Origin of the sequence: Kitasatospora sp. MAA19, from assembly GCF_029894125.1 — a bacterium.
Classification (GTDB): Bacteria; Actinomycetota; Actinomycetes; order Streptomycetales; family Streptomycetaceae; genus Kitasatospora.
The window spans coordinates 57,672-166,268 of the sequence record NZ_JARXYZ010000017.1; the positions used below are offsets into that span (position 1 = coordinate 57,672).

The 108,597-nt window shown below is 73.0% G+C and carries 88 protein-coding genes and 4 pseudogenes (1 of these 92 cut by a window edge); 48 read left to right on the top strand and 44 right to left on the bottom strand.

All coding sequences use genetic code 11. The features are described 5' to 3' along the window. Positions 1-955: the final stretch of an SDR family NAD(P)-dependent oxidoreductase gene (locus P3T27_RS24475; RefSeq protein ID WP_280681973.1), read on the top strand. Its footprint begins 18,368 nt before the window's first position; only the last 955 of its 19,323 coding nucleotides appear in the window; its start codon lies off the left edge, out of view; its stop codon occupies positions 953-955. A gap of 121 nt (positions 956-1,076) precedes the next feature. Here the strand turns inward: P3T27_RS24475 and P3T27_RS24480 are convergent, their stop codons facing one another. Next, positions 1,077-2,165 (bottom strand): NADH:flavin oxidoreductase, encoded by a 1,089-nt coding sequence (locus P3T27_RS24480; RefSeq protein WP_280681975.1) that lies wholly within the window; start codon positions 2,163-2,165, stop codon positions 1,077-1,079. 303 nt (positions 2,166-2,468) lie between these two features. On the opposite strand from P3T27_RS24480, the gene P3T27_RS24485 reads away from it, so the two are divergent. The 4 genes from P3T27_RS24485 to P3T27_RS24500 all read left to right on the top strand — a co-directional run bounded on the left by P3T27_RS24485 (position 2,469) and on the right by P3T27_RS24500 (position 8,515). Further along, positions 2,469-3,293, top strand: a complete 825-nt coding sequence (locus P3T27_RS24485; RefSeq protein WP_280681977.1) for an oxidoreductase — start codon at positions 2,469-2,471, stop codon at positions 3,291-3,293. Positions 3,294-3,342: 49 nt separating this feature from the next. Further along, entirely contained in the window at positions 3,343-4,539 is a 1,197-nt protein-coding gene (locus tag P3T27_RS24490) for a cytochrome P450 (protein ID WP_280681979.1), read from the top strand. A gap of 103 nt (positions 4,540-4,642) precedes the next feature. Further along, positions 4,643-8,050: a carboxylic acid reductase gene (gene car, locus P3T27_RS24495; RefSeq protein ID WP_280681982.1), complete on the top strand. Its 3,408-nt coding sequence runs from the start codon at positions 4,643-4,645 to the stop codon at positions 8,048-8,050. Positions 8,051-8,089: 39 nt separating this feature from the next. After that, the gene (locus P3T27_RS24500) at positions 8,090-8,515 is read left to right on the top strand and encodes a nuclear transport factor 2 family protein (RefSeq protein ID WP_280681984.1); all 426 of its coding nucleotides are present in this window, start codon (positions 8,090-8,092) and stop codon (positions 8,513-8,515) included. A 68-nt stretch (positions 8,516-8,583) separates the two neighbouring features. Here the strand turns inward: P3T27_RS24500 and P3T27_RS24505 are convergent, their stop codons facing one another. The 6 genes and pseudogenes from P3T27_RS24505 to P3T27_RS24530 form a co-directional block, all read right to left on the bottom strand. Further along, positions 8,584-9,831, bottom strand: coding sequence for a hypothetical protein (locus P3T27_RS24505; RefSeq protein WP_280681986.1), 1,248 nt, complete (start codon positions 9,829-9,831; stop codon positions 8,584-8,586). A 204-nt stretch (positions 9,832-10,035) separates the two neighbouring features. Further along, on the bottom strand, positions 10,036-10,887 hold the full coding sequence (locus P3T27_RS24510; protein WP_280681988.1) for a cytochrome P450: 852 nt from the start codon (positions 10,885-10,887) through the stop codon (positions 10,036-10,038). Between the two features lie 352 nt (positions 10,888-11,239). Continuing rightward, a complete protein-coding gene (locus P3T27_RS24515; RefSeq protein ID WP_280681990.1) occupies positions 11,240-11,944 on the bottom strand; it encodes a hypothetical protein in 705 nt (234 codons plus the stop codon). A gap of 256 nt (positions 11,945-12,200) precedes the next feature. Continuing rightward, a complete protein-coding gene (locus P3T27_RS24520) occupies positions 12,201-12,365 on the bottom strand; it encodes a hypothetical protein (RefSeq protein ID WP_280681992.1) in 165 nt (54 codons plus the stop codon). 178 nt (positions 12,366-12,543) lie between these two features. Then, positions 12,544-13,623, bottom strand: a complete 1,080-nt coding sequence (locus P3T27_RS24525) for a helix-turn-helix transcriptional regulator (protein ID WP_280681994.1) — start codon at positions 13,621-13,623, stop codon at positions 12,544-12,546. Positions 13,624-14,223: 600 nt separating this feature from the next. Further along, positions 14,224-14,489, bottom strand: a pseudogene (locus P3T27_RS24530) (IS30 family transposase); the annotation flags it as partial. A 344-nt stretch (positions 14,490-14,833) separates the two neighbouring features. Between P3T27_RS24530 and P3T27_RS24535 the strand changes: the two are divergent. Next, positions 14,834-15,397, top strand: coding sequence for a GNAT family protein (locus P3T27_RS24535; RefSeq protein WP_280681996.1), 564 nt, complete (start codon positions 14,834-14,836; stop codon positions 15,395-15,397). Between the two features lie 96 nt (positions 15,398-15,493). On the opposite strand, the gene P3T27_RS24540 is transcribed toward P3T27_RS24535, so the two are convergent. From P3T27_RS24540 to P3T27_RS24550, 3 genes are all read right to left on the bottom strand, one after another. After that, the gene (locus P3T27_RS24540) at positions 15,494-16,786 is read right to left on the bottom strand and encodes a cytochrome P450 (protein WP_280681999.1); all 1,293 of its coding nucleotides are present in this window, start codon (positions 16,784-16,786) and stop codon (positions 15,494-15,496) included. A 440-nt stretch (positions 16,787-17,226) separates the two neighbouring features. Continuing rightward, a complete protein-coding gene (locus P3T27_RS24545; RefSeq protein ID WP_280682001.1) occupies positions 17,227-17,922 on the bottom strand; it encodes a cytochrome P450 in 696 nt (231 codons plus the stop codon). Continuing rightward, complete coding sequence (locus P3T27_RS24550) at positions 17,898-19,172, bottom strand: transposase (RefSeq protein WP_280682003.1); 1,275 nt, start codon at positions 19,170-19,172, stop codon at positions 17,898-17,900. Before P3T27_RS24550 ends, P3T27_RS24545 begins: the two co-directional genes overlap by 25 nt. Positions 19,173-19,775: 603 nt before the next feature. Between P3T27_RS24550 and P3T27_RS24555 the strand changes: the two are divergent. From P3T27_RS24555 to P3T27_RS24570, 4 genes and pseudogenes are all read left to right on the top strand, one after another. Then, positions 19,776-20,939: pseudogene (locus tag P3T27_RS24555) on the top strand (family 2 encapsulin nanocompartment cargo protein terpene cyclase); the annotation flags it as partial. 70 nt (positions 20,940-21,009) lie between these two features. Continuing rightward, the gene (locus tag P3T27_RS24560; protein ID WP_280682005.1) at positions 21,010-21,879 is read left to right on the top strand and encodes a geranyl diphosphate 2-C-methyltransferase; all 870 of its coding nucleotides are present in this window, start codon (positions 21,010-21,012) and stop codon (positions 21,877-21,879) included. A 244-nt stretch (positions 21,880-22,123) separates the two neighbouring features. Further along, positions 22,124-23,206 (top strand): phosphatidylinositol-specific phospholipase C domain-containing protein, encoded by a 1,083-nt coding sequence (locus P3T27_RS24565; RefSeq protein WP_348534127.1) that lies wholly within the window; start codon positions 22,124-22,126, stop codon positions 23,204-23,206. Positions 23,207-23,566: 360 nt separating this feature from the next. After that, complete coding sequence (locus P3T27_RS24570; protein ID WP_280682007.1) at positions 23,567-23,917, top strand: isomerase; 351 nt, start codon at positions 23,567-23,569, stop codon at positions 23,915-23,917. A 141-nt stretch (positions 23,918-24,058) separates the two neighbouring features. On the opposite strand, the gene P3T27_RS24575 is transcribed toward P3T27_RS24570, so the two are convergent. Continuing rightward, the gene (locus tag P3T27_RS24575; RefSeq protein ID WP_280682009.1) at positions 24,059-25,672 is read right to left on the bottom strand and encodes an alpha/beta hydrolase; all 1,614 of its coding nucleotides are present in this window, start codon (positions 25,670-25,672) and stop codon (positions 24,059-24,061) included. Between the two features lie 213 nt (positions 25,673-25,885). Between P3T27_RS24575 and P3T27_RS24580 the strand changes: the two genes are divergently transcribed. The 3 genes from P3T27_RS24580 to P3T27_RS24590 all read left to right on the top strand — a co-directional run bounded on the left by P3T27_RS24580 (position 25,886) and on the right by P3T27_RS24590 (position 30,069). After that, positions 25,886-27,175, top strand: coding sequence for an MFS transporter (locus tag P3T27_RS24580; RefSeq protein ID WP_280682011.1), 1,290 nt, complete (start codon positions 25,886-25,888; stop codon positions 27,173-27,175). A gap of 58 nt (positions 27,176-27,233) precedes the next feature. Next, positions 27,234-28,082 carry an SAM-dependent methyltransferase gene (locus tag P3T27_RS24585; protein ID WP_280682013.1) on the top strand — a complete coding sequence of 283 codons (849 nt, stop codon included), beginning with the start codon at positions 27,234-27,236 and terminating at the stop codon, positions 28,080-28,082. Positions 28,083-28,440: 358 nt separating this feature from the next. After that, positions 28,441-30,069 (top strand): metallophosphoesterase family protein, encoded by a 1,629-nt coding sequence (locus P3T27_RS24590; protein WP_280682015.1) that lies wholly within the window; start codon positions 28,441-28,443, stop codon positions 30,067-30,069. Between the two features lie 35 nt (positions 30,070-30,104). Here the strand turns inward: P3T27_RS24590 and P3T27_RS24595 are convergent, their stop codons facing one another. The 5 genes from P3T27_RS24595 to P3T27_RS24615 form a co-directional block, all read right to left on the bottom strand. Then, positions 30,105-31,574 (bottom strand): cytochrome P450, encoded by a 1,470-nt coding sequence (locus P3T27_RS24595; protein ID WP_280682018.1) that lies wholly within the window; start codon positions 31,572-31,574, stop codon positions 30,105-30,107. 131 nt (positions 31,575-31,705) lie between these two features. After that, positions 31,706-32,323 (bottom strand): ATP/GTP-binding protein, encoded by a 618-nt coding sequence (locus P3T27_RS24600; protein ID WP_280682020.1) that lies wholly within the window; start codon positions 32,321-32,323, stop codon positions 31,706-31,708. Then, a complete protein-coding gene (locus tag P3T27_RS24605) occupies positions 32,304-32,666 on the bottom strand; it encodes a DUF742 domain-containing protein (RefSeq protein ID WP_280682022.1) in 363 nt (120 codons plus the stop codon). Before P3T27_RS24605 ends, P3T27_RS24600 begins: the two co-directional genes overlap by 20 nt. Positions 32,667-32,774: 108 nt before the next feature. Next, complete coding sequence (locus P3T27_RS24610; RefSeq protein ID WP_280682024.1) at positions 32,775-33,182, bottom strand: roadblock/LC7 domain-containing protein; 408 nt, start codon at positions 33,180-33,182, stop codon at positions 32,775-32,777. Next, positions 33,179-34,837: an ATP-binding protein gene (locus tag P3T27_RS24615; protein WP_280682030.1), complete on the bottom strand. Its 1,659-nt coding sequence runs from the start codon at positions 34,835-34,837 to the stop codon at positions 33,179-33,181. The genes P3T27_RS24610 and P3T27_RS24615 overlap by 4 nt, the downstream gene beginning before the upstream one ends. Positions 34,838-35,279: 442 nt before the next feature. Here P3T27_RS24615 and P3T27_RS24620 point away from each other — a divergent pair, with 442 nt between their 5' ends. The 6 genes from P3T27_RS24620 to P3T27_RS24645 all read left to right on the top strand — a co-directional run bounded on the left by P3T27_RS24620 (position 35,280) and on the right by P3T27_RS24645 (position 43,029). Further along, on the top strand, positions 35,280-35,969 hold the full coding sequence (locus P3T27_RS24620) for a cyclic nucleotide-binding domain-containing protein (protein ID WP_280682032.1): 690 nt from the start codon (positions 35,280-35,282) through the stop codon (positions 35,967-35,969). A gap of 120 nt (positions 35,970-36,089) precedes the next feature. Beyond that, the gene (locus P3T27_RS24625; RefSeq protein ID WP_280682034.1) at positions 36,090-37,061 is read left to right on the top strand and encodes a hypothetical protein; all 972 of its coding nucleotides are present in this window, start codon (positions 36,090-36,092) and stop codon (positions 37,059-37,061) included. After that, positions 37,058-39,307, top strand: coding sequence for a hypothetical protein (locus P3T27_RS24630; protein ID WP_280682036.1), 2,250 nt, complete (start codon positions 37,058-37,060; stop codon positions 39,305-39,307). Before P3T27_RS24625 ends, P3T27_RS24630 begins: the two co-directional genes overlap by 4 nt. Beyond that, entirely contained in the window at positions 39,304-40,263 is a 960-nt protein-coding gene (locus P3T27_RS24635; RefSeq protein ID WP_280682037.1) for a hypothetical protein, read from the top strand. The genes P3T27_RS24630 and P3T27_RS24635 overlap by 4 nt, the downstream gene beginning before the upstream one ends. Before the next feature lie 167 nt (positions 40,264-40,430). Beyond that, positions 40,431-40,892 (top strand): Pycsar system effector family protein, encoded by a 462-nt coding sequence (locus P3T27_RS24640; protein ID WP_280682039.1) that lies wholly within the window; start codon positions 40,431-40,433, stop codon positions 40,890-40,892. A 97-nt stretch (positions 40,893-40,989) separates the two neighbouring features. Continuing rightward, entirely contained in the window at positions 40,990-43,029 is a 2,040-nt protein-coding gene (locus P3T27_RS24645; RefSeq protein ID WP_280682041.1) for a heavy metal translocating P-type ATPase, read from the top strand. A gap of 126 nt (positions 43,030-43,155) precedes the next feature. Here P3T27_RS24645 and P3T27_RS24650 read toward each other — a convergent pair whose 3' ends face one another. From P3T27_RS24650 to P3T27_RS24680, 7 genes and pseudogenes are all read right to left on the bottom strand, one after another. Next, complete coding sequence (locus tag P3T27_RS24650; RefSeq protein WP_280682043.1) at positions 43,156-45,525, bottom strand: lamin tail domain-containing protein; 2,370 nt, start codon at positions 45,523-45,525, stop codon at positions 43,156-43,158. A 294-nt stretch (positions 45,526-45,819) separates the two neighbouring features. After that, positions 45,820-46,827, bottom strand: coding sequence for an NADP-dependent oxidoreductase (locus P3T27_RS24655; protein ID WP_280682044.1), 1,008 nt, complete (start codon positions 46,825-46,827; stop codon positions 45,820-45,822). A 224-nt stretch (positions 46,828-47,051) separates the two neighbouring features. After that, positions 47,052-48,080 carry an LLM class flavin-dependent oxidoreductase gene (locus P3T27_RS24660; RefSeq protein ID WP_280682046.1) on the bottom strand — a complete coding sequence of 343 codons (1,029 nt, stop codon included), beginning with the start codon at positions 48,078-48,080 and terminating at the stop codon, positions 47,052-47,054. A gap of 230 nt (positions 48,081-48,310) precedes the next feature. Continuing rightward, positions 48,311-48,700 carry an SCO5389 family protein gene (locus tag P3T27_RS24665; RefSeq protein ID WP_280682048.1) on the bottom strand — a complete coding sequence of 130 codons (390 nt, stop codon included), beginning with the start codon at positions 48,698-48,700 and terminating at the stop codon, positions 48,311-48,313. A gap of 81 nt (positions 48,701-48,781) precedes the next feature. Then, positions 48,782-50,041 (bottom strand): annotated as a pseudogene (locus tag P3T27_RS24670) (MFS transporter); the annotation flags it as partial. 107 nt (positions 50,042-50,148) lie between these two features. After that, positions 50,149-52,548: a ricin-type beta-trefoil lectin domain protein gene (locus tag P3T27_RS24675; RefSeq protein WP_280682050.1), complete on the bottom strand. Its 2,400-nt coding sequence runs from the start codon at positions 52,546-52,548 to the stop codon at positions 50,149-50,151. Between the two features lie 93 nt (positions 52,549-52,641). Further along, positions 52,642-55,104, bottom strand: a complete 2,463-nt coding sequence (locus tag P3T27_RS24680) for an RICIN domain-containing protein (protein ID WP_280682052.1) — start codon at positions 55,102-55,104, stop codon at positions 52,642-52,644. 679 nt (positions 55,105-55,783) lie between these two features. Between P3T27_RS24680 and P3T27_RS24685 the strand changes: the two genes are divergently transcribed. The 4 genes from P3T27_RS24685 (at position 55,784) to P3T27_RS24700 (ending at position 59,764) form a co-directional block, all read left to right on the top strand. Next, positions 55,784-55,948 carry a hypothetical protein gene (locus P3T27_RS24685; RefSeq protein WP_280682057.1) on the top strand — a complete coding sequence of 55 codons (165 nt, stop codon included), beginning with the start codon at positions 55,784-55,786 and terminating at the stop codon, positions 55,946-55,948. An 18-nt stretch (positions 55,949-55,966) separates the two neighbouring features. Next, on the top strand, positions 55,967-56,476 hold the full coding sequence (locus P3T27_RS24690) for a substrate-binding domain-containing protein (RefSeq protein ID WP_280682059.1): 510 nt from the start codon (positions 55,967-55,969) through the stop codon (positions 56,474-56,476). A 204-nt stretch (positions 56,477-56,680) separates the two neighbouring features. Continuing rightward, a complete protein-coding gene (locus P3T27_RS24695) occupies positions 56,681-58,099 on the top strand; it encodes an APC family permease (RefSeq protein ID WP_280682066.1) in 1,419 nt (472 codons plus the stop codon). A gap of 27 nt (positions 58,100-58,126) precedes the next feature. Then, positions 58,127-59,764, top strand: a complete 1,638-nt coding sequence (locus P3T27_RS24700; protein ID WP_280682068.1) for an amidohydrolase — start codon at positions 58,127-58,129, stop codon at positions 59,762-59,764. Positions 59,765-59,864: 100 nt separating this feature from the next. Here P3T27_RS24700 and P3T27_RS24705 read toward each other — a convergent pair whose 3' ends face one another. The 6 genes from P3T27_RS24705 to P3T27_RS24730 all read right to left on the bottom strand — a co-directional run bounded on the left by P3T27_RS24705 (position 59,865) and on the right by P3T27_RS24730 (position 68,695). Next, on the bottom strand, positions 59,865-60,584 hold the full coding sequence (locus tag P3T27_RS24705) for a TetR/AcrR family transcriptional regulator (protein WP_280682070.1): 720 nt from the start codon (positions 60,582-60,584) through the stop codon (positions 59,865-59,867). 41 nt (positions 60,585-60,625) lie between these two features. Further along, positions 60,626-61,744: a PP2C family protein-serine/threonine phosphatase gene (locus tag P3T27_RS24710; protein ID WP_280682072.1), complete on the bottom strand. Its 1,119-nt coding sequence runs from the start codon at positions 61,742-61,744 to the stop codon at positions 60,626-60,628. A 255-nt stretch (positions 61,745-61,999) separates the two neighbouring features. Continuing rightward, positions 62,000-63,148 carry a substrate-binding domain-containing protein gene (locus P3T27_RS24715; protein ID WP_280682074.1) on the bottom strand — a complete coding sequence of 383 codons (1,149 nt, stop codon included), beginning with the start codon at positions 63,146-63,148 and terminating at the stop codon, positions 62,000-62,002. After that, complete coding sequence (locus P3T27_RS24720) at positions 63,145-64,209, bottom strand: ABC transporter permease (RefSeq protein ID WP_280682076.1); 1,065 nt, start codon at positions 64,207-64,209, stop codon at positions 63,145-63,147. Before P3T27_RS24720 ends, P3T27_RS24715 begins: the two co-directional genes overlap by 4 nt. Further along, the gene (locus P3T27_RS24725; protein WP_280682078.1) at positions 64,206-65,768 is read right to left on the bottom strand and encodes a sugar ABC transporter ATP-binding protein; all 1,563 of its coding nucleotides are present in this window, start codon (positions 65,766-65,768) and stop codon (positions 64,206-64,208) included. Before P3T27_RS24725 ends, P3T27_RS24720 begins: the two co-directional genes overlap by 4 nt. 125 nt (positions 65,769-65,893) lie before the next feature. Beyond that, the gene (locus P3T27_RS24730; RefSeq protein ID WP_280682080.1) at positions 65,894-68,695 is read right to left on the bottom strand and encodes a SpoIIE family protein phosphatase; all 2,802 of its coding nucleotides are present in this window, start codon (positions 68,693-68,695) and stop codon (positions 65,894-65,896) included. Positions 68,696-68,913: 218 nt separating this feature from the next. Between P3T27_RS24730 and P3T27_RS24735 the strand changes: the two genes are divergently transcribed. After that, positions 68,914-69,822, top strand: a complete 909-nt coding sequence (locus P3T27_RS24735; RefSeq protein WP_280682081.1) for a cyclase family protein — start codon at positions 68,914-68,916, stop codon at positions 69,820-69,822. Positions 69,823-69,897: 75 nt separating this feature from the next. Here the strand turns inward: P3T27_RS24735 and P3T27_RS24740 are convergent, their stop codons facing one another. Beyond that, a complete protein-coding gene (locus P3T27_RS24740) occupies positions 69,898-70,545 on the bottom strand; it encodes a hypothetical protein (protein WP_280682083.1) in 648 nt (215 codons plus the stop codon). Between the two features lie 456 nt (positions 70,546-71,001). Between P3T27_RS24740 and P3T27_RS24745 the strand changes: the two genes are divergently transcribed. The 4 genes from P3T27_RS24745 to P3T27_RS24760 are packed head-to-tail and all read left to right on the top strand — an operon-like array spanning position 71,002 to position 73,823. Then, entirely contained in the window at positions 71,002-71,526 is a 525-nt protein-coding gene (locus P3T27_RS24745; RefSeq protein ID WP_280682084.1) for a hypothetical protein, read from the top strand. 2 nt (positions 71,527-71,528) lie between these two features. After that, the gene (locus P3T27_RS24750) at positions 71,529-71,954 is read left to right on the top strand and encodes a tail fiber domain-containing protein (protein WP_280682086.1); all 426 of its coding nucleotides are present in this window, start codon (positions 71,529-71,531) and stop codon (positions 71,952-71,954) included. Further along, positions 71,951-73,540, top strand: coding sequence for a glycosyltransferase (locus P3T27_RS24755; RefSeq protein ID WP_280682088.1), 1,590 nt, complete (start codon positions 71,951-71,953; stop codon positions 73,538-73,540). Before P3T27_RS24750 ends, P3T27_RS24755 begins: the two co-directional genes overlap by 4 nt. A gap of 25 nt (positions 73,541-73,565) precedes the next feature. Continuing rightward, complete coding sequence (locus P3T27_RS24760) at positions 73,566-73,823, top strand: hypothetical protein (protein WP_280682090.1); 258 nt, start codon at positions 73,566-73,568, stop codon at positions 73,821-73,823. 162 nt (positions 73,824-73,985) lie between these two features. Here the strand turns inward: P3T27_RS24760 and P3T27_RS24765 are convergent, their stop codons facing one another. Together P3T27_RS24765 and P3T27_RS24770 are read right to left on the bottom strand one after the other, a co-directional pair. Then, positions 73,986-75,077: an AI-2E family transporter gene (locus tag P3T27_RS24765; protein WP_280682092.1), complete on the bottom strand. Its 1,092-nt coding sequence runs from the start codon at positions 75,075-75,077 to the stop codon at positions 73,986-73,988. Positions 75,078-75,198: 121 nt separating this feature from the next. Beyond that, entirely contained in the window at positions 75,199-75,372 is a 174-nt protein-coding gene (locus tag P3T27_RS24770; protein WP_280682093.1) for a CsbD family protein, read from the bottom strand. A 272-nt stretch (positions 75,373-75,644) separates the two neighbouring features. Here P3T27_RS24770 and P3T27_RS24775 point away from each other — a divergent pair, with 272 nt between their 5' ends. Further along, entirely contained in the window at positions 75,645-76,136 is a 492-nt protein-coding gene (locus P3T27_RS24775; protein WP_280682094.1) for an ATP-binding protein, read from the top strand. Positions 76,137-76,388: 252 nt separating this feature from the next. Here P3T27_RS24775 and P3T27_RS24780 read toward each other — a convergent pair whose 3' ends face one another. After that, positions 76,389-76,613, bottom strand: a complete 225-nt coding sequence (locus P3T27_RS24780; RefSeq protein WP_280682096.1) for a hypothetical protein — start codon at positions 76,611-76,613, stop codon at positions 76,389-76,391. A 392-nt stretch (positions 76,614-77,005) separates the two neighbouring features. Between P3T27_RS24780 and P3T27_RS24785 the strand changes: the two genes are divergently transcribed. After that, complete coding sequence (locus P3T27_RS24785; RefSeq protein WP_280682097.1) at positions 77,006-77,299, top strand: helix-turn-helix domain-containing protein; 294 nt, start codon at positions 77,006-77,008, stop codon at positions 77,297-77,299. A 98-nt stretch (positions 77,300-77,397) separates the two neighbouring features. Here P3T27_RS24785 and uppS read toward each other — a convergent pair whose 3' ends face one another. From uppS to P3T27_RS24800, 3 genes are all read right to left on the bottom strand, one after another. Continuing rightward, positions 77,398-78,168, bottom strand: coding sequence for a polyprenyl diphosphate synthase (gene uppS / locus P3T27_RS24790; protein ID WP_280682100.1), 771 nt, complete (start codon positions 78,166-78,168; stop codon positions 77,398-77,400). Between the two features lie 112 nt (positions 78,169-78,280). Next, on the bottom strand, positions 78,281-79,078 hold the full coding sequence (locus P3T27_RS24795) for a hypothetical protein (RefSeq protein WP_280682101.1): 798 nt from the start codon (positions 79,076-79,078) through the stop codon (positions 78,281-78,283). Continuing rightward, complete coding sequence (locus P3T27_RS24800) at positions 79,075-79,374, bottom strand: helix-turn-helix transcriptional regulator (RefSeq protein WP_280682103.1); 300 nt, start codon at positions 79,372-79,374, stop codon at positions 79,075-79,077. Before P3T27_RS24800 ends, P3T27_RS24795 begins: the two co-directional genes overlap by 4 nt. Positions 79,375-79,459: 85 nt before the next feature. Between P3T27_RS24800 and P3T27_RS24805 the strand changes: the two genes are divergently transcribed. From P3T27_RS24805 to P3T27_RS24825, 5 genes and pseudogenes are all read left to right on the top strand, one after another. Beyond that, the gene (locus tag P3T27_RS24805; RefSeq protein WP_280682105.1) at positions 79,460-80,503 is read left to right on the top strand and encodes a hypothetical protein; all 1,044 of its coding nucleotides are present in this window, start codon (positions 79,460-79,462) and stop codon (positions 80,501-80,503) included. 141 nt (positions 80,504-80,644) lie between these two features. Next, positions 80,645-81,205 (top strand): cysteine hydrolase, encoded by a 561-nt coding sequence (locus tag P3T27_RS24810; protein WP_280682107.1) that lies wholly within the window; start codon positions 80,645-80,647, stop codon positions 81,203-81,205. A 250-nt stretch (positions 81,206-81,455) separates the two neighbouring features. After that, on the top strand, positions 81,456-82,442 hold the full coding sequence (locus P3T27_RS24815; protein WP_280682109.1) for a hypothetical protein: 987 nt from the start codon (positions 81,456-81,458) through the stop codon (positions 82,440-82,442). 4 nt (positions 82,443-82,446) lie between these two features. Further along, a pseudogene (locus P3T27_RS24820) lies at positions 82,447-82,635 on the top strand (amino acid permease); the annotation flags it as partial. Positions 82,636-82,820: 185 nt separating this feature from the next. Continuing rightward, positions 82,821-83,435 (top strand): TetR/AcrR family transcriptional regulator, encoded by a 615-nt coding sequence (locus P3T27_RS24825; protein WP_280682110.1) that lies wholly within the window; start codon positions 82,821-82,823, stop codon positions 83,433-83,435. A 19-nt stretch (positions 83,436-83,454) separates the two neighbouring features. Here P3T27_RS24825 and P3T27_RS24830 read toward each other — a convergent pair whose 3' ends face one another. Further along, complete coding sequence (locus P3T27_RS24830; RefSeq protein WP_280682151.1) at positions 83,455-84,210, bottom strand: slipin family protein; 756 nt, start codon at positions 84,208-84,210, stop codon at positions 83,455-83,457. 318 nt (positions 84,211-84,528) lie between these two features. On the opposite strand from P3T27_RS24830, the gene P3T27_RS24835 reads away from it, so the two are divergent. After that, entirely contained in the window at positions 84,529-85,713 is a 1,185-nt protein-coding gene (locus P3T27_RS24835) for an MFS transporter (RefSeq protein WP_280682111.1), read from the top strand. Between the two features lie 82 nt (positions 85,714-85,795). Here the strand turns inward: P3T27_RS24835 and P3T27_RS24840 are convergent, their stop codons facing one another. Continuing rightward, positions 85,796-86,656, bottom strand: coding sequence for an NAD(P)H-binding protein (locus P3T27_RS24840; RefSeq protein ID WP_280682113.1), 861 nt, complete (start codon positions 86,654-86,656; stop codon positions 85,796-85,798). 277 nt (positions 86,657-86,933) lie between these two features. Between P3T27_RS24840 and P3T27_RS24845 the strand changes: the two genes are divergently transcribed. From P3T27_RS24845 to lanL, 3 genes are all read left to right on the top strand, one after another. Next, positions 86,934-87,596, top strand: coding sequence for a pyridoxamine 5'-phosphate oxidase family protein (locus tag P3T27_RS24845; RefSeq protein WP_280682115.1), 663 nt, complete (start codon positions 86,934-86,936; stop codon positions 87,594-87,596). A 250-nt stretch (positions 87,597-87,846) separates the two neighbouring features. After that, positions 87,847-88,014 (top strand): SflA family class IV lanthipeptide, encoded by a 168-nt coding sequence (locus P3T27_RS24850; protein WP_280682117.1) that lies wholly within the window; start codon positions 87,847-87,849, stop codon positions 88,012-88,014. A gap of 40 nt (positions 88,015-88,054) precedes the next feature. Continuing rightward, positions 88,055-90,634 carry a class IV lanthionine synthetase LanL gene (gene lanL, locus P3T27_RS24855; RefSeq protein WP_280682119.1) on the top strand — a complete coding sequence of 860 codons (2,580 nt, stop codon included), beginning with the start codon at positions 88,055-88,057 and terminating at the stop codon, positions 90,632-90,634. A gap of 149 nt (positions 90,635-90,783) precedes the next feature. Here lanL and P3T27_RS24860 read toward each other — a convergent pair whose 3' ends face one another. Beyond that, entirely contained in the window at positions 90,784-91,143 is a 360-nt protein-coding gene (locus P3T27_RS24860; protein ID WP_280682121.1) for a zinc ribbon domain-containing protein YjdM, read from the bottom strand. A gap of 274 nt (positions 91,144-91,417) precedes the next feature. On the opposite strand from P3T27_RS24860, the gene P3T27_RS24865 reads away from it, so the two are divergent. Then, on the top strand, positions 91,418-92,656 hold the full coding sequence (locus P3T27_RS24865; RefSeq protein ID WP_280682123.1) for a styrene monooxygenase/indole monooxygenase family protein: 1,239 nt from the start codon (positions 91,418-91,420) through the stop codon (positions 92,654-92,656). Positions 92,657-92,851: 195 nt separating this feature from the next. Here P3T27_RS24865 and P3T27_RS24870 read toward each other — a convergent pair whose 3' ends face one another. Genes P3T27_RS24870 through P3T27_RS24880 form a run of 3 tightly spaced genes read right to left on the bottom strand, consistent with a single transcriptional unit; the run spans position 92,852 to position 101,783 of the window. Next, positions 92,852-93,898, bottom strand: coding sequence for a hypothetical protein (locus P3T27_RS24870; protein WP_280682125.1), 1,047 nt, complete (start codon positions 93,896-93,898; stop codon positions 92,852-92,854). Further along, positions 93,895-95,163 carry a CHAT domain-containing protein gene (locus P3T27_RS24875; RefSeq protein ID WP_280682127.1) on the bottom strand — a complete coding sequence of 423 codons (1,269 nt, stop codon included), beginning with the start codon at positions 95,161-95,163 and terminating at the stop codon, positions 93,895-93,897. Before P3T27_RS24875 ends, P3T27_RS24870 begins: the two co-directional genes overlap by 4 nt. Before the next feature lie 5 nt (positions 95,164-95,168). After that, on the bottom strand, positions 95,169-101,783 hold the full coding sequence (locus tag P3T27_RS24880) for a tetratricopeptide repeat protein (protein ID WP_280682129.1): 6,615 nt from the start codon (positions 101,781-101,783) through the stop codon (positions 95,169-95,171). Positions 101,784-102,383: 600 nt separating this feature from the next. On the opposite strand from P3T27_RS24880, the gene P3T27_RS24885 reads away from it, so the two are divergent. The 4 genes from P3T27_RS24885 to P3T27_RS24900 all read left to right on the top strand — a co-directional run bounded on the left by P3T27_RS24885 (position 102,384) and on the right by P3T27_RS24900 (position 103,821). Then, on the top strand, positions 102,384-102,650 hold the full coding sequence (locus tag P3T27_RS24885) for a hypothetical protein (protein ID WP_280682131.1): 267 nt from the start codon (positions 102,384-102,386) through the stop codon (positions 102,648-102,650). 133 nt (positions 102,651-102,783) lie between these two features. Then, a complete protein-coding gene (locus P3T27_RS24890; protein ID WP_280682134.1) occupies positions 102,784-103,464 on the top strand; it encodes a DUF402 domain-containing protein in 681 nt (226 codons plus the stop codon). Positions 103,465-103,484: 20 nt separating this feature from the next. Beyond that, the gene (locus P3T27_RS24895; protein WP_280682153.1) at positions 103,485-103,730 is read left to right on the top strand and encodes an NUDIX domain-containing protein; all 246 of its coding nucleotides are present in this window, start codon (positions 103,485-103,487) and stop codon (positions 103,728-103,730) included. After that, entirely contained in the window at positions 103,645-103,821 is a 177-nt protein-coding gene (locus P3T27_RS24900) for a hypothetical protein (RefSeq protein ID WP_280682155.1), read from the top strand. The genes P3T27_RS24895 and P3T27_RS24900 overlap by 86 nt, the downstream gene beginning before the upstream one ends. Positions 103,822-103,927: 106 nt before the next feature. Here the strand turns inward: P3T27_RS24900 and P3T27_RS24905 are convergent, their stop codons facing one another. Then, positions 103,928-104,908, bottom strand: coding sequence for a helix-turn-helix domain-containing protein (locus tag P3T27_RS24905; RefSeq protein WP_280682136.1), 981 nt, complete (start codon positions 104,906-104,908; stop codon positions 103,928-103,930). Between the two features lie 71 nt (positions 104,909-104,979). Here P3T27_RS24905 and P3T27_RS24910 point away from each other — a divergent pair, with 71 nt between their 5' ends. Together P3T27_RS24910 and P3T27_RS24915 are read left to right on the top strand one after the other, a co-directional pair. Beyond that, positions 104,980-105,654 (top strand): HD domain-containing protein, encoded by a 675-nt coding sequence (locus tag P3T27_RS24910; protein ID WP_280682138.1) that lies wholly within the window; start codon positions 104,980-104,982, stop codon positions 105,652-105,654. Between the two features lie 47 nt (positions 105,655-105,701). Then, on the top strand, positions 105,702-106,148 hold the full coding sequence (locus P3T27_RS24915) for a Rid family hydrolase (RefSeq protein WP_280682140.1): 447 nt from the start codon (positions 105,702-105,704) through the stop codon (positions 106,146-106,148). 27 nt (positions 106,149-106,175) lie between these two features. Here the strand turns inward: P3T27_RS24915 and P3T27_RS24920 are convergent, their stop codons facing one another. After that, positions 106,176-107,126, bottom strand: coding sequence for an SDR family NAD(P)-dependent oxidoreductase (locus P3T27_RS24920; RefSeq protein WP_348534128.1), 951 nt, complete (start codon positions 107,124-107,126; stop codon positions 106,176-106,178). A 101-nt stretch (positions 107,127-107,227) separates the two neighbouring features. Between P3T27_RS24920 and P3T27_RS24925 the strand changes: the two genes are divergently transcribed. Beyond that, positions 107,228-107,740: a helix-turn-helix transcriptional regulator gene (locus tag P3T27_RS24925; protein ID WP_280682141.1), complete on the top strand. Its 513-nt coding sequence runs from the start codon at positions 107,228-107,230 to the stop codon at positions 107,738-107,740. A gap of 373 nt (positions 107,741-108,113) precedes the next feature. Further along, a complete protein-coding gene (locus tag P3T27_RS24930; RefSeq protein ID WP_280682143.1) occupies positions 108,114-108,386 on the top strand; it encodes a transposase in 273 nt (90 codons plus the stop codon). Positions 108,387-108,597: the final 211 nt, after the last annotated feature.

The following is a 108,597-nucleotide window of genomic DNA, read 5'->3' on the forward strand; positions in this document are numbered from 1 at the left end:
CGTCCCGTTCGACCTGGCGACGGGCCCGCTGGTGCGGGCGCACCTGGTCTCCCTCGCCGGCGGCCGGCGGCTGCTGCTGATCACCGCGCACCACATCCTGCTGGACGGCACGTCGACGGCGGTCCTGGTCCGCACGCTCAAGGAGGCCTACCAGGGCCGGGGGAGCCTGAACCGGGCCGGCTTCGGCGACTTCGTCGCCTGGGAGGAGGCGATGCTCACCGGCCCGCAGGGACGGAAGCACCGGGACTACTGGGTCCGGGAGTTGGACGGGCCGCGGTCGGCGCTCGCGCTGCCCTGCGACCGTCCGTACGACCCGAAGCGGATGCCCCGGGTGGAGGTGGCGACGATGAGGCTGTCGCCGACGCTGGCCGGCGCACTGGCCGACACCGCGCGGGAGCACCGGGTCAGCGTCGCCATCGTGCTGTTCACCACGTACGTGCGGTTCCTGCACCGGCTGACCGGACAGGACGACGTGGTCCTGGGCATGACCGCGGCCGCCCGCTACGAGGAGCGGTTCCAGGACGTGGTCGGCCAGTTCGCGAACTGCCTGCCCATCCGCTGCACGGCCGCCGGGGGCTTCCCCGAACTGCTCAAGTCCCTGCAGCGCAAGGTGGTCGGCGGCATCGAGCACGGCGGCTACCCGCTGCCGGAGATCACCCGCGCGGTGGGATCGGACGACGAACCGCTGGTCCTGACGAACTTCCTGTTCCAGAACTTCGAGGGCGCCGACCTGCTCACCAACGAAGCGCCGGCCGGGGCCGGCGAGTTGGACCTGCGGATGTTCGACGACCTGCCGTACGCCGGGGAGTACGTCCTCGCCACGGAGTTCTACCGGGAGGGCGACGGGTACAAGGTGTTCCTCAAGTACGACGCGAACGTGTTCGACGAGGCCACGGCGCGGCGCATGACGGACGACTGGCACGCGGTCATCCGGGGCGAGCTGGGCCTGGACTGACCCGCGGTGAGCGGCCGGCCGGGCGCCGGCCGCTCACCGGTATCCGGGCGGCCTTCGCACGACAGCCGGGCCGCGACGACCGTCGCGGCCCGGCTGCGGTGGTCCACCCGCCGCGGTGGCGTCAGACCAGGGTGGTCAGCACGGCCGGGTCGTACGGGACGGTCCCGGCCAGCTCGCCGCGCAGCGCCTTCGCCGCCCAGTCCGGGTTGGCCAGCAGCGTCCTGCCCACGGCGACGAGGTCGAACTCGTCGCGCTCCAGCCGGGCCACCAGTTCGCCGATCCCGGTCACGCCGGCCTGCCCGGTGTAGCCCTGGGCGAACTGGCCCTCACCGAACTGCCGGTCCAGGCCGACCGAGCCGACCGTCACGACGGCCTTGCCGCTGAGCTTGCGCGTCCAGCCGGCCAGGTTGAGCTCGCTGCCCTCGAACTCGGGCAGCCAGTAGCGCCGGGTGGAGGCGTGGAAGACGTCGACACCCGCGTCGGCCAGCGGGGTGAGCAGCTGCTCCAGCTCCTCCGGGCTCTCGGCGATGCGGGCCCCGTAGTGGTTGACCTTCCACTGGGAGAACCGGAAGAACACCGGGAAGCCCGGGCTGACGGCCGCGCGGATGGCCTGCACGATCTCGGCGCCGAAGCGGGCCCGGGAGGCCGGGTCGCCGCCGTAGCGGTCGGTGCGCCGGTTGGTGGTGCTCCACAGGAAGTCGTCGATCAGGTAGCCGTGCGCGCCGTGCAGTTCGACGCCGTCGAACCCGAGCCGCTCGGCGGTGACGGCGGCCTCGGTGAAGGCCGCCACCGTGTCGTCGATGTCCCGCTGGGTCATCGCCCGCCCGGCCGGGGCGCCGTCCAGGCCGAGACCGGACGGGCCCTCGGTGGGCGGCTCGGTGCCGGTGCGCACCACCCCGGTGTGCCACAGCTGGGGAATGATCCTGCCGCCGGCCCGGTGCACCCGCTCCACCACGTGGGCCCACCCGGCGAGCGCCTGATCGCCGTGGAAGCGCGGCACGTCGTCGTACGCGCGGGCGGCGGCCCGGCCGACGTAGGTGCCCTCGGTGATGATCAGCCCGACCTGGTGCGCCGCCCGGCGGGCGTAGTACTCCGCAACCTCCTGGCCCGGCACGCCGCCGGGGGACTTCATCCTGGTCATCGGGGCCATCACGATGCGGTTGGGCACCGTCAGATCACCCACGACGAACGGCTCGTCCAGGCTGGCCATGGTTCCTCCCGAATTGTCGGCACTACTGGCACAAACATCCCGGGTGCGCCTTTTCCGACGCCCCGGCACATCTTTTCCGGGTCGTGCGGGAAATGGTCTGGCCGGTCGCACCCCGGTAGCGCATGATTATCGGCCCTGCTGATCGCGGCGTCCAGCCGCGGCCCGGCCGGTGGTATTGGATTGCACAAGGCGATCCAGTGCATCGACATAATCATCTTGACCGTGTCCGCGTGATCACTGATAGTGGTCCAGGTGGTTCCGCGTCGCCTTTCGAGTCGCACCGGTGAATTGATTCCCCTGGCGATGAGTGTCGCGGACAGGATTGCCGAGGAAAGAAAGGTGGCGGAACCCAGGGTGAGTCAGAGTCCCCTTACCGCGCAGATTTCCCATGAGCTGGACGGCAAGCGGGCGGTGGTCACCGGCGGCAGCCGCGGCATCGGCGCCGCCATCGTGCAGAACCTCCTCGACGCCGGCGCCACCGTCGTCACCGGCGCCCGCAGGCCCACCGAACACACTCCGTCCGCCGCCAAGTTCGTGCCGGCGGACCTCGGCACGCCGGACGGTGTGCGCGGGTTCGCGGACGCCGCGCTGGACGCGCTCGGCGGGGTGGACATCATCGTCAACAACGCGGGTGGCTGCCGGGCCTTTCAGACCGCGCTGGAGATCGAGAACGACTGGCAGTACACGGTCGACATCAATTTCCTCTCCGCCGTCCGGCTCAATTCCGCACTCGTGCCGTCCATGCGCGCGGGCGGCGGCGGGGTGATCGTCCACATGTCGTCGATCGCCACCATTTCGTCGTACCCGATGATCCTGCACTACGCCGCCGCCAAATCCGCCCTGGAGGTGTACAGCAAAGGGCTCGCGGTCGAACTGGCGCCGCACGGTATCCGCGTCGTCGCCCTCTCTCCGGGAAACGTGATGACACCGGGAGCGGACGAAGCGCGCGACAAGATCGTCGACTATCTCGGCAGCGAATCGGAGGACTGGGCCGACGAAGTTCCGCTCGGGCGGATCGGCCAGACCCAGGACATCGCCGACGCGGTCGGCTTCCTGGTGTCCCGACGCGCTTCGTGGATCACCGGCAGCAACCTCGTCATCGACGGCGGGAAGAGCGCCTCGCTGTGACCGCTCGCCACGGCGGGACTCGCCCGCCACGACTGGAAGGACTGGCACGATGACCGCGACAGGGGACGGGCCGCGGGCCTACCCGTTCGGCCCGATTGACCAGCTCAACGTCGACCCCGAGCTGGCCACGGCCTGCGCCGAACAGCCGGTCCTGCGCGTGAGCCTGCCCTACGGCGGCGACGCCTGGCTGGTCACACGGCATGCGGACGCCAAGACGGTGCTGGCCGATCCCCGGTTCAGCCGGGCCGCCGCCGTGGGCGAGGACGTGCCCCGCACGGTCTCGGCCGGCCTGCCCCGCACCTCCATGCTGAGCATGGACCCGCCGGAGCACAGCCGGCTGCGGCGCCGGGTGGCCAATCCCTTCACGGTGCGCCGGGTCGAAGCGCTGCGCCCGCGCGCCCAGGAAATCGTGGACGGCCTGCTCGACACCATGATCGCCGAAGGGGCGCCGGCCGACCTGACCCGGATGCTGACCTGGCCGCTGCCGGTCACGATGATCTGCGAGCTGCTCGGCGTGCCCTTCGCCGACCGCGAACAGTTCAACACCTGGGTGGACGGCCTGCTGATGCTCTCCGATCCGGAGCGGTCGGCGCGGGACCGCGGGCACCTCAACGACTACCTCGCCGGTCTGATCGCGGCCCGCCGGATCACCCCCACCGATGACCTGCTCGGCGAACTGGCCGCCGTCGAGGACGAGGAGAGCCGGCTCACCGAGGAGGAACTGGTCAGCCTCGGGGTCAGCCTGCTGTCCGCCGGCCAGGAGGCCACCGCCAACCAGATCGGCAACTTCGTCTACACGCTGCTGACCAGGCCCGAGCTCTGGCGGCAACTCGTCGACGATCCCGGCCTGATACCCGACGCGGTCGAGGAACTCTTCCGGATCGTCCCGATCAGCGCCACCGCGGGCTTCACCCGGATCGCCACCGAGGACGTGGAACTGAGCGGGCAGACCGTGCGCGCCGGTGACGCGGTGGTCGCCGAATTCGCCCTGGCCAACCGGGACCCTGAGGTGTTCGACCGCCCCGACGAGATCGACTTCCGCCGGGGGAGCGTCCCGCACCTCGCCTTCGGGCACGGCGTGCACCACTGCCTCGGCGCGCAGCTGGCCAGGATGGAACTGCGGGTCGTGCTGGACACCCTGGTGCGCCGGCTGCCCGGCCTGCACCTCGCCGTGCCGGCCGACCAGGTGCCCTGGCGGACCGAGCGCCTCATCCGCGGCGCGGACGCCCTGCCGGTCGGCTGGTGAGACTCGCGCCGGTGGCGGGGCGCCCGCCGGCCGGGACCACCGCCCGCCGGCGCAGGGTCCAGTCCGCAATCGACATCACCCGGACGCTACGGGAGGGCTCAGCATGGCCGAACCACTGGAGCCGGTCACCGCGGTCGTGCGTGATCCGGGCAAGGGACTTGCCGAGGTCATGGCGGCCATCATGGAGGGCTACGGGGACCGGCCCGCGCTCGGCGAACGCGCCCGGGAGCCCTCGACCGCGCGCCTGCTCCCCGGCTTCGACACCATCAGCTACCGCGAGTTGTGGGCCCGGGTGCGCGCGGTCGCCGGCGAGTGGCACCACCACCCGCAGTACCCGCTGAGCGCGGGCGACCGGCTCTGCCTCCTGGGGTTCACCAGCACCGACTACGCCACGCTCGACCTCGCGTGCATCCACGCGGGCGTCGTGGCCGTACCGCTGCAGTCCAGCGCACCGCTGTCCCAACTGGGGCCGCTCATCGCCGAGACCGAACCGCTCGCCCTCGCCGCGAGCATCGAGCGCCTGGACACCGCCGTGGAGGCCACCCTCGGGGGAACCACGATCCGACGGGTGATCGTGTTCGACTACCGCCCCGAGGTCGCGGAGCAGCGCGACGCCTTCGAGTCCGCCCGAAGGCGCCTGGCCGAAGCCGGCCGCCCGGTGGCCGTCGAACCGCTGGCCGCCGTGATCGACGCCGGAGCCGTCCTGCCACCCGCGCCCCTGTTCACCGCCGACCCGGGCGACGACCCGCTGGCCCTGATCATCTACACCTCCGGCAGCACCGGCACCCCCAAGGGGGCCATCTACACCCAACGGCTGGTCGGCACCTCGTGGAACGGGTTCACCTACGGCTCGGAGGACGTGCCCCCGATCAGCATCCACTACATGCCGCAGAGCCACCTCGCCGGCCACATGGCGCTGATGGGCTCGCTCGCCCGGGGCGGTGTCGGCTACTTCACCGCCAGGAGCGACCTGTCCACCCTGTTCGAGGACATCGGGCTGGTCCGCCCCACGGAGCTGACCATGGTCCCGCGCGTGTGCGACATGATCTTCCAGCAGTACCGGAGCGAACTGGACCGGCGGGCCGGCGAGCCGGGCGACGTCGAGACGGCGGTCAAGACCGACCTGCGGGAGAACTTCCTCGGCGGGCGCGTCGCCAAGGCCTTCTGCGGCACCGCCCCGCTGTCCGCCGAGGTGGCGGCCTTCGTCGAGTCCTGCCTCGGCTTCCACCTCTACACCGGCTACGGCTCCACCGAAGCCGGCGGGGTGCTGCTCGACACGGTGGTGCAGCGCCCGCCGGTGCTCGACTACAAGCTGGTCGACGCCCCGGAGCTGGGCTACTTCCGGACGGACGTGCCGCACCCGCGCGGCGAGCTGCTGCTCAAGACGACCACCGCCATCCCCGGGTACTACAAGCGGCCCGAGCTCACCGCCGAGATCTTCGACGCGGACGGCTACTACCGGACCGGCGACATCATGGCCGAGATCGGGCCCGACCGGCTGGTCCACGTCGACCGCACCAAGGACGTCCTGAAGCTCTCCCAGGGCGAGTTCGTGGCCGTCTCCCGCCTGGAGGGCGTCTTCGTCGCCAGCCCCCTCATCCGTCAGGTCTTCGTGTACGGCAACAGCGAGCGCGCCTACCCGCTCGCCGTGATCGTCCCCGCGCCGGACGCGCTGGCCAGGGCCGGCGGGGACACCGCCGCGCTCAAGCCGCTGCTCGCCGAGTCGCTCCAGCGGGCCGCCAAGGAGGCCGAGCTCAACTCCTACGAGATCCCGCGCGACTTCCTGATCGAGACCGAACCCTTCAGTACCGGCAACGGCCTGCTCGCCGACAGCCACAAGCTGCTGCGCCCCAGACTCCGGGAGCGCTACGGCACGGCCCTGGAGCGGCTGTACACCGAACTCGCCGACGGGCAGGCCCGACAGCTGCGCGCACTGCGGCAGGCCGGGCCGGACCAGCCGGTGGCGGAGGTGGTCGGCCGGGCCGCCCAGGCGCTGCTCGGTTGTTCCGGCACCGAGCTGAGGGCCGACGCCCACTTCACCGAGCTGGGTGGGGACTCGCTGTCCGCGCTGTCCTTCGCCACGCTCATGAAGGAGATCTTCCGGATCGAGCTGCCGGTCGGGGTGGTGATCAGCCCGGCCAACGACCTGGCGCGGCTGGCGCGGTACATCGAGGAGGAACGCGGATCCGGGGCGAAACGGCCCACCTTCGCCTCCGTCCACGGCGAGCACGGCTCCGAGGTCCGCGCGGGTGATCTGACCCTGGATCGCTTCCTCGACGCCTCGACGATCGCCGCCGCCCCGACCCTGCCCCGCCCCGACGGCGCCGTCCGCACCGTCCTGCTGACCGGGGCCACCGGCTACCTCGGCCGGTTCCTGTGCCTGGAATGGCTGGAGCGGCTGGCGTCCTCGGGCGGCCGGCTGGTCTGCGTCGTCCGGGGCGGCGACGCCGCCGCGGCGGCGCAGCGGCTGGAAGCGGCCTTCGACAGCGGTGACGCCGAACTGCTCGGGCGCTACCGGGACTTGGCCGAGGGGAGCCTGGACGTCCTCGCGGGCGACATCGGCGAGCCGCGGTTGGGCCTGGACGAGGACACCTGGCAGCGGCTGGCCGACACCGTGGACCTGATCGTCCACCCGGCCGCCCTGGTCAACCACGTGCTGCCCTACCGCGAGCTGTTCGGACCCAACGTCGTCGGCACGGCCGAACTGATCCGCCTGGCGCTCACCTCGCGGATCAAGCCCGTCACCTACGTGTCCACGGTCGCGGTGCTCGCCGGATCCGCGCCCGCAGTCCTCGACGAGGACGCCGACATCCGCCGCAGCAGCCCGGTGCGGCGGCTCGACCAGGGCTACGCCAACGGGTACGCGACCAGCAAGTGGGCGGGCGAGGTCCTGCTCCGGGAGGCGCACGACCTGTGCGGGCTGCCGGTCGTCACCCTCCGGTCGGACATGATCCTCGCGCACAGCCGGTACCGGGGGCAGCTGAACGTGCCCGACGTCTTCACCCGGCTACTGCTCAGCCTGCTCGCCACCGGCATCGCGCCGGGCTCGTTCTACCGCAACGGCAAGCGCGCGCACTACGACGGCCTGCCGGTCGACTTCACCGCCGAGGCCGTCGCCACGCTGGGCGCGCAGGCCACCGGGGGCTACCGGACCTTCAACGCGCTGAACCCGCACGACGACGGCGTCTCGCTGGACACCTTCGTCGACTGGCTCATCGAGGCCGGCCACCCGATCCGGCGGATCGACGACTACGACGACTGGCTCGCCCGCATCACGACCGCGCTCCGCGCCCTGCCGGAGAAGCAGCGCCAGGACTCGTTGCTGCCCCTGCTGCCCGCCTTCGCGCAGCCCGAGGAGGGCGTCCCCGGTTCGGCGGTTCCCGCCGCGCGGTTCCACGCCGCCGTGCGGGCCGCGAAGGTCGGCCCGGACCAGGACATCCCGCACCTGTCGGCGGCCCTGATCGGCAAGTACGTCACCGACCTGCGCCACCTCGGGCTGCTCCTTCGTTAGCCCCTGACCCATCCGACGCGGAAGAAACGGGAGTTCGACATGGCGCAGAGCATCGACGAGACGGTCCTGGCGGGTCTGCGGCGCCTGGAGGTGAGCGACTTCGCGGGCTTCCGGGCGCTGTGCACCGCCAAGGCCACGGTGTGGCAGAACGACGGGCAGGGGGAGCAGCCGATCGGCGAGCGGCTGGAGCACTTCAAGTCCTTCGCCGCGACGCTCGATTCCTTGCGGTACGACGTCATCCGCCAGTTCCGGAAGTCGGACGAGGTGCTCCAGCAGCAGGTCATCCACCTGGTGCTGACCGACGGTTCCCGCCATGAGGTCCAGACCGTCGTGTACTTCCGGTTCGAGGGTGAGCTGATCGACCGGATCGAGGAGTACGTCTACACCGTGCCGGAGAGTACGAGTCCGGAGGGTGCGAGTCCGGCGAGCACGGCGTCAGGCGACGGCGACTCCGCCGCCCGGTAGCCCGAACGACCGCCGGGGCGTGGAAGTCGGTTCCGCCGACTTCCCACGCCCCGGCGGTCGTGGCGAGCTCAGCCCTCCTGGGCGAGGCCCTTGATGTCCTCGTAGCCCATGCCGAGCTGGTTGAACATCAGGATCTGCTCCTTGGGCATGCCGAGACCGGTGAGCTCCGTGAGCTGCGCGTCGGTCAGCGGCTTGCCGGGGCCGGCCTGCGGCTTGCCGGAGGTCCCGAACCCGCCCTTCCCGGCGCCGGCCCCGGCGCTCGCGAGGGAGAGCACCGCGTTCTGGATGTCCTCCCCGGTGAGCTTGGTGGCGTCGGTCGGTGCCTGGACGGTCGGGGCGGACTGGCTGAACGCGAGCTTCACCGGGAACGCGGTGCCCGGGCCGGCCTTCGACGAGAGCTGCGCGAGGTCGAAGGTGGCCGAGGAGAACTTGCCGCCCTTCAGGTACACGTCGACGCCGATCTTGCGGTCGGGCACGTCGGCCGGGACCTTGGCGGGGAGCTTCCCGAACTGCTCCGGGAACTTCGCGGACAGCGGCTTGACGGCGTTCAGCACCCCGTCGAACACGTCGCGGGCCGGGGCGCTCATCAGGACGTGGTCGGCGCCGTCCGCCTTGCCCTTGTCCTCGAAGGTGACGGTGCGGGTGAACACGTCCTTCAGCGAGTTGGTCAGCTGCTTGGCGGTGTCCGGGTCCAGCGAGGGCTTGCCGGTCGGGGTGGTCGACTTGGCCCCGTCGGACTTCTTGGCCGCGTCCGCGAGCTCCTGCAGGTCGAGCGAGACCCACTTGCCGGCCAGCACGTCCTTGACCGGGTTCAGCTCGGCGGGCAGGTCCTTGGCGATCGCGTCCACCTGCGCCGGGTCCTCGCCGACCAGCTTCACCAGGCCCTTGGCGTCGGCGCGCACGAACGCCTTGGCGTCGACCTGGCGGTACTCCAGGAGCGCGGTGCCCTTCTTGTCGGAGAGCACGTAGGAGACGCGCAGCGACTTGTCCGGCGTCACCTCCTGGGAGCCACCCTGGTTTTGCGCGTTCTTGAAGGTGTCGAGTTCCTTGAGGGGCTTGTCGGCGGCCATCGCGACGGAGACGCTCAGCCCGGACAGGGCCTCGGCGCTCTTCTGCTCGACCTTGTCCCCGGTGGCGTTGCCGAAGGCGACGATCTGCTCGGGAGTGGCGTCCACGGAGATCGTGGCAGCGGCGGCGGTGCCGTCGCCGATCGCGCCGAAGGCCTTGGAGACCTTCTGAGCGGCCGAAAGCTGCTGGACGGTGCCGCAGGCGGTCAGACCCGCGGCGAGGACGGACGCGCAGACGGCGACGGGCATGGCGCCGCGTGCGGCCTTGCGAATAACGGTGTTGATGGTACGTCTCCCGTGTGACTGGACCTGGGCCGCGGACCGGCCGATCCCTCCCCTGTGGCGTGTGGCGCCACAGCGCTCACACATGTGATCACATTATCAACAAGTGGGTGTGTGATTTCTTCGGTCTCCGATTTCGTCAGTCGCCGGGTTCGGTAGCCATCGATTTCGTCAGTTGCCGGCTCGCAGCCCGACCCGCAGCCCGGCGAGCAGGACCGGAAGCGACCGGTGGCCGTTGGAGATCAGCGACGCGACCGGGGCCAACTCGGCACCCGGAGCGAGCGCGAGGTCCGGGAAGCGTTCGAAGAGCCTGCGCAGCGCCGTCTCGGCCTCCATCCGGGCCAGCGGCGCGCCCAGGCAGAAGTGGGGGCCGTGCCCGAAGGCGAGGTGGTCCTTCACCGGCCGGGTGACGTCGAAGGCGTCGCCGGTGTCGCCGTACCGGCAGGGGTGTCGCCCGGCGGCCGCGTAGGCGGCGAGGATGGCCTCTCCCCGGCGGATCGTCACCTCGTCCGACAGCCGGATGTCCTCGACGGCGTAGCGCAGGGGCAGGTGCGCCACCGGGGCGTCGTGGCGCAGCGCCTCCTCGACGACGTCGCTCCACCGCGCCCGGCCGGCCCGGACCTCGGCGAGCTGGTCGGGGTGGGTGAGCAGCAGCGCGATCCCGTTGTCGATCAGGTTCACCGTCGTCTCGTAGCCGGCCGAGACCACCAGCAACAGGGTGTCGCGGAGCTCCTGTTCGGTCAGGGCGGCGGCCTCGCCCTCGCCCTCGGTGTCCCGGGCCGTGACCCACACGGCCAGCGGCCAGGTGGGGACCACCTTCGGGAAGTCCGGCCAGTGCCGGTGGCCGTCCTTGGAGACCCGGGGGTCCTTCAGCAGCAGCTCCAGCAGGCCGGGGTCGGCCACGGCCCAGGCCTCGACGCCGAGGATGTCGACGGGCGTCGCCGGGCCGCGCGCGCACAACTCGGCGGTCTCGGCGTCGCGTTCGCGGCCGGTGGGATCGAGGACGAGGCGCGGGCAGTCCATGAGGGCTCCTTCGCTCGGTCGAGTCGGGCGGGAGGCACCGGAGCAGCGCTCCGGATCAAGGATGCGGCCGCAACCCCGCCCGCGTCGGGAGGGCGTCCCGGCCGACGCGGGGGTCCCCTGGAAGCCTTGGGGCGGAAGGAGTTCGCCGGTGCGGGCGGTGTGGGCGTACCCGTGGGCGCTGGCCTTCGGGGTGCGGGTCCGGGTGCGGTAGCCGACGTGGATCAGGCCGAAGCGCCTGTCGTAGCCGTGGGCCCATGCGAAGTTGTCCAGCAGGTCCTCGGGGTAGGCGCCGTCCGGCGTCGGGCCGAGGAAGACGCGGTTGCCGACGGCGTCGATCCGGGGCGGGTCACCGTCACGCCCGCGAAGCGGCCGGTGACTCCCGGAGGGTGCGGCGGGCGGCGGCTGCGGCGAGCAGGGCCCAGAGCAGGCTGAGGCCGGCCACGGCGTAGACGCCGCCGGAGAGGAAGGCGAAGTCGAGGTCCCCGGAGGCGGGCGGGGCCCAGCCCTCGGGGTCGACGAGGACGGTGGTGGTGGTGCCGATGTCGGACGATCCGTAACAGCCCGAGCCCTGGTACTCGGCGTGCGGGAGCGGCTTTCCGTCCGTGCGGCGGATGCCGCAGGTCCAGTGCGTCCTGCCGCCCTTGTCCTTGCTGCCGTGGGCCCAGGTGATGACCGCCTCGGTCCGCTCCCCGCGGTGGGCGAGGACCTCCGCCCGGGTGGTGGCCGTGGGGACGGCGAGGAGCAGGACGCCCAGCAGGACGCCGGGCCAGAGCACCCAGCCGCGGGCACGCACCGCCATCAGTGCGCCCAGCGAGGCGATGAGCGCCAGTACGGCGAGGATCGTGAAGAGGGCGGTGTGGTCCGGGTCGACGGCGAGCACCATCAGCCCGACGATCGTCACCGGGGCGAGCACCGCGACCAGGGCCGCCGTCCGGCGGATGGTCCGGGGCGACAGCGGTTTGTCCTTCCGGGGCCGCTTCCGCTGGGCGGTCTTCGGCCGTTGGGCGGCGGCCGCGTCGCTCAGCGGTCTCTTCTGCTTCTTCCGGCCCTTTGCCATGGTGGCCCCCGTTCGGTGGTTCGTCGTACTGCTCGCGACAGTGTGACCGGAGGCCTGGCGGCGTGGAAGACCGGGGCCGCTGTTCCGACCGGCCCGGGGCCGGCCGGAGGAACGGACCCGTCACGGTTCGTCATGGCTCGTCATGGACGGCCGAGACCTTCCTGTTCGAGGTCGAGGTCGCGTTGGAGGCGGCGCAGCGTGGTGTCGCTGATGCGGTGCTCCTCGTCCGGCGACGGGCGTCCGTCGGCGGTGCCCGTCAGCGGCGACCGAACAGCCGCGCCAGGAAACCGCCCCGGCCCTTCGTCCGGTCGCAGGCGCAGCGTCCGGACTCGGGCACCCCGGCGAGCACCTGGTCGACGTGCATGCCGCACCCCGCATAGCTCGCCTTGCCGCAGGTCCGGCAAGTGGTTCGTCGACACATCGCGCTACTCCTCACGTCGCACCCCCGGATGGGGCGCCGGTCCTGCCAATATACCCCTATGGGTATTTTTACGGCGCGGGGGCGGCCCGGGACCCGGACCCCGTCGTGCCCGGGCCCCGTCGTGTCCGGCTGGTCAGCCCCGGCCGGTCCGGGGCGCCGGACCGGCCGTAGCCCCGGATCAGCAGCGCCCCCCGCCGAGCATGATCCGCGCGATCAGCTCCTGCCGGCTGCCCACCCCGGTCTTGCCGAACACCGACTTCAGGTGGTCCTGCACCGTGTACGGCGTCATCGCGAGCACCCGGGACACGTCCCGGGTGTCGCTGCCGCGCACCAGCAGCAGCGCCACCTCCTGCTCGCGGGCGGTCAGCCCGTACGCGGCCAGGTGGAGCGGCATCAGCTCGGCCGGCGAGGCGGGCGAGGCCACCACCGTCACCGTGTCCGCCGCCCCGCCGCCGCGCAGCGTGGAACCGTGCAGCAGGTACCAGCGGTCGTCCCGGGTCCGGACCCGCACCGGCGTCTGCGGCACGGTCAGCCCGTGCGCCGCCCGGCGGGCGTGCTCGGCGGCCATCGCCACGCTGGTCGGGACGGTGAGCGAGGTGGGGGTGGGGTCGGCCAGCCGGACGAGCAGCTCCTCGGCCGGTCCGGACAGCGCCTGCAGCCGGTTGTGCCGGTCGAGCACCAGCACTGCCGGCCCCGGATCCACCGCGTCCGGCGCCCCGGCCGGTACGTGGCACGCCCGCAGCGCGTTGCCCAGGTGCCGGGCGGCGGCGTCGGCGAGTTCACGCTGGCGCCCCAGGTACGGGCCGCGGTCCGGGACCCGCAGGAACGCCGCGCACCCCCACATCCCGCCCGCCGCGTCGAACACCGCGCGCAGTTCGTCCCCGAATCCGGCCGGCGCGACCTGCTCCCGGTACCGCACGCTCTCCTGGAGCCGCCCCTTGGTCGCCCGGCTCAGCGTCTCGGCCTGCACCCCGCTGCGCCGGATCTTCGGAAAGGTCGCCAGATCGTCCGCCCACACCTCCAGCCGTACGGCCTGCTCGAACGCGGTCAGGCTGAGATCCTCGCTCTGCACCGAGTTCACCAGTCCGGTCGCCGGGTCCGCCGTGTGCCAGCACACCGCGTCGAACTCCAGTACCGGACGCAGCAGTTCGTCAGCCCGCCGGAACACCTCCGGCGTCGTCAGCCCCGCCCCCGCGAGCTCCCGCATCCCCTCGATCGCCGACCGCGCCGCCACCCCACGACCCCCACGAAGTCCCATGGCGGGAAGCTAACACGCGGTTCGTACTCCCACCCATGGGCCGATCGGCGGGGTGCGACTCCTCCTCGGGACGGTCCGGCGCCTCCCCGGTCTCATCCTGACGTCCCGTCAGGATGAGACCGGGGAGGCGCGGAAACGCCTCAGGCCGGGAGGGAGTCCATGAAGGAGCTGACCGAGAAGACGGCCCGTCCGGGGCCGGCCGGGCCACCCTCCCTCGACCAGGTCGCCTGACCCCACTTCGCCCTGGTTGACCCGTCAACCAGGGCTCTGGCCGGCGACGTCCACCAGTGGTTGATGGCCCCGGTGGACGGTCAACCGGCCGTCCACCAGCCCGGCAACCACCCGGGAAGGGGCATGCCGACCGCGCCGAATGCGGTCGGCACGCCCCTGCGGCGTGCGCGGATTGCCACCGTTGAGTCACGCCGAGCGATCGCGAGGGAAGTCCTGGCGGTGCTCGCCGTCTCCTACCTCTGCCACCACGTCATCGGCTGACCCCGCTCCCTCGGCCGGCGCCCGCTCCCCGTCGGCCAGGCATGACGAAGGGCCGCGCACCACCGGTGGGCGGTCTCCAGCGGTCGTCGCAACACGTGGTCGGTTTGATCAGGCCGCGAGGAGTTCAGCCAGACGCTCGGCTGGGGTTTCCCAGCCGAGCGTCTTGCGTGGACGGCGGTTGAGCTGGTCGGCGACGGCGGCCAGGTGCTCCGGGGGTGGAGCGACAGGTCGGTGCCCTTGGGGAAGTACTGCCGCAGCAGGCCGTTCGTGTTCTCGTTCGAGCCGCGCTGCCAGGGGCTGGCCGGGTCGCAGAAGTAGACCGGGACGTCGGTGGCGAGGGTGAACTCGCCGTGCCGTGCCATCTCGCTGCCCTGAGGAAGCGGTTCGGAGAGGGCGATGCTCGGCCGCTACAACGTCACTGCCTCCACCCGCTTCGCGACCCGGAAGGCCCTGACCTGGACGAGGACGACGACGGCCGGGAATGAGCCTCATCTCAGGAGCAAACCGACGAGCTGATCAGGTTGCGGGTGGCCCAGGGCGCCCGCGTTCAGGGCAAAATCCCAGCCGGACGAGTCGGACCCACGCCCGCGGCCCTTCCGTGATCGCGAGACTCGCTGTTGTGATCAACGACGATCAGTGGTGAGACAGAGCACTGCAGGCGACACCTGCCTCGGCGCGCCTCTCGCCCTCGCGTGCACTGAGAGTGATCAACTAGGGCATGGCATCGTCCTGGTCCGGCAAACGGGTGCGCCTGCGCGCTATCGAACCCGACGATTGGACGGCGTTCGCGCGCTTCGCTGACGCTGACGGTTACGGGCAGGGCCGGACCCGGCTGGACCTGCCGCGGTCCGCCGAGAGCTATCGTGCCTGGGCGCAGGGGCAAGCCGTTGCCGAGTGCGATGACGACCGTTTCCGGTTGGCAGTCGAAGCGACGGCCACGGGAGAGCTGGTCGGCACGGTCGGCTCACATCGCACCGGCCGTCCATCGGGCTGGTTCGAGTTCGATGTCACGATCGGCGCTGAGCACCGACGCAAGGGCTATGCGGCGGAAGCCGTGGTGCTGCTGCTGCGCTTCATGTTCGCCGAGCGGCGCTATCACAAATGCCTGGCGGCGGTCTTGGCCGACAACGGGGCATCGCTGGCACTCTTTCGTCGGCTCGGCTTCACCGAGGAGGGGCGCCTGCGGAAACACGTCTTCTCCGCCGGCCGGCACCACGACCTTGTCATGATGGGCATGCTCGTCGACGAGTTCGACCGGCGACACGCGATGAGCGAACCGTGAGCCGGTCATACGATCACGTGTGGAACGGCACGCGGACCTGATCAACGTTCGCTGCTCGCGGGTGGAGGCGACCTGTCACCGAAAGCGGGACTGCCCTCAGTCGCGCACGGTGGCACGCAGGCGCAGGCCGGCGGTCGCGAGACCTTCGAAGGTGGTGACCTGGTAGCTGGGTTCCGGTCCGGGCGGCTCGCTCACGTGGTAGCGGCGGGCGATCTGCGCGGTCAGGAGGGTGAGCATGGCCATGGCCAGAGCGGCTCCCTCGCAGCCGTGCGGCCCGGTACCGAAGGCGAGGAAGACCCCCGGTTTCGCCGGTGAGCCCGAATCATCGAGCCAGCGCTCGGGCCGGAACCGGTCCGGCTCGGAGTGTTCCCGTGCGTCGCGGTGGGCGGTGTAGGGGCAGACGAGAACGGTGGACCCGGCGTCGATGGTGTAGCCGGCGAGCCGAGTCTGTTGCGTGGCGCGCCGGGTCAGCAGCCAGCTCGGGGGGTGCAGTCGGAGCACCTCGCGAACCAGTGCCTGGGTGTATTGCAGGCTGTCGAGGTGGGTGCTGGTCGTCGCGGCCGGGTCCGTGGGCAGCGAGGAGGCTTCGGCCGCGATGCGGTCCGCTGCCCGGGGGTACCGGGCCAGGTGGAGCAGGATCCATCCGGCTGCCCTGGAAGGTGTCTCGAAGGTGGCGACGGTGATTCCGGGGAGGGTGTCGAGGACGGCCTCTTCCGGCAGTAGGCCGTAGCGGGGGGAGGGCCGGAGCATGTGTCCCAGCGCGTCGTCACCGAGCCGGCCCGATGAACGGCGTCGGCGGACGATCGGCCGCAACGCGTTGGTGAAGGCGACTTGCTGCCGTGTGCGGAAGCGCCGTGCCGACGTGGGGACCCAGCGCGGCCATACCCAGCGCGAGGGGCGTACGAGCAGCTCCCGGGCCACGAAGAGCTGCCAGGCGAAGGGCAGCAGAGCGGGAGCGTCCTCGGAGAAGAGGTAGCGCACGCCGACCTCTGCCAGGACGGGCCGGACGACGGGCAGAATCTCGACGTCCCGGCCCGTGGGCCACTGGTCGGCGAATCGAGCGGTGCCGGGCGCGATCTCACCGATCCGGGCCGCAACCGCCTGCGGGCGTAGTCCGCGCATGCGGGCGGCGCGGGCGTGCGAATGCTCCTCGGGCGTCGGCGCGCTGTTGGCCCGCTTCAACGGTGGGAAGAGGGGCGAGGGCGGCTTGGGGAAGTCCTGCGCGCGGTGCAGGACTTCTTCGCACGGGCCAGCCGTAGCGACTACGTAGGCACCCGGCTCCAGCTGCCAGACGTCGCCGCATTCGTCAGCGCCACGGCGCGCCAGTGCCAGCCGGTCGCGGCTCCAGGCCGCGAAGCTGCCTTCGGGCAACCGCGGCGGCTCATTCATTCGGCCCATGAGATCGCCCCTGGCGCTCGTACCCGTCCAGGCCGATATCGCCGGCAGCATGGCCAGGAGCCGGCGGGTGCCCGGGAGCACCCGCCGGCAGTGCGGTCACAGCTTGTCGGCGGACGTACCCCAGTCGTGGGCCCCGTACGCACCGTAGTTGCGCGTGAAAGACAGCTTTCGGAGCAGCTTGGCGATCATGGTGCACTCCTCTCGCCCGTGTTCAGCACCAAGTACTGTAAACACCGCATATGTCATATTTTAGAACATCAGCCGCGGCCTGGAAATAAGGCGCGTGCTCGCAGCCGCATACGACCCTCGCGGTGAACGACGCCCTCGGCATCCACGTGCCCGCAGGGCAGTTCGAAGTCGAACTCGGTCTGCAGGTCAGCCTCGTCGGGCGCCGGCAGCACACCACCGGTCCCCTGCGGGCCCTGCGGGGGTCACCAGCCGACGGGCAGGGTGCGGGGAGCCCGGGTGATCTGGCCGCGTTTCCAGTCGGGTGCACCGGCCGGGTGGAGGGTCGGGAGGTGGGTGACGAGGCCGGACAGGGCTTCCTGGAGCTGGACGCGGGCGAGTTGCGCGCCGACGCAGAAGTGGGCGCCGTGCCTGAAGGACAGGTGTGACGGGGTGTCCCGGGTGAGGTCGAGCAGGTCGGGCCGGTGGTGGACGCGCTCGTCGTGATTGGCCGAGGAGGTCAGTGCGATCACCGCCTCGCCCTCCCGGACCGTCACGCCGCCCAGCACCACGTCCTCGGTGCTGACCCGGAGGTTGGCGCCCACGGTGGCCTGCGCGTACCGCAGGAGCTCCTCGACCGCACCGGGGATCAACGCGGGCTCGCGGCATAGGAGTTCGTAGCGCTCGGGCTGCTCCAGCAGCAAGTGGACCAGGCCGGCGAGGTAGCCGGTCATCTCGTCCACGGCCGCCATCACCTCGGCGTCCGTCATGGCGGTGACGCTGCGCATCGCGTCGTCCCAGGCGTCGAGTCGGTCGCCGTCCACGCGGGGTGTCCCCAGCAGGTCGCAGATGACGGTCAGGGGGAGCGGCCGGGTGAAGTGCGCGACGAGGTCGGCGGGGCGCGGGCGCGGGGCCAGTGCGGTCAGCAGGTCGTGCGTCAGGAGGGCGATGGCGTGGCGCATCGCCTCCGCCCGGCGGGCGTTGAGCGCGGGCGCGACCAGTCGGCGCAGCCGGGAGTGGTCGGGCGGCCCGCAGCGGCAGCGCCAACCGGCCCGTCCCGATGCCGAGTTCGAGGACGGGTCCGGCGCTGGCGAGGGCGGCGAGGGCGTCGACGGTCGCCGGGCTCACGCCGGGTTTCGCGAACCAGCGGTCGTAGGTGTCGGCGAACTCGGTGGCGTAGCCGGGCCGGGGGGGCGAGGGGTCGGGGGCTGAGGTTGAGCAGGCGGCGGAGGTTGAGGGCGGCGGCGCGGTGGTGGAGCCAGGTGTCGTTCTCGATGACGCCGCGGTAGGGGACACGACGGTTGCCTTTGGCGACGAGCCAGGCGATGGCGCGTTCCACCGGTGGCCGCCAGCGGCGGTACTCGGCCTGCCAGTCCTGGCTGGTGGCGGCCTGGTCGCGGGCGGCTTTGAGCAGGTCGTACCTGGCGTGGACGGCGAAGTTGCGTCCGGTCTTGGAGCGGGTGCAGCGGTCCTTGAGCGGGCAAGTGGCGCAGAGTTTCTTGAACTGGGCCTGGCGTGCGCCGTTCGCCTGGGTCCGGCCGAGCGGGACGGTGTGTCCGGTGGGGCAGGTGACCTGGCCCTGCTCGGTGTCGACGGTGAAGTCGTCGGCGGTGAACCCGCCAGGGACAGCCGGCTTGGGCGGCGGCGACTTCAGGACCGGGTCGTGGCACTGGGCCTGGAGGTGTTCGCGCCGGTCGCCGGTGCCGTAGGCGGAGTCGCCGAGCACGGTGACCGGTAGCTCCTCCTCCGCGAGGAGGTCGCGGGCGACTGTGGCCTCGTGGTTGCCGGCGCCGCTGCCGGCGGTCAGCGCGACATCGGTGAACAGCCCGGTCTCGGGCTCGAAGGCCACATGCGCGCGGTAGCCCTCCTGGTGGCGGGTCCGGTTCTTGTGGATGTGGCGCGCTTCGGGGTCGACCGTGGAGACCGTGCGGTCGTAAACGGTGCGCCGGGCGATCTGCCAGCGCCCGTCACGGCTGTCGCTGTCGTCGGCGGGTTCCACATCCTGGCCCGCGACCAGTGCCAGCAGGCCGACTGCGTTCGCCGCGGCTTCCCCCAGTTCCTGCTCGGGTAGTCGACCCAGCAGGTTCAGCGCATCACGGACCAGGACGTCGACCAGGTCGGCGCGGGCCCGCTCGTCGTTCCAGGCGATCTTCGGTTTGCCGGGGTCGGTGTAGTCGTGGGCGGTGCACCAGGGCAGCGGTCCGCTCGGCATGGGGGACCTCGCGGATGACCCGGCGGATCGCCCCCGTCGGTGCCGGAGCCGCCGCTGAGGGCGGACTCGTCGAAGGCCATGCCGCCGCGCAGCAGGTCCTCCTTGATCACGGCTTCCCGGGGCACCTCGGGGAAGCGCTGCATGAGGTCCTCGACGAGCGCGGTGCGGCTGCGGCCCTGGGTCTCCCTGTGCTGCTCCGTCCTTCCTGGCCCCGCTCCATCACGGGGTCGGGTCCAGTGTTCTCCCCCCTTACACCCGGGAGTTCCCGCCGGTGGGTCGGGGAAGATCACCCCGCCTGTGGCGGGCCGGGCGGGTCTATGCATGAGGAGGGCGTGGTTCAACCGCGATAAGCACGCACGTTCACCTGATCGGGTGTAGAAGATCGTCCGGAGCGTTTCCGGGCCTGCCTTCACACCTACCGTTGGGGACCGAGCGAGACGGGGGCGTGTTTCGAAGATCGCCTTCCCCATGGGCGACCTGACATCCAGTCATATCGTGCGATTTCATCAGAGGAGGCTCCATGCCCCTGTGCACCAGACCGGAGACACCCCCGGAGCGCGCCGTCGCCGTGGCGGTGGGGTCATGAACTCCACGGCGATGGAGCGGGTCCTGCGCGGACCGAGCGGATTGGGCACCGCGGGCCTCTACCCGGCGCCGGGTGCGTCGGCGCCCGGTGCGGGTGACGCTGCGCCCAGTGCTCCCGTGCCGAACCTCCCGTCGTCCGGCACTCCTTCGTTCGGCAGCCCTTCGTCCGGTACTCCTACGCCGAGCGGTGCCAAGCCGAAGCCCGGCGACCCCATTCCGGGCCTCTACCACCACCCGGTGGCCGAGCCCGACCCCGTACGGGTGGAGGAGCTCAGCCTCAAGATCAAGGCCTGGGCGCTGGACGAGGTCGAGCTGTACCCGCCGGACTGGGAGGACCAGTTCGACGGCTTCTCGACCGGCCGCTACATGGTGGCCTGCCACCCCGACGCGCCCAGCGTCGACCACCTGATGCTCGCCGCCCGGCTCATGGTGGCCGAGAACGCGGTCGACGACTGCTACTGCGAGGATCACGGCGGCTCGCCGGTCGGCCTCGGCGGGCGCCTGCTGCTGGCGCACACCGCGCTCGACGCGCTGCACACCACGGCGGAGTACCAGACGCCCTGGGAGGCCTCGCTGGACGAGGACGCCCCCCGGCGGGCGTACCGCTCCGCGATGGAGTACTTCACCCGCGCGTCCACGCCCTCCCAGTCGGACCGGTTCCGGCACGACATGGCCCGGCTGCACCTCGGCTACCTCGCCGAGGCGTCCTGGGCCGAGACGGAGCACGTCCCGCAGGTGTGGGAGTACCTGGCGATGCGCCAGTTCAACAACTTCCGCCCCTGCCCGACGATCACGGACACCGTCGGCGGCTACGAGCTGCCCGCCGAACTGCACGCGCTGCCCGCCGTGCAGCGGGTGATCGCACTGGCCGGCAACGCCACCACCATCGTCAACGACCTGTACTCGTACACCAAGGAGCTGTCCACCCCCGGACTGCACCTGAACCTGCCCGTGGTGATCTCCGAACGCGAGGACTGCTCGCGCCGGGACGGGTACCTGAAGGCGGTCGAGGTCCACAACGACCTGATGCACGCCTTCGAGGCCGAGGCGGCCGCGCTGGCGGCGGCCTGTCCCGTCCCGACGCTCGTCCGGTTCCTGCGCGGCGTGTCCGCGTGGCTCGACGGCAACCACTTCTGGCACCAGACCAATTCCTTCCGCTACACCCTGCCCGACTTCTGGTAACCACCGTTCTCCGGTGACCACCACCTCTGCCGACCACCACCTCTGCCGACCACCTGCAAGGAGCTGACCCATGTCCCTGACCGACGACATCACCGCCGCCATCCCCGGCCCGGCGACTCCCTACCAGGGCGACATCGCACGCTACTGGGACCACGAGGCCCGTCCGGTCAACCTGCGTCTCGGCGACGTAGACGGCCTCTACCACCACCACTACGGCATCGGTGACGTCGACCAGGCCGCCATCGGCGACCCGTCCGACAGCGAGCGCGAGAAGAAGGTGATCACCGAGCTGCACCGCCTGGAGTCCGCGCAGGCCGAGCTGCTCTTCGACCACCTGGGCCCGATCCCGGCCGACGCCACCCTGGTGGACGCCGGCTGCGGCCGTGGCGGCTCGATGGTCATGGCCCACCAGCGCTTCGGCTGCCGGGTCCAGGGCGTCACCCTCTCCGCCAAGCAGGCCGAGTTCGGCAACGACCGGGCCCACGAGCTGGGTATCGGCGACTTCGTCCGCTCGCAGGTCTGCAACATGCTCGACATGCCGTTCGAGACCGGCCAGGTGGCGGGCTCGTGGAACAACGAGTCGAGCATGTACGTCGACCTGCACGACCTGTTCGCCGAGCACGCCCGGATCCTCGCCGTCGGCGGCCGGTACGTGACCGTCACCGGCTGCTGGAACCCCGCGTACGGGCAGCCGTCGAAGTGGGTCTCGCAGATCAACGCGCACTTCGAGTGCAACATCCACTCCCGTCGGGAGTACCTGCGGGCGATGGCCGACAACCGCCTGGTGCCGCAGGCCGTCATCGACCTGACGCCCGCCACCCTGCCCTACTGGGAGCTGCGCGCCACCTCGTCGCTGGTCACCGGCATCGAGGAGGCGTTCATCAACTCGTACCGGGACGGCTCGTTCCAGTACGTCCTGATCGCGGCCGACCGGGTCTGACGGCCGCCGCGGGCGTTCGGCCCGGGTGCGACGGTGGCCTCTCCGCGGACGCGGGGAGGCCACCGCCCGGTCATGGCGGGTGAAGGCGAGGCGGGTGGCGCCGCCCGGGCCAGGTGAGAGGCGGCCAAGGCGTCACGTTATTGTCGTGCCTTCTTCATCCGAAGCTCGCCCCGGTGGGCGATGCTTCGTCCGGCGGCCCGGGAGGGGCGGCCGGGAGGCACATTCGACTGGGGGGACAGTACCTGTGACCGTACGCCGTACCATGGCCGGATTCCTGACGGCTGGCCTGATCGCCGCTACGGCGGCCCTGATACCGACGGGCGCCGCCGGCGCGACGGAGAGCACGACCGCGAGCGGCCCGGCGGACCTGCCGTTCGGCTCGGCCACCACCGTCGGCCTGCACAACACCTACGACCCGGCCGCCTACCCGTACCTCGCCCAGGCGCTCGACACCGGCACCGGGATGATCGAGCTGGACCTCTGGACGGACATCGTCACCAAGGAGTGGAAGGTCAGCCACTCCAACCCGCTCGGCAACTCCAACAACTGCACCGCCGCGAGCACCCCGGCGCAGCTGTACAGCGGCGGCGCCAACAAGAACCTGGAGCACTGCCTCGACGACATCCGGGTCTGGCTCGGCGCCCACCCGGGCGCCGGCCCGCTGGTGGTCAAGCTGGAGCTGAAGGCTGGCTTCTCCGCCAACCACGGGATGGGGCCGACGGAGCTGGATGCGCTGATCGCCGCCCACCTGGGGTCGGCCGTGCTGCGCCCCGCCGACCTGCTCGCCAAGCCGGGCGGCGGCGCGTACGCCAGCGTCGACGAGGCGGTGCGGGCCGGCAACTGGCCGAGCCGCTCGGCGCTCGCCGGGAAGGTCCTGCTGTACGCGATCCCGGGGACGGTCGAGGAGAGCAACCCCTTCGACACCCTGCACACCGACGTCGAGTACGGCCGCCACCTGCGCGACCTCGCCGCCGCCGGCCGGATCGGGGACGCCCAGCTGTTCCCCGCCGTGCACGGCGCCGCGGCCGGTGACCCGCGCACCGTGTACACGGGAGCGGACGCGGGGATCCGTCCCTGGTTCGTGGTCTTCGACGGCGACGCGGCCACGTACGTCAACGGCATCGACACCGCCTGGTACGACCGCTCCCACTACCTCCTGGTGATGACGGACGCGCACAACGTGGCGCCCGCCATCAGCGCCACCGACCCGACGGCCGACCAGGCCCGCACGCGCACCGAGCTGCTGGCCCGGGCGCACGCCAGCATCGTCTCCAGCGACTGGCGCAAGCTCCCGGCCGTCCAGTCCCTGGTCCTCCCGCGCGGCTGACACCGGCCGCCCGACCGCGCCACCGGGGCGTTCACCGCCCCGGTGGCGCACGCGTGTCGGGCCCCGGCCCGGGGTGACGCCCGGCTCGCCGACCCGGGGCGCCTGTCGGATCGGCACCGGCAAGCGCTCGCGGGAGGACTACGACACCTGGGACCACTACGCGACCACTACGCGACCTTCCGTCTGATCAACTTCGGCTGCTGAAACGGCGCTTCGGGCCTCGGGTCCCATGTCCGAGGCCCGAAGCCCAGGCTCCAGCACGCCGCAGTGGACCCGCCCGCGGACGGTACGGCGGCCCGCGATAGCGTCGCGGCACTGTCCGACGAGCCCGACGGGGGCTCCGTCCCCTGGGAGGTTCCCGTGCCGCAGATCCTGGTCGACCACTCCGCCGACCTCGACCTGGACCATGCGGGCTTCGCCCGGGAGGTCCACCAACTGATCGCCGAGGTGATCGACACCACCGTGGCGGACTGCAAGACGCTCTTCCGCCCGTCCGGGCGCCACACGGTCGGCGACGGGACGGGCGGGCGCGCGGTGGTGCTGGTGGAGATCAAGATCCTGGCTGGTCGCAGCACCGGGCAGCGCGCCGAGCTGACGGCCCGGGTGCTCGCCGCCCTGCAGGCCCGCCTCGACGTACCGGCCGCGATCGGCGTCGAGGTCACCGAACTGGACCGCGAGACCTACCGCTTCGTCCACCACCCCGGCCGGTAGTGTCCGGCCCTGCCGATGCCCGGGGCCGTACCTGAGCCGATGCCCGGGGCCGCACCCGAGCCGATGCCCCGAGCCGCACCCGAGGGGCAGTCCTCAGGTGCGGCCCTGCGGCGGATCGACGCCGGCTGCGCGGTCGCCGGGTCAGTCCGTCGGGCAGTGCGTCCCGGCGGTCGGGACGGTGCCGTCCACCAGGAAGGTGTCGACCGCGCCGCGGATGCACGAGCTCGCGCCGTACGCGGTGTGCCCCTCGCCGTCGCGGGTGAGCAGCACGGCGTTGCCGAGTTCGGCGGTGAGCTTCTCCGCCCAGGCGTACGGGGTGGCCGGGTCACCGGTGGTGCCGACGACCACGATCGGCGCGGTGGCGGCGGACTTGATGGCGTGCGGCTTCTCGGTGGAGCGGTACGGCCAGATCCGGCAGTCCGGGTCGAACAGCGCGGCCGTCGGGTCGTGCTTGCTGACCAGCGGGGCCTTGGCGGCGAGGTCGGTGAGCGCGGCCTGCAGCTGGTCGCCGGCCGGGGCGTCGGTGGCGCCGTCGGCGCAGTGGATGGCGGTGTAGGCGTCGGCCGACTCACCGTAGTGCCCGTCCCGGTCGCGGCCGTTGTAGCCGTCGGTGAGGTCGAGCAGGTAGTCGCCCTTGCCGCGCACCATGGCCCAGCCGAGGGTGTTGCGCAGGTTGGTCCAGGCCTTCTCGCCGCCGTAGAGCTGGCTGATCACGCCGGTCCAGGCGGCGTTGGCGGTGAGGGTGCGGCCCTTGGCGGTCTTGAGCGGCTTGTCCTTGAGGCCGTCGAGGAAGTCGGCGAGCTTCTGCGGGGCCTTCGCCGGGTCCTTGCCGAGCGGGCACGGGTCCTTGCCGGCGCAGTCGGCGGCGAAGGCCTTGAGGGCGCGCTCGAAGCCGGCCTGCTGCTCGATGTTGTGCTGCACCAGGGAGGTGGACGGGGTGGTGGCGCCGTCCAGGACGAGCCGGCCGACCCGGTCCGGGAACTCCTCGGCGTAGAGCGAGCCGAGGTAGGTACCGTAGGACATGCCGAGGTAGTTGAGCTTCTGGTCGCCGACGGCGGCGCGCAGCACGTCCATGTCGCGGGCGGTGTTGCGGGTGCTGACGAAGGGCAGCACCTTGGCGTACTTGGCCTGGCAGGCGTCGGCGAGCTGCTTGCCGTGGTCGGCGCCGGGCTCGTCGGTGGTCACCCAGCCGTCCCGGGCCTGGTCGTCGAGGCAGTTGAGCGGGCTGGTGCCGGCGACGCCGCGGGGGTCGAAGCCGATCATGTCGAAGCGGTCGTGCAACGGGCCGTCGAACCCGGTGGGGTCGCCCTTGACCATCGCCACGCCGGAGCCGCCCGGGCCGCCCGGGTTGACGAGCAGGGAGCCGGCCCGCTGGTCCTGCTTGGTGGCGGGGTTGCGCACCACGGCGACGTCGAGGCTGCCGGCGTCGGGGGCGGTGTAGTCGAGCGGGACCTTGAGGGTGGCGCACTGCAGCACCGACTCGTCGACCTTGGTGGTCTTCGGGTCGTCCTGGCACGGTGCCCAGGCGATCTGCTGGCCGTAGAACGGCTTGAGTGCCGGGTCGTTGGCGCCGGTCGGCTTGACCGTCGGCGTGGGTGTGGGCGTCGGGGTGGGCGTGGCGCTCGGGCTGGAGGTCGGGCCGGTCGTGGTCGCGGACGGGGCGGCGGTGGTGCCGCCTCCGCCGCCGGTGCAGCCGGCCAGCAGAGCGGCGGCGACGGTGGCGGGCAGGGCGCGCCGGGAGATCCCGGTGATCATGGAATGCACCGCACACAAATATCACCAGATGGTCACACCGGTCACATTGGTATTCCGCGCCAGCCTCCCACTCCGGCTCAGAACCGGTCAAAGGGGACAGTGCCGCAACCGATACCGCCGCACTCCGAACGATGCCATGCTGAGGTCATGACAGATCGGACCGGAACCGCCCCGTCACGTGACGAGCCGCAAGCCGGGCGGCGGAGACGGGAGTTGGCCGCCGCCACGGTGGGCTCGGTGGTCGAGTCCTTCGACTGGAACATCTACGCCGTCCTCGCCCCGTACTTCGCGGCCGACCTCTTCGGGCACGGCAAGGGCGGGGTCAGCGGCCTGCTCGGGGCGTACGCCACCTTCGCGGTCGGGTTCGTCGCCCGGCCGGTCGGCTCGTACCTGATCGGGCGCCTCAGCGACACCCGGGGGCGGCGCTTCGCCCTGACCCTCGGGATGTCCGTGATCGCCGCCGCCAGCCTCGGCATCGCCGTGCTGCCGGACCAGAAGGCGATCGGCGCCTGGGCGGCGGTCCTGGCCGTCGCCGCGCGGGTGGTGCAGGGGCTCGCCTTCGGCGGGGAGGCGCCCAGCGTCGCCGCGTACGTCACCGAGACGGCCCCGGCCCGGCGCCGCTTCGCGTTCAGCTCGGTCTCCTACGGCGGGATCATCGTGGGCTCCCTGCTCTCCTACGGGGTGCTCGCGCTGCTCCTGCACACGCTCGGCAAGTCCGGTGTCACCGGCGGCGGTTGGCGCTGGGCCTTCGTGGTGGCCGGGCTGCTCGGGCTGGCCGCCGTCTGGGTGCGCCGGGCCGCCCCGGAGAGCGCGGAGTTCCGCCGCGCCCGGGCGGAGGGCACGGGCGGGCGACCGCCGTTCCTGCGGGTGCTCCGGGAACACCGCTGGGCGGTGCTCACCGTCTTCCTCAACACCCTGGGCGGGACGGTGGGTTACTACTTCGCCCTGGTCTACCTGCCGCAGTACGCCGCCGCCTACGGGGTGGTCGACCGGGAGACGGCGACCTCCTTCATGACCGTGGTGCTCGCGGTGGTGCTGGTCACCATGCTGCTGACCGGCGCCGCCGCCGACCGCTTCGGCCTGCTGCCGGTCGCCCGGGTCGGGTTCGCCGTGCCGGTGCTGCTGGTCCCGGTCCTGCTCACCGGGCTGCGGCAGGGCTGGCTCGCCTTCCAGGTCGTCGCCGTGCTGCTGGGCGTGCTGGTGGCGACCGTGCTGGGGACGCTCAACGTCTTCACCGGCCTGCTGTTCCCGACCGAGGTCCGGGCCCTCGGACTCGGCGTGGTCAACGCGGCCACCATCGCCGCGTTCGGCGGGAGCTTCCCGTTGCTCGCCGAGTGGCTGCACGACACCCACCACCTCGGTCTGATCCCCGGCTACGTCACCCTCTGCACGCTGGGCCCGGCGTTCGGTCTCGTCACCGCGCTACGGGTGCCGTCCTTCGCCGCCGCCGTGGTGGCACCGGCGGCCGGGGCCGGTGATCGGGTACCGTCCGGAAGCGGCTGACGTTCGATCAACTTCTGTGATTGAGTGGTCAGAGAACGAAGTGCGGGGAGGGCGAGGCATGGAGAGCAACCGTCCGGACGACTGGCTGACCGGGGTCCGGTTCGAGGAGGCGCCGCAGGTGGACCTGCGGACCGACCGCGCGCACCCCGCCCGGGTCTACGACTACCTGCTCGGCGGGAAGACCAACTTCCCGGTGGACCGCGAAGTCGGCGACCGCATCCTCGGCGAGTGGCCCGGCTCGCGCGTCGCCACCATCGCGGCCCGCGCGGTGATGCACCGGATGGTCCGCCGGCTGGTCGAGGTGCACGGCGTCCGCCAGTTCCTGGACGTCGGCACCGGCATCCCCACCGCGCCCAACCTGCACGAGATCGTCCAGGCGGTCGACCCGGCCTGCCGGGTGGTCTACGTGGACAACGACCCGATCGTGCTCGCCCACTCGCGCGCGCTGCTCTCCAGCACCCCCGAGGGCCGCACCGCGTACGTCGAGGGCGACCTGCGCGAACCGGGGCGGTTCCTCGCCGACCCCGCGGTGGCCGCCACCCTGGATCTGAGTCAGCCGATCGCGCTGACGCTGATCAACATCGTGCACTTCCTCTCCGACGAGGCCGCGCACCCGCCGGTCCGCAAGCTCGTGGACGCGCTGCCCGCCGGAAGCTTCCTGGCGCTGACCGCCGGCACCGCCGACTCGGTACCGGACCTGGTCGCGGTGGGCTCCCGCCGCTACTCGGAGGCCGGCATCGAGAACCACCTGCGCCCCCGCGCGGCCGTCGAGCGCTTCTTCGCCGGGCTGGAACTGGACGATCCGGGCGTGGTGCTGATCAACCGCTGGCACCCGGAGCTGGATGACAGTCCGGTGCTCGGCGACCACGAGGTGGCGGCGTACGGGGGGTTGGGCCGCAAGCCGTAGGCCGATGCCGGGCAGCCCGATGGTCACCTGGCCTGGAAGCAGTGCCCCTGATTCCTGATTCCTGATCCTTGGACCGCGATCCCCGGACCGTGCACCCGGTTCCCGCGTCCGACCCCCGCGTTCGACCTCTGCGTCCGGCCCCTGCGTCCGGCCCCGGCGGAGCCCCCCGGCCCCGTCGGGGCCGAAGCATGCCGGGCGCCTTCGCGGACGGGCGTACGAGTGGTTGCCGCGGGGCGTGTCGGCCGGTGTCGGGCCCGCCGTCGCAGGGGTGGTGACGCTCCGTCAAAGTGGTCGTCTTTGCATGGACATGTCTGTACAGTGCTCCGAGTCGACACCCCCACTCGACAGGCGGATTTCCATGACCATCGCACGCAGGTCCATTCTCAAAAGCACATCCGCGGCTGGTGCCGCGCTGGTCGCGGGCGGTGCCGTCGCCCAGCCGGCCTCGGCGGCCGACCCGGAGGCGGGGCCGGCCACGGGCCCATTACTGCAGTCCACCCCGCACCGGGCCGGGTCGCCCAGCGTGAGCGGACTGCACCTGCAGTTCGGTACCGACCCGTCCGGCGAGATGACCGTCTCCTGGATCACCCCGCAGTCCGTGCGCCGCCCGCAGGTGCGGCTCGGCTCGCCGGACGGTGGCCTCGGCCGGGTCGCCGCGGCGCAGACCCGCACCTACCGGGACGCGCTCGGCAAGGAGGAGGTGTACGTCCACCACGCCCGCCTCACCGGACTGCGCCCCGGCACCACCTACCTCTACAGTGCCGGCCACGACGGCGCGAACCCCGAGACGGGCTCCTTCACCACCGCCCCGCGCGGTCGCATGCCCTTCACCTTCACCAGCTTCGGCGACCAGGCCACCCCCAACCTCCGGCGCCAGGTGGTCTTCCCCGACGGTATGCCGTCACCGCTCGGCAAGTACCCGGTGTTCACCAGCAGCCAGGTCGGCACCCCGCACTCCGCCGACATCGTCGCCGCCATCGAACGCGTCGGCCCGCTGTTCAACCTGGTCAACGGCGACCTCTGCTATGCCTCCTACAGCGGCCGGCACGGCCAGAGCCGGACGCTGACCTGGGCCGACTGGTTCATCAACAACAGTCGCTCGACCCGGCTGCGGCCCTGGATGCCCTGCGCCGGCAACGGGGAGAACGAGGGCGGCAACGGCCCGATCGGCGCCCTCGGCTACCAGACCTACTTCGAACTGCCCGACTCCGCGGCCGACGACGACGAGGAGACCCGGGGCATGTGGTACGCCTTCACGGTCGGCTCGGTGCGCTTCATCAGCCTGGCCAACGACGACGTGGCCATCCAGGACAGCGGCGACCTCTATCTGCGCGGCTACTCCGGCGGTGCCCAACAGCGCTGGCTGGAGCGCGAGTTGCGCTCGGCGCGGAGCAGCCGGGCGATCGACTGGATCGTGGTCTGCATGCACCACCCGATGGTCTCCAGCTCGCAGCACGGCGCCGGCAGTGACCTCGGCATCCGCGAGGCCTGGGGCCCGCTGTTCGACGCCTACGGAGTCGACCTGGTGGTCAGCGGCCACGAGCACTACTACGAGCGCTCCCACCCCGTCCGCGGGACCCTCCCCAACGACACCCGCACCCCGGTGCCGTCCGGCACCGACCTGCGCACGGTCGACACCAGCCGCGGCACCGTCCACATGGTCATCGGCACCGGCGGCAACGCCGCCACCACCCAGGACGACCTGTTCGCGCAGCCCAAGGGCCGGGTGGTCGTCGCCCTGGAGGACAAGCCGCGCCCGCCGGCCCCGTACCGCCAGTCCGTGTGGCTGACCGAGGACGCCCCGTGGGCCGCCGTCCAGGACCGGCAGCACACCCACGGCTTCGCTGCCTTCGAGGTCGACCCCGGCGACCGGCGCGGCGGCCTGACCAGGATGCGGGTGACGTACTACACCTTCGACGGCCCGCACGGCGACCTCACCCCGGTCGACACCTTCACCCTGCAGCGCCCCCGCGCCGACCGCTGGTAGGGCGAGACGTTCGGTCAGCGTCGGGGACAGGCCGGTCAGCGTCGGAACAGGCCGGTCAACGTCCTCCACCAGCCGCGCCGCTGCGCCGGGATCCGTACGGCGGTCGGAGTCTCCTCCACCGCCGGGGCGGGCTCCGGCGCGGCGGTGGAGGCCGGAGCCGGGTCCGGGTCCGGCGCGGCGACCGGCTCGGAGTCCTCGATCGGTGTGGAGTCGGGGTGCGGCTCGATCTCGCGCGGCGTGAACTCCACCGGCAGCTCCATCAGGTGCCGGGAGATCCAGGCGGAGGTCCAGGTCAACTCCTCCTCCGGCACGGCGAGTCGAAGATCCGGCAGGAGGGTCAGCAGGATGTCGATCCCGGCCTCGGCGACGGAGCGCCCGACGTCCTGGCCCGGGCACTCGTGCGGGCCGGCGCCGAAGGACAGGTGGGAGCGGTTGCCGTACAGCGGGGTGGCCAGGTCGGGCCGCACCACCGGGTCGACGTTGCCGGCCGCGAGTCCGAGCAGCAGCATGTCGCCGGCCCTGATCTGCTGCCCGCCCAGCTCGGTGTCGGCGGTCGCCCAGCGCCCGGCGACCAGCGACATCGGCGGGGAGTCCCACAGCACCTGGTCCAGCGCCTCGCCGAGGGTCATCTGACCGCCGGACAGGTGGGCGCGGAACCGGGGGTCGGTGAGCACCATCTTCAGGGTGTCCGCGATCAGGTTGACGGTCGTCTCGTTCGCCGCGAGCAGGACGACCCGCAAGTGCTCCATCACCTCGTCGTCGGTCAGCCCGGCCGGGTGCTCCATCAGCCAGGTCACCAGGTCGGCGCCCGGATCCTCGCGCTTGGCGGCCATCGTCCGGCGCAGGCTCGCCACCACGTACTCGTTGCTGGCGACGGCCGTCTCGGTGCCCTTCATCAGGTCCCGGGCGGCGTTCACGAGCTGCGGCCCGTACTCGTCGGGCATGCCGAGCAGCTGGGTCATGACGAGCATCGGCAGGTGCTCGGCGAACTGGGTGACCAGTTCGGCCCGGCCGGTCTGCCCGACCACCTGGACCAGTTCGGTGGTGAACCGCCGGACGTGGCGGCGCACGCCGCGCCGGTCGAAGCGGTTCAGGCCGTCCAGCACGGCACCGCGCAGCCGGCGGTGCTCCTCGCCGTCCGCGAAGACGCACAGCGGCTGCCAGGCGATCACCGGCATCAGCGGGGAGTCCACCGGGACGTCGCCGGCGCGGAACGCCGACCAGAGGCGGGAGTCGCGGGAGAACAGGGACGGCGAGCGCATCGCGGTGATGTTCGCGCCGTGCCCGAGGATCAGCCAGGCGGGGAAGTCGCCGTGCAGCAGGACCGGGGCCACCTCGCCGTGTTCGGCGCGCAGCTTCTCGTACAGGCCCGCCGGGTCGGCCTCGGCCTCCGGCCCGTACAGGCGCCGCACGCCGCCGGGGCCGAGCGGTTCGACGGCGTGCCCGTGGGCCGGGCAGCCGGGGGGCGGGGTGGGGGAGGCGTCAGCGGGGAACGGGGTGCTCACAGGGTCTCCGGGGTCGGGGGCGGGTACGTTCGGGCGGATCGGCGGATCGGCGGATCGGCGGATCGGCGGACGGGTGGCCGACGGGGTGGCCGGCCGGCACGCGGCTCGTCAACGGCCCGGGGAGCGGCCGATCAGCGGGCGGGCGGGGCCGCGAGTTCGTACAGGTAGCGCATCAGGGTCATCAGGGTGTCCCGGCTGGACTCGCGGCTGCGCGCGTCGCAGGCCACGATCGGCACCTCGGGCGGCAGGTCCAGCGCGGCCCGCAGTTCCTCGACCGGGTGGTCCGGCGCCTCCGGGAAGCCGTTGACGGCCACCACGAAGGGCACGCCGCGGTCCTCCAGCCGCCCGATCACCTCGAAGCTGACCTCCAGTCGGCGGGTGTCGACCAGCACCACCGCGCCGAGGGCGCCCTCGAACAGGCCGTTCCAGAGGAACCAGAACCGCTCCTGCCCGGGGGTGCCGAAGACGTACAGCACGAGCTGGTCGCTGATGCTGATCCGGCCGAAGTCCATCGCCACGGTGGTGGAGGTCTTGCGCTCGACCCCGGTCGGGTCGTCGACACCGACCCCGGCCTGGGTCATGGTCTCCTCGGTGGTGAGCGGGCGGATCTCGCTGACCGAGCCGACCAGCGTCGTCTTGCCGACGCCGAAGCCGCCCACGATCACCACCTTGACCGCCATCGTGACGGAGTCCGGCAGCAGGTCCGCGGCCGCCGGCCCCAGCACCGTGTCAGAGCCTTTGAAGTCCATGGATCACCGCCTCCAAGAGGGCACGGTCGGGAAGTTCGGCCTTGGGGACGGCGGCGCGGGCCTCGATCCGCCCGTCGTCGAGCAGGTCCGCCAGCAGGACGGTGACGACGCTGGTGGGCAGCTCCAGGTAGGCGGAGACCTCGGCCACCGAGAGCGGTGAGCGGCACAGCCGCAGGATGGCCGCGTGCTCGGGCTGCATGGTGGGCGTCGGCTCCGTGCGGGAGACGATCAGGGTGACCAGGTCGAAGACGCCCGGTCCGGCCGGGCCGCTGCGGCCGCGGGTGATCACGTACAGGCGTTCGGGGTCAGGGCCGTCCCAACCGCCCTGGTCGGCCGTCGTCATGTGCGCGCCTCACTGTGCTCGTTCATGTGCCCACCCCGCGGTGCCGGTTCAGGCGGGCGCGGTCCGGTTGTCGTTCCGGTACGCGTTCCGGCCGGCGGTCCGGCCGGTTCACGCGACCGGCTCGGGGTTGCGCGGGGGAGCAGCCAGGTGCTCGCCGATCCGGGCGACCAGGTCGCGCATCTGCTGGCCCACCAGCCCGGCGTCGACCCCCTCGTCGGCGAGCACCGCGAGGTACGCGCGGGAGGCGGCCGCCATCAGGTAGAAGAACCCGCCGTCCACCTCGATCACCACCAGCCGCATCGAGCCGTCGCCGTGCGGGAACTCCTGCCCCACCGCGGCGGCCAGGCTCTGCAGCCCGGCGCAGGCGGCGGCGAGGCGGTCGGCGGTGTCCGGATCGGTGCCGTGCTGGGCGATCCGTAGGCCGTCGGCGGACAGCACGACGATGTGGCGGACGCACGGGACGCTGTGCGCGAGGTCCTTGAGGATCCAGTCCATGTTGCTGCGGTGCGGAATCACTGCTCGCCCTTCCCTGCCGTCTCTTCACTGGTCTGACCGTCCGAACTCGCGGACGGCCCATGGCCGTTGATCCCCTCGGTGAACGCCTCCAGCCAGAGGCCGGGCTGCACCGGCTCCTTGGCGTGGCGTCCCGTCGACCCCGGGGCGGGTCCCGCGCCGAGCCCCGAGGCCGGGTGGGTGGCCGGGTGGGTGGCCGGGTGGGTGGGCTGCCCGGCGGCGCGGGCGGGCCCGGAGTAACCCGCCCGGGGGGTCGACGGCCGGCGCCGGCGCTGCGGCAGGCCGTTCGCGGTGCGCTCGGTCACCACCACCTCGTCGTCCCCCGGGCCGGATCCGGTCGGCCCCCAGGGGCCGGCCGATCCGAAGGACGGCCCCGTCATGCCGGGAGCCGCCGTACCGGGAGCCGCCGTCCGAGCCCCCCACGGCCGCGACGGGGCGGCCGACTTGGACGGGTTCGCCGGGAGCGGCCGGGGGCCGGAGAACGCGCCGATCCCGTGTGCCCGCCCGGTCGGGGGCGCGGTGGTGACCAGCTCCTGCGGCACCACCAGCACGATGCGCACGCCGCCGTAGGCGGAGCGGCGCAGCGAGATCTGGAAGCCGTACGCCTGGCACAGCCGGCCGACCACCGCGAAGCCGAGCCGGGGCGACTCGGTGAGGTCGTCCAGGTCCTTGGAGACCTGGGCCTCGCGCAGGCTGCGCTCGGCGCGGAGCCGGGCCTCGTCGGTCAGGCCGAGGCCGCCGTCCTCGATCTCGATCGCTATACCGCTCTGCACCTCGGCGGCGCTCAGGTGCACATGGGTGTGCGGCGGCGAGTAGCGGGTGGCGTTGTCGAGCAGCTCGGCGACGGCGTGGATCAGCGGCTCGACGGCCGGGCCGATCACCGACACCTGGGCCACCGGGTGCAGGTCCACCCGCTGGTACTCCAGGATGCGCGACATACCGCCGCGCAGCACGCTGTACAGCGCCACCGGCCGGGTCCACTGGCGGCCGGGGCGGGCGCCGGACAGCACGGCGATGCTGTCGGCGAGGCGGCCGGTCAGCGCGTTGCCGTGGTCCAGGCGCAGCAGGTCGTCGAAGACCGCCGGGTCGTTGCCGTGCCGGTCCTCCATCTCGCGCAGGTCCTTGGCCTGCCGGTGGATGATCGCCTGCACCCGGCGGGCGATGTTGACGAAGGCCCGCTCGGCGGAGTCGCGCCGGTTCACCTCGTCGTCGACGGCGATGATGATCCCGCGCGCCACGGACTCCAGCGCACTGCGGAACTTCGGCGCGGCCAGCGGATCGCGCACCTGGTACGACCGGGCCAGGCTGTCGATCGACACGCCGTACCGGGTCCGGGCCACCAACCGCGGCAGCTCCTCCTTCGCCAGCCGTACCGCCTCGGCCTCCTGGCCGGCCAGCCGCCGCTGCAACTCGCCCACCTGCCGGGTGTGCTGCTCCCGCGACGCGGCCAGCGCACGACCCCGGCGGGCCGATTCGGCGGCCACCACGGCCACCAGCACGGTGGCCGTCGCCCCGCACCAGAGCACCTCCGCGCGGGCCCCGGCGGACACCACCGCCCCGGCGGCCGCCACGGCCGCCGCCATCACGGCCGTGGGCAGCAGCCACCCGAGCAGGGGCGCGGACGGCCGTCTGGCGGGTGATGATCCAGGTCGAAGCATTCGGCATCCTCAAACGATCGGAACAGTACGGGGACGGGCGACGGCCGGCGCCGGAGGCATGGTGCTGCAGCATAGCCAAGTTCAGGACATTCCTGACTGAAACTCAAAGATCCAGCTGCACAGCCGACTTGTCCCACCGTGCCGGACATGCCGGACATCTCGCACGCCAGTGGCAACCCCGGCCAACCGCCGTCCCGCCACCAGGCTTCTCGCCCCGCCCCGCCCGCACCGCCAACCCGCCCCGGATTCGCTCATGCGAAGGGTTTCCCGGCCAAGTCCCCACCCTCGGAGCCCAGTTCGTGCTACGGGCACCCCGCGACGTCAACAACCCGCCAGCTGATCACCCGCGCGGGAGCCGCCGCCACCGGCGCGGCGATGGGAAAAACCCACCGGAGCCCGCATCCGTCTGCGCGGTCGGCGGGACGGCTCCTAAGGTCATCGCATGAACGATCACGGCCAACCGCCAGACCCGCTGGGTCAGACCCTGCGCCGACTCATGGGTGACGCCACCTGGCGGAGCATGCTGGGGGAGGCCTTCGAGCGCCGGCATCCGATCGGCGCCACCCTGCTGCGCCAGGAGGAGCCCGGAACGCACGTGCTCGCCCTGCTGCGCGGGGTGGCCAAGGTGACCCGACGGGAACGCGACGGAGACCTCCGGCTGCTGGCGTTCCGCGGGCCCGGTGAACTGCTCGGCGAGGTGGCCGTGCTGGACGGCGGGGTCCGCTCGGCGAGCGTCCAGGCGATCTCGGACTGTACGGTCGCGGTACTCGCCAAGGCCGCGTTCCTGCGGTTCGTCACCGACCGGGACCTGTTCCCGGTCATGGTGCGCTACGCCATCGGCCGCCTGCGGGAGTCGGACCTGGCCCGCAGCGGCGGCGACGTCGTGGTCCGTCTGGCAGCCGCCCTGGTCGCGCTGGCCGACGTCTCGGCCGACCCGGCGGGGCCGTCGGGGCGGCCGATCGAACTCGCCCTGACCCGCGACGAGCTGGCCCAGTACCTCGGGGTGTCCCGGAACACCGTCACCTCGGGCCTGGCCGAGCTCGGCTCCCACCAGGTCCACGCCGGGCGGAAGTCCATCGTCATCGGCGACCTGGCCGCGCTCGGACGGGTTGGCGCCGGGGTGCGCGGCTGACGTCGCGTCGGCTCGTGTGACGGCCGTCACCAGGTTTCCGCACTGAGTGTGCACACCGCGCGGCGCCCGCTCGCGAAGCTTGGTGGCACAAGGTCCGCACAGGAACCACGAGGAGCAGACATGCCGCCGTTCGACCAGCCGCTGCCCGAGGCCAGCGCCCTGCCCTTCAGCCGGAGCCGCCGGCTGCCGCCGTACCGGGGGATCGTGGCCGTCGATGCCAAGGACTTCACCGGCTACCCGGCCATCGAGCACGGCATGATCAGCCAGGCCGTCCCGCAGGTCCTCCAGTGGTCCTTCGAGCGCGCCGGGCTCGCCGAGGTCTGGGAGGGTCGGAGGTTCCCCGCGTCCACCGGCGACGGATACGTCTTCGGGTTCGACCCGGCGTGGATGCCGTTCCTGATCCACCCGTGGCTGCACACCCTGCAGGAGACGCTCACCGAGTTCAACGTGCACTCGGTCGGGACGGTGCGGATCCGGCTGCGGGTCAGCCTCCACATCGGGCCGCTGCCCGACACCGGCGGCGAGTTCGACGGCAACGGCACGCCCCGCAACGACACCCACCGCCTGCTCGACTCCCGTCCGGTGAAGGCGATGCTGGCCGCGTCCAACGAGAGCATCACCCAGGTCGCCGCCATCCTCTCCGACCGGTGCTACCAGGACGCGGTGGCCGGCGGTTTCACCGGGCGGCACCCCGACCACTTCATCGAGGTGCCGGCCACCGTCGAGGGCAAGAAGTTCGACCAGCGGGCGTGGCTGTACGTGCCCGCTCCCTCGGGCAACCTCTACGACCGCCGCATCCTGGGCGACGCCGTGGTCGGGGAGCACGAACGCGCACAGGCCGAGGCGGCCGAGCCGGCGGCCGGGCAGGTGGACGGTGGCAGCGCGGGGAGCTACCGGGCCGACGGCGGAAACCTGAACACCGGCACGGTGCACGGCGGCCAGAGCGTCACCACCGTGGAGGGAGGTCAGCACGTCACCAAGGTGCGCGGCGACTCCTTCGGGGGCGACTACGTGGCGGGCCACAAGGCCGGTACGGTCCACGGCAACCTGGGCGACACCATCCACGGCGACAAGAAGGGGCGCCGCCGGTGAGCGGCGAGAACGGCTCCTCCGCGCCGGGGTCGGCCGCTGGTGCTCCCCGGCCGGACGGCGGCTCCGACAGCCGGGCACTGGACCAGGGCGAGACCGCGCCCGGGTCCGGGGACCTGGACGAGGCCGACGACTTCGCCGACCTCGACGACCTCGACGGCGGGTTCCCCGGCCGGCTCAGTGGCCGTCCGGGCTCCGATCGGCGCTATGTCATCTACGCCCCGAACGGCAACATCAACACCGGTTCGGTGCACGGGGACCAGCGCGTCGAGAACGCCGGAGCGGCGTCCGGCGCGGGCGGGCCCCGGGTGGAGGCGCACGAAGGGCCGATCTCCGCACTGGAGATCCTGGAGGCGCAAGCCGGGTTCGCCGAGCCCGAGTGGTTCCCGTCGGCCCTGGCGCAGCTGGACACCGGCCTGCTCTTCCTGGCCGGCGAGCCCGGCACCGGGCGCCGCACCGCGGCCCTCAACCTGCTGTTCCAGCACAGCGGTCGCAGCATGAAGCTGCGCGCGCTCGACAGCGACGAGGACCTGTCCGCGTGGCGCCCAGGCGATTCCGAGGCCCGCGGGTACCTGGTGCACGGCCTGCTGCCCACCGTCCGGCTCGGCCCGGCGGTGATCGCCAACCTCCGCCGCCTGCTGAGAGTCGCCGACGCTCGCATGGTGGTCATGCTGCCGCACGACGCGGACCTGCTCCGCAGCCTCGCCCGGGAGTCGGACCTCACCCCGATGCCCTGCGTTCCCCCGCCGGCCGGCGCGGTCTTCGAGACGCGGATGAAGGCCGCCGTGCCCGACCCTGCCCGACGCCGAGCGCTCCTGGAGCGATTGGGACCGGGGCTGGACGACCTCCTGGCGTCGGAGCTGATGCCCGCCCAGGTCGCCGAACTGGTCGCCGAGGTGGCCAGGGCCGGCGACGAGGGCCCCGACCTCGCCGATCTCGGCAGGCGGCTCAGCTTCCTCGCCGAGAAGGAGGTCCCAGACCTGCTGAAGAAGCTCCGCGACGACCCGGACGGACTCGCGTTCCTGCTGGCGACCAGCGTCTTCGAGGGGCTCGACCACCGGATCGTCCGGGACGAGGCCGACCGGCTGCTCGCACTGGCCGACGGGCGCCTCGACTCCGTCCTGCGGGAGGGCGGTGGGGAGGACGGCGGCCAGGCCCGGGCGGTGCGCGGGGAGGCCCTCCGTCCGAACCCGCGGTTCGTCTTCCGGCGCTCGCTGGACGAACTCCTGGCGACGGTCCGGGCCGAGTGCGCACCCGTCGAGATCCGGGCGAGCTCCGGCTTCACCTACGCCGTGGAGCCGGTGCGCTTCACCCGGCACCGGCAGGCGGAGACGGTGTTGCGGCATGTCTGGCGGCAGTACGGCGAGCTGTCCGGACTGCTGACCGACTGGATGGACGACGTGCCCGGCAGGGAGACCGAACTGGCCGAGCCCGTGGGCCGCGTCATGGGACTGGCCGCCGGCTGGGGCGGTGGGCGGCGGGCCCTGGTACACATTCTCAAGCTGGCCGGGTCCGAGCGCGGGCGAAGCCGCAGCACGGCCGCGGCCGCGCTGGGCATCGCGGCGCAGGACCCGGTCCTGGCCGGTGAGGTCAAGTACCGCCTCAACCGTTGGAGCAGGGAAGGTAGCTGGCGGGTGCGGTCCACGGTCGCCGACGCCTGCGGCCGGGAGTTCGGGACGTCCCGGCCGGAGCTCGCACTGTCTCTTCTGCGGAACTGCTACCGGGGGTGGGCGGGAGAGGAGGACGTGGTGGCCAGGGCCGTCCGCTCCTCGCTGTGGGAGCTCTTCGCCGCAGGTAACCAGTCGACCGTCCTGCGTCAGCTGGCGGACTGGGCGGACCGTCCGGGGCCCGGGGCCGAGCTCGCGGTTCACGCCTTTCCCCAACTGCTGTGGGACCGGTCCTGGTTCCAGGAACAGCTGCTCACCGTGGGGGAGTTCACCGACACCGTGATCGCCTTGGTCCGGCGATCGCTCAACCACGACGGCCTCTTCGACCGGACCTGTGGCGCACTGCTCAGCTGGTGCACCTCGGCGGCCTGGAACGAACCGCTGCGTACCGCGGTGGAGACGTTGCTGACCGCGCTCGCCCAGGAGATGCGCATCGGCGAAATGCGCCTGTTCGTCGAGATCGAGCGCCAGACCGACCGCGACCTGGCCGGACGGCACATCGCCCAGCACGCCCTGGACGCCTGGCGCCGGGGCGAATCGCAGCCGTACCGAACCGTCCCTGCGAACGGAGAACCCCGATGACCGCCGACAGCGACTCGCCCGTCTACACCCGTGCCACCCAGGCGCCCTGGCGGGAGATCCTGCGCCACCGCTGGTCCGGTCGGCGTGACCGGGCCCTCGTCCTGCAGGACCGGGACGGGCTCTACCATCCGTCGGGACACCGCCGCCGCGCACTCGCGGGTGAAGACCCGGAAGCGGATGGCCAGTTGGCCGCCCCACTGGGGCTGCGCGGATTCGTCGGGGCGTACCTCGTCGATCTCGACGAACGCTCCGGCACCCGGGCTGTCGGCCTGCCGACCCCGTACGGCACCGAATCGGTGGACATCCACGTCCTGTGGTGGGTCCACGACGCCGCGAACGTCGTGCGGACGCGGACCGCGCGGGGCTGGCTGCCGGTCCGCAAGGATCTCGAACGGCGTCTGCGTCAGCTCAGAGAGCAGTTCGCCACCGCCGGGCACCGGCTGAGCGCGGCCGAGCTGATGCAGTACCTCGCCGCACCCCACCTGATGCCGGACTGCGGCCTCGGCTACCGCGTCACGGACGTCTCCGCCCGGGAGCACGACGCCGAATTGCGGTTGGGGGACCCGGACGGGGCCGACGTGCCCTACAACTGGACGGACAAGAGCCAGGACGAGTACGCGTTCTGCCGTCGGGCCGTCCAGGAGGGCCCGGTGTCGCTTGCGGCGCTCTGGCTGGCGAGGCACCCGGAACAGGTCCGCGAGGTCCTGGACTGGGCCGTCGGCCACGCCGACCTACTCCGGGGTGAGACCACCTGGCAGGATCAACTGGCGATGATGCTCGGCAAGTTGAGTGATCAGGAGCAGCAGGAGATGTCCCGGATGCTGAGGGACCGCCTGGTCTCCCTTGGCCGGCGGGTACCCGGGCCGGGACCGCAGAGCCCCGGGCCGAAGTTCGTCAGGATCCGCTCGCAGGCCAACGGCTGGGCGGGTGGCGTGGCGAACGGGAGGCCGGTGTGACCAGGGCCGCCGTCGGCCGAGGCGCGGTACGGCGGGCGTCGCACGGCGCGGCGGCCCGGCCGCGGCGGTCGCCCCAGGGGCGACGTCGTCGCCCGCCGGCCGGGCGCTCCAGCCGGCGGGCGACGACGCTGCCGGGGCCGCCGACGGTGGCGGCGATCGAGCGTCTGGTGGCCGCCAACAGCGCGGAGCTCGCGCGGGCCGATGCCAAGGCCGCCGTGTTCCTGGCGTTCACCGGCGCGCTCCTCGGGGTCTTCATCCCGCTGAGCGGCGGCGACGACGGTGGATCCGGCGCCCGCGCCTGGCCGGTCCAGGTCCTGTGGTGGACCGCCGTGGCGAGTGCGTTGCTGGCCGCGGCCTGCTTCGTGGTCGCTCTCGTCCCCCGGTACCGGAAGGGTGCGCGGCGTGCCCCGGCGGGCCCTGCCTACTTCGGGCACATCGCGGGGGGTGTGGGCGTGGACCGGCTGCGCGGTGCCTTCGAGCGCGCGGGGTGCGATCCGGTGGGGCCGCTGCTGTCCTCGTTGGCCGGGACCAGCGCGATCATCCGCGCGAAGTACCGCTGGATCGAGGCCGGAGTCGCCTTGCTCCTCCTGGTGCTGCCCCAGTTCGCGCTCACCCTCCGGCCTTCCTGAGGCGCGGGCGGCGGGGCGCAAGGATGAATGAGCGTTCATATGTACATGTATCCTGGGCGGGAAGTGAGTCCGGCCTGCCCGAAGGGTCCCACCTGCCATGCCCGCCACCCTGACCGAGCGCCCCGCGCCCCCGCTCGCACCTCCGGTTCCCGCCCCGCGGCGCCGCACCCGGGTGCTCGCGCTGCCCGAGGCCCGCTGGGCCGCCGCCGCGACGGTGCTGTTCCTGATCGCCCTGCCGCTCCAGCTCACCGGCGCCCCCGCCTGGGCCTGGGGCCCGCTGTACGCCCTCGCCTACGCCACCGGCGGCTGGGAACCCGCCTGGGCCGGGCTCCAGGCCTTGCGGGAGAAGACCCTCGACGTCGACCTGCTGATGATCGTCGCCGCCCTCGGCGCCGCGGCCGTCGGTCAGGTCATGGACGGCGCCCTGCTGATCGTCATCTTCGCCACCTCCGGCGCGCTGGAGGCCCTGGCCACCGCCCGCACCGCCGACTCGGTGCGCGGACTGCTCGACCTCGCCCCGGCCACCGCCACCCGGCTGCGTGCCGACGGTGGTGAGGAGACCGTCCCGACGCAGGAACTCGCCGTCGGCGACACCGTCCTGGTCCGGCCCGGCGAGCGGATCGGCGCCGACGGCCGGGTGCTGGACGGCGCCGGCGAGGTCGACCAGGCCACCATCACCGGCGAGCCGCTGCCGGCGGCCAAGGAGCGCGGCGACGAGGTGTTCGCCGGCACCCTCAACGGCACCGGCGCGCTGCGGATCCGGGTCGAACGCGACGCCTCCGAGACGGTGATCGCCCGGATCGTGGCGATGGTCGAGGAGGCGTCCGAGACCAAGGCGCCCACCCAGCTGTTCATCGAGAAGGTCGAACAGCGCTACTCGCTCGGCATGGTGGCCGCCACCCTCGCCGTCTTCGCCGTCCCGCTCGCGTTCGGCGCGGCCTTCACCGGCTCGCTGCTGCGGGCGATGACCTTCATGATCGTCGCCTCGCCCTGCGCCGTGGTGCTGGCCACCATGCCGCCACTGCTGTCGGCCATCGCCAACGCCGGCCGCCACGGCGTCCTGGTCAAGTCCGCCGTGGTGATGGAACGCCTCGGTCAGGTGGACGCCGTCGCCCTGGACAAGACCGGCACCCTCACCGAGGGCACCCCCCGGGTCACCGAACTGCGCCCGCTGGCCGGCTCCGGCCTGGACGAGGACGCCCTGCTGGCCCTGGCCGCCGCCGCCGAGCACCCCAGCGAGCACCCGCTGGGCCGCGCGGTCGTCGCCGCCGCGCGCGGCCGCGGCCTCACCCCGGCCGCCGCCGAGGACTTCGCCTCCGCCCCCGGCATCGGTGTCAGCGCCACCGTCGACGGCCGGGTGATCGCCGTCGCCGCGCCCGCCCGGCTGCTCGACGGCCGGGAGGACGCCCCCTCCGCCCCCTCCGCCCCCTCCGCCCCCTTCGACCGCGCCGCCGCCGCCGTCGCCGCCGAACTGGAGCAGGCCGGCCGCACCGCCGTCGTGGTCGAGGCGGACGGCGTCCCGGTCGGGCTGATCGGCATCGCCGACCGGCTGCGCCCGGACGCCGCCGACACCGTCGCCGCCCTGGCCGCGCTGACCGGCACCGCGCCGATGCTGGTCACCGGCGACAACCCGCGCGCCGCGGCCCACCTGGCCGCCGAGGCCGGCATCACCGACGTCCGCGCCGGGCTGCTGCCGCAGGACAAGGTCGCGGCCGTCCGGGAACAGGAGGCCGCCGGGCGCAAGGTGCTGGTGATCGGCGACGGGGTCAACGACGCCCCGGCGCTGGCCGCCGCCCACACCGGCGTCGCGATGGGCCGGGCCGGCTCCGACCTGGCCCTGGAGACCGCCGACGCGGTCGTGGTCCGCGACGAACTCGCCACCGTCCCGGCGGTGATCGCGCTGTCCCGCCGGGCCCGCCGCCTGGTCGCCCAGAACCTGGTGCTCGCCGGGGTGTTCATCTCCGTCCTGGTCCTCTGGGACCTGGTCGCCACCCTGCCGCTGCCGCTCGGCGTGCTCGGCCACGAGGGCTCGACCGTCCTGGTCGGTCTCAACGGCCTGCGGCTGCTGCGCGAGGCCGCCTGGACCGGGGCCCGTACCGAGGGCGCCCGTCAGGAGTCGACGAGCGCCACGCGGTAGGCGGTGCTGACCAGCTGTGCGCGGTCCCGGGCGGCGCGACACCCGACCCGCCAACGCGAGGCCCGCCCCGCGCACGCGGTGCCGGCCTCCCCACCCGGGAGGCCGGCACCGCGATGGCGCCCCGCGTCAGGGCAGCGGGATCCGCACGACCTGCGGGTCGTGGTCGCTCAGCTGGGTGCTGAACTCGCTGTTGATGTGCACGATGTCGTAGCTGTACGGCTTCGCTGCCAGTGTGCCGGAGATGAGGATGTGGTCCAGCACCTGGGAGTTGCCCTCGTACACGTAGGTGTAGCGCTCGGGCAGCGGCAGCGTGCGGGGCAGGTCGGTCAGTGAGTTGCCGGCGGTGAGGATGTCGGCGGTCTGCGAGAACTCGAAGTCGTTGAGGTCGCCGAGCACGATGACCGCCGCGTTCGGGTCCACCGCCAGGATCCGGTCGGTGAAGTCCTTCACCGCGGCGGCCTGGTTGTGGCGCTGGGCCTCGGACGGGTGCGCGGGCGGCTGGTAGCGGCCGAACAGGGGCTGGTCACCGCCCTTGGAGTTGAAGTGGTTGGCGATCACGAAGACCGGCTTGCCGTTCCAGCGGAACTCCCCGGCGAGCGGCTTGCGGCTGGAGGTGAACGCCGCGTTGGTCGGGTCGATCCGGCCGGGGGAGTAGGCGAGTCGGGGCGTGCCGCCGTTGTTGACGACCGAGTCGGCGGTGGTGGAGCCGGCGCCGGGCCGGTCGGTGAAACTCAGGCCGCGGTCGGTGCGGAACAGGAACACCTGGCGGATGTTGCCGCCGGGCTGGCCGCCGTCCTGGCCGTCCACCGGGTCGATCTGGCGGTAGGAGTAGGCCGGGCCGCCGGCCGCCGCGATGGCGGCGGTGAGCTTGGCGAGGGTCTGGTCGGGAGCCGTGGTGCCGTCGTCGGTGGGGCCGCTGTTGTCCTGGATCTCCTCCAGGGCGACCAGGTCGGGAGAGCGCAGGTTGGTGACGATGCCGGCCGCGAGGCCGTCGAACTTGCTCTGCGGGTCGGCGGGGGAGAGGTTCTCCACGTTGAAGGTGGCGGCGGCGAGTTGGCCGGCCGCCGGGGCGGCGGTGACCTCGGGGGCGAGGCCACCGGGCGTGACCGCGGGAGTCGCGGTGACCTGAAGCTTGAAGGTGCCGAAGGAGTAGTCGAGCACGCCGACGGTCGCGCCGGTCAGGGTGTCGCCGACGTTGGCGGTCGGGGTGGGCGCGAGCGCGCCGGCCAGGGTCACCCGCTCCGGGTTGCCGTCGCCCGCCTGGAGCAGGATGCCGCCCCGGTCGGTGCGGGTGGTGCTGCCCGGCGGGACGACCGGGACCTCGCCGTACTTGTTGCTGGGGCCGACCACGGCCGCGTTGTCGATCTCGACCCGCATGCCCTCCAGGGACGCCCAGAAGTCCAGGCCGTCGGTGGCGGGTTGGTAGGCGCCGGCGGTCTCGACGTCACCGGTGGTGACGCTGGAGATCACCGCCGCCGGGGGCACCCGCCCGCCGGGGCCGACCAGGGTGGCGGCGGGCAGCGGCGCGTTGTGGGCGAGCACGGTGACGGTGGGCGCGGTGAGTTCGGTGATCGACAGGTTGGTGGTGCCGCCGCTGCCGCCGGGGCGGTACTGGCTGACGGTGGCGCTCACCGTGACCGAGTCGCCGACCGCGACGGAGGGCGCGCCGGCGGTGTAGACGTAGACGCCCTCGCTGGTGCCGGGGTCGTTGTCGGGCTGCGGGTCCTGGTACCAGAACCCGTTGGGCCCGACGGCGGTGACCACGCCGGGCACCGCGCTCACCGCACCGCCGGCGAGTGGGGAGGTGCGAGCCGCGCCCTGGATGTCGTGTATTCGGGCGCCGGTGGTGCTGCCGCCGCCGGTGGACGCGGAGTTGCGCGGCGCCGGTGCGCCGACCGTGAAGTCCGCCGCGTTGTTGTCGGTGTCGGTGGCGCCGCCGCCGACGCGCAGGGCGGCGGTGGCGTTCGACAGGTTGCCGGTCGGCGAGCCCTCGGCGGTACTGGCGCTCGACCCGTAGCCGACCAGGTCCTTCACCCCGGGCTGGGTCGCGCAGCCCGAACTGCAGGTCAGTGCAGTGCCGTTGGTGACCAGCGCGACCTTGCCGGTGGTCGCGGCCAGGGCGATCGTCCCGGTGGCGTCCGGCGTCGGCAGGGCAGCCCCGGCCCCGGCCCCGGCGGCCTCCTGCACGAGGAGGAAGCGCCCCGGCGCGATCGTGCCGGACAACGTGGTCCGCGCCCAGGACGCGCCGCCCGCCGAGGCGTACTGCACCGTCCAGCCGGCGACGGACACCGGCGCGCTGCCCCGGTTGTACAGCTCGATGAAGTCATTGGCGTACGGCGCACCGGAGTTGCCGCCGCCGCCGTACACCTGACTGATCACGACGTCGGGCGACGCCGCCTGGGCCACGCCGCCGGGCAGCGCCAGCAGCGCCCCCACCACGGCCGCGGCGGACGCGCCCGCCATCGCGCTGCGCCGGACTCGCTGGGTTCTCCGCATGAGGCTTCCTCCTGACGGCCGCGCGGGCGGGTGGCCCGGCGGTGTGAACACGGACAGGAAAGTTCGGGCGCTGCGGTTGTAGCAACGCCACCCGATCCCTACCGTGCGCGGCAGGCGACGACCAGATGTACGGCGGAAGAACGGTTCGCAGGGCAACAAGTGGGAGCCGGGGTTCCGGCGCGGCCGACCCGTACGGACCGTCAGCAGTCGGACCTGGGGCGGTGGTTGCCGGTGGTCGGTTGTCGGCCGTCGTCGGAGCGGGTGGAGCGAGGCGGCCGCCCGGGACGCCTTCGCTCAGGCCAGGCGCAGCACCAGCTTGCCGGTGTTCTCCCCGCGGAACAGCATCCCGAGGACCTCCGGGAAGTCGTCCACCGTCCCCTCCACCACGTGCTCCTTGACCTTGATCCGGCCGTCCGCGATCCAGCCCGTGAGCTCCTTGGCCGCCTCCGGGTACCGGCGCGCGTAGTCGAACACCACGAAGCCCTCCATCCGGGCCCGCCGCACCAGCAGCGACAGGTAGTTGGAGGGGCCCTGAACGGCGGTCTCGGTGTTGTACTGGCTGATCGCCCCGCAGATCACCACCCGGGCGTGCATCGCGAGCCTGGTCAGCGCGGCGTCCAGGATGGCGCCGCCGACGTTGTCGAAGTACACGTCGATGCCGTCCGGGGCGTGGGTGCGCAGCGCCTTGCGGACGTCCTCCGAGCGGTAGTCGATCGCCGCGTCGAAGCCCAGCTCGCCGGTCAGCAGCGCGCACTTCTCGGGGCCGCCCGCGATGCCGACCACCCGGCAGCCCTTCACCTTGGCGATCTGCCCGACCATGGTGCCGACCGCCCCGGCGGCGCCGGAGACCACCACGGTCTCGCCCTCCTTCAGCGCCGCGACGTCCAGCAGCCCGAAGTAGGCCGTCATCCCGGGCAGGCCGAGCGCGCCGAGGTACGTGGACGGCGGCGCGAGCGCGGTGTCGATCTTCAGGGTGCCCTTGCCGTCCGAGACCACGTACTCCTGGACTCCGAAGGTCCCCACCACGTGGTCGCCGACCCGGTACTTCGGGTGGTTCGACTCGACGACCTCCACCACCGACCCGGCCCGCATCACCTCGCCCAGCGCCACCGGCGGAACGTACGACGGACGGTCGTCGAGCCACCCGCGCATCGCCGGGTCCAGCGAGATGTACCGCGTCCGCCCCACGAACTCCCCGGCCCCCGCCGCCCCCACCGGTTCCGCCCCGTGCGCCCAGTCCTCCGCCTGCACTTCCCCGACCGGCCGGCGGGCGAGGCGGATCTGACGGTTGATCGCGGTCATGGCGTCTCCTGTGGGCGTGCTCGGTCCTGCTCCGGACGCCTGATTCTAAGCAAGCGCTTAGTCATCTGGCCAGAACCCGCCCCGATCCCGTGTCCCGGGTGGTTCCCTGCCCGTACCGTGGGGGTTCGGACCGACCAGGGGCTCGCCTGTTCGAGTTGTCGTCGATCGGCACCGCTCCCTCCTCGGTGCGTTCCGGGCAACCGCCGGCTGAGGGCCCCGGCCGGTCAGCCGCGCCCGGTGGCCGGCTGCCAGCCGAGGGCGGGGCCGAGGCGGGTGGCGATGTCGGTGAGGATCTGGACGTAGTCCTCCCGGGCGAAGGTGAACGGCAGCGCGAAGGCGACCTCGTCGACCTCCCGGTACCCGGCGTGGGCCCGCAGCCGCTCGGCGATCTCCGCGGACGTGCCGACCAGGTCGGGCGCGAACACCATCCGGGCCGGGCCCTGCGGGGCGAGGGTGCGTGGGGTGCGGGCGAGGGCGTACGCCTCGTACCTGGCGCGCTGCTCGGGCGTGGCGCTGTCGGTGGGGATGACGACGAGCCCCTGGGAGACGCGGGCGCGCTCGCCGTCGGGGTGGTGGGCGCGGAAGGCGCGGATCTGGGCGAGCTGGATCTCGGCGAAGTCCTCGGACTCCTCGGCCTTGACGACGCTGCTGGTGAGCAGATTGAGCCCGTGTTCGCCGGCCCAGCGGGCGGAGCGCAGGCTGCCGGCGCCGTACCAGAGCCGGGCGGCCAGACCGGGGGAGTGCGGCTGGACCCGACGGGAGTACACCTCGATGCCCTCGGTGCCGGCGAAGTCGGAGGCGGGTTCGCCGCGGACGAGGTCGAGGAGGCGCTCGGCGCGGCGGGGGCTGAAGTCCTCGTGTTCGCCGGTGTCGGGGTAGAGCGCGCCGCGGACCCGGTCGTAGTGGGTGGGCGGGCCGACGCTGAACCCGGCGTTCATGCGGCCGCCGGACAGGACGTCGACGGTGGCGAGGTCCTCGGCGAGGCGCAGCGGGTTCTCCCAGCCGAGCGGGGTGACGGCGGTGCCGAGGTGGATCCGGCCGGTGCGCTGGGAGGCGGCGGCGAGGACGGCGATCGGGGAGGAGATGCCGTACTGGAGGTGGCGGTGGCGGAGCCAGGCGCTGTCGAAGCCGAGCTGCTCGCCGAGGACGATGAGGTCGAGGGTGGATTCGTGGCCCTGGCGGGGGTCGGCCTCGTCGAACAGCCCGATGGTCAGGAAGCCGAGTTTCCGCAGCGGTCGTGGGGTCGGCGGCATGGTGGGTGGCTCCGGGTGGTGTGAGGCGGCCCCCGGGAGGGCCGGGCGGGCCGGGTGGGCGGTGCCCTTCGAACGTACGCAGGTGGTTCGCGACCCCACAAGATCGGCGCGGGATCGGACATCCGCGTGTTACGCGGCGCAATCCCGGTTCACCGTCCTCGGCACCTGCCGTCCGGCCTCGCGCAGTGCGGCGGGCTCCGCCCGGGCGGAGCCCGCCGCGCCGTCGTCGGTCAGCAGCTGCGCAGCTCGGGGCTCTGGTTCCGGATCTGGTTCCGCAGCGAGGTGAACTCGCGGTAGGCGTCGCCGTCCTCGGTGCCGGGGCGGAACGCGCCGACGCGGTGGCAGTTGACGAAGGCGAGCTTGACGCCGAAGTGGCCCTCCAGGCTGCCGCGGATGGCGTTGCTGGCGAGCGCGCGCAGCAGCTGGGCGCGCTCCTCGTCGGTGGGCGTGGTGTTGTCGGTGGTGAACTCGGCCTCGGTGGAGCAGAGTTCGGTGCTGAGGCCGGCGACGACCTGGTAGGCGTAGGGGAGGGAGGCGCGGACGGTGTCGAGGAAGTCGGCCTCGCTGACCTGGCCGTGCTCGGCCTGGGCGAGGAGGGCGGGGGAGACGTCGAGCGACATGGGTGTCCTCTTTCGCGGTGTCTGGTTATCGAAGATGAAAACCATTGCAAGATGGACTGTCTTCGATGCCCGGACACCCTGTCAAGTGCCGTCCCCCGAAGGGCTGACGGGCGGCGCCTCCCGGCGGGCCGTGAGGACGAACAGGGCGATCGCCACCGCGAGCGCCGCGAACACCAGGCCCAGCTCGAACGCGTTGGAGATGCCGTGCACCAGCACCTCCGAGGAGTAGGGCGCCGGAAGCTTCCCGGTCGCCCCGAACTCGGCCGCCTGCTGCGGATCGGCCTGCCGCAGGAACGCGCCGACCTGCCGCCGGGTCTCGTTCCGGCTGGCCGTGCCGTACACCGTGACCAGGATCGACAGGCCCAGCGAGCCGCCCACCTGCTGGGTGGTGTTGAGCGTGCCGGTGGCCGCGCCGGTCTCGTGCGGGGCCACGTGGGAGACGGCGGTCAGCATCACCGGGACGAAGATCGAACCCATCCCGAAGCCGAACAGCAGGGTCGGGCCGAGGACCCCTCCGAGGTAGCCGGTGTCGACGTCGATCCGGGTGGACCACAGGACCCCGCCCAGCACCAGCAGCGAGCCCGCCACCAGGAAGGGCTTGGGACCGTACCGCAGCTGGTTGCGGGCGGCGAACTGGGCGGCGGTGACGATCGCCACGCTGATCGGCAGGAACGCGAAGCCGGCCCGCAGCGGGCTGAATCCGAGGATGTCCTGGACGAACAGCGTGATGAAGAAGAAGACGCTGAACATCGTCGCGGCGACGCAGAGCATCAGCCCGTAGGCACCGGCGCGGTTGCGGTCGCGGAACAGGTGCAGCGGGGTGATCGGCTGTGGCATCCGTCGCTCGGTGAACAGGAAGGCCGCCAGCAGCACCACGGCGAGGCTGAACGCGGTGAGCGTCACGGAGTCCGTCCAGCCGTGATCGGAGGCCCGGATGAAGCCGAGGACCAGCGAGACCATGCCCGCCGTGGCGGTGAACGCGTCGGCCAGGTCGAAGCGCCCGGGGCGCCGTTCGGACTCGTTGATGTACAGCGGCGCCAGCAGCGCGATCGCCAGGCCGATCGGCACGTTGACGAAGCGCACCCACCGCCAGGACAGCCAGGAGGTCAGCATGCCGCCGGCGAGCAGGCCGACGGCGCCGCCCGCCCCGGCGACGGCGGAGTAGACGCCGAAGGCGCGGTTGCGCGCCGGGCCCTCCTCGAAGTTGGTCGCGATCAGCGCGAGCGCGGTCGGCGAGGCGATGGCCCCGCCCGTGCCCTGCAGCGAGCGGGCCGCCAGCAGCCAGGCGGGGGAGGTGGCCAGGCCGCCGAGCAGCGAGGCGAAGCTGAACAGCAGGACACCGACCTGCTAATTCCGGACACCCCGCGACCGCGGGTGCCCGGCCCCGGGCGGTGGTTGCCGCTCGGGACCGGGCACGGTGCGATGGGTCGGCTCAGGAGCGCCGGGGGCTATGGCAGGGTCCACCGCTGGTTGGTGCCGCCGTTGCAGTCCCAGATCTCCAGCGGGGTGCCGTTGGCGGTGGCCGCCGCCGGGTCGTCGAGGCAGCGGCCGGACTGGGCGCTCTTCAGGGTGCCGTCCGGCTGGGGGAGCCACTGCTGGTTGGCGGCGCCGTTGCAGTCCCACAGCCCGACCGTGGTGCCGTTGACGGTGCCCTGGCCGGTGACGTCGAGGCACTTGCCGTTGTGGGTGAGGGTGCCGTTGGTGCGGGTCCACACCTGCTGGGCGCTGCCGTCGCAGGCCCACAGCTGCACGGCGGCGCCGCTGGTGCCGGCGGTGGGTCGGGCGCAGGTGCCGGGCAGGGCGGAGGCGATCGGGCCGGTGTGGGTGGCGGGAGTGCCGGGGGTGAGGGCGAAGTTGTCGAACTGGTCGGTCTGGTAGCCGGTCACGCCGAGGCCGGCGCGTCCGTTGGTGAAGCTGGCGTCGGTCGTGCTGCCCACGGCGGTGCCGTCGATGCTCGCGGTGAGCGTCGCGTTGTCCAGAGTGAGCGCGACGGTGTGCCAACGGCCGGTGCCGAGGGCGGTGGTGGTGCCGGAGGCGAGGGTGGTGAAGTTCCAGCGGGTGTCGCTCTTGTCGATGGACCAGGCGCCGGTGTCGCTGACCCGCAGGTGGTAGGCGTTCAGGCCGTTGTTGTTGCGGCCCTGCTGGTTGACCCGGCCGAGGAGTTCGACGGTGCTCGACTGCTCGAACAGGGTGTCGGCGGTGACGGTGTAGTTGGACCAGCTGCCGTCGCCCATCATCGTGTACGGGGCGTTGTACGGCTCGTCGGTCCAGTTGATCGGCCTGGTCGGGGCCATCTGGCGCAGGCAGGTGCCGGTGCGGCCGCCGCCGCAGGCGACGGTCTGGAAGGCGCCGTTCATGTCCGCGAAGTACTTCGGCGAGGTGGTCGTCGCGGGCGTCTCGAAGGTGTCCGCGTAGGGCAGCTTCATCGGCGCGGCGGGCGGCGGGGTGGCGGTGCCCTTGCCCTGTCCGGTGGTGGTGGTCACGGTGTAGACCCGGCCGGGCTGCAGGGTGAGGGTGTACGTGCCGTGGGCCGGGGTGACGTCCTGCTGGTGGACGAACCAGTCGGCGGAGTTGGTGGAGTTGAGGTCGGTGGACCAGACGTGGACCTTGCCGGTGGACAGGCCACCGGTGACGGTGAAGCTCGCGGTCTGGGCGGTGGTGGCGTCCATCGTCTCGATGACGGTGCTGTAGTCGCGGTTGTTCGCGCCCTTCAGCGTGACGTAGCTGCCGTTGGTGCGGGCGCCGCCGAGGTAGCCGCTCGCGGAGTCGATGTAGCGCCAACCGGGCTTGGTGAACTGGGTGGTGTGCGCGGTGACCCAGGTGGTCTTGCCGATCGTGTAGTTGCCGGACCAGGGCTGGTTGGCGATCGACATGCCGTCGGTGGAGAAGAACAGGTCGGGGTAGAGCGCGGCGATGACCGGCCAGTTGATGAACGAGGTCATCTTGCCGTCGAGGTAGCCGCGGTTGATCCCGCGCGCCACCGCCGGGGCGCCGCCGTCGGCGTCCTCGGAGCCGTTCTCGCTCGCCCACAGCGGCTTGCCGAGCGCCTGGGCGTTCGCCGGGCTGGGGCAGTTGCTGAAGTCGCTCATGTACCCGCAGGGGTAGTGGACGCCGACGATGTCGACGGCGTTCTTGAATGCCGGGTCGGTGGCCATGGCGTCGGCCACGTCCCAGGTGTCGTCGGCGGCGACGACCTTGGTGGCGCCGTAACCGCGTGCCACGAGCGTGCTCTTCAGGTTCTCGTACCAGGCCTTGTCGAAGCCGCGCTCGTTCCACCCGCCGAGGTAGGAGACGTTCAGGTGGTGTTGGGTGGCGCAGCCCATCCAGTCCATCAGGTAGTTGACGCTGTCCTGGGACCAGAAGTTGCCGCCGCTGCCGGTGTTGCCGATCCAGCCGGGGGCGCCCCAGGACAGGCCGTAGAACGTGATGTCGGGGTTGCGGGCCTTGGCCTGCTCGGCCAGCCACCACTCGTAGCCCTGGTGGCAGTCGACGGTGCCGCGGGTGTGCTCGATGCTGGGTTCGGCGCCGTCGGTGGAGTTGGTGTCGCCGCCGATCTCCAGCTTCAGCGTCTGCAGCGAGGCTCCGTAGCCGGGCTTGAACAGGTAGTCGAGCAGTTGGCTGCGCTGGGGCTCCGGATAGTCCACCAGCAGGCGGGAGTTGCCGCCGCCGCCGGAGATGGCGCCGACGCCGTCGAAGGTGAGGCCCGGCTTGGCGCCGTCGATGGTGACGGCGGTGGGGGTGGCGGCCTGGGCGGCCGACGGCGCGGTCAGGCCGCCCAGCGCGCCGGCGAGGACGAGCGCCGCGCTCAGGGCGGTGCGCCAGGTCGATGACAGGTGTTGACGGCCCATGGGCGTCTCCTGGGTGTGGGGAGGGGTGGCGGTCCGTGCCGGGCGCCCGCAGGCGCCCGGCACGACGTGGGGGCAGGGGCTTCGCCGGTCCCGTTACGAGACGGTCCACTCCTGGTTGGCCCGGCCGGTGCCGCAGGTCCACTGGACGACCTGGGCTCCGTCGGCCGTCGAGGCGCCCGTGACGTCCAGGCACTTGCCGCTGTTGGCCGACACCAGCTGAACGCGGGCCCCGGTGGCCGGGACGGGGGTCCACTGCTGGTTGGCCTTGCCGGTGCCGCAGGTCCACTGGACGACCTGGGCCCCGTCAGCGGTGGACGCGCCCGTGACGTCCAGGCACTTGCCGCTGTTGGCCGACACCAGCTGGACGGTGCCGGTTCCGGCGACCGGGACGAGAGTCCACTGCTGGTTGGCCTTGCCGGTGCCGCAGGTCCACTGGACGACCTGGGCTCCGTCAGCGGTGGACGCGCCCGTGACGTCCAGGCACTTGCCGCTGTTGGCGCTGGTCACGGTGTGGGTGGCCGGTGCGGCCAGCGGCGTCACGGTGGTGTTGGCGAAATCGGCGTGCTGGAAGCCGCCGACTCCCAGGCCGATCTGCCCGACGAGGTGGGAGGCGTCGGCGACCGAGGCGACCTGCGTGTGGTCGATCGACGCGGTGATGTTCTGGCCCTGCACGGCCAGTGTGAGGTTGTGCCAGGTGCCGGCCCCGGCGCCGGGGTAGCTGCCGCTCGCCAGCACGGTGTCGGCTCCGGCGCGGTCCTCGGTGAACAGGCTCCAGGCGCCGGTGTCGTCGATCTTCAGGTGGTAGCCGGAGCGGTCGTGGTCGACGTGGTCGATGCGGCCGAGCAGTTCGGCGGAGGTGCCGGCCTGTTCGAGGACGACGTCGGTGCTCGCCTGGTAGTGCGCCCGGGACGGGTCGCCCAGGAGGGTGAGCGGGGTGTAGTTCATGTCGTCGTGCCACGGGATGGGCGCCCGGGTGATCACCTGGCGCAGGCACATCGGGGTGGTCGCCCCGGTCGGGCAGGGCGCGGTCTCGAAGGCGCCGGCCCAGTCGTGGAAGTAGCGGGCGGTGGCACCGGCGGGGTATCCGCTGAGGTCGGCCCGGTAGGGCAGCGGCATCGCGGTGGACGGGGGTGCCGCGGCGGTGCCCTTGCCCTGGCCGGTGGTGGTGGTCACCGTGTAGACGTAACCGGGCTGCACGGTGAGGGAGTACGAACCGCCCTTCGGCGTCAGGTCCTGGGTGTGGACGAACCACCTCGACGGGTCGGTGGAGTTCATGTCGGTGGCCCAGACGTGCACCGGGCCGGTGGACAGGCCGCCGGCGACCTTGACGTTGACGGTCTGCGCGGCGGTGGCGTCGGTGGACTCGATGACCGTGCTGTAGTCCCGGCCGGACTTGAGCGTGATGTAACTCCCGCTGTGCGGGTCGCCGTTGGCGCCGGCACCGGCGAGGTAGCCGCTGGAGGCGTCCAGGTACTGCCAGCCGGGCTTGGCGAACTGCGTGGTGTGCGCCATCACCCAGATGTCGCGGCCCACCGCGTAGTTGCCGGACCAGGGCTGGTCGGCGGCCATCAGGCCGGCGCCCGCGTAGGGCAGCTCCGAGGGCCAGGAGCTGACCAGCGCCCACTTGATGTCCGAGGTGATCCGGGCGTCGAGGTACTCGCGGTTGACGTTGCGGGCCAGGGCGGCCGGGTCGGCTCCGTAGCTGTCGTTGTCGTCCTCGGAGGCCCACAGCTTCTTGCCCAGCCCGGTCGCGGTGCTGCTGCCCGGACAGGCCGTGTAGACCGGGGTCGAGTGCCAGCAGGTGCCGTGCAGGCCGATGACGCCGACGGCCTTGGCGAAGGCGGGGTCGCTCGCCATGTCCGCGGCGATCGACCAGTGCTCGTCGTCGCTGTCGGAAGCGACCAGGACGGTGTCCTGGTGGCCGTGGCCGTCCAGGTCGGCACGCAGCTTCTCGAACCAGGCCTTGTCGTAACCGCGTTCGTTCCAGCCGCCGAGGTAGCCGACGTTCAGTCCGTGGCTCCGGGCGCACCCGAGCCAGGACTCCAGGTAGGTGATGTTGTCTTGCGACCAGATTCCGCCGTTCAACCAGCCCGGCGCGGCCCACTCCAGGCCGTAGAAGGTGATCCCGGGGTTGCGGGCCTTGGCCTGCTCCATGAGCCACCACTCGTAGCCCCGATTGCAGTCGACCTCGGTGGGGGTGCGCATGTGGGACGGCTCGGGGCCGTCGGAGGAGTTGGCGTCGCCGCCGATCTCCACCTTCAGCGTCTGCAGCGAGGCGCCGTAGCCGGGCTTGAAGAGGTAGTCCAGGACCTGGCTGCGCTGGGGCTCGGGGTAGTCGACCAGCAACCGCGAGGTGGCCCCGCCGCCGCTGATCGCGCCGAGACCGTCGAACGCCCGTCCTGGTGAGGAGCCGTCGAGCGTCACGGACTGGCCGGCCGTCGCCGGGGCCGGTGCCGCAACCGCCGCCGGCGAGGACATGAGGGTGGTTGCGATGCCCAGGGCGAACGTCGCCATCGCGGTGATCCCTCTGCGCAGTGGGTGGGGAGGTTTTCTCATCGACTACTCCTGTCCTGCGGCTCTGGCGGCATGTGTGCGGGGGTGGCAGGACTCGGGCCGCGGACGGTCGGCTGGCCGGGGCAGCGAGCGCTGTCGGGTGCATGCCGGAACACCGGGCAGGAGCGTAGACCCAACGTCCAACATTAATCAACAATTTGGCATTAAATTCAACGTCGTTGAGCAACGGCAGGGTGCTCCGCCGCACGCCCGGACGCCGCGCCGGGCGGCCCGTCGCGCGACGGGCGCCCAGGCGCGGACCGGCCGTCTGTATGTGCTCCCACCTCGTGCTATTGACGCCGCGCCGACCTTGCCCGAAGCTGTCCGGGGCAACACCTTGCCGGCCGGTAGGAAGTGCTGGGACGGCCCGTCCGGACCGCCCCCGATCAGGGCAATCGCCAGGACGGCACCGAACGTGCAAGGCCGCCTCGTTGCACATCCCCCGGGAGGGGTACGGGCCGCCCTCGAGCGCGTGCGCGACCTTTCGGTCCGTCAACTCTCATGTACAACAGGGACTCTGAATGGACATAACAAGAGGGTCTCGAAACTTCCCGGTTGGGAACATGGGCTTGACTCGGGCCTGGATCCAGGCGCTTCCTGTGCTTCGTCGCGTTTGATTGCGACGCTTTCTGATCGGTTGTGTTGCTTCTAGCTGGTCGGTCCCACACCAGGAGTCCCCACCATGCGCCTCTCCCTCCGCGGCCTCCTGGCCCCGACCGCCGCGTTGAGCCTGGCCACCGTCCTCGGGCTGGCCGCGTGCTCGACCGGACAGGCGTCCTCGAACACTGCCGACGCGCCGGTGGCGCCGGCCTCCGGCAAGATCTCGATCACCTACCTGCAGAAGTAGGGGGACCGGTAGTACTTCGTGGACGAGGCCGCGGGGGCGAAGGCCAAGGCGGCCGAGCTGGGCGCCGATCTGAAGGTCGTGAACCTCGGCAACGACGCGAACAAGACGGTCAGCGAGGTCCAGTCCGCGATCGCGCGGAAGAGCGACGGCCTGATCATCGTGGTGCCGGACCCGGCGGTCGGCCAGCAGGTGGTCCAGACGGCCCGGGACGCCAGGGCTGCGCTGCTCACCGCGGACGACCAGGTCTGCGCGAGCGGGCCGTCCCCGGCGCAGTGCGCCGCGTCCGACCTGGTGCCCCGGATCGGCTTCTCCGGCCGGCAGATGGGCCGGCGGGTCGGCCAGCGCGCCGCGGAGGAGTTCAAGAAGGCCGGCTGGAACCCGGCGGACACCCGGATCATCTCCGCGTGGAAGCAGGACGTCACCGTCTTCGGGGACCGGGTGAAGGCCGCCAAGGACGCCTTCGACCAGGGCCGTGCCGGGAGCGCTTATGACAACATCATTGACGTGTTAACGCCGCCGCCGGTTTGATGGCTCGCATTCCCCCACACGTGCACTTCCCCACACGTGCACCCCCACAGCCAAGGCGGTGATCTGTTGGCATCGACGGAGAAGGCCACGGGCAGCGGTCCGAGACCGGACGCGAGCAGCGGCCCCGGAGCGGATACGAGCAGCGGCCCCGGAACGGACCCGGGCGGCGGTCCGGGAGCGGACCCGAGCAGCGCCCACGTCACCATGCCCCAGTCCCTCGGCCTGCTGGACGGGGCGGTGATCGCCGCCTCCAGTACGGCCGCCACCAGCAGCATCGGCATCGGCCTGGGGCTGATGGCCGGCATCGTCGGCCTGCACCTGCCGGCGATCATGCTGCTGGCCTTCCTGCCGGTGCTCGCCATCGCCGGCGGGTACGGGCGGCTGAACGCGGTCGACCCGGACGCGGGCAGCAGTTATCGGTGGGTCGGCCGCACGCTCAGCCCCTGGCTGGGCTTCCTCACCGGGTGGGTGAACACCGTGGGGACCGTGGTCTTCATGGCGTACACCACCACCGTCACCGGCTCCTCGATCATCCAGCTGCTCGACCAGGCGCACCTGCGCAGCGTCGCCGGGCTCCGGCTGGACGCGGACTCGACCGCCCAGTGCACGCTGCTCGGCCTGGTCGTCCTGGTGGGCGCGGCGCTGGTCGCGGTCCGGGGGCTGGATCTGGCGGCCCGGCTGCAGAAGGCGCTGCTGGTGTTCGAGTACGCGGTGCTGCTCGGCTTCTGCGGGTACGGGCTGTTCGCTGGCGACCAACCGTTCTCGCTGCAGTGGTTCAACCCCTTCGACATCCCGTCCTTCGGCGCGGTGGCGCAGGGCATGGTGCTGGCCGTGTTCTGCTACTGGGGCTTCGAGTCGGTGTTCAGCGTCGGCGAGGAGGTACGGAACCCGCGGGACGCGTCCCGCGGCGGCCTGCTGGCCCTGGTGGTGATGCTGCTGATGTTCCTGCTCGCCGGTACGGCCTTCCAACGGGTGCTGCCGATCGACGAGTTGGCCGACAACGGCGCGCACGGCCTCACCTACTTCGGCGCGAAGCTGGCCCACCAGCCGCTGGCCGCACTGCCGTTGATCGCGCTGATGTTCTCCGCCGTGGCCTCGCTGCAGTCCTCGGTGATCCCGACCGCCCGCGGGCTGTACGCGATGGGGCGCGACCAGGTGCTCGGCCCGGTCTGGACCCGGCTGCACCCCAAGCACTCCACCCCCGCCGTCGGCACGCTGCTGATCACCGGCATCGCGGTGGTCCTGGCCCTGGGGTCGCTCGCCATCCCGACCGTCGGCGACCTGATCTCGGCCTCCGTCAACGCGATCGGCATCGTCGTCGCCCTCTACTACGCGCTGACGGCCGTCGCCGCCGCCGTCCAGTTCCGCCACCTGCTGCGCACCAGCCCGCTGGAGGGGCTGCGCGCGGTGGTCCTCCCGCTGCTGGGCGCGGCGGCGCTGCTCGCGGTCGGCGGCTACCTGGCCTGGAGCTTCTACGACTCCGCCGACCACTTCGAACTGGCCGCCGACAACGGGTGGTTCGAGCTGTCCGTGCCGGTACTGATGATCGTGAGCGGACTGCCGGCGGCCGCCTGGGCCCGCTGGCGGAGGCGCTCACCGTACTTCCTGCACGACGCGCACTGAGAAAAACCAGGGAACGGAGCACCACCCATGACCAAGGCCGATCTGGTCTTCACCCACGGCCCCGTGCACACCGGCGACGCCGCCCGCACCCGGGCGACCGGCCTGGCCGTGACCGACGGGCGGATCACCGCCGTCGGGCACGACGAGGTCCGGGAGCTGATCGGGCCGGGAACCGAGGTCGTGGACCTCGCCGGCAAGCTGCTGCTGCCGGGCTTCCAGGACGCACACATCCACGCGGTGTACGGCGGAACGGAGTTGGCCGCCTGCGACCTGACCGGGACGATCGGCGTCGCCGACTACCTGGAGCGCGTCCGCGCCTACGCCGAGGCCAATCCCGGGCTGGAGTGGATCACCGGCAGCGGCTGGTCGATGGAGAGCTTCGACGGTGGCCTGCCGACCCGGCAGCTGCTCGACTCCGCCGTCCCCGACCGCCCGGTGTACCTCACCAACCGCGACCACCACGGCGCCTGGGCCAACACCCGGGCCCTGGAACTCGCCGGCCTCACCCGGGACACCCCCGACCCGGCCGACGGGCGGATCGAGCGCGAGGCCGACGGCACCCCGAGCGGCACGCTCCAGGAGGGCGCCACCACCCTGGTCGCCCGGCTGATCCCGCCCGCCACCGCCGCCGACCGGCTGGACGGGCTGCTGCGCGCCCAGCGGCTGCTGCACTCGCTCGGCATCACCGGCTGGCAGGACGCGCTGCTCGGCGAGTTCAACGGCCAGCCGGACCCCTCCGACGCCTACCTGACGGCCGCCCGCTCCGGCGCGCTCACCGCCCGGGTGACCGGCGCGCTCTGGTGGGACCGCGACCGGGGCGCCGAGCAGATCCCCGAACTCGTCGACCGGCGAGCGAAGTCGGGCCACGGACGGTTCCGGGCCGGCTCGGTGAAGATCATGCAGGACGGCATCGCGGAGAACTTCACCGCCGCGATGACCAGCCCCTACCTGGACGGCTGCGGCTGCGCCACCGCCAACTCCGGCCTCAGCTTCGTCGATCCGACCGCGCTGCGCGGGTACGTCACCGAACTGGACGCGCTCGGCTTCCAGGTGCACTTCCACGCGCTCGGCGACCGGGCCGTCCGCGAGGCGCTGGACGCGATCGAGGCCGCCCGCGCCGCGAACGGCCGGCGCGACACCCGCCACCACCTGGCCCACCTCCAGGTGGTCCACCCGGACGACCTGCCGCGCTTCGCGCGACTCGGTGCGGTCGCCAACATCCAGCCGCTGTGGGCCGCCCACGAACCGCAGATGGACGAGCTGACCATCCCCTTCCTCGGCCCCGAGCGCGCCGCCTGGCAGTACCCGTTCGGCGCCCTCCAGCGCGCGGGCGCCACCCTGGCGGCGGGCAGCGACTGGCCGGTGAGCAGCCCGGACCCGCTGGCCGGCCTGCACGTGGCCGTCAACCGGATGGAGCCGGAGGCCACCGACGGCCGGGTTTTCCTGCCCGAGCAGCGGCTCGACCTGGCCTCCGCCATCGCCGCGTACACGGCCGGGACCGCGTACGTGAACGGGCACGACGACGCGGGCACGCTCACCCCCGGACACCTGGCCGACCTCGTCGTCCTCGACCGGGACATCCTCACCGCCCCCGCCGAGGAGATCGCCGACGCCCGGGTGCTGCGCACCTACGTCGGGGGAGAGCTCGTCCACACGGCCGACTGACCGCCGTGCCGCCGCGACCGGGCCGTCTCCACACGGAGGCGGCCCGGTCGGCGTGCACCTCGACGGACCCGGCCGCCGCCGGCCCGACCGTCGACGGGTGTCAGCTGTCCGGGTCGGGGTCCGTCGCCCGCAGGCGGGCCTCGGCGGCGTCGAGGAGCAGTTCGAGGGCGTACGGGTAGCCGCTGCGGCGCATGTCGGCGGCGAGCAGGTGGGCGGTGGCGGCGATGCGCGGGTGGGTGGTGGCGTCGAGGCGGGCGTAGGAGGCCTGCCAGACCCGCAGGTCCGCGGCCTGGGCGGCGGCGGGCAGGGCGAGGGCGGCGGCGTCGAGGACCGCGAAGCCGAGGCTCTGGTCGACGAAGGCGTGGTAGACGCGGACGGCCTCGGGATCCGGGAAGCCGGCGGTGCGCAGGACGCCCAGGATGGCCTCGACGGCCGCGATCTCGTGGGCGCGGCCGGTGGTGCGGTGGGCGGCGAGCAGGGCGGCCTGGGGATGGGCCTGGTAGTTGGCGTGGATGCGCAGGCCGATGGCACGCAGGTCCGCCCGCCAGTCGCCGGTGGGCTGCCAACCGTGCTGGGCGCGGCCGACGAGCTCGTCGGCGACGGCGAGCAGCAGGTCGTCCGTGTTGCGGAAGTACCGGTAGACGGCGCTGGGATCGGCGCCGAGGGCGGCACCGAGCCGCCGGACGGTGAGCGCGTCGGCGCCGTGCTGCCCGACCAGCCGCAGCGCCGTGTCGACGATCAGCTCGGTGGAGAGGACGACACCCTGCTTGGTGGGCCGCCGACGCCTCCGCCGGGGCTCGGGGACTACACGATCGCTCATCCGGGCAGACTATGACAACGTCCTTGACGTAGGAAGGGGGATCAGCGCTCCGCCACCCCGTGCGCGCCCTGCTCCTCCTCGTCGGGGAGCCGCTGCGCGACGAGCACGGCGACGTCGTCGTCGAGGGCGGCACCGTTGTAGGCGAGCAGATCCTGGTGCAGGTGGTTCAAGAGCTCGCGTGGCGGTAGCGCGGTCCAGGCGCGAACGCGCTCGGTGAGCGGGTAGAAGGCCCCGGTGCGGTCGCGGGTCTCGGTCACGCCGTCGGTGTACAGCAACAGCTGGTCGCCCGGGCGGAAGGGCTCCACGTCGACGTGGTAGTCGCCGCCGAGCAGCACACCGAGGTTGAGGGGCGGTGACGGATCGCGCGGGGCCAGTTCGGTGACCCGGCCCCGGTCGATGAGCAGTGGAGGGGGGTGACCGCAGTTGACGATGCGGACCACGGGCTCGTCGCCGGGAATCTCGGCGAGCACCGTGGTGATGAAGCGTTCCTCGCTGCCGGGGAGCTGATCGGCTCGGCGGCTCATGCTCCGCTCCAGTCTGCGCGCTATCGCGGGCAGATCGGGCTCGTCGTAGGCGGCCTCGCGGAAGGCGGCCAGCATCGTCGCGGCCGTCTCCACCGCGAGCAGGCCCTTGCCCCGGACATCGCCGATCAGCAGGCGCACACCGTGCGCGGTGTTCATCGCCTCGAAGAGGTCGCCGCCGATCCGGGCCTCCGCGGCCGCCGACAGGTACAGGGTTTCGAGGCTGACGCGGCCCAGGAGGTGGGGCACCGGGCGCAGCAACACGCGCTGCGCCGTCTCGGCCACCGAGCGCACGGTGGCCAGGGTGCGCTCCCGCCGCGTCCGGTGGGCCGCCAGCAGGGCGCCCAGCGCCCCGACCAGCGCCGTGGAGATGTAGGTGAACACGTAGCTGCGCTCCCACAGATAGCCCACGGTGCGGCCCGCACAGCACGGAGTCCCCGCCAGGACGCCTTCGAGGACCACGGCGAACACCGTGACGGCGCCGACGAAGGCGGGACCGTGGGCGTAGGCGGCGACGACGGGCAGGGCGATGAGCAGGAAGCTCACCGGCCACTCCACGGGAGTGATCGGTTCCAGCGCCAGGATGGCCGCGCCGTAGATGGCCGGCAGCCAGCGAATCCAGGCCGGAGGCGCGGGCACCTGCGGCTCCGTGCCGCCCGGCTCCGTTGCACTGTGCCGGTCCGGCCCACCGCGGTGGAGGAGCCTCACCGCTCGCTCCGATGGCGGGCGCCATCCGGTTCGCGATCCGCCTGTACACCCATGCATCAATCATCACGGCGAAGCCGCCACTGCCGCCCGTCGGCGGAGTCGATCACGCGACCGCGCGGCGCTCGGGCCGTCGCGCGACGCGGCGGTCCGACTCCGGTGGGTGGGCTTCGGTCGGCACTGCCCTCGCTACCTGCCCCAGATCGTCCGGTACGCCTGCCGGTAGCCCGGCGGGTCCCAGGAGGTCGCCCCGCCGCTGTTGGCGGCCGTGGTGATGTGGGCCGGGGCGGCGTAGCCGCTGGGGGGCTGGTGGGAGAAGGCGCGGTTGAACTCGTCGATGATCTGCCAGCCCTGCTCGGTGAGGGGTTCGGGGACGGTGGCGGCCTGGAACTGTCTGCTGTTGATGCGCTGGAAGGCCGAGGGGTCGCCGTCGCCCGCGCCGATGTTGTACGGGGCGGCGTTGCCGGGCCGGCCGGCCGCGCGCAGGGCGGGCGCGGCATCGGCGAAGTACAGGTCGTTGATGGCGACGGAGTGCGTCCACTGGCCCTGGAAGCCGGCGAGGAGGGCGGAGACCGCCTGGGGGGTGCGACCGGACGCGTCCGGGATGGGGATGTTCTCGGAGGCCAGCAGCCGCACACCGGGGCAGGTGGCGAGCTCGGCCTTGATCAGTTGGGACTTGGTCCGGGCGAACGAGGTCGAGTCGTCGGTGAAGACGACGACTCCGGCGTTGCCGTTGGACTCCGCGATGACCCAGTGCGCGCTGATCCGCGCGACGTCGCCGACGCTGGTGGTGACGTTGCTGTAGAGCGGGGGGTTCTGGCTCGGCCCGGGGGCCGGGGCCGCGTGCCAGCCGATGAGCGGGATGTGCGCCGCGCCGGCCTGCGCGACCTGCTGCGAGGTCAGGTTCGGGTCGAAGCCGCCGATGACGATGCCCGAGGGTGCGAGGGCGACCGCCTGGCCGAGGGCCGCCTGGATGCCGGCGGGCGTGCCCTGCCCGTCGATCACCCGGACGTTCCAGCCGATGACCGTCGCGGCTTCGGTGACGCCCCTGGCGACGCCCGCGACGCCGGGGTTGGTCATGGTCTCGGCGACGTAGACGACGGTCCTGCCGGGAACCGCCCGGGGGCCGCTGGTGGGGCCGTTCCAGGGGGCGCCGACCTGTTCGGCCTGCCGGACGTCCGCCTCCGCCCTGGCGAGGGTGGCGGGGCAGCCGGCGCCCGACGCCCCCGGGGCGGCGGCCCCGGTTCCGGCCGGCAGGCCGCGCTGGCAGCCGGCCAGCGCGGTGGCGGCCGTGGCCAGCAGGACTGCCGCCAGCACCGCCGCGGCACCACGGTTCACGGCGTGTCCCGGGAGAGCGCCCGGTCCGTCGGCGGCGGTGCGGGCGGACGGCGGGTCTCGCCGGCGCCGGCGCGCAGCCGGCGGCGTGCCGAGTAGCCCGCCAGGCCGACGGCGAGGAGCAGCGTCGCGCCGTTGAACAGCGGCACGGCCCAGAAGTCGGCGCCGAGCTGCCCCATACCGGCCAGGCCGATGGCGAGGACGGCGACGGCGACCACGGTGCCCAGGGGGTTGGCCCGTCCGGGTTTGATCGCGGTGGAGCCGAGCAGCGCGCCGACGAACGCGGGCAGCAGGTATTCCAGGCCGACGCTCGGGTTGCCGATCTGCTGCTGCGCGGCGAGTAGGACCCCCGCGAAGCCGACGACCAGGCCCGATCCGGCGAAGGCGTAGACGCTGTAGCGGCGGACGGGGATGCCGACGAGCTCGGCGGCGCGTGGGTTGGAGCCGATGACGTACAGGTACCGGCCGAGCGGCAGCCGCTCCAGCAGCAGCCACAGGGCGACCGCGAGTGCGAGCACGTAGGACGCGGACACCGGCAGTCCGAGGAAGGTGGAGTCGTAGAGGTCGGTGAAGGCGACCGGCAGACCGCCCGCGCCGGGGACGATCCGGGCGCCGCCGGTGATCCAGCCGGTGAAGGCGTACAGGATGCTCCCGGTGCCGAGCGTGGCGATGAAGGAGTCGATCCGCCCGAACTCGACGACGACACCGTTGAGGGCCCCGAAGGCGGCTGCGCCCAGGACCACCACCAGGCAGGCGAGCGGCCAGGGCCAGTTGCCGTCGACGACGAGCCGCAGGACCAGGACGTGCGCGAGACCGAGGCCGTAGCCGATGGACAGGTCGAACTTGCCGGTGGCGATCGGGAGCGTCGCACCGAGCGCGAGGATGGCGGGGATCGACTGGTTGGACAGGATCGAGGAGACGTTGTCGAGGGTGGGGAAGGTGTCCGGCAGCGCGACGGAGAAGGCCAGGAACAGCAGGGCGGCGAGGACTGGCAGGCCGTAGCCGCCGATCAGGTGCCCGTGCCGGCGGCCCCGCGGGGACCGGCGGGAGGGGGTCGCGGTCATCGGCCGGTCGCGGGCCCGTTGCCGTCACCGCCGGTGACGGGAGGCAAGGCCGAGGCGGTGGTGGTGAGTTCCGTGACGGTGAGGCTCGTACCGGTCAGCTCGGCGGTCACGGTCCCGCGGACGAACACGAGGGCGCGGTGGCACACGGTGGCGACCTCCTCGAAGTCGGTGGAGATGAGCAGGACCGCGAGGCCGGCGGCCAGCGCCCGGTCGAGCAGGCGGTAGAGCTCGGCCTTGGCACCGACGTCCACGCTGGCGGTCGGCTCCTCAAGGATCAACAGCCGGCGGTGCAGCCGGAGCCACCGGCCGACCATGATCTTCTGCTGGTTCCCGCCGGACAGCGTGGCGATCCGCGCCTCGCTGTCGCGGGGCCGCACCGAGAACCGTTCGATCAGGGTGGCGGCCTCGGCCCGCTCGCGCCTGGGGCTGATCCAGTGCAGCGCCGATCGGCCGCCCGCCCGGGGGTTGGCCAGGAAGTTCTCGCGGACCGTCAGTTCAGCGGCACAGCCCTCCTCCTGACGGTTGCCGGCGACCAGGCCGACGCCGGAGTCGACGGCGCCGGCCACCGTGTGCGGGGTGTACGGCCGGCCGTCGAGCAGGGCCCGCCCGCCGAGGATCGGACGGGATCCGGCGAGGGCACGACCCAGGTCGAGCTGGCCGGCGCCGGTGAGGCCCACTATGCCGAGGATTTCGCCGGCGCGCAGCTCCAGACTGATCGGTCCGGCGTTCGCGGTGCGCACCCCGTCGAGGCTCAGCACCACCGGGCCCTCGGCGGGGGTGACCGGGACGGCCCGGTGGCCGACCGGTTCGCGGCCCACGATGTCGTGGACCAGGCGCCGGCGGCTGTGGCCGGCGAGCGGGCCGGAGCTGATCAGGCGGCCGTCACGGAGGACGGCGAAGGTGTCGGCGACCTGGTGGACCTCGTCGAGCCGGTGGGTGACGTAGACGATGCCGTGTCCTCGGTCGCGCAGGGTGCGCAGCACGGCGAAGAGCCGGGCGCAGTCCGCGGCGGGGAGGCCGGCGGTCGGCTCGTCCAGGACGATGAGCTCCGCCCGGGTGGCCAGCGCACGGGCGATGGCGACCAGCGAGCGTTCGGCGGGGGCGAGGTCGGCGATCGGCGCGTCGGGGTCGAGGTGCCCGGCGACCAGGGCGAGGGCGTCGGCGCAGCGCTCGCGGGTCCGGCGCCAGGAGATCAGTCCGTGACGGCGCGGGTAGCCGGCGACCAGGGCGATGTTCTCGGCGACCGTCATCCACTCGACGAGGCCGAGGTCCTGGTGGATGAAGGCCATCTGGCGGGCGGCGGCCTCGGTGCCGAGGGGGTGCCCGGCCACCGTCACCGCGCCCTGGTCGGCCTGGTGGATACCGGCGAGTGTCCGGATGAGGGTGGATTTGCCGGCGCCGTTGGGGCCGAGCAGGGCCAGGATGCTGCCGCGATGGATGTCGAGGTCGATCCCGGCGAGCGCGAGGGTGCCGCCGAAGCGCTTTCCGAGGCCGCGGATGCGGACGAGTGGGGCGCGCTGCGCGGGTGGGGCCACCGAGGGGTCGGGAGCGTTGTGCACGGGTCACCGTCCCTGCCGGCTCGGCCCGGCCGTCGTGGTCTCGACACGCCACGGTCCCCGGTGGTGTCCGCGAGGAGCGGTGTCCGCGGGGGTTGTGTCCGAGGGGGTCGTGTCCGGAAGGCGGCTCATTCGAGCCCGGGGATGTCGGCGAACCCGCTCTCGAGGAAGTGGCTCTCGAAGAGGTCGGGGATGCCGCTGTCCGCGTCCAGGGCGCATTCGGCCCAGATGACCTTGCCCCGGGCGGTGTGGCGGGTGCCCCAGGCCTGGGTGAGCTGGGCGACGAGGAACAGGCCGCGGCCGCCCTCGTCGGTGGTGGCCGCGTGGCGCAGGTGCGGGGCGGTGCTGCTGCCGTCGGAGACCTCGCAGATCAGGGTGCGGTCGTGGATCAGACGGACCCGGATGGGCTCGGTGCCGTAGCGGATGGCGTTGGTGACCAGCTCGCTGAGCAGCAGTTCGGTGACGAAGGCGACCTCGTCCAGCCCCCAGTCGCTCAGCCGGCGGGCGGCGGCGACGCGGATCTCGGAGACGCGGGCCGGGTCGGCGGGCAGGTCCCAGGTGGCGATCCGGTCGGGGTGGAGGGCGTGGGTGCGGGCGATGAGCAGCGTGACGTCGTCGACCGGGTGTTCCGGCACCACGGTCTCCACGACCGCGCGGCAGGTGTCGTCGGGTGAGCGGTTCGGGCGGGCCAGGGCGGCGCGCAGCCGGTCGAGGGCCGCGTCGGGGTCGCGTTGGTGGTCTTCGAGGAGTCCGTCGGAGTACAGGACCAGCTGACTGCCCTCGGGGAGGTGGAACTCGGAGCTTTCGAACGGCAGACCGCCCAGGCCGAGCGGGGGACCGGCGGGGAGGTCGGGGAGGGTGACCGTGCCGTCCGGGTGGACCACCGCGGGTGGCGGGTGGCCGGCGCGGGCCATGGTGCAGCGCTGCGAGGTCGGGTCGTAGACGGCGTACAGGCAGGAGGCGCCGACGATGCCGTCGTTGCCGGTGGCGGGCTCCGGGCCGTCCTCGTCCCGGTCCAGGCGCCCCACGAGGTTGTCCAGGTGGGTGAGGAGCTCGTCGGGCGCGAGGTCGAGTTCGGTGAAGTTGTGCACGGCGGTGCGCAGGCGGCCCATGGTGGCGGCGGCGTGCAGTCCGCGGCCGACGACGTCGCCGACGACCAGGGCGACCCGGGCACCGGAGAGGGGGATGACGTCGAACCAGTCCCCGCGCACCCCGGACTCGGCGGGCAGGTAGAGGTGGGCGACCTCGACGGCGCTCTGCTCGGGCAGGCTGCGCGGGAGCAGGCTGCGCTGGAGGGCCAGGACCACGGCGTGTTCGCGGGTGTAGCGGCGGGCGTTGTCGATGCAGATGGCGGCGCGGGTGGCCAGCTCCTGGGCCAGCGAGCGGTCGTCGTCCCCGTAGGGGGCGGGGTCCTGCGCGCGGTAGAAGCAGGCGATGCCCAGCACGACGCCGCGGGCCAGCAGCGGGACGGCGATGAGGGAGTGGACCTGGTGCGCGAAGAGGCGCTCGGCCGCCTCGGGGCCCTGTGCGATCCAGCCGGGGGCGTTGCGCAGATCGGGTTCCAGCACCGTCTGTCCGCTGGCCAGGCAGCGGCGATGGGGCGTGCTGGGGTTGAGGTCGACCCGTTCGCCGACCGGGTAGAAGGGGCAGTCGGTGCGGATGCCGTGGACCACCGTGCGGTGCAGCTCGTTGCCGGGGTGGGTGGGCTCCTCGCCGCGCAGGACGGTCTCGGGCAGGTCGATGGTGACGTAGTCGGCCAGCCGCGGGACGGCCATCTCGGCGAGTTCCCAGGCGGTGCGGCTCACGTCCAGGGTGGTGCCGATGCGGGTGCTGGCCTCGGACAGCAGCTCCAGGCGGCGGCGGGCCGCGACGGCGTACTGCCCCACGCCCGGCTCGCCCAGCAGCAGCAGCCTGGTGACCGCGCCGCCCGCGGGGGCGGCCGGCGCCGTGGCCGCGCGGTCGGGTGCGTCGCCCGGAGGGTGGCCGAGCGGTGGTACGGCGGAGGTTGCGGCGGGCGCCGGGGGGCCGACCGGCCGGCCGGCCCGGTCGGGGGTGGTGAGCCGGGGCAGTGAGTCGCCGTGCAGGACCGCCTCGATGACGAAGCCCTCCACCCCGGACGGGCTGGTCAGCGGGCGGCTCAACAGGGTGACCTGCCGGCCGTGGGAGAGGGCCACCTCGACCGCGGTGCGCTGGGCCGAGGAGATCAGCTCGGTGGCGATCTGTTCGAGCAGCATCTGGTCGCGCCGGTCCAGCCCGCTTCGGGGCAGCTCGTCCATCCCGACCAGGCGCCCGTCCCCGGCCGCCTCGCCGGTCTGCGCGTGCTGCCTGGAGTCGAGGTACGCGCGCAGCAGGGCGCGCTCCCGCGCCGAACTCTGCGCCAGCAGGCGCCGCTCGATGGCGGTGGCGGCCTTGCGGATCAGGATCTCCAGCTGGGGGTCCGCGTACGTGCGCGGATAGCCGAAGCAGAGGACGCCCTCGATCCGTCCGCTGAGGGGGTCGCGGACGGGAGTCGCCGTGCAGGCGTTCGACTGGGCGCGCTCGGCGAAGTGCTCGGCTCCGAAGATGTGGACGAGCCGCCGTTCCGCGAGCGCCAGCCCGATGCCGTTGGTCCCCCCGTACTGCTCGGCGAACACGAAGCCCGGGACGCTCTGGATCGCGGGCAGCTGCCTGACCATGGACGCTTCGCCGAAACGGCGTTGCAGCACCGCTCCGTCCGCGTCGGCCAGGGCCACGTTCATCCGGCTGCCGGCGAACCTGGAGGCCAGCCGGTCCAGCACGGGCCTGGCAGCGCGGACCAGCCGGCCGTCCAGATCGATGTCCGGCCGGTACGGAAGCCCGGACCGGTCCGGTGAGAGCCCCAGTGAGCGGCAGCGCTGCCAGGAGTCCAGGATCAGACTCCGCACGCCGCCCTCGATCGGTTCACCGAGCATGAACCGCTCCCGGACCCGTGTGGGGCCGGTCGGCACCTCACTCGAAGCTGTCATGATCGCCACAGCGCTCACATTCCGTGGAGCTGTACCCTTCGGTGCAATATTAGGACTTTGCCTATAAAGAGGCTTATCGCCGGATTGCGCAGACCTCCGGCACAGTGGCGGCGTGGTGACCGTTACCGCATCATCGGCAGTGCGGGGGACGGCTGAGGAGCGCCATGACCAGTGCCAATGGGCCGGCGATGACCCGCGACGAGTTCGACGCTCTCTTCGAGCGGATCCGGCGCGACCGTCTCCCCGGGCCGGTCGAAGGAAGACGGCGGGTGGCGGCTGCCGGACTCGTACGCACGGGTGAGGTCGTCGCCATGGGGCGGCCGTGGGACCGCGTGCCGGGGCCCGACAACCCCAGGCCGGCGCTGCACCAGATGACCGAGCTGGCGGACGTCATGGCCCCCGAGCCGACCGCGTACCGGGACTTCATCGCCTCCGACTACCACGGCAAGGCGCAGACGCACCTGGACGCGCTCTGCCACATCGCGTACGGCGGACTGCTCTTCGCGGGAGTGCGGGCCCGGGAGGTGGTCTCCTCGCAAGGTGCCGCCTACGGCGCGGTGACCGACCTGCTGCCCGGGCTGGTGGGGCGGGGTGTCCTGCTGGACGTGGCACGCCTGCAGGGCCGCGCCTGGCTGGAGCCGGGCGAGGCGGTCGGCGGCCCGGAGCTGTTGGTCTGTGCCGAGGAACAGGGCAGCCCGTTCCACCCCGGAGACATCGTCCTGGTCCGCACGGGCCACCTCGCCCGACGCGAGCGGCTCGGCGGGTGGGACCCGGACACCCTCAGCGCGGGACTGCATCCGGGCGCGATGCGCGTGCTGAGCGAGTCACGGGCCTCGGCGCTGGGCGGCGACGGCGACAGCGACGTGCGGCCGAGCCCGGTCGAGGGCGTCCACTCGCCGATCCATGTGCTGGCCATCACCGCCCTGGGCCTGCCGCTGATCGACAACCTGGACCTGGAGCCGCTGGCCGAGGCGTGCGCGCGCACCTCGCGATGGGAGTTCCTCTTCGTCGCCGCACCCCTGAACATCCCTGGCGGCACCGGGTCCCCGGTCAATCCGCTCGCGGTGTTCTGAGCGGGGCCGGGAGCCGGTCCGCGCCGTCGTGACGCAGGCGTGAGCGCACCGCCTCCCGTGCTCCGGGCGACACCGTCACCATTCGTCGTAGTCGCGGATCACCCGGAAGCTGCCCACGACGCCGTCGTGACCGAACGCGACCCCGTGGCCGGAACGGGCCGCGACGCCGTTGGTGGAGCTGTGGGGACCCACGGTGGCGACCGGACCGCCGTTGTCACAGGAGAAGCCGCGGTAGACCTCGACGGTCCTCCGGCTGTCGTTGAAGACGCTGAAGCTGCGGGCGCCCAATCCGCTGGCCGCAGTGATGCAGCCCTCGGAGGAGGCGGAGTACGTGCGTTCGTTGAAGTAGATCCTTCCTTCTTCCCGGTGGCCGCGTCCGCCCTCCCCGCGGTCTCGGCCCTCGCGTCCGCCCTCCCCGCGGTCTCGGCCCTCGCGTCCGCCCTCCCCGCGGTCTCGGCCCTCCTCCTTCCCTCCGCCCCCGCCCCCGCCCCCGCCGCCGCCCGCGACGGCCTCGGCCGGGGCGGCTTGCTGGGCAGCCGGTGCCGCCGGGGCAGCTGGTGCGGCCGGTGCCGCCGGGGCGGCCTGCTGGACGGGCGGGGCGGCCTGCTGGACAGGCGGGGACCCCGGCTTGGATTCGTCGATCGAGGCGTAGGTGATACCGGTGGCGGCAAGGACCGCCGCGCCTACTCCGGCAGCGGCCACGGCCAATCTGCGCGTGCGCATGTCACTTCTCTCTGTTTCACGGATGTCGGCCGGATGACCGACCTGCGACGAACGTAAAGACGGCCCTTGGGGTTGTCATGCCGGACATGTCCAAGGTGTGACGCGATGGGTCCAGTCGGGTGGAAACGCAGCGCGTATCGCATACCGATGAGGGATCGGCACCGCACACGGTGTCGTCCGGGTCGAGATCCGTTCTGCGCGGCCGTCCGTCAACGCGCGGATGAAACCGACCACTTGGAAGGGCTGGTCAACCGGTCGGCGGGCGCGCCGCCGGTGGTTTCGGACAGGGGGCTCCGGACCGAACGCGGCTCCGAGCAGGAGCCTCACCCGATGAGGTGAACAGTCCGGCGGAGATCCGCTATGTCCCGATTGTCGGAGCGGGTGAGTGGGCCGCTCGGATGGGATGGCGGTGAAGGTCCCGTCACCGAACCACCCCGCCACACCGCCGGAGCAGACATGAAGGTCCCAGGAACCAGGCTCGCCCAACTCGCGGCCGTCGCAGTGAGCACGCTGTCGCTCGGCACCATCACCGCGGCCGCCACGCCCGCCGTGGCGCAGCCCCCGATCTGCGGCGGGACGGACTGCCCCAGCCTGGCGCCCGCCGGCCTGAGTGCCAGCCAGGGCACCCTGAACATCACCTCCATGCAGCTGGAGAACATCACCGCCAGCGCCACCGACGTCCGCACCGGACGACCGCTGGTCGGCGCGCTGATCCGCTTCTACACCTCCGGCGGCCGGCTGCTGGGCTCGGCCTACACCAACTACGGTGGCATGGCCGGCATCACCGCCTCGGAGAACCTCGGCCCCGGCACCATTCAGGAACTGCTGAACGGCTACGACGCCGTCCTGGTCGGCGACGGCGTCTACGTTCCGGCCACGGCGCACGCGGCGATCACCATCGGCACGGACTGCGCCAGCACGCCGCCCCCCAGCGACCGCCGGCTCAAGTGCGCCGTCGTCCCGGTCGACTGGAGCCGCTGACCGTGCGACTCTTCCGACGCTCCGGCACGGCCGGCCGCGCCGCCCGGGGCATCCCGGCAGACCAGGCCGACCAGGCCGACCAGGCCGTTCCGGCCGACCGGGCCGCCGCGGACACGGAGGCGGTCGCCCCGGTCGGGGCCGTCAACGGCTACCAGGTCCTGGAGACGGTCACGGCCCTGCCGATCAGCACCTGGCGCTACCTGTGGGAGCCCGAGCAGGTGCGCCACCTCGGGCCGATGGCCCAGGACTGGCACGCCGCCTTCGACTTCCACCACGCGAACACCGGTGTGATCCCGATCGTCGACGCCAACGGTGTGGCCCTGGTCTGCATCCAGGCCCTGAACCGGCGCATCGACGAACTCACCGCCGAGGTCCACCGTCTGCGCGGACTCTCCGACACGCCACGGGAGCAGGTGAGTGGCGAGTGAAGGCCGAGCTGCCCGCCGCGAGGGACGAGACAACGGCCGAGGCCGATGACGCGGGCCTGTCGGCCCTGCGGGAGCTGGTGGCCGCGCCCGCCGGTCGCTTCCGGCAGCGCCCGGCGCCCGGACCGGCCGCCGCGCCCCGCACCCTCACGGTGGGCATGTCGACGTACGACGACTACGACGGCGTGTACTTCACCGTGAGCAGCCTGCTGCTCTACCACCCCGAGGTCATGGACCGGGTCGACTTCCTGGTGGTCGACAACCACCCGACCGGCCCGCACGCCTGGGCGCTGAAGCGGCTGGAGGAGGAGATCCCGCAGCTGCGGTACGTCCCGTACGACCGGCGGGTGGGGACCGCCGCCCGCGACCGGGTCTTCCGCGAGGCCGTCTCGGACTGGGTGCTGTGCGTGGACTCCCACGTCCAACTGCCGGCCGGGGCCCTGGCGGCGCTCCTGGACTACATCGACGAGCACCCCGACAGCGGCGACCTGATCCAGGGGCCGCTGGTGTCCACCGACGGGCGCACGGTCTCCACGCACTGGGAACCCCGCTGGGAACGCTGCATGTTCGGGGTCTGGGGCACCGACCCGCGCGGGATCGACCCGGCCGCGCCACCGTTCGAGATCGGCCTGCAGGGCTTGGGCCTGTTCGCCTGCCGGACGAAGGCGTGGCCCGGTCTGAGCCCCGCCTTCACCGGCCACGGCGGCGAGGAGGGCCACCTGCACGAGAAGTTCCGCCGCGCCGGCCACACCGTCCAGTGCCTGCCCGCCCTGCGCTGGACCCACCGCTTCGACGTGTCCAGGCCCACCCGGCCCCACCACACCTGGACCCAGCGGCTCCGGAACTACCTCGTCGGCTTCGACGAACTCGGCCTGCCCGCCGACGAGGCCCTCGACCACTTCACCGGCCTGCTGGGCGAGGAGACCGTCCAGGAGGTGCTGGCCGGCTACGAGACCGAGAAGCGCAATCCCTTCAGCTCCTTCGACGGCATCACCTGCCTCAACCTCGACGACCGCCCCGACCGCTGGCAGGAGATGGCACGGCGGCTCCGCGCCCTGGGCATCCCGGCCGAGCGGGTCCACCGCCAAGCCGCCACCGCCACCCCGGCCAACCACCACGTCGGCTGCGCGCTCTCCCACCGCCGGGCCGTCGAGCAGGCGCACCGCGACGGCCTCGAATCCCTGCTCGTCCTGGAGGACGACGCCGTCTTCCTCCTCGGCACCACCTGGGTGCTGCGCCGCGCCCTGGCGGAACTCGCCGCGCGGCCGTGGTCGTTGCTCTACCTCGGCGGTTTCGACTGGGGGCGCTCGTTCCCCCGCGCCGAGGGCTGCCACCACCTCGAACCCGTCTCCGGCATCACCACCACCCACGCCATCGCCTACCACCGCAGCGTGTTCGCCCGGCTGCTCGACGAACTCCCCGACACCGTCGAGGGCATGGCCGCCTGGATCCAGCAGCACACCGCCCTCGACCAGTACCTCGGCCGCTGGGACCGGCCCGACTGCTACCGCACCGTTCCCGTGGTCGCCGCCCAGACCGACCAGATTCCGCTGGTGGCAGAGGACTTGCGTGACCAGTTCGCCCTCTGAAGCACTTCGCGCCGGAAGGAGGGCGATGAACGCCCCTCGGGCTCTTCGTGACGGGCTGCGCATCAAGGAGATCGCCGACGGGCGCCTCGCCGTCTACGACGAACGCGCCGAACAGGGCCACCTCCTCGGCCCGCTCAGCGCCGCCGTCTACCGGCTCGCCGATGGCACCCGGACACTCGCCGACCTCGCCGCAGCCGTCACCCGCGCCCACCCGGGCGCCGATCTCGCCACCGTCCGGCTCGCGCTCACCGAACTCGACGCCGCCGGCCTGGTCGGCATCTGACCGGGCGCACGTCGGCACTGGCCGGGCCCGTACCGGTACTGGCACTGGCCGGGCGCACGTCGGCACCGACCGGGTCCGCACCGGTACTGGCACTGACCGGGCGCGCACGTCGGCACTGGCCGGGCCCGCACGGACGCGGATCCCCTCCTGGACCCGGTCCGGCTACGGCCGTCCAGAGTCACGGCGGCTGCGCGCTCGCCCGCGCGACTGCGGCCCCGGCCGCTCGGGCGGGCCGTGGTCCCGCAGTTCGGTGATCACCGCCCAGGCCACCGACACCACCGGGACGGCCACCACCGCGCCCAGGACACCGGCCAGGACGGCGCCGCCGGTCACCGACAGAGCGACCGCGACCGGGTGGATCCGGACCGACCAGCTGAGCACGAGCGGGTGCAGCAGGTGGCCCTCGATCTGGCCGATGACCACGATCAGAGCGAGGACGAGCAGCGCGACCACCGGCCCACGGGCGGCCAGGGCGACCAGCGCGGCGACGGCCAAGGCGATGGGGGAGCCGATCAGCGGGACGAGCGACGCGAAGAACTCCAGCACCACCAGCGGCAGGACCAGCGGCACCCGCAGCACGGCGAGTGCGATGCCGACCAGCACGGCGTTGGTCGACGCCACGATCAGCACGCCGCGGGTGTAGCCGGCGAAGGTGCGCCAGGCGGCACGCCCGGCCCGGTCCCAGGTCGGCCGTGCGCCGGCCGGGAGCCGGTGTTCGGCCCAGCACCACATCCGGTCGCCGGAGTGCAGGAAGAACACCGAGCAGAACACCGCGAGCGCCAGTCCGGTCAGCAGCTCGATGACCCGGCTCGCACCGCTGAGCGCGGTGCTGAGGAGCGCCGAGCGGTGGGCGGTGACGAATTCGCCGATCTTGGCCCGCAGGTCGGTGACGGTGCCGGGCCGCAGGTGGAACGGGGCGCCGGACAGCCAGTGGTCGATGCGCCCGAGTCCGCCGCGCGTCTCGGCGCCCAGGCTGCTCCACTCGTCGGCGACGGTCGTGCCGACCAGCGTGAGGACCCCGGCGACGACCGCGATGCCGCAGACGAAGGCGAGCAGGACGGCGACCGGGCGGGGCAGCACCCGCGCCAGCAGGTCGACCAGCGGCCGCAGGACGGAGGTGATGACCAGCGCCAGGAACACCGCGATGACCGGCAGTTCGAGCCGGGTGAGGACGCCGGCGAGCAGGTAGGCGGCCACGCCCAGCAGGACCAGCCGCCAGGCGTACCCGGCGGCGGTCCGGAGTCCGGGCGGCACCCGGTCCGCGCACGCGGCGGGGCGGCACCGGGGCCGTGGCCGGGCCCCCCGGGGCCGCCGGGCGGGTCCGGGCCTTGGGGGTACGCGGTTCACGCGCACGGGATGCCTCTCCGGCGTCGGATCAGGGCTTCCCCGCGTCCTTGATCTTCTCGGCGGCCTGTTTCAGGTCGCTCTTCACCTGCGTGCCCCGGCCCTTGGCCTCGACGGTGCGGTCACCCGTGGCCCGCCCGACGGCCTCCTTGACCTTGCCGCGGGCCTTCTCGGCGGCGTTGCGCAGCTTGTCCTCGGTACCCATGGTGTGCACTCCTCTCGTCGTCGGGGCGATGTCGCCCCGCGCGGCGTCTGCCCGGGAAGCGCGGTCCCATGCCCCGAACCAGAGGATTTCCTTCCGGACCGGCCGACGCCGGCCCGCTGCCCGTGGCGCCGATGGCCCGACTGCCGTCCGGCGTCGTCGGCGCGCCCGCCACCGTCGCTGCCGTGTCCGGCGTGTAGCCGCGCCGCACCTGGGCAAGCGCCGGGCATGGACGACGAACGGCCGGCCGGAGGGCGCGGTGTGAGGGGCGCGCGATGAGCAGCACGACCGCCGACGGCCCACCCGACCCGGAGCAGACGAGGCGCCTCGTCCTGGACGGCAGCGAGGGCACCGTCCAGCGGGCCCGCGACTTCAGTCGGCGGGCCCTGCTCGACTGGCAGTGGCTGCCCGCCGCCGGGGCCGAACAGCAGGCCGTCGCGGAGGACGTCCTGCTGATGGTCTCGGAACTGGTCACCAACGCCTGCCTGCACGCCCCGGGGGGCCCGCGCGAGCTGCGGCTGTACTGGAACGGAGTCCGCTTGCTGGTGGAGGTGGCGGACACGAGCCCGGTGCCACCGCGGCTGCACCCGCACGCCGATCCGGGGCGGCCGGGCGGGCACGGTCTGCGGATCGTGGACCGGCTCGCCCGGGCCTGGGGATCGGTGCCGCAGAACGGCGGCAAGCTCGTCTGGCTGGAGGTGCCGTCCCCGTTGACGCAGCCGAGGGGTCGGGATCACCAGGCGTCCGACCCGTCAGTGGCCACGTGAAGACCTGACTGGTCGTCAATTCGGCAAGCAGGACCGGGTTGTGGTCTTCCCCGGCCGGATGGCGGCGGGCGGTCATGGCGGCGGCGTTCGGGCCGCTGGAGGAGCGGGGGGCAGGGGTGGCGCACGCGGCGGGCGCAGTAAGGCGGCGCCCAGGACGTCTTCGGCCCGGGCGCCGCCGGTCAGGGTGCATCAGCCGGTCGTCACCGCCAACTGGCTGTCACCGGAGTCGTGTTGCCGGTCGGTGGTCTACGGTCACCGGCCCGCTTCGCACATGGCCTCGCGGACGGTGACGAGGCAGGGGTCGCAGTAGCGGTCCGGGAACGCCGGACCGGCGCCCTCCGGTGCCACCACCACGCGTTGGGACGGTTCGAGGAACCGCCCGCACAGGGACGCCGTCGCGTCGTCCTTCGCCACCACGTGCCACACCACGGCGGGCGGAGAAACCGCCGGGTCGTGCTCAGCCCACATCTCGTACACGGCACAGCCTCCCGGATGGTCGGAGCTCGGTCTCTCCATGCAAACCCGGCGCATTCCGATCGGCCACCGGACCGGACCCGGTGGGATGCCCTCGGGCCGGTCTTCAAACCCCTGTCGCCCGCTCGGAGGACGGGGGTTTGAAGACCGCTCCTGGGCCGCTTCACCCCGTTCGGGAGCGGAACGTTCGAGCGCCGCGTTCGCCCGCAACGGGCCGGCTCGTTCACGGAGGCGGGGACCAGTACACCCATTCGCGTGTCCTGGTGGAGATCGGACGCCAGGGTGCGGGGCGCCGTCGCATCCGGGGTCGGCCGCCCGGGCGTGACCTGTCAGGCATGACGCGAATGATTTGTCATGTTTTCTTCATCGTGAATCGACGGTCGTATCCTGGCTGGATGGACGATGTGGCGGCGACGGCACGGCAGTGGACCTTCTTGACCAACCACGCCCGTGTCCTCGTACAGATCGCTCGGGACCCAGGCATCCGGGTCCGCGACATAGCGGCCAGCTGCCTGCTGACCGAGCGCGCCGTCCAGCGGATCATCGTGGACCTGGAGGAGGCGGGGTACCTCACCCACGAGCGCCAGGGCCGCGCCAACCACTACCACGTGATCGACGGCAAGCAGCTACGCCATCCGGCCGACAGCGGCCCCACCCTTGCCGAACTGCTCGCCGTCCTGCTGCGCTGACCCCGCCCGCCCGCCCGCCCGCCCGCCCGCCCGCCCGTCCGCCCGTCCGCCCGCCCGCCCGCCGCCCGCCCGCCCGCGGCGAGCGGACGGCCGGCGGCTCAGCTGCCGTAGCGCCGCCGGCGGGCGGCGAAGCTGCGGACCGCGCGCAGGAAGTCGATCTCGCGGAACGCGGGCCAGTAGGCCTCGCAGAAGTACAGCTCGGAGTAGGCGCTCTGCCAGAGCAGGAAGTTCGACAGCCGCTGTTCGCCGCTGGTGCGGATCACCAGGTCGGGGTCGGGCTGGCCGGCGGTGTACAGGTGCGGTGCGATGTCGTCGACGGTCAGGGCGTCGGCCAGCCCGGTCAGCGACTCGCCGGCTTCGGCCCGCGCGTACATCAGCTCGCGCAGGGCGTCGATCACCTCCTGGCGACCGCCGTAGCCGACCGCCAGGGTGACGTGGGCGCCGGTGCGGCAGGTGCGGGTGGTCTCGACCGCCTCCTTGAGCGCGAGAGCCGTGCTGTCGGGCAGCGCGTCGACCATTCCCGCCAGATGGACCTGCCAGCGGGCGTCCGGCCTGGTGAGCCGTTCGGCCACCACCTGCTCGATCAGCTGCATCAGGAAGGCGACCTCGGCGTCGCCGCGGTGCTGCAGGTTCTCGGTCGAGCAGACGAAGACGGTGATGTGCTTGATGCCCAGCGCCTCGCACCAGGACAACACCTCCTCGACGTGCTCGGCGCCCACCTGGTGGCCGAGGCTGGGGCTGGACAGGCCCATCTGGCGGGCCCAGCGGCGGTTGCCGTCCATGATCAGTCCGACGTGCCTGGGCAGCGGGCCCGCCGAGACCTGGCGGCGCAGGCGGCGGGTGTAGAGGGCGCGGAACAGGTCGGGCATGAGCACCGTCCAAGTGGTCGGGGGCGCCCGCCGGTTGGGGCGGGTCCGAGGTCGCGGTCTCCGGACAGGAAGGGGTTCACGGCCTTTCGGCGGTGGCGGCGGCTGTGCGTGCTCAGTCGGTCGACGCCAGGTCGAGCAGATCGCGCAGGTCGCGCAGGGTGCCCGCGCACACCGCCGTGAGGAGCAGGAGGCCGACCCCGACGGCGGCGCCGAGCAGGTGGAGGCCGTCGGCGGCCAGGGAGGCGCCGAGGATGGTCGCGCCGCCGGTCGCGCTGGCGGCGGCGAGCGTCCAGACCCCGAGGCGGAGCCTGCCGGGGTGCGGCGGCACGACCGCGTCCGCGCCGACGCCGGTGAAGATCCGGGGGATCTGGATCGCGCCCAGTCCCAGGGCGATCCACCAGCCGGCGAGCACGGCGGTGCGCAGGGTCGGTGGCGAGGCCGTCGCATCGACGCCACCGTGCACCAGGGCGACGACGGTCGCGCCGAGCGCCGTCGGCACCGCGAGGCGCCGAACCGCCCAGCGCAGCAGGGTGGTTGCGGCCCCCAGGGTCGGCCGTGGCCTGGGGGCGACCAGGGCGATGCCGAGCAGCAGCAGCGTGGTGCAGCCGTGCATGATCCCCTTGCGGACGCCGTCGGCGGGAAGCGGGCCGCCCTGCTCGGCCACCAGGTGGCTGAGGAAGCAGGCGGCGAGCGCGACCGTGATGCCCATGGTCGCGACCCGGCGCTGCCGCTGGGCCGGCGAGTCGGCGGGCCAGACCGCCGGGTGCAGCCACATGTGGGCGATGCCCGCGATCAGGTCGGGCCACGACTTCCAGCCCGCGCCGTGGGCCTCCTCCTCCACCAGGGCGCCCCAGCGCTCCCGGAAGGCGTCCGGGTAGAGCCTGACCAGGCTCCTGGCGACGACGCTCACGCGGGGTTCACCCCCAGGCTGCGCAGCCCGGCGTCGGCCACCCGGGCCATCGCCCGGAGCTCGCGTTCCAGCACCTCGCGGCCCAGGGGCGTCAGCCGTACCGGGCGCTGGCGACCCTGCCCGTCGAGCGGCTCGATCAGCCGCTTGGACTCCAGCCTGGCCAGCGCCCCGTACAGGCTGCCGGGCCCCAGGCGCTCACCGGTCAGTTCCTCGATCGCGGTGTTGATCGCGTATCCGTGCAGTGGCCCGTCGGCCAGTGCACAGAGCACCAGCGTCTGGGCATCGTTGGCTTGCATGCCGTCCCTCCTGTTTCTGACGCAGCACCATACTACGCGCCGTGAAGTACGTGCCACGTAGTACGCGGCATGTACTATCGCCGCCATGTGTAAGAAACTGACACATCATCACATCGCCGTCCTGCCCGTCGGGAACCGTGCGCGACCGGTCGCGGCCGCAGCACTGTGGGCCTCCGTCGCGGGCGCCGGTGTCTTCACGGCGTTCGCCTACGTCACCACCCAGGTGCACGCCGTACGGGCGGGCAGCCCCTGGCAGAGCGACCCGTACGACGTGGTCGTGACCTTCACGATGTTCTTCGCGCCGCTGCTCGGCGCGCTCGGTTCGGTGCGGACCCTGCTGTGCCGGCGCGACGAACCGTTGCCGCTGTACCGGATCGAGCAGCTCCTGAGGGTCTCGTTGGTCTGCACCCTGCTCGTCGCGGCCACCGTCGCCGCCGACTGGGCGGCCGTGGCCGCACACGCGGACCGCGAGCTCTGGAACCACGGCACGCCCTGGCTGATCGCCTCCCTGCTGCCGCTCACCGGGGTGGTCGCCGCCGTCCTGCTGCTGCACCGGCGGGCGGTACGGCTACTGCCGAGGACACCGGGCGAAGGCCGCCGCCGGGCGGACGGGGACTGGCTCGACGACCTCGCCCCCCTGGTCGACGCGCTCACCGCACGCCACCCCCGTGCGGTGCGCACCCTCGCCGCCCGGATCCGCCACAGCAGCACGATCGGCTTCGTCCGCCGCCACTTCACCGCTCTCGCCGCGGCGGTCGGCCTCGCCGCGGGCCTCCTGGTCGCGACCGGGCTGGCGTCCGGCGAGGACTGGCCCGGAGCGCCGCTCTTCGCCATCGAGACCGCCGTGTTCGCGGGCGGCACCTTCGCGTTCCTCATGATCTGCAACGGCGTGCTGCGGCTCGCCATGCCCACCACGGTGTCCGCACCGCGACGAGCGGCCCGGACCGCCGCCACCGCCACGGCGGCGGTCGCGCCCGTCTCACTGGCACTGCGCGACGCCCTGTGGCGCGCCCTGGGGTTCGGCGGCCAGGTCCACTCCCTCGGCCAATGGGCGGCCGTCACCCTTGCGGGCGCCCTGCTGATCGGCGCGATCGCCTTCGCCGTCGCGATGATCGGAATTCGGGAGTGACGGCGCCGGACTCCTTCGCCGGACCTCGGTCGCAGTTGCGGCCGCGGTTCCTGTCGAATGATCAACTGTTCGTGTCTGGTGAACAGTTCATGCATAGGGTGAGCCGGTAGGTCTTTCCGTGGTGAAGAAGGGACGGCAAGCATGACGAACAGTGCGCTCCTCGTGATGGACGTGCAACGGAGCATCGTGGAGATCACCGACGCCGGCTCCGGATACCTGCGACGCGTGCGCAAGGCGATCGACGGTGCCCGGGCGGCGGGCATCCCCGTGATCTACGTGGTCATCGGTTTCCGTCCCGGCCACCCGGACGTCAGCCCGCACCACAGGGCGCTCAACACCATCGTGCAGGCAGGGCTGTTCACGGAGGGCGATCCCGGCACCGGGATCCATCCCGACGTCGCGCCCCGGCAGGAGGACGTCGTGGTCACCAAGCGACGGGCGAGCGCGTTCTCCGGCAGCGACCTCGACCTGGTGCTCAGGGCTCGGGGCATCGACAGCCTGATCCTCACCGGCATCGCGACGAGCGCCGTCGTGCTGTCCACCGTGTGCCAGGCCAACGACCTGGACCTCAGGCTCACCGTCCTCGCGGACGCCTGCCACGACACCGACTCCGAGCTGCACCGGACCCTCACCGAGCGGCTGTTCCCGCTGTGGGCCGACGTCCTCACCGTCGACGACTGGTGCGACGCCGTCGCACCGTAGCCGGCGGGCCGGCCGACGCCCTGCCCGGTCAACCGGCGCTCCGGTGCGTGACCTTGCCCGTGCACGCCAGCGGCGCGCGCCGGGGTCCGAGCGGCCCGGACCGGTGCAGTCGCTCGTTCCGCGCGGCCTACGGCGTCCCGCCCGGCGAACACCGCCGCGCGGTGCAGGGTCGTTCGGCCCTGGTTCGGAGCCGGGGTCCGGGCTGATGCTCGAATCATCAGCGCTCCACGCGGGCAGGGAGTGAACGATCATGACCACCGAAGCGGCCCTCACCACCGCCGACCTGCGCCTGCTGGCCGAGGCCGGCGGGGCGGCGCCCTCGCTGCACAACAGCCAACCCTGGCGTTTCCGCCCGACGGCGGACCGGCTCGGACTGGAGGTCCACGCGGACCGGAGCCGGGCCGTGCCGGCCGCCGACCCGGAGGGGAGGGCGCTGTACGTCTCGATCGGCGCCGCCCTGTTCAACCTGCGGGTGGCCGCCGACCGGCTCGGCCGTGACACCACCGTCCGACTGCTTCCGGCCGGTGCCGGCGCGCAGCCGTGCGCCGTGCTCGACCTCTCCGCACCGGCCCGCACACCGCGGCCCTTCGGAGCGGACCTCTACCCGGCCATCGCCCGCCGCCACTCCAGTCGGCAGCCGTTCACCAACCGGGACGTCCCCGAGCGGCTCGTCGCCGACCTCATGCTGGCGGCCCGAGACGAAGACGTCACGCTGACCCTGCTGGAGGAGCACGGCGTACGCCGCGTCCTCGACCTCACCTCCGAGGCCGAGGCCCGGATCGCCGCCGACGTCACCCGCGAGGCCGAGACCCGCCGCTGGCTGCGCCTGGAACCGTCCTACGACGGCATCCCGCTCGCCGCCCTGGGCTCGCACGACCGGGACGCCCGCATCCCGATGCGGGGCTTCGCCGGACACCCGCCCCGGTACGCCACCCCGGCCGAGCGCTTCGAGGCGCTGCCCCAGCTCGCCACCCTCACCACCCACCTCGACGGTCAGGCGGACTGGCTGCGCACCGGACAGGCGCTGGAACGGGTGTGGCTGCTCGCCACCGTCCACGGCCTGCAGGCCTGCGTCCTGCACCAGGCCGTGGAGATCCCCGACATCCGCTGGCGCCTGCGCGACCCCGCCGACGGCCCGGCCCACGTCCAGCTGGTCCTGCGCGTGGGCTACGGCCCGCCCGGTACGGCCAGCCCGCGCCGCCCGGTCGAGGACGTCCTCGACCCGTCGGCGGGGTAGGCCGATCGCCAACGCCTCGGCCTGGACGCTGACGAGGGCGGAGGGCCGCCCGCCCCGGGTGGTCCCCGTGGTCGGCCTGGCCGGCTGCCTGGTGCTGGCGTTCGCCCTGCCGCTGTCCTCGGTGGTCTCCGGCGCCGCCGTCCTGGCGGCCGGCGCCGTCGCCCACGCGGCGCGTCGGGCCGCCGCCTCGTAGCGGCGACCGGCTCAGGTCGGGCCGAGTCATGGCGAACCCGAGGAGGGGCGAGCGATTGGGAGCGGACGGGTTCGTTCACTAACATCGACAGCGGGCCCGGGACACAGGGAACACGGTCGTTCATCGCGGACAGCCGATGAACGGGCGCGAACCGCCGAGAGCGGAACCCAGGAAGGTGCGCAGCCATGCCCGCTGAAACCGCAGCCGCGTGCGGCCCGGCGGCGGCCGCCCCGCTCCGGCGGCGCGGCGAGGCGCTGGAGAGTGCGATCTTCGAGGCCGCCCTCCAGCAGCTCACCGTCGACGGCTACGCCCGGCTCACCATGGAAGGCGTCGCCGCCGCCGCACAGACCGGCAAGGCCGCGCTGTACCGCCGCTGGTCCTCCAAGGAGGAACTGGTGAAGGACGCGCTGCGCGCGTGCCTGCCGCCGGTCGGCCCGGCCCCCGACACCGGCGGCCTGCGCGGGGACCTGCTGGAGGTGGTGGCCAGGCTGCGTGCGGCGATGCTGAGCGAGCCCGGCGCCGCCGTCCGGTCGATCATGGGCGAGCTGGACCAGCGGCAGGCCCACGCCTTCCTGGCGATCGTGCTGGAGCGGGTGGTGGAGCCCACCACCGCGCTGATCGCCGAGGTCCTCGCCCGCGGTGCCGCCCGGGGCGAGGTCCGCCCCGGCTCCGTCACCCCGCTGGTCACCGACGTCGTCCCGGCGCTGATGCTGTACCGGATCAAGACGTGCGGCGGCGCCCCGGTGCAGCTTCACCCGGCGGACATCGTCGACGAGGTGCTGCTGCCGATCGTGCGTTAGACGTGCACCTCGCGGGACTTCAGCAGGGCGTCGGCGGCGTAGGTGCCGGCGGGGCGCCGGCCTCGGCGGCCCGGGCGGCGGAGGCCTCGAAGAAGCGCAGCAGCTCCACCGGGAACGGCAGCACCAGCGTCGAGTTCCGCTCCGCCGCGACCTCGACCACGGTCTGCAGCAGCCGCAGCTGCATCGCCGCCGGGGTCTCGGACATCTTGACGGCGGCCTCGGCGAGCTTGGCGGCGGCCTGGAACTCGCCGTCCGCGGTGATGATCCGGGCCCGGCGCTCGCGGTCGGCCTCGGCCTGGCGGGCCATCGAGCGCTTCATCGAGTCGGGCAGGCTGACGTCCTTGATCTCCACCCGGTCGATGTGCACGCCCCACCCGGCGGCCGGGCTCTCCAGCATCAGCTCCAGCCCCTGGTGCAGGTTCTCCCGGCCGGAGAGCAGGTCGTCCAGCTCGCTCTTGCCGATGACCGAGCGCAGGGAGGTCTGGGCGACCTGCAGCATGGCGAAGGAGTAGTTCTGGACGTCCACCGTGGCCTTGATCGGCTCGACGACGCGGAAGTACAGCACCGCGTCGACGCTGACGGAGACGTTGTCCTTGGTGATGCCCTCCTGGGCGGGCACCGGCATGGTGATGACCTGGACGTTGACCTTGCGCATCCGGTCGACCACCGGCACCAGCAGGGTGATCCCCGGCTGACGGACCTGCCCGCGCACCCGGCCGAGCCGGAACACCACGCCGCGCTCGTACTGCTGCACCACCCGCACGCCGGTGACCATCCAGAACAGCGCCAGCGCGACGAGAATGACGACTATGGCCACGTTCGACCGACCTTCCCCGTTGCGGCGCAGCCGGGCCGGGTCCGGAGTGGGCCCCGTCGCTCGGGTGCGAGCCGCGCAGGACAGTATGCGCCCTGGCCGCGACGATCGACAGCCGCGTGCGCCGGGATCCTGACGGACCGTCGGCGCAGGTCGACCGGCCGGGTGGCGGACGGTGGACGGCGGGTGGCGGGTGGTGGCCGGGTGGCGGGCGGCGGGCGGGCGGCGGCGTGGAGCGGGGCCTTACCGGTGATCCACCCGGGCCGATACCGTCATCGCGTGACCACGTCGCTCGACTCCTCCGCCCGGCAAGCCGACCCGGCTCGGCCGCCGCTGGTGACGCGCGCCCTGCTGCTGCGCTTCGTCTCCATCGTCGGCGCCTCGATCGGCTTCAACCTGCTGCTGTCCGTCGTCCCGCTGTACGCCCAGGAGTCGGGCGGGGGCGAGCACGCCGCGGGCCTCGCCACCGGCGCGCTGATGCTGGCCACCGTGATCGGCGAGCTCGCCACCCCCGCCCTCGCCGCCCGCCTCGGCTACCGCCCGGTGCTGGCCGCCGGGTTGGTGCTGCTCGGCGCCCCCGCGCTGGTGCTGACGGCCACCGGGAGCATGGCGGCGGTGGTGGCGGTCTGCCTGCTGCGCGGGCTCGGGTTCGCGATCACCATCGTCGCGGGCGGGGCGCTGACGGCCACGCTGATCCCGCCCGAGCGGCGCGGCGAGGGGCTCGCGCTGGTCGGCGTGGTGTCCGGCCTGCCGTCCCTGATCGGCCTGCCGTTCGGCGTCTGGCTGGCCCAACACGTCGGCTATGGCCTGGTGTTGACGATCGGCGCGGTGGCGCCGCTGGCCGCGGTCGCCTCCGTGCCCGCACTGCCGAACGGGGCGCGGGCCGGTGGACCGTCGGTCGGCATCCGGCAGGGCCTGCGCAGCGGCGGCCTGCTGCGGCCCGCCGTCGTGTTCGCCTCCACGGCGCTGGCCGCCGGGATCATCGTCACCTTCCTGCCGCTCGCCGTCCCGTCGCCGGGCGTGGTCGCGGTGGCGCTGCTGGTGCAGCCCGGCGCGTCCACCGTGGCCCGCTGGCTGGCGGGGCGCCACGGGGACCGGCGCGGCTCCGCCGGGCTCGTGCTGCCGGCCGTACTGGCCTCGGCGGCCGGGGTGCTGCTGCTCGCCCGCACCGCCGACCCGGTCGCCGTCGTCGCCGGGGCGGCGCTGTTCGGCCTCGGCTTCGGCGCCGCCCAGAACGCCACCCTGATGCTGATGTACGCGCGGGTGCCCGCGGCCGGGTTCGACACCGTCACCGCGCTGTGGAACGTCGCCTATGACGGTGCGATGGGCGTCGGTGCCGTCGCCTTCGGCGCGGTCGCCGGCGGAGCGGGCTACCCGTGGGCCTTCGTCCTCACCGCGGCCGTGACGCTGGTCGCGCTCGTCCCGGCCTGGCGGGACCGCGGCACGGCGTCGGCGGACGCCTGACGCCGGTGGCGCGCCTGCCCGTGGTGCGCTCGTGGTGCGCCTGCCGGGGCCGGGGCGGCGCACCACGGGCGTCAGACCGTGCTCAGCCGCCGAAGACGGCCGCGTGCTCGGCGGCGAACTCGGTGAAGGAGCGCGCCGGGCGGCCGGTGAGCTTCTCCACGTCCGAGCTGACCTCGGCGGCGTGCCCGGCCGCGTACAGCCCGTACAGCTCGATCATGCCCTCGGCCCGCCACCGGTCCCAGCCCGCGTCGAGCATCCCGGCCAGGGCCGTCGCGGGCGCGATCGCGGTGTACGCCACCGGGCGGCCCGCGACGGCGGCGAACTGCTCGGCGACCGCGTCGAGCGGCAGCGCCGCCGGGCCGGTCAGGGTGTAGACCGCACCCTCGTGGCCCTCGGTGGCCAGCACCTCGACGGCCGCCGCCGCCACGTCCCGGGCGTCCACGTAGGACACCGCGCCCTCGCCGCCGGGCACCGCGAGGGTGCCGGTCCTGACGCTCTCGGCCGCGCCCAGGAAGTTCTGGTAGAAGCCGTTCGGCGCGACCACCGTCCACGGCAGCCCGGAGTCCCGCAGGTGGTCCAGGCCGCTGACGTGCGCGCCGACGAACCGGACGCCCTCCGGCCGGTGCTCGACGCCCGCCGCCGCGTGCAGCACGATCCGCGGCCGCCGGCCGGTGCGGACGGCCGCGTCGATCACGTTCCGCTCGTGGGCGGCCATCTGAGGGTGGACGGCGACCAGCAGGTAGACGACGTCGGCCCCGGCCAGGGCGGCGTCGAGCGAGTCCGGGTCCGAGAAGTCGGCGGCCACCCGCTCGACCGCGTCGTCCCACTCCGCGGGGCCCGACGAACCGGCCCGCAGCAGCGCCCGCACCGCCTCGCCGCGCTCACGCAGCCCCACGACGACCTTCGACCCGACCGTACCGGTGGCACCCGTCACAACGATCACGGATGGCTCTCCTCCCCGTTGGCGACACCGACCTGATTCGGCGTCAGCGCGATGATCGCAGGCGGGTCGGAACGGATCAAGGTCGGGGTCCGACGGGTGGGCCGCCGGACCGGCCCGGCCTGCGCCGATGCCCGTGGTGCCGGTGCGTACGGTGCCGACACGCACGGTGCCCCGCTCTTCCTCGACTTGTCGCAGGCCGGGCGCTTGGATGGATCCGGCCTGGCCGCCGCCCGGACGCGAGCCCGGGCACCCACCGGCAAGTCGAGGAGCCACCACCGTGAACGACACCCCCGACGACATCCACCGGGCCGATCCCGCCGCCGTGGCCCGCCGGATCGCCGATCGGCGCGAACAGCTCGGGGTCAGCGAGGAGGCCCTCGCCCAAATGGCGGCCATGGCTCCCCGCTACCTGAGCTACCTGTTGGAGGCCGGACCGGCCTTCGACCCCGGCGGCTTCCTCCGGATCGCCGCCGCGCTCGGCCTCAGCCGGGGCGAACTGCTCGAAGGCCGCACCGAGGGCCCGCCCGGCCAGGGCGGCCCCGGCCCCCACCCGCGACTGCTCGGCCTCACCGAAGCCGAATGCTGGGACCTGGTCGGCACCCACGGCATCGGCCGCATCGCCCTCCCCGTCCACCCGGGCCCGATCGTCTTTCCCGTCAACTACGTCGTCGACGACGGCACCTTCGCCTACCGCACCGGCGACCGCACCGCCCCATCCGAGGGCACTGAGCTCTCCTTCCAGGTCGACCACATCGACGAGTACCTCGGGCGCGGCTGGAGCGTCCTGGCAATCGGCACCGCCGAGCCCGTCCACGATCCCGCCGTCCGGCACCACCTGGCCGGCCTCCCCGGCGCCATCCCCTGGCCCGGCGGCGACCGCCCCCGCTGGGTCCGGCTCCGCCCGGACGAGATCACCGGCCGCCGCCTGGTCAGCGACTGACCGGGGCCGGGCGGGGCCTGGTGGTGGTCGACGCCGAACGGCATGATGCGCTCCGGGCCGGTGGTGTCCGCCGCCGCGGCCTTCCGGGGGCCGGCCGCCCCCGTGGCCGCGGTGTGCCGGTCGGTCTGGAAATGTGCGTCGTGGCATTCCAGTTGGCGGTGTCCGACCTCTGTCGCGGGCCCGGTGGCGTGGCTAGCATGAGGCGCCAGCCGCAAGGAGCATCGACCGAGCCCACAGGGAGGAACCACCCATGAGCGCATTGGTGACCGAGATCCGCGACGCAGGCCTGCTGGACATCGACGAGGACGCCATCGTGTTCGAGGACGAGTACGACGCGGACCTCGCCCCCGTGGCGTGTCTCGCCGACCCGTGGGTCACCTACGTCCCGACGCGCTTCGAGTGCGCCGTGGACTGCTGACCCGGGCAGGGAGGAACCGGATCCGGGGGAGGGAGGGCTGATGGCCGCACCGCCCGACCCCGGCTCCGCCGAGGCGCTGCGGCGAAGGGTCGCCGACCTCGCCGCCGTCGCGCCCGGCCCGCGGCGGCCGCTGCACACCGACGGGCAGTGGTGGTACCTGCAGGACCCGCGGATGCCGTCGCGCGCCCACGGTTGGAAGCTCCACCTGTCCGCCCGGCAGGGTCAATTGCCGCAGCTGCTGGACGTGGTGGTCCCGATCCTGCTGCGGCACACCTGCGACGCGAAGTTCGCCGCGGGCGCGGCCGTGCTGCGGGAGCTCAACAGCGGACTGCGCGGCCCCGCGGCCGTGGGCAAGGCAGTGACGGTCTACCCGCAGGAGGCGGAAGTCGTCCGGCTGGGCCTGGAGTTGGCGGAGGCGCTGGCGGGGTGGGCCGGTCCGCAGGTGGTGAGTGATCGTCGGATTCGGTCGGACGCACCTGTGTTCTACCGCTACGGGCTGTTCCGCATGGCGGACGGCGATGGTGGCGGCGACGCGGACTACGGCATGGCCGGTCCGGACGGGTCGGTCTTCCCCGGCCTGGCCGAGGCCCGCTACCGCCAACCGCCCTGGGCGCGCGACCCGTTCACGCCGGTCTCGACCGCCGTCCGGCCGTCGACCACCCGGGTCGGCGTGGGCCGGTACCGGATCACCGCAGGGATCACCCGCTCGCCGAACGGCCACGTCTACCGCGCGGTCGAAGTCGTCACCGGGCGCGAGGTGGTGGTCAAACAGGCCCGTGCCTACGTCGCCGAGGACGGCGCGGGCACCGACGCGCGCGGCCGGCTCCGGCACGAGCGCCGGGTGCTCGCGGCCCTGGCCGGGGTTCCCGGAGTCCCGCCCCTGGTCGACTACTTCCGGCACGGCCCCGACGAGTACCTGGTCAGCGGCGCGTGCGGGCCGCGCGACCTGCGGCGGGACGTCCTCGCCGCAGGCCCGTACGACTCCCGTGCGGGTGCGGGCGGGCGCGACTGGTGGGCGCTGGCGCGCGGGCTGCTGCGGGTCCTGGACGCGGTGCACGCGCGCGGCGTCGTGGTGTGCGACCTCAAGCCCGCGAACGTGGTGCTCGACACCGGCGGCGGCTGCTCGCTGGTGGACTTCGGCGTGAGCGCCCTCGACGGCGACCGCCCGCCGGGAGCCACGGCGGGCTACGGTCTGCCCGGCGCCACCGGCACCGACCCCGCCGAGGACTACTACGCGCTGGGCACCACGCTGCACCACGCCCTCACCGGCCTCGACCCGGTGGTGATCGACCCCGATCCGGCGACCAACCGCGACCGCACCCTGGCCTGCCTGCGCGCGGCCCTCCCGGCGCCGATCCCCTCGGAAACCGTTCCCCCGGAGACCGCGCATCCGGAGACCGCACATCCGGCGCTGGCCCTGGTCACGGGCCTGCTGAGCCTGGATCCGGCGCGGCGCTTGGCCGCCGCGTCGAGCCTGCGAGGCGGGGGAGCGGCTGTCCGCCCCCCGGCCCGGCCGCCGGCGGGGCCGCGCCGGGCCCCGCTGGACGAGGTGCTCGACCACACCGTGGGCACCTGCGTGCGGATGGCCCACGACCTGGTGGCCGGCGGCCCCGGCCGGGCCGGCGAGCCCCGCACGCTGCTCTCGCTCTACGACGGCGCCGCCGGCCTCGGCCTCGAACTGCTGCAGCACGCGGACCGCCCCGACGCCCGGGCCGCCGCCACCGCCCTGGCGGGCTGGACGGCCGCCCACCCGGCCCTCGACCGCCTCGACGGCTCGCTCTACCAGGGCCGGACGGGCGTCGAGCTGTTCCTCGCGCAGGCCGCCGCCGCCCTCGGGACGCCCGCGCCGCACCACCGCCACCACGAGCCCGTCGGTGCGGACCAGATCGCCGGGGCGGCCGGGCTCGGCACCGGCCACCTGCTGCTCGCCGCCCTCGGCCGGGACGCCGACCGCCACCTCTCGGCGGCCGCCGCCTGTGCCGCGGGGCTGACCTCCCGCCCGCTCGAAGAGCCCGGGGAAGTGCCCAACCCCGGCACCGCCGCCCTCGCCGAGGGCTTCGCGCACGGCCGCGCGGGCATCGCCCACTTCCTCCTCGCCATGCCCGACGAAGCGTCCGGCCGGGCGGCCCGCCGCTTCGTCGACGGACTCGCCGCCGACCTCCCGCGCATCATCGCCGCCGCCCTCCGGCCCGGGGCCACCCGCCGCTACCTCTCCTGGTGCCGGGGCCTGGCCGGCCTCGGCACGGTCCTGGTCCAGGCCGGGCACCGGTACGGCGACGACGCCCTCCTCGCGCTGGCCGCCGACGCGGCCGACGCCTGTCGCACGCTCGCCCCGCGCACCGCTCTGGTCGTCCGCTGCTGCGGCCTGGCGGGCGTCGGGGACCTCCTCGTCGACCTCGCCACGGCCACCGGCGACCCCCGCCACTGGCAGGCGGCGGAGGACCTGGCCGCCCTGCTCCTCACCCGCTCCGGCGGCCCGCCCGGCCGCCCGGTGTTCCCCGGCGGCGACCCCACCGCCGAGTCCCGCGCCTGGGCCGTCGGCACGCCCGGCGTGCTGACCTTCCTGCGCCGCCTGTCCCGCCACGGCGGCCCCGTGCCCGGCCTGCTGCCGCTCGGCTGAACCGAGCGGTCGTCATCCGTGCGGTGTGGCACGGGCGAGCTGAGACGGCTGCGGCCACGAACCGCCGTCGGCATAGCGCGAAAAGGCGGCGGCCCGTACGAGCAGGGTGCTCGTACGGGCCGCCGCCGTTGGCTCGGCCGTGGGCCCGGTCAGGCCTTCTTGACCACGCTCGACTTGAGCTGCATCGCGCCGAACCCCTCGATCCGGCAGTCGATGTCGTGGCCGTCGACGCCGTCCACCAGGCGGATGTTGCGGACCTTGGTGCCGGCCTTGATGCCCGAGACGCTGCCCTTGACCTTGAGGGCCTTGACGACGGTCACGGTGTCGCCGTCGCTCAGCACGTTGCCGACCGCGTCCCGGATCACCCGCTCGCCCGCACCGGCCGGTTCGGCGCTCCCGCCCGCCGCGGGGACCCACTCGTGGCCGCACTCCGGGCAGACCATGAGGGAGTTCATCTCATAGGTGTACTCGCTGGAGCACGACGGGCACGGGGGGAGGTTGTCGCTCATGCGCGCAGGCTGTCCTATCGGGTCGGGTAGGGGGTCGGCGGCACGCCAGCATGTATGAAGTTGAAGAATTTTTCAAATCGCTTGTTCGACAGGGCTCGACCCCGGACGGTGACGGCCCGCGCGGAGTGTGCCCGGGCCGTGGACGAGGGCGCCCGATGACTGGTATTCAGGCCACTGGCAGCCGGTTCGCGTCCCGCCGCGCCTGCGGGCTCACGGGCCCCGGGCGCGCGAGTGTCGGGCCGGGCCAGGACGGACAACCAGGAGAGCGGAGACGATGCGCAGAGTTCTGATCGTCGGTGCCGGGCAGGCCGGCCTTCAACTGGCCCTGGGGCTCCAGGCCCACGGCTACGACGTGACGGTGATGACCGATCGTGACGCGGACGCGGTCCGCGGCGGTCGGGTGCTGTCCACCCAGTGCATGTTCGACGCCGCGCTGCGGACCGAGCGCGACCTCGGCCTGGACCTCTGGGCGCAGGACGCACCCCGGATCGAGGGGGTCGGGGTCTCGGTGGCGGGGCCGGAGTCCGCGCGGGTGATCGACTGGGTCGGGCGCCTGTCCGGGTACGCGCAGTCCGTCGACCAGCGGCTGAAGATGTCGACCTGGCTGGAGATGTTCGCCGGGCGTGGCGGCCGGGTGGTGGTCCGGCCGGCGACCGTCACCGACCTCGAACACCTCTCCGGCTCGTACGACCTGGTCCTGGTCGCGACGGGCAAGGGCGACCTGGCCGCGATGTTCGAGCGTGACCACGAGCGGTCCCGGTACGACCGGCCGCAGCGCGCGCTGGCCGGCAGCTACGTGTACGGGCTCGGTCCGCGCCCCGAGCACGACTTCCCGGCCGTCCGCTGCAACGTGGTGCCCGGCGTCGGCGAACTGTTCGTCATGCCGGCGCTGACCGCGGCGGGTCCGTGCGACATCCTGCTCTGGGAGGCCCTCCCGGGCGGCCCGGCGGACGCCTTCGACGGCGTCCGTGACCCGGCCGAACACCTGCGGGTGACGCTCGACCTGATGAAGTCCTTCACCCCCTGGGAGTACGACCGGACCCGCGCCGGCGTGGAGCTCACCGACGCCGGGGCCACCCTGGCCGGGCGCTTCACCCCCACGGTCCGCCGCCCGGTCGGTGAACTGCCGGGCGGAGGGGCGGTGTTGGGCGTGGCGGACGTGGTGGTCGTCAACGACCCGATCACCGGGCAGGGCTCCAACAACGCCGCCAAGGGCGCGGCCGGTTACCTCGACGCGATCCTCGCCCACGGCGACAAGCCGTTCGACCGCGACTTCATGCAGGCCGCCTTCGACCGCTTCTGGCAGGTCGCGCGCCCCGCCACCGCCTGGACCAACGCGATGCTCGCGCCGCCGCCCGAGCACGTGCTCCGCCTGCTCGGCGCGGCCGGTGAACTCCCGGCCGTGGCCGACCGGTTCGCCGAGGCCTTCAACGACCCGGCCGACCTGGAGCAGTGGTTCCTCGACCCCGCGAAGGCGGCGGCCTACCTGGACGCGGCCACGCCACCGCACTGACCGGCGCGGATCGCCCGGGGCTCCCGCACGGACGGTGGGCCCCGGTCGATCCGCCGAACACGCCCGGCCGAGGACCGGACGCCATCGGTGTCGAGGAGACCCCAGCCGCCCACGGCGACCTCGCCCACGGACTCCTCAGCCGGGACGAGCCCGTGCGGTACCTCCTCCCACCGGGGCGCCCCGGCGCGGCCCCCGTCAGCGTGAGTGGGCGGCGAGGCTGAGCAGGAGGTGGGCGGACTCGGGGTGGTGGAAGTCGGAGTGGGCGCCCGCCGGGTTGAGCCGGGTGGCCAGGCCGCCGCGGTAGACCCGGGCGGCGTCGATGTTGACGATCGGGTGGTCCAACTCGGTGTGCGGGTACGGGGAGGCGGTCGGGCGCAGCCGGGTGGTGAACTGCGGGACCGGGGCGACGCCCGTGCCGGAGTGGCCGATCCCCGGGCGGCCCTCGGCGCGCAGGTGCCAGAAGCCGGTGGCGCGGTCCCACCGGGAGTGGGTGAGCACCAGCGGCCCGCGCAGCGGCGCGCCGGGGCGGCCGGGGCCGAGGAACAGCCGGGGGAAGAGGTGGGCGAAGGCGTCGCGCGGCGCGGCCATCTGGAAGATCAGCGCGCTGTCGACGGTGAACGGGCGGGTGGGGTCGCCCGGTCGGCTCCAGCCCAGCACCGGCGGCCCGGCGGGCCGGTCGGCCGCGTACTGGACGGCCTCGCAGAGGAAGCGGCCACCGAAGGAGTGGCCGACCAGGTGCAGGTACTGGCCGCCGCGGTTGGCCAGGACACGGGGTGCGTCCGGGTGCCCGCGGTCGGCGTCCAGGTAGCCGAGCAGGTGGCCGAGGACCCGGCCGGCCTGCCCCTGGGCGCTCATGGTGTGCGCCCGTTCCCGGATCCGGCGGTAGCCGGCCGGTGACGGGAGGCTGGAGGAGGGCCAGCGCACCACCACGCACCACGGACGGAATCCCCTGGCCAGCCCCGGGTAGGCGGTCGGCGCGTCCCGGTGCAGGGCGGCGGCCCGGGTGAGCAGGGCGGTGGCCGAGCGGTCCGCGGCGGCGGGGCTGGTCTGCCAGCCGTGGACGTAGACGAAGATGTCGGTGGCACGGTCGGGGATGCGCAGGTGCCGGGCGAGGTGCTGGGCGACCCGCGACCCGGGCACCGGCGTCCGGGTGCCGGGGACGAGCAGTCGGCCGTGCTCGTCCAGGTCCACGGTGGCCGTCCGGACGACCGGGGCGGGTCCGGCGGGGGTGCGTGCCGTCACGGGGTCAGCTCCAGGATGCTGTCGATGCCGCAGTGCAGGGAGTAGGCGAGCGCCAGCGGGTTGCGGTACTCGCGGGCGAACCACCGGACCAGCTGCTGGGTGATCTCGCCCGCCGTGAACTCCCCGGTCAGGTACAGGTCGAGGAAGGCGAAGGCGTACTCGGCGGCGAACTCCTGCGGGATCTCGATCTGCGGGCCGAGCACGCCGTTGGCGCCGAGGTCGACCAGCGCCCGGCCCAGGTGCTCCAGTTCGGCGGCCGCCGACTGCCCGGTGTGGCAGGCGTTCAGCAGCACGAACGGCCGGAACATGGCGTCCGGGGCCTCGGCGTGCCGCCGGCGGTGGCGGCGCACCAGCTCGGCGTCGATCTGGCGGTCGTCGGAGAGCCGGACGGCGAGCTGCTCGTACGGGGAGTCGTTCGCGACGAACTGGCCGTGGCACCAGAAGTACATGACGTCCTCGTCCAGCACGGCGGAGGACAGCGCCTTGAGCAGCAGCTCGGACTCGGTGCGCACGGTCAGCTGGGAGCGGTCCTCCAGCAGCTTGCGGACCTCGGGGGCCCGGCCGACGTCGGTGAGCTGGTCGTCGGTGTTGAGGCTGGTGACGGGCCTGGTCCGGGCCGGGTAGGGCGGCTGGATCGGCGGGTAGCCGGCACCGGTCTGCTCGACCTGGTGGCGGTGGCCGAGGAAGTCGGCCCACGGATCGGCGGCGCCGCTGTCGACGGCGAGCATCGGCCAGGGCAGGTGGAGGTCGGAGTCGAAGCTGATCCGCAGCGAGCCGTGCTCGGTGAGCGTGCGGGTGAGGTACTCGCGGAAGACGGTCAGCTCGCGGTCCGGCCCGTCGAGCATCACCTCCAGGAAGTACCGCCCCTCCTCGGCCAGTTCGGCGACCTGCCGCTCGGCGACCCCGGCCAGCCGGGAGAAGTCGACGGCCTGGGCGAAGGGGTAGCCGCCGATCGGCTCGGGGTCGTACTGGACCAAGCGGTCGCGCCAGATGGTCCGCAGGCGGGCGGCCCGGGCGAGCAGGACGGCCTTGGATACCTTCAGCTCCGCGTGGTGGGGGCGGGTCCAGGGCGTGCGCTCGCCGGGCCGGTACGCGGAGACCAGCAGGTCGCCGCGGTGGTGGCGGAGCGAGACGACGAGGTCCAGCGGGTCCGGCTCCTTGGCCGGCCGGGCGTCCGCCGGGTGGCGCGGGCCGCGGGGCCGGGGGAGCCGGGTGTAGTCGGCGGAGGGGTTCTGGTGGATCTCGACGAGGAGGTCCCGGGGCACGTCGATTACTCCTGCTCCTGGGCGACTTGGGGTTCCTGGGCGGCTGCGCTCTCGTGGCCGGGGGCGTCGCGGGCGGTGTCGTGGGGGACGTCGACGACGGCGGAGAGGTCCTGGAGGACGGCGCCGTGCCCCCGGTCGTACACGGTGATCCGCACGGTGTGCGGCCCCGGGACGGTCGGCGTCAGCGCGAACCGGGCCGGCTCCCCGGCCGGGGTGTAGTCGGCGACGGGCGGTTCGAGCACGGCGTCCGAGGCGGCGACGGCCACCAGGCGCAGGTCCGGCAGCTCGGCGGGGTCGGCCGACGGCGCTTCGGATTCCAGCCGCAGCTCCAGGCGCACGGTGGCCCCCACCACGGGTTCTTCCAGCAGGGTGAGCCGGGGCCGCCAGGCGGTCCGTGGCGCCGCAGGCGCGGCGGCGGCGCGGCGTACGGACCCGCGCGAGCGCCGCAGCAGCGGTGCCGGCTCGGACGGGGGTGGCGCCGGTTCCGTGTGGGCGGGCAGGGCCCCGGGCGGCGACGGCGGCTCGCCGCCGTCCAGCTGGGCCAGCGCCGTCCGGCACTCCACCGCGAGCGGGTGGCCGGGGTCCATCAGGGACTCCCGCCCGGCGTGGACGGCTGCCAGTAGCTCGCGGGCGGCCTCCCGGTGCCCGCTCGCGGCGAGTGCGGCGGCCAGGCCGACGGCGAGGGTGGGGAACACCGGGAGCAGGCCGGGGCGTAGCGCGCCCAGGCTGACGGCGGCGTCGTCGGCCCCCCGGTGCCCGGCCAGGAGGGCCCCGGCGGGGGAGGAACCGGCGTCCGGGAGGCGGTCCGCGATGATGCCCCCGTACACCCGGGCCGCCCCGACGGCGTCGCCGGCCCGCAGGCGTGCGTGGGCGAGGCTCTGGCGGATGCTCAGGGTCAGGGAGTTGCGCGGGCCGTGGCTCGCGGCGCACTCCTCGGCGAGCTCCTCCAGCCGGACGACGGCGCGCAGCGGCCGCGCTCCGTAGGCCAGCAGCAGCGCGTGGGTCTCGCGGGCGGTCAGGGTGGCGTCGTCCGTCCCGCCGAGGGCGGTGTCGGCGGCGTCGGCGAGGGCGGCGGCCAGGCGTGCCGCGGCCTCCTGCTCCCCGTTCAGGTGCCGGGCGAAGGCGAGCATGCAGCCGGCCAGGACGAGGCCTGCCACGGCGGGGCCGGTCGGCCTGGTCCAGTCCGCCGCCAGGGGCGAGAGCTCGGCGATCGCTCCGCCGTGGTCCCCGGCGAGCAGCAGGGCCTGGGCGCGGCCGTACCGCAGGGAGCGGGGCAGGAGGTGGTCGGGTCCGACGGCCTCGACGGCGGCGTCCAGGACCTCCTGGTAGCAGGAGGCGGCCTCGCTGTACCGGCCGGCTTCGAGGAGGTTGAGCGCGAGGCTGTCCCAGGCGTCGAGGGTGTCCGAGTGGTCGGCACCGAGGGTCCGGGCGTAGTCGGACCGCAGGCTCAGGTAGAGCGCGGCGGCGCGGTCGTGGTCCCAGCGGTGGCGGTGGGCGTGGGCGAGGGAGGACCGGGCGGTCAGGGTCGCGGGGTGGTCCGGGCCGTGGACGCGCTCACGGTCGGCCGCCAGGGCCGCTCGGTCGGCCACCTCCTGGCGGTGTCGACCGGCGAAGCGCCTGGTGAGGGCGAGGCTGTTCCGATCGTGGAGGGTGTCCGGGTGATCGGGGCCCTGGACGCGGGCGCGGTGGGCGATCAGCTCCGTGAACTGGGCAACGGCTCGGTCGAGTTCGCCGGTCTCGCGGACGTTCCGGGCCAGCCGGGAGCGCTGGTCGAGGGTGTCGGGGTGGTCGGCTCCCTGGCTGCGGGCCCGGTCAGCGGTCAGGGCTTCCAGATCGGCTGCGGCCTGGAGGAGCATGCCCGCGGACTCGCGGTCGGCGGCGAGGTTGTCGCGAGCGTTGAGGGTGGCGGGGTGGTTCGGGCCTTGGACGCGGATGCGGTCCTGCAGCACGCTTTCGCCGAGCTCGATGGCGCGCAGGCGATCACCGGCTGCCTCGTGGGTCCAGGCCAGCAGGAAGCGGGCGTTGAGGGTACTGGGATGGTCGGGACCGCAGACCCGTCGTGAGTCGGTGACCAGGGCTTGGGCCAGCCGGAGGGCGCGCCGGTGGTTGCCCGCCGCGCGGCACGAGGAGGCCTGCCACCAGCGGGTGTTGAGCGTGTCCGGATGGTCGGGGCCTTGGACCCGCTCCCGGTCGGCGGCCAGAGCGCCGTAGATCTCGGCCGCCCTGCGGTGGTCGCCGAGCTGACTGTGGGCGTTGGCGTGCCACCAGCGGGTGTTGAGCGTGTCCGGGTGGTCGGGGCCTTGGACCCGCTCCCGGTCGGCCAGCAACGCCGGGTACAGGTCGGCAGCGGTTCGGTGGTCGCCTGCGGCGACGACGGACCGCGCGAGGCTGAGCCGGGTTTCGAGGGTGTCGCGATGGTCCGGGCCGAGGACCCGATCGAGGTCGGTGGCCAGGGCCCGGAACAGCTCCACCGCCCGGACGTGGTCGGCAGCCTCCCGGCAGGTGCCGGCCAGGCCCACCCGGGTGTCCAGGGTCGTGGGGTGGTCGGCGCCCAACGCGTGGACCAGATCGTCGATCAGGGTCTCGTAGAGCTCCAGGGCCTGACGGTGCTCACCGGCGTCGCGGTACATGTTGGCCAGCGAGCGCAGGGTGTTGAGCGTGTCCGGGTGGTCGGGGCCCTGGACCCGCTCCCGGTCGGCCGCCAGAGCGACGTACCGTTCCACCGCGTGGTGGTACTGCTCGGCCTGGCCGTACGCCCAGGCGACCATGCCGAAGGTGTCCAGGGTCGTGGGGTGGTGGGCGCCCAGGATGCGGGTGCGGTCGGTGGCCAGCGCCTCGTAGAGGGCGATTGCCCGGCTGTGGTCCTGGGCGGCAGAGGTGGCCCCGGCCAGGCCGCTACGCGCTGCCAGGGTTTCAGGGTGCTCGGGGCCCCGGATCCGGGCCGAGTCGGCAACCAGTGCGGTGTACAGATCCACCGCACGTCGATGCGCTCTTGCCTGTTGGTAGGCGTAGGCCTGCCACCACCGGGCGTCGAGTGTCTGCGGGTGGTCGGCTCCGTGGGAGCGGTTCCAGTCGGCTACGAGCGCGTCGTGCAGCGTCACCGCTCGTCGGTAGTCACCCGCAGCGGCGACGGCACGTGCTGACGCCCAGCGGTCGGAGAGCGTCTCCGGATGATCGGGCCCCTCGACCCGCGAACGATCGGCGACCAGGGCCGCGAGCAGATCGACGGCCCGGCGGCGATCGCCCGCTTCCCGGTAGGCAAACGCCAGCCAGTAGCGGGCGTTGAGGGTGTGGGAGTGCTCGGGGCCTTGGACCCGGCCGTAGTCGGGCACGAGCGCAGCGTGGAGCTCTACGGCCAGTCGGTGATCACCTGCTTGTCGGTGTGCGTTCGCGAGCCAGTGCCGCGTGTTGAGCGTGTCCGGGTGGTCGGGGCCCTGGACCCGGGTGCGGTCGGTCACCAGAGCGGCGTACAGGTCCGCCGCGCGGCGATGCCGGCCCGCGTCCCCGTGTGCCGAAGCGAGCCACCAGCGGGTGTTGAGGGTGTGCGGGTGGTCCGGTCCGAGCAGGCGGACGCGGTCGGCGACCAACTGGGCGGTGAGGTCGATCGCGCGGCGGTGGTCGCCCGCCTCGCCGTGGGCGACCGCGAGGTGCAGGCGGGCGTTGAGGGTCTGTGGGTGGTCGGCGCCGAGCACCCGGGTGTGGTCGGCGACGGCCCGCTCGCGCTCGGCGAGTGCGTCCCGGAGCCGCCCGGCCTGCTGGAGGGCGTAGGCGAGGCCGGTACGCTCGTCGAGCGTGTACGGGTGGTCGGGGCCGTGCGCCCTGGTGCGGTCGGTCAGCAGCTGTTCACGCAGCTCCACCGCCCGTTCGAGGTTGCCTGCCTGGCCGTGCAGCCAGGCCTGCCAGCCACGGGTGTTGAGGGTGTCCGGGTGGTCCGGGCCCAGCACCCGCAGGCGGTCGGCGGCCAGTGCGTCGCACAGCTCCGCCGCACGGCGGTGGTCGCCGGCGTCGCCGGAGGCCCGGGCCAGGCTCAGACGCGCGTCGAAGGTGTCGAAGTGCTCGGGGCCGAAGACCCGCTCGTGGTCGGCGAGCAACCGCTGCCGCTCGGCGAGGGCCTCGCGGGGACGGCCGGCCAGCTGGAGGGTGCGGGCCAGGTTGGACCGTTCGTCGAGGGTGTCGGGGTGGTCCGGGCCCTGGACGCGGATCCGGTCGGCCACCAGCCGTTCGAACTCCACCAGTTCGCGGTTGGTCCAGCCCGCGATGCGCAGCGCGTAGGCGAGTTCGCTGCGCTCCTCCAGGGTGCCGGCGTGGTCCGGTCCCTGGGCGAGGGCACGGTCGCGCACCAGGGCCTGGTGCTGCTCCACCGCCACCGGGTACCGGCCCGCCTCGCGGTGGGCACGGGCGAGGCCGTTGCGGGCGTCGAGGGTGTGCGGGTGGTCGGGGCCCAGGACGCGGGTGTAGTCGGCGACGACACCGGTGAAGTCCGCGACCGCCGCCGCCGGACGCCCGGCCTCACCGCGGGCCATGGCCAGCCGGCCGCGAGCGAACAGCGTCTGCGGGTGGTCCGGTCCCTGCACCCGGGTGTGGTCGGCGGCCACCGCCTCGTACGCGGCCACCGCGGCCTCGTGGTCGCCGGCGGCGGCGTGGGCGGCGGCGAGCCAGCCGCGGCTGGTGAGGGTGTCGGGGTGGTCGGCGCCGAGCACCCGGGCCCGGTCGGACACCGCCTGCTCGTACAGGGTGATGGCCAAGCGGTGCTGACCGGCGGTGAGTTGGGCGTACGCCAGGCCGTTGCGGTTGGCCAGGATGTCCGGGTGGTCCGGGTCCAGTACCCGGGCCGCGTCGGCCAGCAGCCGCTCGAACTCCGCCACCGCCGCCTGGTGCTGCCCGGCGACCTGGAGGGCGTAGGCGAGCCCCGCGCGGCTGGTGAGGGTCCCGGGGTGGTCGGCGCCGAGGACCCTCTCCCGGTCGGTCACCACCGACTGGAACGCGTGGACGGCGCGCGCGTGTTCACCGGCCTTGCGGTAGGCGTGCGCGAGCGTGTGACGCCCGGCGAGGGCGTCCGGGTGCTCGGGGCCCTGGAGACGGGTACGGTCGGCCACCACCGCCCGGCAGAGTGCCACGGCGAGGGCCGGGTCGCCGGCCCGGGCGTGGAGTTCGGCGAGCCGGCCCCGGGTGGCCAGGGTCGCGGGGTGGTCGGCGCCCAGCAGCCGCTGCTGCCCGTCGGCCATCGCGGTGACCAGTGGGATGGCGAACACCCGCTGGGCCCGGTCGGTCAGCTCCCCGGCGGCCAGCCCGTACAGGGCGACGGTCTGCGGGGTGGGCCGCTCCGAGGGGCCGGTGGCGGCCAGCTCCCGGATGTGCGGCAGCAGCGCCCGGCGCAGCCGGGGGCCGGCCTCCGGCCAGAGCCGGGCGGCGGCCTCGGCGAGCTGCTGCTCGGCGCGCTGGCGCAGCCGGCGGGCGCCCTCGGAGCGGCGCAGCACGCCCTGCAGCAGGCGGTGCACGGTGACGGTGTCGCCGAGGGTGATCAGGTTGTAGTCGGCGAGCAGCCGGAGCGCGGAGTCGACCTCGGCCGGGCGGCGCGCGCCGAAGGGCGTGAGGGCCTCGCGCGGCAGCGCCTCGGGGGCGTACCAGGCGAGGGTGCGCAGCAGCTCGACGGCGAAGGGGGCGGTGCCCTGGACGGTGCGCAGGGTGGTCTGCCAGAGCCGGGAGACGGTGGCCACCGGGTCGGTGCCGGCGTCGGGGCCCGAGTCGGGGCCGGTCGGGCTGCTGGTGCGCAGCAGTTCGCGGTAGGCGGCGAAGCTGGTGCCGGTCTGCTGCACGTAGGCGCCGGCCTGGGCGAGGGCCAGTGGGAGGTGGCCGAGGTCGTCGGCGAGGGCGTAGGCCTCGGCCTGGTCGGCCTGCGCCCCGGGGTGGGCGGTGCCGCAGAGCAGCCGGGCGGCCTCGGGGGCGTCGAGGACGTCGATCCGGACCGGGCGGATCCCGGGGTGCCAGCCGCCGGCGCGGCGGCTGGTGACCAACTGGTGGCCGCAGCCGAGCAGGCGTCCGAGGTAGGGGGTGAGGTGGACCGGGTCCTCGGCGTTGTCGTAGACCAGCAGCCAGCGGTCGTGGGCGCGCAGCCAGGCGATCGCCCATTCGACCTGCTGGCCGGGCGGGGCGGTGAGCGCCCAGGAGGGGTGGAGGTGGACGGCGAGATCGGCGAAGGCCTCGGCGAGCTGCTCCTCGGACTCGGCGGTGATCCACCAGATCAGCCGGTAGTGCGCGGCCTCGGCGGCGGCGTACGCGTGGTGCAGCGCGAGGGTGGTCTTGCCGACCCCGCCGAGGCCGTGCAGCGTGGTGGCCTGGGTGACCAGGCCGCTGCCGTCGCCGTCCGACAGCGCCTCGGTGATCGCCCGTAACGCGCCGTCCCGGCCGACGAGCCGGTCCGCGGAGCGGGGCGGCAGGTTGGGCGCGGGGTCGGCCGCCTCGACGGTCAGCGCGGCCCGCGCCGCGTCGGGCGGGAGCACCGCCGCCCGCTGCTCGGCGTGCGGGTTGCCGGCGGCGGGGGAGACCGGGCGGCGCCGCTGGTCGAACGCCTCGTGGTCGGGCAGTACGCCCTCGGGCCGGACGTGCGTCGTCCTGGACATCAACACTTCGGCGTCCTCACCCCCGCGTACGGCTCTGCCCGCCCACCGTAGTCGCGGTCGCGCTCCGTGTCACCGGATTCCGTCGGTCGACCGGGCGGCGGGCGCGCGTCGCTGTCGGTGGCGGGCGACAGCGTGCCCGGATGCGCACCCGTACCGTCCCGACCTGGCAGATCACCGAGACCGATGGCCTGGAGACGTCCTGGATCGAGCTAGACGAGCAGTTCCGAAGTCGGTCAGTGGTCGTAGGCGATCAGTGAGCCGGTGACGGGTTGGCCGGTGGTGCGGTTGCGCCAGATCGCGCAGGTCGTCGCCAGCACCTGGAGCCTGGCCAAGCTCGCCGAGCACCCGGTCGAGCACGCGGTCGTCACCCCGTCAGCCGGGAGACCCTGCGACGGATCCTGCGCGAGGGCAGGGTCTCCCGGCAGGCAACAAGCACATGGAAGGCCTTCACCGACCTGGTCTTCATTGCCGCCACGACGAGCAGAACGCTGTCATCGGTGCCTGCATCCGCCGGCACGACGCACGCGCCGGACCGAAGACCGACTTCGCCCCCGACTCACCCCCCGTCCGCACCTGGACCCATTACCCGGCCACGGCTGCGTGACGATCGTGTTCACCGCGGTACTGACACCCGCCCCCAAGGGCACGACCAGGGCGGTGGGTTACGTGTTCGCGTGCCTCAACGCGGCCGGTTTCGTGCTCGGGGTGACCCTGGGGGCGGGGCCCACCCGCGCGTACGACCTGCCGCTGTTCAACGCGGCGATCTTCCTGAGCATCGCCTCGTACTGCTACCGCGACATCACCACCCGCAGGGCCCGGGCGCCCCGGGCCGCGGGAGGCGTCGCCGCGGGCGGCGTCCGGGCTTGACACGCTCATCGCCCACCCGGACTGATCGGTGATCCGGCCGGGAGCGGAGGCCGCTACGACTTCCCCACGTCCTGATCCGCCGTCACACCTTCGAGCGGACTTCCCGGCCCCGTCGCCGGGCAGGCTTGCCCCCGTGACCGACACCAACCTGTTCCAGCCCGGCACCACCGTGGTGCGCCGCGACGTCCACGCCGGCCGGGTGTGGACGGCGATGCCGCAGCGCGTGGTCGACGACACCGGCCACGTGCTGTCCCTGGCCTACTGGCCGGGGATCGAGAGCTTGGCTCCGACGACCTGGATCACCGCGACACGCACCGGAGACGACACCACCCGCAAGCAGGGCCTGGAAGACCTGGCGGCCGGCACCTGGACCCTCGGCCGCTACCGATGGACCGGCACCGAGCTGCTGAGCCACTTCCTGGCCGGCGAGTGGTTCTCCGTGCACTGCTTCCAGGACGCCGCCACCCACGAGCCGCTGCGCTGGTACGTGAACTTCGAGAAGCCCCATCAGCGTCGCCCCGGCATCGGGATCGACACCCTGGACCTGTGCCTGGACCTGGTCGCCGCGCCCGACCTGTCGGAGCATCACTGGAAGGACCAGGACGAGTACGACCAGATGCGCCGCCTGGGCCTGATCGACGACTACCTCCATCACCAGGTCGATCGGGCCCGGGGGAGGGCGATCGCCATGCTCGACGACCGCACCGGTCTGTTCGCCGGCGGCTGGCCCACCTGGGCACCGGAGGCATCCTGGCCGCTGCCGACACTGCCGACACTGCCCGACGGCGCCGACGACCAGGCCACCGGACGGTGACCGTGCCAGCCCGGGTGCGGGTGTACGCGGTCCTGGTCCACGACCGCCGCCTCTGCCTGATCCGCCGCCGGCGCCCCGCAGGCGTGCAGCACTCGCTGCCCGGCGGCCTGGTCGAGGACGGCGAGGACCCGATCGATGCGCTGCGCCCGGAGCTGCCCGAGGAACTCGCCTCGACCGGCGGTGAACCGCGCGCCGGTGGTGTGGCTGCCGGCGGCCGACGCGGCCGACCTCCACAACCTGTACCTGGCGGAGGAGGGTGGCGATGACGCGCTGGTGGCAGGCGGACAGGTCGTCGTCGTGGAGGCTGCCCAGCCACGGATCGAACCGCAACTGCGCACACTGACGTCCCGTCACTGAGGGTTTCCTGCTGACGGCTCGGGTCCGACGTTCCTCCTTGCCCGCTCGGCAGCTTGGACGGCAGTGACCCGCCTCCGAAACCCCTTCAGCGTCGTAACGGCCATTCTCAGTCCGAGCGCGGGACCGCAGGTGACCGGGCCGGACCGTGCGACGTCGAGCGTGTGAAGGTGCGGCGGTAAGCGGTGGGGGTGGTGTCCAGTGTGCGCCGGAAGTGCAGCCGCAGGTTGGCTGCCGTGCCCAGCCCGCAGTCCCGCGCCACCTGTTCCACCGAACGCTCCGTGGTTTCCAGCATTTCCCGCGCCCTGCCGAGCCGGGCGTTGAGTACCCACTGCAACGGGGTCGTGCCCGTCTCCTCGGTGAACCGGCGCATGAAGGTGCGCTGCGAGAGGCCCGCGTGCCGGGCGAGCACGCGCAGCGTGAGCGGCTCGCCGAGCCGTTGCAGGGCCCATCCCCGGGTACCGGAGAGCGACGCCTCACCGGCCACCGCGACGGGAGCCGGCACGTACTGGGCCTGCCCACCGTCTCGGTGCGGGGCGGCGACCAGACCGCGGGCGAGCTGGTTGGCCACCTCCGCGCCCAGGTCGCGGCGCACGATGTGCAGGCACAGGTCGATGCCGCAGCACACCCCGGCCGAGGTCAGCACGTCGCCCTCGTCGACGTAGAGCACGTCGCGATCGACCGTGACGGCCGGGAAGCCCCGTTCGAACTCGTCGATGTGTCTCCAGTGGGTCGTGGCGTGCAGCCCGTCCAGCACGCCCGCCGCGGCCAGCGCGAAGGCGCCCGTGCAGATCGACACCACACGCTTGCCCCGGTCGCGGGCTTCGGCCAGTGCGACGAGCGCGGCTTCCGGCAACGGGAGGATCGGTTCGAATCCCGGCACGATCACGGTGTCGGCGGTGCGCACCTGCTCCAGGCCCCCGTCAGCGACCAGGGCGAAACCCGCGGTGGTGGTCACCTTCGCGTCCAGCGCGCACAGGGTCATCTCGTAGGGGGTTTCCGGTCGGGTGGTGAAGATCTGCGCCGGGATCGCCAGGTCGAGCGGGGTGACCCCGTCCAGCGCCAGGACCGCGACTCGATGCACTGCCATGGCAAGATTCTATCGAAGTGTGGAAATTTTGCCTCTCACCAGGTCAGGGGGGTAGCGGCCAGGCTGAAGACATGACCGGACCTACCGACGAGGCGACCGCCGACCTGATCACGCTGCCCGGCACACCGCTTGCCGACGCCGTCGTGAACCTCATTCGGCCGGTGGAAACGCCGTCCGTCTTCAACCACAGCATCCGCAGTTACCTGTTCGCCCGGCTGGTGGCCGGCCGCCTCGGCCTTGCCGCCGGCCACGACTACCACGACGACCTGTTGTTCGCCGCGTGCGCGATGCACGACCTAGGCGTGGCGTCGGACGGCCCGCACAGCCAGCGGTTCGAGGTCGAAGGCGCTGACCGGGCCGCCTCCTTCCTGACCGACCGCGGAGTACCCGCGGCCGACGCCGACCAGGTCTGGCAGGCCATCGCCCTGCACACCTCCCCGGGCATCGCGGAACGCCGCGGCACGCTGTGCGCGCTCGTCCGCGAGGGCGTCGCCCTCGATTTCGGCGGCCCACTGGGCGCCAACCACGTCGACGCCGTCACCGACGAGCAGGCCGACGCCGTGCACGCCGCCTATCCGCGGCTGGACATGATCCGCTCACTCACCGACGCGATCGTCGCGCAGGCCGCGAAAGACCCGAAGAACGCACCCCGGTACACGATCCCCGGCGAACTCCTCCGCGAACGCGAGACCTTCGGCCGGACCAGGCTGGAGCACACCTGCCGTTCGTCCCGCTGGGGCAACTGACTCCGCGGAACCCACGACCCCGTCACCAAGGAAAGGGAAGCACCGCAATGACCGTCCACACCGTCGAGATCCCCGAGGACAACGCAGTCTTCGGGCAAACCACCAGCGCCTTCGCAAGCTTCGGCTACTCCGCCGCGGTCCGCGCGCACGGCCTCTTGTTCATCGCCGGAACGATCGGTCGCCGCGCCGACGGAACCATCCCGGACACCATCGAGGAGCAGACCGAGATCGCCCTCCGAAAGATCGAAGAGATCCTCCGGCTGGAGAACCTCGACACGTCCGCCCTCGTCGACGTCACCAGCTACCACGTCGACATCCGGCAGCACCTTCCCGGCTTCATCGAGGCCAAACAGCGCCTCGTCGAACCCCCTTACCCGACCTGGACGATCATCGGGGTCAGCGGCCTCGCCAGCCCGGGACTCCTCGTCGAGATCCGCGCTACCGCCGCGTATCCCGACGCTGCTGCGAGGTCCGGTGTTCCCGCAGCGCGCTGAGTCAGCGGTCGCTGCCGGGCATGAGCATCAGGTGCTCATGCCCGGCGTGCCGCACAGTCCGGTGTGTGGGAAGCAGGGCTTGTTCACAAGCCGCGCAAGGCGAGTTGGAGCGTGGCGGGGTGGTCCGGCCCGGCACCCGTGGCAGCTACCGAAGGGTGCCCCCCGGCGTGCTCGGTTCCAGGGCCAGGCGGGGCGGGTGGTGGTGATACCGCCGTCGACGTAGAGGGTGGTGCCGTGGATCATGCGGGCCTCGTCGGAGGCGAGGAAGGCGACGGTGTGGGCGATGTCCTCGGGGGCGACCGGGACTCCGGCCGGAGTTGTCGCGGTCATTCGTTCGATGACCGGGCGGGCGCTCTCGTTCCCGGGAGTCGGGGTGACGCCGGGAGCGACGGCGTTGACCCGGACACCGCGTGGGCCGAACTCGGCGGCCCAGGTCCGGGTCATCTGCTCGTCGGCGGCCTTGGTGGCGGTGTAGAGAGCGGCGAACGGACTTCCCACGGCGGCCATCCACGAACCGATCGTCACGATCACCCCGGCGCCCCGGGCCACCATGTCGGGCGCCATCTGGGCGACCAGCACGTGCGGTGCGCGGATGTTGACCGCGAGCATCCTGTCCAGGTCGTCGTCGGAGAGCTCCGGCGTGGACGTGGCGGGATAGACACCGGCGTTGTTCACCAGGATGTCCACCCGCCCGCCCGCGGCTGCCGTCGCCCGTGCGGCGAACTCGCGGACCACGTCGGCGTCGCCCGCCGGATCGGCAGGGACGAAGCCGGCCTTGCCGCCCGCGGCGCGAATGCCCGCCACCACCTCCTCGCCGCGCCGTGGGTCACGGCCGCTGGTGATCACATGGGCGCCACGTGCCGCGAGCACGCGAGCGATGGCGGCACCGATACCGCTGGTCGATCCGGTCACGACGGCGCTACGGCCGTGGAAGGGCAGTACGTGCCGGGAGCGCTGGGGCTCGTGCGATGAGGTCATGACGCCATTGCACGGGCCGCACCGGTACGCAACCAGTGCGGGTCCTGCCTGGGCACGGCATGACCAGACAGGGACGGTGCCGGCGGCCGTACCGTGGGGCAATGAGTCACGACCGCTCCGCTTTCGGCACCTTCCTGCGAGCCCGCCGGGACCGCCTCACACCCGCCCAGGTCGGCATCGACGCGTTCCCCGGTCCCCGACGCGTGCCCGGACTGCGCCGGGAGGAGCTGGCCATGCTGGCGGGCCTGAGCACCGACCACTACAGCCGCCTGGAACAGGGCCGGCAGGCGACGGTCTCCGAGATGGAGGCCGGCAGGCGACCAGGCGATCAGCGGCTCATCGCCGCTGTGCACGACCTGCGGCGTACCGACCCGGACGTCGCCCGCTGGTGGGACGACCACACCGTGCGTGACTACGCTTCGGTACCCAAGCGCATCGCCCATCCCGAGGCCGGGCCCCTCGACTTCGACATCGAGATCGTCACCGCATCCCACGCCCTCGACCAGCACCTCATCGTGTACACCGTCGAGCCCGACTCCTCCACGGCCCGGGTACTGCCGATCCTGGCCAGCTGGGCCACCCCGGCGAACGCCCCGACCGGACCACAGGACTGAAAGCCAGGCGATCTCGGACACGGGCGGCATCGGGGCCCTCCGAGCCACCAGAAACCATTGATCCTCCCACCGCAAGGCCTCAAGCGGTGTCATTCCTCGGTGATATCACTCTGTGTCAGCACCGGGCGGCGTCATCGCTGAACGACAAGCGGTGTCAGATCCCACGCGGGTTCGGGACCACCGACACGCTCGTGCGGGCGTTCCGCCGCCAGCTCGGCACGACGCGACGGAGTACCGGCGCCGGCGCCGGTTCCGGACCGTCCGGGGGTGAACGGACGACGGACGCCCGCGACCTGGTGTGCACCCCGACGGGCATGCCGATCATGTGGGCATTGGCCAACCCGAAGATCGGCGACGCGAGGTGCTGGCGGCGATGCTCGAAGTCGACGCCGACCTGGTGGCCGGGCGCGAGGGCATCTTGCTCATCACGGACAAGGGCTTCGCGTCCAAGCCGTTCGAGAAGGACCTCGCCGAGCAGGGCATCGAGCTCCTGCGGCCGTTGCTCAGGCGTGAGAAGAACCGATACGGCGAGCCGATGCTCAAGAAGGTCCGCCAGCTGATCGAGTCGGTCAACGACACCCTCAAGGGACAGCTTGACCTGGAACAACACGGCGGACGACCTTCGAGGGCGTGGCTGTCCGGGTGACGCAGCGGGTGCTCGCGATGGCCGCTGGGATCTGGCACAACAACCTGATCGGCGCGCCGGTCACCCGCTCGCTGATCGCCTCTGACCACTGATCACTTCGGAACCACTCGCCTAGCTTGACTCTGTCGGGGATCTTGGTGTTCGGCTGCCTGTGATCACGGCGGTGCGTCAGTCTTGCGGGTGTACAAGGCCCGTGAGACTGGCGAGGAGT

What these genes read in the sequence shown, in the direction of transcription:
- P3T27_RS24680 (WP_280682052.1), bottom strand. Translation starts at nt 55,104, where the DNA reads ATGAGAAAACCTCCCCACCCACTGCGCAGAGGGATCACCGCGATGGCG.
- P3T27_RS24805 (WP_280682105.1), top strand. Translation starts at nt 79,460, where the DNA reads ATGTGTAAGAAACTGACACATCATCACATCGCCGTCCTGCCCGTCGGG.
- P3T27_RS24925 (WP_280682141.1), top strand. Translation starts at nt 107,228, where the DNA reads ATGAGTCACGACCGCTCCGCTTTCGGCACCTTCCTGCGAGCCCGCCGG.
- P3T27_RS24525 (WP_280681994.1), bottom strand. Translation starts at nt 13,623, where the DNA reads ATGGGACTTCGTGGGGGTCGTGGGGTGGCGGCGCGGTCGGCGATCGAG.
- P3T27_RS24480 (WP_280681975.1), bottom strand. Translation starts at nt 2,165, where the DNA reads ATGGCCAGCCTGGACGAGCCGTTCGTCGTGGGTGATCTGACGGTGCCC.
- car (WP_280681982.1), top strand. Translation starts at nt 4,643, where the DNA reads ATGGCCGAACCACTGGAGCCGGTCACCGCGGTCGTGCGTGATCCGGGC.
- P3T27_RS24905 (WP_280682136.1), bottom strand. Translation starts at nt 104,908, where the DNA reads ATGGCAGTGCATCGAGTCGCGGTCCTGGCGCTGGACGGGGTCACCCCG.
- P3T27_RS24705 (WP_280682070.1), bottom strand. Translation starts at nt 60,584, where the DNA reads ATGAGCGATCGTGTAGTCCCCGAGCCCCGGCGGAGGCGTCGGCGGCCC.
- P3T27_RS24880 (WP_280682129.1), bottom strand. Translation starts at nt 101,783, where the DNA reads ATGTCCAGGACGACGCACGTCCGGCCCGAGGGCGTACTGCCCGACCAC.
- P3T27_RS24685 (WP_280682057.1), top strand. Translation starts at nt 55,784, where the DNA reads ATGCGCCTCTCCCTCCGCGGCCTCCTGGCCCCGACCGCCGCGTTGAGC.
- P3T27_RS24740 (WP_280682083.1), bottom strand. Translation starts at nt 70,545, where the DNA reads ATGCGCACGCGCAGATTGGCCGTGGCCGCTGCCGGAGTAGGCGCGGCG.
- P3T27_RS24665 (WP_280682048.1), bottom strand. Translation starts at nt 48,700, where the DNA reads ATGTCGCTCGACGTCTCCCCCGCCCTCCTCGCCCAGGCCGAGCACGGC.
- P3T27_RS24510 (WP_280681988.1), bottom strand. Translation starts at nt 10,887, where the DNA reads ATGGACTGCCCGCGCCTCGTCCTCGATCCCACCGGCCGCGAACGCGAC.
- P3T27_RS24720 (WP_280682076.1), bottom strand. Translation starts at nt 64,209, where the DNA reads ATGACCGCGACCCCCTCCCGCCGGTCCCCGCGGGGCCGCCGGCACGGG.
- lanL (WP_280682119.1), top strand. Translation starts at nt 88,055, where the DNA reads ATGGCCGCACCGCCCGACCCCGGCTCCGCCGAGGCGCTGCGGCGAAGG.
- P3T27_RS24915 (WP_280682140.1), top strand. Translation starts at nt 105,702, where the DNA reads ATGACCGTCCACACCGTCGAGATCCCCGAGGACAACGCAGTCTTCGGG.
- P3T27_RS24625 (WP_280682034.1), top strand. Translation starts at nt 36,090, where the DNA reads ATGCCGCCGTTCGACCAGCCGCTGCCCGAGGCCAGCGCCCTGCCCTTC.
- P3T27_RS24930 (WP_280682143.1), top strand. Translation starts at nt 108,114, where the DNA reads ATGCTCGAAGTCGACGCCGACCTGGTGGCCGGGCGCGAGGGCATCTTG.
- P3T27_RS24660 (WP_280682046.1), bottom strand. Translation starts at nt 48,080, where the DNA reads ATGCCGCCGACCCCACGACCGCTGCGGAAACTCGGCTTCCTGACCATC.
- P3T27_RS24590 (WP_280682015.1), top strand. Translation starts at nt 28,441, where the DNA reads ATGACCATCGCACGCAGGTCCATTCTCAAAAGCACATCCGCGGCTGGT.
- P3T27_RS24910 (WP_280682138.1), top strand. Translation starts at nt 104,980, where the DNA reads ATGACCGGACCTACCGACGAGGCGACCGCCGACCTGATCACGCTGCCC.
- P3T27_RS24815 (WP_280682109.1), top strand. Translation starts at nt 81,456, where the DNA reads ATGACCACCGAAGCGGCCCTCACCACCGCCGACCTGCGCCTGCTGGCC.
- P3T27_RS24775 (WP_280682094.1), top strand. Translation starts at nt 75,645, where the DNA reads ATGAGCAGCACGACCGCCGACGGCCCACCCGACCCGGAGCAGACGAGG.
- P3T27_RS24645 (WP_280682041.1), top strand. Translation starts at nt 40,990, where the DNA reads ATGCCCGCCACCCTGACCGAGCGCCCCGCGCCCCCGCTCGCACCTCCG.
- P3T27_RS24540 (WP_280681999.1), bottom strand. Translation starts at nt 16,786, where the DNA reads ATGAATGAGCCGCCGCGGTTGCCCGAAGGCAGCTTCGCGGCCTGGAGC.
- P3T27_RS24800 (WP_280682103.1), bottom strand. Translation starts at nt 79,374, where the DNA reads ATGCAAGCCAACGATGCCCAGACGCTGGTGCTCTGTGCACTGGCCGAC.
- P3T27_RS24620 (WP_280682032.1), top strand. Translation starts at nt 35,280, where the DNA reads ATGAACGATCACGGCCAACCGCCAGACCCGCTGGGTCAGACCCTGCGC.
- P3T27_RS24605 (WP_280682022.1), bottom strand. Translation starts at nt 32,666, where the DNA reads ATGACGACGGCCGACCAGGGCGGTTGGGACGGCCCTGACCCCGAACGC.
- P3T27_RS24500 (WP_280681984.1), top strand. Translation starts at nt 8,090, where the DNA reads ATGGCGCAGAGCATCGACGAGACGGTCCTGGCGGGTCTGCGGCGCCTG.
- P3T27_RS24655 (WP_280682044.1), bottom strand. Translation starts at nt 46,827, where the DNA reads ATGACCGCGATCAACCGTCAGATCCGCCTCGCCCGCCGGCCGGTCGGG.
- P3T27_RS24635 (WP_280682037.1), top strand. Translation starts at nt 39,304, where the DNA reads ATGACCGCCGACAGCGACTCGCCCGTCTACACCCGTGCCACCCAGGCG.
- P3T27_RS24760 (WP_280682090.1), top strand. Translation starts at nt 73,566, where the DNA reads ATGAACGCCCCTCGGGCTCTTCGTGACGGGCTGCGCATCAAGGAGATC.
- P3T27_RS24810 (WP_280682107.1), top strand. Translation starts at nt 80,645, where the DNA reads ATGACGAACAGTGCGCTCCTCGTGATGGACGTGCAACGGAGCATCGTG.
- P3T27_RS24675 (WP_280682050.1), bottom strand. Translation starts at nt 52,548, where the DNA reads ATGGGCCGTCAACACCTGTCATCGACCTGGCGCACCGCCCTGAGCGCG.
- P3T27_RS24545 (WP_280682001.1), bottom strand. Translation starts at nt 17,922, where the DNA reads ATGCGCCACGCCATCGCCCTCCTGACGCACGACCTGCTGACCGCACTG.
- P3T27_RS24850 (WP_280682117.1), top strand. Translation starts at nt 87,847, where the DNA reads ATGAGCGCATTGGTGACCGAGATCCGCGACGCAGGCCTGCTGGACATC.
- uppS (WP_280682100.1), bottom strand. Translation starts at nt 78,168, where the DNA reads ATGCCCGACCTGTTCCGCGCCCTCTACACCCGCCGCCTGCGCCGCCAG.
- P3T27_RS24860 (WP_280682121.1), bottom strand. Translation starts at nt 91,143, where the DNA reads ATGAGCGACAACCTCCCCCCGTGCCCGTCGTGCTCCAGCGAGTACACC.
- P3T27_RS24515 (WP_280681990.1), bottom strand. Translation starts at nt 11,944, where the DNA reads ATGGCAAAGGGCCGGAAGAAGCAGAAGAGACCGCTGAGCGACGCGGCC.
- P3T27_RS24485 (WP_280681977.1), top strand. Translation starts at nt 2,469, where the DNA reads ATGAGTGTCGCGGACAGGATTGCCGAGGAAAGAAAGGTGGCGGAACCC.
- P3T27_RS24745 (WP_280682084.1), top strand. Translation starts at nt 71,002, where the DNA reads ATGAAGGTCCCAGGAACCAGGCTCGCCCAACTCGCGGCCGTCGCAGTG.
- P3T27_RS24600 (WP_280682020.1), bottom strand. Translation starts at nt 32,323, where the DNA reads ATGGACTTCAAAGGCTCTGACACGGTGCTGGGGCCGGCGGCCGCGGAC.
- P3T27_RS24615 (WP_280682030.1), bottom strand. Translation starts at nt 34,837, where the DNA reads ATGCTTCGACCTGGATCATCACCCGCCAGACGGCCGTCCGCGCCCCTG.
- P3T27_RS24550 (WP_280682003.1), bottom strand. Translation starts at nt 19,172, where the DNA reads ATGCCGAGCGGACCGCTGCCCTGGTGCACCGCCCACGACTACACCGAC.
- P3T27_RS24560 (WP_280682005.1), top strand. Translation starts at nt 21,010, where the DNA reads ATGTCCCTGACCGACGACATCACCGCCGCCATCCCCGGCCCGGCGACT.
- P3T27_RS24920 (WP_348534128.1), bottom strand. Translation starts at nt 107,126, where the DNA reads ATGACCTCATCGCACGAGCCCCAGCGCTCCCGGCACGTACTGCCCTTC.
- P3T27_RS24650 (WP_280682043.1), bottom strand. Translation starts at nt 45,525, where the DNA reads ATGCGGAGAACCCAGCGAGTCCGGCGCAGCGCGATGGCGGGCGCGTCC.
- P3T27_RS24770 (WP_280682093.1), bottom strand. Translation starts at nt 75,372, where the DNA reads ATGGGTACCGAGGACAAGCTGCGCAACGCCGCCGAGAAGGCCCGCGGC.
- P3T27_RS24575 (WP_280682009.1), bottom strand. Translation starts at nt 25,672, where the DNA reads ATGATCACCGGGATCTCCCGGCGCGCCCTGCCCGCCACCGTCGCCGCC.
- P3T27_RS24830 (WP_280682151.1), bottom strand. Translation starts at nt 84,210, where the DNA reads ATGGTCACCGGCGTGCGGGTGGTGCAGCAGTACGAGCGCGGCGTGGTG.
- P3T27_RS24520 (WP_280681992.1), bottom strand. Translation starts at nt 12,365, where the DNA reads ATGTGTCGACGAACCACTTGCCGGACCTGCGGCAAGGCGAGCTATGCG.
- P3T27_RS24785 (WP_280682097.1), top strand. Translation starts at nt 77,006, where the DNA reads ATGGACGATGTGGCGGCGACGGCACGGCAGTGGACCTTCTTGACCAAC.
- P3T27_RS24700 (WP_280682068.1), top strand. Translation starts at nt 58,127, where the DNA reads ATGACCAAGGCCGATCTGGTCTTCACCCACGGCCCCGTGCACACCGGC.
- P3T27_RS24825 (WP_280682110.1), top strand. Translation starts at nt 82,821, where the DNA reads ATGCCCGCTGAAACCGCAGCCGCGTGCGGCCCGGCGGCGGCCGCCCCG.
- P3T27_RS24490 (WP_280681979.1), top strand. Translation starts at nt 3,343, where the DNA reads ATGACCGCGACAGGGGACGGGCCGCGGGCCTACCCGTTCGGCCCGATT.
- P3T27_RS24865 (WP_280682123.1), top strand. Translation starts at nt 91,418, where the DNA reads ATGCGCAGAGTTCTGATCGTCGGTGCCGGGCAGGCCGGCCTTCAACTG.
- P3T27_RS24585 (WP_280682013.1), top strand. Translation starts at nt 27,234, where the DNA reads ATGGAGAGCAACCGTCCGGACGACTGGCTGACCGGGGTCCGGTTCGAG.
- P3T27_RS24735 (WP_280682081.1), top strand. Translation starts at nt 68,914, where the DNA reads ATGACCAGTGCCAATGGGCCGGCGATGACCCGCGACGAGTTCGACGCT.
- P3T27_RS24535 (WP_280681996.1), top strand. Translation starts at nt 14,834, where the DNA reads ATGGCATCGTCCTGGTCCGGCAAACGGGTGCGCCTGCGCGCTATCGAA.
- P3T27_RS24505 (WP_280681986.1), bottom strand. Translation starts at nt 9,831, where the DNA reads ATGCCCGTCGCCGTCTGCGCGTCCGTCCTCGCCGCGGGTCTGACCGCC.
- P3T27_RS24695 (WP_280682066.1), top strand. Translation starts at nt 56,681, where the DNA reads ATGCCCCAGTCCCTCGGCCTGCTGGACGGGGCGGTGATCGCCGCCTCC.
- P3T27_RS24730 (WP_280682080.1), bottom strand. Translation starts at nt 68,695, where the DNA reads ATGCTCGGTGAACCGATCGAGGGCGGCGTGCGGAGTCTGATCCTGGAC.